The sequence below is a fragment of the Pseudomonas sp. Sample_22 genome (genome assembly GCF_004307635.1).
Taxonomy (GTDB): Bacteria; Pseudomonadota; Gammaproteobacteria; order Pseudomonadales; family Pseudomonadaceae; genus Aquipseudomonas.
Map to the genome: position 1 here is coordinate 128,488 of NZ_RCNY01000032.1, position 112,687 is coordinate 241,174.

The window sequence follows — 112,687 nt, forward strand, 5'->3', positions numbered from 1 at the left end:
AACAGACACCGCACAACTCAGGTCGGACAGGTCTCCTGCCCATTATCCAGACCCTCCCACAGTGTTATTGGTTGCTCACAACATTTGTGGTCACTGCAGCCCCCTGTGGGAGCTGGCTTGCCAGCGATGAAACCCGAACAGACACCGCACAACTCAGGTCGGACAGGTCTCCTGCCCATTATCCAGACCCTGCTTGTAGGTATGGCTTTGCAGGCTGGCCTTGCCGTTGTGCCAGGTCAGCGTCAACACATACAACGAGTCGAAGTCGCTGGATTCCCAATCCTCGGTGATCTTCTGCTTCTTGCCGACGGCTTCCCCGGCGACCTTGTTGATCAACTCCGGCAGGTAGCCGTGGGACCACGCCGTGTATATGACCGAGTTGTGATACTTGTCGTGCAGCAGTTCATCGGCCAGGTCGCTGGTGTCGTTGGCCGAGTATTTGATATTGACCGGCAAGCCGAGCTTGATCGCGCTGGGGCTGATGGTCATCAAAGGGCGAATGTAACTGTAAGAGTTGTCCAGCTCGCCTTCCTCGACATTGCGCGTCGGGTTGGCGGCAAACACGTAGTCGGCCTTGCCGAATTTTTCCGGCAGCAACGTGGCCAGGTCGATCGCACGGTTCAGTCCCTGGCAATTGAGCTGGCCGAGGCCGCCCGCGGGTTTTTCCGCGTGGCGCAGGAACACCAGCGTCTGTGTGCCGTCCGCCGGCTGGGCGCGGCTTTCGCTCGACTCCAGCAACATGAACAACGCGCTGGCCGCCAGCAGGGCGGGCAGGAAAATGTAGGCGCGATGTTTGAAGCGATTAGCGAGTTTCAGAAAATTCGTCATGGAAAAAAGAGTTCTTCAGCATATTGGTTAAGGCTGACAAACCTTTACACCGCGGCTTTCCTGCGTCGGGTGTTTTCCATGTCGTGAAGCCGGTCCGTTTCAAAAGGGGCAGTGCTCAGAGTCCTCTGAAGCCCATTTGGTTCGATTCCGGCCCGAGAGCGCAGCAATGTACCGGTAACCATGAACGGGTTGCAGCGAAGGTTATCGACATGATGTTGCGGATTTATGGCCACCCTACACCGCCATGCACGCATTCACGCTGTGATCCTTATTGATCTTGACCATCAGCGTTATCGATGGCGCCGGCGGTCTCAATTCGCGAGATGTCCATTATCATCGGTGTTCTCAATTTTCTCGTGGATCCAACCCATGACCGATTTGTCTGCATTCCCCATCACTCAAAAATGGCCGGCCCAGTATCCGGAGTGGATTCAGCTGTACTCCTTGCCGACCCCCAACGGCGTCAAGGTGTCGATCATGCTTGAAGAGATCGGCCTGCCGTATGAACCGCATCGCGTCGGCTTCGATAGCAACGACCAGATGTCCCCCGAGTTCCTGTCGCTGAACCCCAACAACAAGATTCCGGCCATCCTCGACCCCCATGGTCCCGGTGGCCAGCCGCTGCCGTTGTTCGAATCCGGGGCGATCCTGATTTACCTGGCCGACAAGAGTGGGCAATTGCTGGCGCAGGAAGGGGCTGCACGCTACGAAACCATTCAGTGGTTGATGTTCCAGATGGGCGGCATCGGACCGATGTTTGGCCAGCTCGGCTTTTTCAACAAGTTCGCCGGCAAAGACTACGAAGACAAGCGTCCGCGTGACCGCTATGTCGAAGAGAGCAGACGCCTGCTCAGTGTCCTGGATAAGCACCTGCAAGGCCGGGAGTGGATCATGGGCGAACGCTATACCATCGCCGATATCGCCACGTTCCCATGGATCCGCAACCTGATCGGCTTCTATGAAGCGGGCGATCTGGTCGGCATCGAGAATTTCCCGAACGTCACCCGCGTGCTGGAAAAATTCCTCGCACGGCCGGCGGTGAAGCGCGGTCTGGAAATCCCGAAACCTATCGCCAACTGACCGGGAACCTGTGGGAGCGGGCAAGCCCGCGCCCACAGGGGACGTGTTTTCAGGAAACTCAAAAAAACGGCCGTATCCCGTGATGATCGAAATAGCGCTCGATCACCTTCGGATCAGAGCACGTCTGGGCAATCGCCACGTAGGTATCGGGCCTTAGCAGGTAAAAGCCGTTGCGTGCCAGTCCCGCTTCTTCAAACGCCGGTCGCCAATCGAACACCTGCAACGGCACATGGTGCTCGTGGCACCAGGCGATCATCTCATCGCTGGTATCGCCGTACACATGCACCTGCCAGGTCAGGCATTTCAGCGATTCGAAGTTGTCACCTTCACCGTCGTGCGCCCAGGGCAAGCGATCGCCGCCGTGCACGTGGCCGGCAACGCCCTGGCTCAGGGGCATCCCCCGATAGTTCAAAGTGATCTGCGACACCGTGCGGAACAGGAACTCGCGGGAGGTTTCGAACGAGGCCATTTTGGGAAGCAGCAATGGCGCCAGGCGAGTGCGCAACAGATCGGCCACGCGTCCTTCGGCAGTGACGAAGGTGAACACTCGGTCGGTGGTCGCCACCAGTTTGCGGGCGAAGGCGATGCGTTCGGTTTCATAGGTGTCGAGCAGTCTGGCTTCGGCACCGCCGCTCAGCACCGCTGCGAGTTTCCAGGCGAGGTTGATCGCATCGCCGATGCCGGTGTTCATGCCCTGGCCGCCGGCGGGACTGTGCACATGGGCGGCGTCGCCCAGTAAAAAAGCCCGGCCGCTGCGAAAGTGGTCCGCCACCCGGTGATGGACGCGGTAGGTCGAGAACCAGTTCAATTGTTCGACCTTGACCTGCATGTGCTCGATAGCCCGGCTGCTGACGTCTTCGAATTGCAGGGTTTCGGCCTGCTCGGCACGCTCGTCACGCACGGTGCCGATCAATCGCGCACGGCCTTGCGCGGCCAACGGGAACACGGCGAGGAAATCCGCTTCATCCAGATCCACGTGCAATTCGCCGTTGAACGTCGGCCCGCTGGCCTGCACGTCGGCCACGTAGAAAATCTGCTGATAGGTGTCACCGGGAAAGCCGGTGTCGAGGTTTTTGCGCACGATCGAGCGAGCGCCGTCGCAGCCCGCCAGGTAGCAGGCCTGACAGGTTTCCCGTTGACCGTCGGCCAGGCGCAAGGTGGCCGTAATGCCGTCACCGGATTCTTCGAAACCCAGTAGCTCGGTGTTGCGCTCGACAGTGACGCCGAAGGTTTCGAGCCGCTCGATCAGCAGCCGCTCGTGTTCATCCTGCGGGTAGATTTCGAGAAAGGCGTAGGGCGTCAGCCCTTCACCAACACGGCTCAGCGGCAGACGTGCCACAGGCTCGCCCTTGACCCAGAAATTGGCGGCAGCCACGCGATGGCCGTGTTGCACAATGGCATCGGCGAGGTCGAGCTGGCGATACAACTCCAGTGTCCGCGCCTGAACCGCCAGCGCCCGCGACGTGGTGCCGGGGGCCGAGGCCTTGTCGATGATCCGCACGCGAATTCCCAGCTTGCTCAGCCACAAGGCCAGAACCAGCCCGGTCGGGCCGGCGCCGATGATCAACACGTCGCTTCGGTGCATGAGCCAGTCCTCTTCGCCATGTGATGTGAAGTATGGTCCACAGGCTGTCGCTGGGCAGGGATTTTCCATGGGAGCCGGCCTGCTCGCTCCGCCAGCATTCGTCAGATTTCGAGGAACAGCCGTGGCCTGCCAAGGTCATAGCCTGCGCCATGCCATTGGTCGTATGGTTAACCCGGTTCAACGGACTTCCTGGAGCAACATGCAAGCCCAACGATTGATCATGAGCGTCGCCGCGTTGCTGGTGCTGGCCGGTTGCAGCAGTCAACGGACCCAGGAGCCACCGGTGCGCAAACCTGCCGAGGTCAAGGCGCAGATCGTGCGGTTGCTGCCGGCCAAGACGGTCGACCGCCAGGGCTGGGCCACGGATATCTACGCCGCGTTCGCTGCGCAGAACATTCCACCGACCACGCAAAACCTGTGTGCCGTGCTGGCGGTGACCGAGCAGGAATCGACTTTTCAGGTCGACCCGTCGGTCCCGGGGCTGGGCAAGATTGCCCGCGAGGAAATCGATCGCCGTGCCACCAAGGCGCACATTCCCAACCTGCTGGTCAGCGGAGCCCTGCGGGTGAGTTCGCCCAATGGCAAAACCTACAACGACCGCCTGAATGCGGCGCGCAGTGAAAAAGAACTGAGTGCGATTTTCGATGATTTCATTGGCATGGTGCCCATGGGTAAGACCCTGTTCGCAGGCTTCAACCCCGTACACACCGGTGGGCCAATGCAGGTCAGCATCGATTTCGCCGAGCAACAGGCCAAGGGGTATCCCTACCCGGTAGATGGCTCGATTCGTCGTGAAGTCTTTACCCGCCGGGGCGGCATGTATTTCGGCATCGCCCATTTGCTGGGTTACCCGGTGAGCTACAAACAGCCGTTGTACCGTTTTGCCGACTTCAATGCCGGTTGGTACGCCAGCCGCAATGCTGCGTTCCAGAACGCCGTCAGTCGTGCTTCCGGCATTCCGCTGGCGCTGGATGGCGACCTGGTGCGCTACGGTTCGATCATGCCCGGCAGCACGGAACTGGCGGTGCGCACCCTCGGCAAGCAGTTGGACATGCGCAATCCGACGATCAGGGATCAATTGGAGCAGGGCAACAGCCTCGAATTCGAGAACAGCAAGCTCTATCAACGGGTCTTTGCCTTGGCCGAACAGGCTGAGGGGCGACCACTGCCGCGCGCGGTATTGCCGGGGATCGTCCTGCAGAGCCCGAAAATCACCCGAAAACTCACTACAGCGTGGTTTGCCAAGCGGGTTGATGAGCGCTATCAGCGATGCATGGCGCGTAACTGAGAATCAAAAAATCCCAGGCACGAAAAAGCCCGGCTGATCAGGCCGGGCTTTTTGTCGGGTACTGCGGTGAAGCAGTTCAGTCATGCAACGGAGTTGCCTTGCAAACGATCCGAACCATCGGCGGCGACGGTGTTGCCTTGCAGGCGGTCGGAACCATCGGCGGCGACTTCGTTGCCTTTCAGGCGGTCGGAGCCATCGGCGGCGACTTCGTTGCCTTTCAGGCGGTCGGAACCGTCAGCGGCGACGGTGTTGCCTTGCAGGCGGTCGGAGCCATCGGCGGCGACTTCATTACCTTTCAAACGATCCGAACCATCAGCCGCTACAGCATTGCGTTTTTCCAGCAGGCGATCAGCGCCACCTTCAGCCACACGGCTTTCGATCAGACGATCCGAGCCGCCTTCAGCGACGACGGGTTGAACAGAAGTCGCGGCAAATGCGTTAACTGCGAAAACCGAGAAAGCGATGCTGAGGATGGTTTGGCGTTTCATGATCGTGTGCTCCGGGGTGTTGTTGGTTGGTATGGAGCCAATGTTACGCCGCGGATTTTTTAAGAGAACTTCATTGACGTGATGGTGAACATCGACAGGATTGATCTCACGAGCGCCATTCCTGTCGTGGGATTGATGATATCGCTCAGAGGACTTTCACCGCGCGGCCGATAAATTGAATCGGCCCGGTCGGCTTGCCGATTGGCGAGCCATTGGGGTTTTCCAGAGTCAGTTCGAACAGTTGGTTCGGTTCCAGCGGCGGCAGTTTGTCCAACGGCACCGAAAGCGTTTGCCCCGGTTTTACCAAACCGAGAGACACCGGACCTTGCCAGCCTTCGGCCTTGGTCCAGAACTCCAGTGCCTTGTCTGCCGGCACTTCCACAACACCCAACGGGATCAGCTGGATTTCCCGGGGGTTGCTGGCCTGAATCACCCAGCCCGGCGCCTTGTCTTGCGGAGCGACCAACACCACCAGATACGTCGGTTTGACCGTGGTTTGCGTCAGCAACATAGCGCCCAGCAACAAACTCGCGGCCAACCCGGCACCGGCCAGCCCTCGCCAGAGTGGCAGGCGATTCCACCAGGTGGCCGACGGGAGCACGCGGGATGTCGATGGCGGGCGATCAAGGGCCTCCACGCTGCGTTCGATGCGCTGCCACAGTTGCGTCGATGGGGTGTGCGGCTCGGCCAGTTCGGTCAGGCCCAGCAAACGGCTCTCCCAGTTATCGACGGCGTTGCGCAGCCCGATATCGCTGTGCAGGCGTTGCTGAACCTCGGCTCGTTGCTCGGCGGAAAGTGTTCCCAGCACATACTCACTGGCCAGTTCATCGAGCGCTTGCGGGGTTTCGTCGGTCGGTTTGCTGATCATCCCAGGCACTCCCGCAACGCCGTCAGGCTCCGCTTGATCCACGCTTTGACTGTGCCCAGCGGGGTGCCGAGCTTGTGTGAAATTTGCGCGTGGGAATATCCGTCGACATAGGCATGCACAATGCAGTCGCGCCGCAGCGGTTCCAGTTGTTCCAGGCACCGGTGGATGCGTGCCGAATGCATCTGGACATCAAAGGTGTCCGTGCTGTCCAGAACGTCGACATTGCCTTGAAGCTCGCGATTGTGATCACGCAGGTAGTTGAGTGCCAGATGCCGGGTCACGCTGAACATCCAGCCTCGGGCCGAACCCCGCGCCGGGTCAAAACCCCCGGCGCCGGTCCAGATCTTCAAGAATGCATCGTGGACGATGTCCTCGGCCAGGGCCGAATCCCGTACCAGCCGCTTGGCTACCCCCAACAACCGCGGGCTCTCCTGCACATACAAATCGCGCAGGGCCTGACGCTCGCCGCGAGCGCAGGCCGCCAGGTGGTGTTCATAGTCGAAGACGGTTTCGGGCAAGGACACTGTTCTCGGCCGGTGGTGGTTGAGATGTCGAATGCAATCTAGCAAACAAACGGCATTCCTGTAGCCGCAAGTTTGTCCCCGCAGGCGACTAAGTCAGCTCCCGGGCCTCAACTGGCCGCCCAGAAAATGTAATCCGCCTGATACTGCACCACTTCCTGCTTGCCCTTGTTGGCCGTCGTGCATTCGCTACTTGGCGCGACACCGCCCTTGAGGGCGACGCGCTGGATGTAGCTGACGCCGCTCATGGCGCCTTTGCCTTCGGCCGGGTTGGCCTTGACCAGTTGGTAAGGCAGGTTCCCCGGGCTCGACGGTGCCACGGCGAGTTGCGTGCCGGTGATTTTCGACCCGTCGTTGGCTTGCCATGTGGCCGGCGGTCCGAAATAAGTTCCGATCTGTTTGCCGCTGCGATCATTGAGCACGGCTTTGGGGCCGACGAAGGTCCATTCGGTCTGGCCGGCCGCATTGGCTTTGTCCCGGCATTCGTAGGTGATTTCGCCGACCCCGGTGGTTTCCAGGGCGACCTTGTGCCCGTCGGGCACCTTGATGTTGTCTGGCAGACCGGTCTGGGCGTAGGTCGCAGGAACGGTGGCGAACAAACCGACAAGGCAAATCAGTTGTTTGGCGTTCATCAAAAGCTCTCCGAAAGTGGGTAGTGCACTCGGCAGCAACAGGAGCTGCTACAGGTACTACCCTTGGCAAGGCATTCTGGATGCAGTGCCTCGAAGAAATTTTTCATCGCGACAAGAGTCAGCTGCTTGAGAGCATCCCAAGGAGGTGTGTATGTATCAACTCTACGGTCATCAGAATTCGGGCGCGGCGGCGGTCGAGGCCGCGCTGGAACTGTGTGAGATTGCTTACCGCTTCATCGATGTCGAAGCCTCCCCGGAGGCCGCGCTGGCATTGGAGAAGCTCAACCCGCTCAAGCAGATTCCGACACTGCAACTGCCCGACGGCAGCATCCTGACCGAGAGTGCGGCGATCCTGATCCATCTCGCACTGACGTTTCCAGCGGCAAAGCTGTTGCCCGATCACCCAGCCGACCGTGATCAGGCCATTCGCGGGCTGGTGTACATCGTCAGCAATTGTTACGCGGCAATCGGCATCATCGATTACCCGGAACGCTGGCTGGCCGAGGCCGATGAATCGTCGCGACAAAACCTGATGGCGGGTACCCGAGCGAGACTGCACTGGAGTTGGGAAGTGTTTGCCGATCAGTTTTCGGGGGAGTTGTATCTGGGCGAAGAGCCGCCCGGCGCGCTTGACGTGTTGGCGGCGGTGATCACGCGATGGGGAGGAAGCCGCGAGCATTTGCGCCAGGCCCGGCCAGGATTTTTTGCCTGGCTGGAGCGGATTGACCGACATCCAACATTGGCGCCGGTGTTTGCCCGGCATTGGCCGGGCTGAAGCGCACCGACCACCTGTGGGAGCTGGCCTGCCAGCGATGGCGACCGGGCATTTGGCCTCGATATTGGCTGCCATGGCCTCATCGCGAGCAGGCTCGCGCCCACAGGTGGGGACTGCGGTGACCTGGGTTTATTCGCCGCGGATGTACTGTTCCAGTTGCCGAATCAATTCAGCCTGTTCAGCGATGGCTTCCTTGACCAGGTCGCCGATCGACAGCAAGCCGATCAGCCGGCCGTTTTCCACCACCGGCAAGTGACGCAGGCGTTTGTCGGACATGATGCCCAGGCAGGTATCGACGGTTTGGTGAGTGTCCACGGTGATCACCGGCGACACCATGATGTCGCGCACCGGCGTACCCACCGAAGAACGGCCATGCAGCACCAGTTTGCGCGCGTAATCCCGTTCGCTGATGATGCCCAGCACTTCATCGTTCTCCACCACCAGCAAGGCGCCGACATTCTTCTCGGCCATCTTCATCAGCGCTTCCAGCACCATGTGATCGGGTTTGATCTGGTGCACTTCCTGGTTTTTCTGATCTTTCAACTTGAGCAGTTGCGCGACGGTTTTCATGGCGGTTTCCCGGGTGTTGTCGTTGTCCTTGAAGAATCGTAGACACCGGCCCTGAGAGCAAGGGCGAAAGCGGCAGATAACGCTCAAAAAACGTCATTTGGCGGTTTTTTACAGCAACCGGCCGCCGAATCGACGCGTAGAATTGACACCCTGAATCCATTTCGAGGTTTGCAGTGGCCGATTTACCCCAGGGCTTTGTCCTGACCCGGCATTGGCGCGATACCCCGGCGGGTACGGAGGTCGAGTTCTGGCTGGCGACCGATAGCGGTCCCCGGCGCATCCGCCTGCCTCATCAGCCATCGGTGGCATTCCTGCCGGTCAGTCAGCGCGAGCAGGCCGAGGCGTTGCTGCAAGACGAAAAAAACGTCGAACTCAAGCCTTTGTCCTTGCTGGATTTCGAACACCGCCCGGTGCTCGGCTTGTATTGCCGCCAGCACGGGCAGTTGATGCGCCTGGAAACCGCGCTGCGGCGAATGGGCGTTGAAGTGTACGAAGCCGACGTGCGCCCGCCGGAACGCTACATGATGGAACGGTTCATCACCGCGCCGGTGCGTTTTGGCGGTACGCCGGGCGCTGATGACCTGCTGCGCGATGCGCAGATGAAGCCCGATCCCGACTATCGACCACACTTGAAACTGGTGTCGCTGGACATCGAGACCACGGCTCAGGGCGACTTGTACTCCATCGCCCTGCAAGGCTGCGGCGAGCGTCAGGTGTACATGTTGGGGCCGCCCAATGGCGATGACAGTGAAGTGGATTTCCAGCTTGAGTACTGCGAATCGCGCACCCTGCTGCTGAAGAAGCTCAACGAGTGGTTCGCCCGACATGACCCCGATGCAATCATCGGCTGGAACGTGGTGCAGTTCGACCTTCGGGTGCTTCACCAGCACGCCCGGCGCCTGGCCGTGCCGCTGAAGCTGGGGCGTGGCGGCGAGGAAATGCAATGGCGCGAACACGGCAACGGCAATCATTACTTCGCATCCGCTGCCGGGCGACTGATCATCGACGGCATCGAAGCCCTGCGTTCGGCGACCTGGAGCTTCCCCTCGTTCAGCCTGGAAAACGTCGCGCAAACCCTGTTGGGCGAAGGCAAGGCCATCGACAACCCCTACCAGCGCATGGACGAAATCAACCGCATGTTCGCCGAGGACAAACCGGCGCTGGCCAAGTACAACCTCAAGGACTGCGAACTGGTCACGCGGATTTTCGCCAAGACCCAATTACTGACCTTCCTGCTGGAACGCGCCAGCGTGACGGGGTTGCCGGTGGATCGCATGGGCGGCTCGGTGGCGGCGTTCACCCACCTCTACATGCCGTTGATGCACCGCCAGGGCTTTGTTGCGCCGAACCTCGGCGCTAAACCACCACAGGCCAGCCCCGGCGGGTTTGTCATGGATTCGCAACCGGGGCTGTACGAGTCGGTGCTGGTGTTCGACTACAAAAGTCTTTATCCATCGATCATCCGCACGTTCCTCATTGATCCCGTGGGGTTGATTGAAGGGCTCAAGCATCCTGACGACAGCGACTCTGTGCCGGGCTTTCGCGGGGCGCGTTTTTCCCGCACCCGGCACTGCCTGCCGTCCATCGTCGCGCGGGTCGCCGAGGGCCGGGAAACCGCTAAACGCGAACACAACGCGCCGCTGTCCCAGGCCCTGAAGATCATCATGAACGCGTTCTACGGCGTGCTCGGTTCCAGCGGTTGTCGCTTTTTCGATACGCGTCTGGCGTCTTCCATCACCTTGCGCGGCCACGAAATCATGCTGCGTACCCGTCAGTTGATCGAAGATCAGGGGCATACGGTGATTTATGGCGACACCGACTCGACCTTCGTCTGGTTGCGCCGTGCCCATGGTCAACAGGAAGCCGCGCAGATCGGCCGCGCGCTGGTCGATCACGTCAATCAGTGGTGGCGCGAGCACGTGCGGCAGGAGTACGGCCTGGAGAGTGCGTTGGAGTTGCAGTTTGAAACTCACTACAAACGTTTCCTGATGCCGACCATTCGCGGGGCAGAGGAGGGCAGCAAGAAGCGTTACGCGGGGCTGGTCACACGGGCCGATGGCAACGACGAGATGGTTTACAAAGGCCTGGAAACCGTGCGCACCGACTGGTCGCTGCTGGCCCGGCAGTTTCAGCAAGAGCTGTACGAGATGATCTTCCACCGCAAGCCGTATCAGGACTACGTGCGCGAGTACGTGCGCAAAACCCTGGCCGGTGAATTCGATGATCGCCTGATCTACCGCAAACGCCTGCGCCGCACCCTCGACGACTACCAGCGCAATGTGCCGCCGCACGTGCGGGCGGCGCGTATCGCCGATGACTACAACGACCAGCAGGGTCGCCCCCGCCAATACCAGAGCGGCGGCTGGATCAGTTACGTGATCACCGTCGCTGGCCCCGAACCGCTGGAGATCCGCAGCGCGCCGATCGATTACGATCACTACATCAGCAAACAACTGCAACCGGTGGCGGACGCGATCCTGCCGTTTGTCGACGACGATTTCTCAACCCTGATTGGGGGGCAACTGGGCTTGTTTTGAGTCCATCAGCGACAACGTCCAGTCATCCAGGATGCCGTGGAAATACTGATTCAACGCCTGGTGAAACGGGCTGTCAGCGGCAGCGACCTGGGCGAACAGGGTCATCGACGAATGAAACTTCAAGTCGTCGGGATGGCCGAATATCGCCGCTACGGAGCGCTGCTGGATGTTCAGCACTTCCTGGGTGCAGATGCGCAACCTGGCACCCAACACGGGGTGTTCAAGGTAGACCTGCGCTTCTTCGCGGGAGCGGATCGCAAACCGTCGGGACATTTCACTGCCACCGAGCCCGGCGAACTGCGGAAAGACAAACCACATCCAGTGGCTGCGTTTGTGGCCGGCATTCAATTCGGCCTGGACCCGGTCGAATACCGGGTCTTGTGCCTGAATAAAACGTTGCAGGTTAAAGTCGTCCGGTTGATCGGTGCTTCTCATATCGAAGCCCTCTGACACCGCGTTGGCTCAGACCATGGCCAGTCGCTGCTTGCGTTTGGGCGCGTGAAACGCTTGGTCCAGCGCCTCCAGATCCCCGACTTCCAGTTGCAACTGCGCCGCTTGCGCGTTGAGTTGCACGTGTTCAGCGCGGACCGCCTTGGGGATGGCGATCACACCGTCCTGGCGCAGCAGCCATGCCAGCGACACCTGGGCGGGCGTCACACCGTGGCGGGCAGCCACTTGTTTGAGCGTGGCATTGGCGAGCATTTTTCCGCCCTGGCCGATTGGACAATAGGCCATGACCGGCATGTTGTGCTGCTGACACCAGGGTAACAAATCAAATTCTATGCCACGTTCTTCCAGGTTGTAGAGCACCTGATTGGTGGCGCAGGCCTTGGCATCGAGTTCCTGCAAGTCATCGACATCAAAATTGGACACGCCCCAGCGACCGATCTTGCCCGCCTCACGCAGGCGTTCGAAGGCCTCGACGGTTTCTTCCAATGGGTATTGGCCGCGCCAGTGCAGCAGGTATAAATCGATATGGTCGGTCTTGAGCCTGCCCAGACTGCGCTCGCAGGCTTGGGGAATGCCTTGGCGGCTGGCGTTGTGTGGATAGACCTTGCTGACCAGGAAGACTTTGTCGCGCTGGCCGGCGATGGCTTGGGCCACGACTTGCTCGGCGCCACCTTCGGCGTACATTTCGGCGGTGTCGATGAGGGTCATGCCCAGATCGATGCCCAGGCGCAGGGCGGCGATTTCTTCTTTTTGGCGGGTATGGTCTTCGCCCATTTGCCAGGTGCCTTGGCCGATCACGGGTACTTGGCGACCGGCCAGTTGCTGAGTTCGCATGCTTGGTTCCTTTTTGCTCGACACTACAGTTGGCATCAGGATAGCCGCAGGGTTCCGTCTTGGCGGGTTCTGGGCCGACCATGCTGTGGATGTTTTGGGTGATACCCGTTACTGCGGTAACGGCGACTGAGGGTTTCGCCGCAGTGGGAGCTTGCTTGTTGGTGATGGCGGTCTGCCAGCTGACCAATCTCTGCCAGTTGCACTCCATCACCTGTAGGAGCACGGCTTGCCGGCGATGGCGTCCTTGAGATCGCCATCGCGAGCAAGCTTTGCTCCTACAGAGACATCATCCAATAAAGCCGTCGGTTCGCAGCACCTGTGGGAACTGGCATGCCAGCGATGACGGCCTGTCATCCACCATTCCTTCGAAGTGCAAATGATCTTTCCCTGCCGATGATCGATTGCCCACCCCCGACACTGCACTTTTTCCAATTGACCGGCTCTATCCATAGCCGTTGCGGCGAATCCCGCCGCACAGGAATGTGTCAGTCCAATCCCTTATGGTTCGAGTGTTGCCCTTCAACCTTATCCGCGTTCGCCTGCTGGCCGGTCTGTTGCTGCTCTGCGCCAGCGGTTGCAGCCATCAGCCCGGCAATGATCTTTTCAGCCAGATACGTGATGGAAAACCCCAGGAATTCCTGCAAACCAGCGTTGATCGCATGGCCACGCTGGCCATGCGGGACAATCTCGACAGCCTCTACCTGCTGATGAGCAAGTTGTACCTGCGCAACCCCGACGAGCTGAAGAAATCCGGCTTCCTCGACGCCCGCACTGCCGGCAAGCAAGTGCGCATGGCCATCGAACAGCAACAGCCGTTACCCACCCTGGGCGGGAAAAAAGACCTGGCGGCGTTGCGCTTTGCCATGAGTCCGGAATTTCTCGGAGACCGGGTCGGCGCGTTCATTTATGCCATCGGCAGCATGCTGGTCACCGCCCACGGTAATCGCCTGGAGTTCTACATGACCGACGCGATCAACCCGACGTTTGTCAGCAACGCCGCCCGCAACATCGAAATCGCCACCTGGATTTTGAGCCAGCGACAGAACAAGGACGGCCAGCCCATGCTGTTTTCCAACGAAATCTCGGAGGAGGGCAGTAACCTGAGTTTTGCCGTGGAGTTCGGCAAGATCGTCGCGCGCCTGGATTTGCTGACCCAGATGCTTGACGAGCGCTACCGGCGTATCGGCCTCAACTATGCACAAAGCCTGCTGTTCCTGAATTTTCTCCCGGTACAGTGAAATCCCCACAACCCCCTGCAGGCGCCAGCCTGCTGGCGAAAACGTCAAGACACAGCGATTGATCTGAAAGGGCTCGACATCGTTGCCTCCCTCGCGAGCAGGGAACTGTATTGGGCATAAAGATAGATCGCATCGATATAACTGATTATAAGAAATATCGCTATGCTGCGGGCCAGATTTTCCCTGCGGTCTATGTGGACGTATCAATGGATTTAGTGAACATCGGGTTGGTCGTGGCCGGACTGGTTGTCGGCTTCATCGTCGGCATGACAGGCGTAGGTGGCGGGTCGTTGATGACCCCGATCCTGCTATGGTTCGGAATCAACCCGGCAACCGCCGTCGGCACCGACCTGCTGTACGCGGCCATTACCAAATCCAGTGGCGTACTTGTTCACAAAAAGAACAACAACATCGACTGGCACATCACCGGTTGGCTGACCCTCGGCAGCGTGCCGGCAGTCATGCTGACGTTGTGGTTCCTCAGCACATTGCATTCCAGCCCTGACGCGATGAACGCGATCATCAAGCAAGCCCTGGGCTTTGTGTTGTTTGCCACGGCGCTGGCGATTCTGTTCAAGAAACGCCTGCTGGACTTCGCCCACAAGCGCGCCGGTGGCAACTACAACCCAAGCGGTCCGCGCCTCAACGTCCTGACCGTTATCACCGGGCTCGTGCTCGGCACCATGGTGGCACTGACCTCCATCGGCGCCGGTGCGTTGGGTACGGTGGCGTTGTTTATCCTTTATCCGCTGCTGCCGACCCGTCGCCTGGTCGGCACGGAAATCGCCCACGCCGTCCCGCTGACGCTGGTGGCCGGTCTGGGCCATGCGAGCATGGGCAACATGGATTGGCAGGTACTGGGTTTTCTGCTGATCGGTTCGCTGCCGGGGATTTACCTGGGCAGCCACCTCACCGGGCGCATCTCCGATGAGCTGTTGCGTCCTTGCCTGGCGACGATGTTGGTGTTGATCGGTTACAAACTGGCGTTCTGATTCAACACCCGGCAATGCGCCTCGCGGTGGATCAAGTAGCGCTTTGTAATGGCTTCAGATGAATCCAGCCTGTTGCGCAATGACTGCCCTGACCTAAGCTTTGGGCAAGGCGAAATACATTTGCGGAGCGTCACCCGGAACGAACGCCGCGATGCGCAATCATTAGAGCGTGGATATCAAAAGGAGATGCGCATGCTCATCAGGTCACTGACCCTGGCTACCCTGCTGGCGATCGCCAGCCCCCTGTTCGCCGCCGATGGCGACTCACCGCTGGACATGGACAAGGGCAGGGCAAGGCCACTGATCGTCATCGCTCCGAGCACGGTTGATCCGACATGGGTCAGCCTGAAAAAGTCGCTGGACGAGCCGGCCAATCGCAAGGGTTTCACTGATCGCAACATGGTGCTGTACACCGTGCTCAACCTGATGGGCCAGCGCGAAGGCAAAGATTTGGGGCCTCAGGACACGGCAGCGTTGATCCGCTCGCTGAAGCTGGGGGCCGGCGCCAAGACCAAGGTGATTCTGGTCGGCAAGGACGGCGAGAAGAAATTCGAACAAGCGGACACCGTCAAGCTCGAAGAGATTTTCGCCGCCGTTGACCAGTTGCCGGCAGCCGAGAAAGAAACCCCGCCGCCGACAGTGGCCACCCCAGTCGCTGAAACCGAACCCGCAGCCAAAGGCGCCAAAGCCGCGAAAAACGCCAAACCGGCGAAACCGACCAAACCGCCAGAACAGCCGGATGATTGAGGCGACTTGTAGAGCTCGACGCAGGTTTGCTGGCCGCTAGAGCGATTGTTCTCCGCGCAGGTTTAAACCCCCAACAAAAAGATCGCAGCCTTCGCCAGCCCCTACAGGATTCGTTTTAGGGGCTGGCGAAGGCTGCGATCTTTTATTTTTTGTTCTATCAGCGACTAAGAGCGTTCAACACCTGATGAGCAATCTTCACCCGCTCTGCAATCGGATAGTTCTTGTTGGCCAGAATGACGATGCCGATGTCTTTCGCTGGCACGAACGCAACGTAAGCGCCGAAGCCACCGGTCGATCCGGTTTTGTTGATCAGCAAGTCCTGAGTCGGCGATTGCGGCGGGGACAGCCACTGAGCTTCATGCGCCTGCATGGCCATCGGCGTCGAGTTCCCGGCCAGCAAACGATCCAGCGTTACCGGGTAGTGATACAGCTCCCACCCCAGCCCCTGGGTCATGTCGCCAACGCTGTAGTAACCGGTGTGCGTCAGGGCAATGGCTTGCTGTAACGGACTTTCCAGCGTTGCCGGGTGCATGTTCGCTTCGACAAAGCGGAGCAGGTCCGCCGCACTGGTTTTCACGCCATAGGCCTCGGAGTCGAGCGCCCCCGGGGTGACGCGCACAGGCTCGCCTTGCTTGTTGTAGCCCTGGGCATACAACCCCATTTGCTCCTGCGGCACCTTGAGGAAGGTGTGCTTGAGGCCGAGTTTCGGCAGCAGGGTGTTTTCCATCAATGGGTCGAACGGCTGGCCCATGCTGTGTGCGGCCAGGTAGCCGAACAAGCCGATGCTGGGGTTGGAATACAGTCGGTGGCTGCCGGGGGGGTAGGCCGGTGTCCACTGTTGGTAATAGCCGAGCATTTTGTCGGCCGAATCGAATTGCGCAGGAAATTGCAGCGGCAGGCCTCCGGCGCTGTAGGTGCCCAGTTGCAGCATGCTGATGTTGTCGAGCGCGCTGCCACGCAGGGCGGGAAGCACCTGGCTGGCCTTGTCGGAAAACGACAGCTTGCCGAGAGCCTGGGCGTAGGCGGCGAGGGTGGCGGTGTAGGTCTTGCTGACCGAGCCGATCTCGAACAGGGTGTTTTCGGTGACCGGTTTGGCGGTTTCCTTCGATGCCACGCCGTAGTTGAAGAAGTGCTGCTTGCCGTTGGCGGTGACGGCCACGGCCATGCCGGCAATGCCTTGGGTTTGCATGAGCGGATTTACAGCGGCGTTTACCACCGATTCGATGGGGGCCTGTGCGACACACTGGCCTGCGGTCAGCAGCCCCAGGCAAACCACGAGTTTTTTCAAGCGATCCATGTTGATGTTGTCCGTTGTTGATTCAGGTGTGCGCCATTCTAGGGGGGAAGACCCCGTTCATTAAACCCGGGCTGCCAACAGCAGCTCGGGTTTACTGCCAATGAGCGCGCTACCGTCGACTCAACGCACCAGGCACGGCCGCTTGTTGTCGAACGTCCATCCCGGAATCAAAAACTGCATCGCCACGCTGTCATCCCGCGCGCCCAGTCCCATGCCTTTGTACAGTTCATGGGCTTTGGCCACTTGGTCCATGTCCAGTTCGACCCCCAGCCCCGGTTTCTTCGGCACCTGTACGCAACCGTCGACAATCTGCAACGGCGCCTTGGTCAGGCGCTGGCCGTCCTGCCAGATCCAGTGGGTGTCGATGGCGGTGATCTCACCCGGTGCGGCGGCCGCGACGTGGGTGAACATCGCCAGGGAGATGTCGAAGTGGTTGTTGGAGTGCGAACCCCAGGTCAGGCCCCATTCATGGCACATCTGGGCGACTCGGACTGAACCCTGCATGGTCCAGAAATGCGGATCGGCCAGCGGAATGTCGACCGATTGCAGCTGGATCGCATGACCCATTTCCCGCCAGTCGGTGGCGATCATGTTGGTCGCGGTTTTCAGCCCCGTGGCGCGGCGGAATTCGGCCATGACTTCGCGGCCCGAGTAACCGTTTTCCGCCCCGCACGGGTCTTCGGCGTAGGCCAGAACGTCGTGCTGATCACGGCACAACCGGATCGCTTCCTTCAAGGACCAGGCGCCATTCGGATCGAGGGTGATACGTGCATCGGGAAAACGCTCAGCCAGTGCAGTGACGGCTTCGATCTCGGCGTCGCCACTGAGCACGCCGCCCTTGAGCTTGAAGTCCTTGAAGCCATATTTGGCATGGGCCGCTTCAGCCAGGCGCACCACCGCGTCGGCGCTCATGGCTTTCTCGTGACGCACGCGGAACCAGTCGTTGTCGGCCTCTGGTTCACTGCGGTAGGCGAGGTCGGTTTCATTGCGATCACCGACGTAAAACAGATAACCGAGCATCTTCACTTCATCACGCTGCTGGCCTTCACCGAGCAGCGCGGCGACTGGCACATCGAGGTGCTGGCCGAGCAAGTCGAGCAGCGCGGCTTCGAGGCCGGTAACGGCGTGAATGGTGATGCGCAGGTCGAACGTCTGCAAGCCGCGACCACCGGCATCGCGGTCGGCGAAGGTTTGGCGCACTTGATTGAGTATTTTCTGATAGGTGCCGATCGGGCTGCCGACCACCAGGTTGCGTGCGTCTTCAAGGGTCTGGCGAATGCGCTCGCCGCCGGGTACTTCACCGACACCGGTGTGGCCGGCATTGTCCTTGAGGATCACGATGTTGCGGGTGAAAAACGGGCCGTGGGCGCCGCTCAGGTTGAGCAGCATGCCGTCATGTCCGGCCACGGGAACGATCTGCATGCTGGTGATGATCGGTGCTTTGGCAGTGTTTTGCTCGCTCATTTTCTTATCCTTTCAAGCGTGACGTGGCGCGGCTTCAGCCGATGCGGTGGCGGGCGCGGATTTGGGTTTGTTGCGTGCAGCGAAGACGATGATTGCGGCGATGATCGAGGTGGCGGCCAGGCCGTACAGCCCGCCCTGGATCGAACCGGTGCGCTCTTCGAGCAGGCCAAAAGTGGTTGGCGCGACGAAGCCGCCGAGATTGCCCACCGAGTTGATCAGCGCGATAACGCCCGCAGCGATGCGCGCATCCAGATAGGCCTGGGGAATCGGCCAGAACAGCGACGACGCCGATTTGAAACCCAGCGCGGCAAAGCAGATCGCCACGAACGCGAAGATCGGCCCGCCGGTGGTGGACATGAACATGCCCGCGGCGGCGATCAGCAACGCGGTCGCGACCCAGGCTTGCTGGTGCTTCCATTTGGCTGACAACGAAGCGAAGGCGTACATGCCGATGATCGACAGCAGCCATGGAATCGAATTGAACATCCCGACCTGGAAGTCACTGAGGTCGCCCATTTTCTTGATGATGCTCGGCAGCCAGAAGGTCGCGGCATAGATGGTCAGCTGGATGAAGAAATAAATCACACAGAACAGGATGATCTGCCGGTCCTTGAGCAGTTTGCCCAGCGACGGCTTGACCGGCGTCGCGGCTTCGCGGGCCAGTTGTTCATCGTCGATGGCTTTCACTAGCGCGTCCTGTTCGTCGCGGGTCAGCCATTTGGCGTCGTGGGGTTTGGAGTCCAGCCAGAACCAGACAAAGGCGCACAAACCCACCGAGAACATGCCCTCGATGAAGTACATCCATTGCCAGCCATGCATGCCCAGGCCACTGATTTGCAGGAGCAATCCGGACAACGGGCCGGAGATCAGCGAGGCAATCGCCGAGCCGCTGAGGAAAATCGCAATTGCCTTTCCGCGTTCCACGCCGGGCAACCAGCGGGTGAAGTAGTAGATCACCCCGGGAAAGAATCCGGCTTCGGCCACGCCCAACAGAAATCGCAGTATGTAGAAGTGGGTTTCGTTCTGGATGAACGCCATGCCCGCGGCGACCAGGCCCCAGGTCAACATGATGCGGGTCAGCCAGATTCGTGCGCCGACTTTTTGCAGAAGGATATTGGACGGCACTTCGAACAGCGCGTAGCCGATGAAGAACAGCCCGGCCCCAAGCCCGTAGGCGGCAGCGCCAATGCCCAGGTCGTGTTCCATGTGGGCGCGGACAAAGCCGATGTTCACTCGGTCAATGTAATTGACGATGAACATGATGACGAACAGCGGCAAAACGTGGCGTTTGACTTTGGAGATGGCGGACTTCAGCACGGAATTGGCGTCGTCGTTCATCCCGGAGATGGATGTATTCACTGTGTTTTCTCCCACTCGTTATTTTTATGCGGGGTGTGACGGTGTTGCGTTGTTGATAGACATCATACAACTACATTTTTTTGCCTTGCAACCCGTTCCGCCTAATAAAATGGCTGTCAATTGGATATTTTATGAAGGATTCGATGTCAGGTTAGGCGTAATTTTGTTGGTGGATTCAGGATTTGTTGAGTGTTGTCATACAAGTTGGTGCGATTTTTCTGACGATTCCCGCAACGCTCGGTGCTACGATTCGATAGCCATGTCATTCGGACGCGCCCATGCAAGAAGATCTCGATGCACCTGCCCGCAAGCGCAGCCACAACCTGGCCCACGACCTGGTGGCCAAGCTGACCCAGAGCATCCTGCTCGGGCAAATGCTGCCCGGTGACAAGCTGCCGTCGGAGAACTCGATCGTTCAGGAGCATGGTGTCAGTCGTACGGTGGTGCGCGAGGCGATCTCGAAGTTGCAGGCTTCAGGGTTGGTGGAAACCCGTCACGGCATCGGCACGTTTGTACTGGAGCGGGCGCCGGAGCAGGGGTTGCGGCTGAACGTGGATACCGCGCTGGGAGTGCGCAGCATCCTCGAGTTGCGCATGGGCCTGGAAACCCAGGCAGCTGCGCTGGCGGCGACGCGTCGAACCGATCAGCAACTGACGCAGATGCGCGAAGCGCTCGACGATTACCAGAACCTGCTGGCCAACAATGACAGTTGCGTCGAGGCCGACCGACGCTTTCATCTACTGATTGCCGAAGCCACCGGCAACGTGTGTTTCAGTGAAATCATGCAGCACCTGGGCAGCGCGATGATCCCGCGAACCCGGGTCAACGCAGCCGAGCGTGGCGCCGTGGACTTGAGCAAACTTGGACAGTTGGCCAATCTTGAGCACGAGGCGATTCTCAACGCCATCAAGCGTCAGGACCCGGATGCGGCACGGGCGGCAATGTGGTTGCATTTGACCAACAGCCGGGACCGGTTTTCACCCAGTTGATGGTTGCTGATATTGCGTTATCGCCGTTCGCGGGCAAGCCTCGCTCCTACGGTATCGAATTGATCCGTAGGAGCGAGGCTTGCCCGCGAAGAGGCCCAATTTTTCAACCTGTCTTCATGATCAGGCGCTCGCCGCCCGAGGCATTGGGCGCCGCTCCAGGTTCAACGCCAACACACTGATCAACACCACCACCGCACCCACTCCAACCATCAGCGTCGGCCTTTCACCGAGGGCAAAAGAAGCGATCAACATCGCCATCGGCGGCACCAGATACAGGGTCATCGTTGCCCGGCTCAGATCCACGTGCGCCAGCACGTAGGCCCATGCCAGATACGCCAGCGCACTCGGAAAAATCCCCAGGGCAAACACCGCGAACTGTACCCGCAGCGGCGCATTCATCACCTGATCCGCCAGCCCCGGCAGGAACACCAACAGCAGCGCAGTACCGGACCAGACCGTGTAGCAAACCAGCGTCAGGCCGTCGTAACGCCCGGTGTGATGCTTTTGCATCGCGAAGTAGACACTCCACGACAATGCCGAGAGCAGAATCAACAAGCCATGGGCGTCGATGCTGCCGAAGCCGTGATCACCTGCCACGACAATCATCACACCGACCAATCCGAGGACGACGCACCCCCAGCGCCAGACGCTCACCCGATCCTTGAATACGAAGCGCGCCAGCAAGGTGCTGAACAGCGGCGTCGTCTGTGCCAGCACACTCGATGCGCCGGCGCTGACGCCCTGTTGGCCGAAATTGATCGCCACGTGATGCAGGCTCACCGCAAACAAACCCAGCCCGAACAGCAGTGGCAGATCTCGGAGTCTCGGCAGATGAATGCCGCGCAACAGCGCGACCGCGGCCATGAACACTGAAGCGATCAGAAAGCGCAGCAACGCCAGATGCGCAGGGTCGTAGGCCAGCAATCCGATGTGGATGCCGCTCGGGGAGTATCCCCAGCAGGCGACAACGAACAGCATGGTCAGGATGATTTTCAGGGGGGAGGGGGTCAGAGGATTCATGGTCGGGCACCGGTGGAATATGCGCCGAGTATCGGAATCCTTATCGTTCATCACAACTGACTTATACTGCGCTATCTATTCACTTTGGGTGATGTATGGAGCTGGCGCAGATTCGCATGTTCAAGACCGTGGCCGAGGTTGGCAGTATTGCCCGTGCCGCCGAGCTGTTGCATTGCGTGCCGTCGAATATCACGGCGCGCATCAAGTCGCTGGAAGCGGAGTTGGGTGTGGCGCTGTTTCTGCGTGAAGGGCGTGGTTTGCGGATCAGCCCGTCTGGCCAGACCTTTCTGACCTACGCCTCGAGGATTCTGGCCCTGACCGCTGAAGCCAAGCGTGCGGTGGACCCGATGGCTGAGCCGTCCGGGCCATTGCGCATTGGCGCCATCGAGTCTTCCGCTACCGGACGCTTGCCGCGCTTGCTGGCCAAGTTTCACAAGCGCTATCCAGCGGTAGCATTGGAATTGACCACGGGCAGTTGGGGGCAGTTGCTCGATGACACGTTGAGCCATCGACTTGACGGCGCAATCGTCGCGGTGGATGTCGAGCGCTCGCATCTCAAGCGTACGCCAATGTACCGCGAAGACCTGTTGCTGATCGCCTCGACGTCGCTTGGGCCGGTGCACGACATGGCGGATCTGCAGGACAAGACCGTGTTCATGTGGCCTCAAGGTTGTCCGTACCGAGCGGCGCTGGAGCATTGGTTGTTGCGCCAGGGCATGGCGTTGCCGATTGTCAGTCTGGCCAGTTACGGCGCAATCGTCGGCTGTGTGAGTGCCGGGGCAGGCGTGGCATTGGTGCCCAAGGGCGTGTTCGATCAATACGCCAAGGGCGCGGGTTGCGTGGGCTATGAGTTTGCTGAACTGACGGCCATTGAAAACCTGTTTTATTGGCATGAAAACGCCGGGGTGCACCCGGCGCGTGAGGCGTTTGTGGCGATGTTGCGCGAAGAGTTCGCCTGACGCTCTATAGGAGGGTTACGACAAATCCCGCATCAGCAGCCCGAAATTCAGATCCACCGCATCCGGAATCGGCAAATACACCGTGTGTCCGTCGCCCGGTGCCACTTTGATGGGCTCGCCTTGCATGTTCTGCAGCTGGTGCAGATCGAAGTGGAAGTTGCCCTTGGGCGTCATCAGTTCCATGTGGTCGCCCAAGGCAAAACGGTTTTTCACCTTTACTTGCGCCAAACGCCCCTGACGTTCGCCTGTCAGTTCGCCGACGAACTGTTGTCGCTCTGATACCGAACTGCCGTTCTGGTAGTTCTGGTATTCGTCGTGCACATGGCGCCGCAGGAAGCCCTCGGTGTAACCGCGCTGGGCGAGGGATTCCAGATCTGCCATCAGGCTGCGGTCGAACGTCCGGCCAGCCACCGCATCGTCGATTGCCCGGCGGTAAACCTGAGTGGTGCGTGCGCAATAGAAATGCGATTTGGTCCGGCCTTCGATTTTCAGTGAGTGCACCCCCATCCGCGTCAGGCGCTCGACATGCTGCACCGCGCGCAGATCCTTGGCGTTCATGATGTAGGTGCCGTGTTCATCCTCGAAGGCCGGCATCTGTTCGGCCGGACGGTTGGCTTCCTGTAACAGGAACACCTGGTCGGTGGGCGCGCCGATGCCCAGGGTCGGTTCCGGCTCGAACGTCTGGACGATCTCTCCCAGCAGGTTCTCGGTGGCCGGTTGCGCAGCGTATTTCCAGCGGCAAGCGTTGGTGCAGCTGCCTTGGTTGGCGTCGCGTTTGTTCATGTAGCCCGACAGCAGGCAGCGCCCGGAATAGGCCATACACAACGCACCATGCACAAATACCTCCAGCTCCATGGCCGGAACCTGTTGGCGAATTTCCTCGATTTCTTCCAGCGACAACTCCCGCGACAGGATGATCCGGCTCAAGCCCTGTTGCTGCCAGAACTCGACACTGGCCCAATTCACGGTGTTGGCCTGCACTGAAAGGTGAATCGGCATCTGCGGATAGTGTCGGCGCACCAGCATGATCAGGCCGGGATCGGACATGATCAGCGCGTCGGGCGCCATGGCGATGATGGGCGCCAGGTCCTTGAGGAAGGTCTTTAGCTTGGCGTTGTGCGGCGCGATGTTGACCACTACATAGAAACGTTTGCCCAGCGCCTGCGCCTCGCGAATGCCGAGGGCCAGATGGGCATGATCGAATTCGTTGTTGCGCACCCGCAGACTGTAGCGCGGCTGACCGGCATACACCGCATCGGCGCCGTAGGCGAACGCATAACGCATGTTTTTCAGGGTGCCGGCGGGGGCGAGCAGTTCCGGAGCAATGAGGTTCATGGTGAGTCGATCGCAAAAGCCGAGCAGGGTAAACGCTTTGCTCCGAGGGTTTATTGATCTGGATCTATGCTTTATTCACAAACGGATGGCACTCGTGCGAGCCGTGGCGGCCTAAGGAACAGGACGTACTTTCGCGTTCAGGCAGACTGGCATGGATCGGACATGAACGAAGAAACACTTAAAGACAGGTCGTTGACGATCCTGCTGGCACTGGTAAGCGTTGCTTTCATCTGGATATTGTTGCCGTTTTACGGTGCCGTATTCTGGGCGGTGATCCTCGGGATTCTGTTCGCCCCTCTACAGCGAAGGCTGCAATTGAAATTCGGCTGGCAGCGCAACCTCACCTCCATGCTCACCTTGAGCATCTGTTTGTTGATCGCGATCCTGCCGGTGATTGTCCTGAGCATCTTTCTGGTGCAGGAAGGAACAGCGGTCTACCAGAAGATCGAGAGTGGTGAACTGGACATAGCCGGCTACGTGACGCAGTTCAAGCACAGCCTGCCGGCCTACTTCCAGCATTTGCTCGACCGTTTCGGAATGGGCGAACTGAATGGGCTGCGGGAGAAAATCATCAAGAGCGCCATGTCCGGCAATGAATTCGTTGCTACTCAGGTGTTCAGTTTTGGTCAGGGGACGTTCGAGTTCATCGTCAGCTTTTTCATCATGCTGTACCTGCTGTTTTTCTTCTTGCGTGACGGTGCCGAACTTGCGCGCAAGGTGCGCATGGCCGTACCGCTGGAGGAAACCCAGAAGCGCCGTTTGCAACTCAAGTTCAACCGCGTGGTGCGGGCGACCGTGAAGGGCAATCTGGTGGTGGCGATCACGCAGGGCGCGTTGGGCGGTTTGATCTTCTGGTTTCTGGATATTCCCAGTGTCTTGATCTGGGCAGTGCTGATGGCGTTTCTGTCGCTGTTGCCGGCTGTGGGGGCCGGGATTGTCTGGGCGCCGGTGGCAGCGTTTTTCCTGTTTACCGGGGCGATCTGGCAAGGCGTGACATTGGCCTTGTTCGGTGTGTTCGTGATCGGCCTGGTCGATAACGTGCTGCGACCGATCCTGGTGGGCAAGGACACGAAGATGCCCGATTACATGATCCTGATTTCCACCTTGGGTGGCCTGGCGATCTTCGGTCTCAATGGCTTTGTCATCGGGCCGTTGATTGCCGCACTGTTCATGTCGAGCTGGGCGATTTTCATCGAGACCAAGCCGCGGGTTCAGTTGCCTTAGGCGTTGAGCTTGCCTTGCTGGCCAGCACTGATTTGCTGCGACAGCGCCTGGGCATCGGGCAGTGAGGTGAGCGGGCCGCTGATTTGTTCGCCATCCTGGACGAGATACCAGCAGGCAAGCATGCCCAGCGCTCTGAGCGGTGCAGGGACGGCGCTGCCGATAACGGACATGATCTGAACTTGAGACATCATAAGTAACCTCCATCAATCTATGGGGCTACCTTACGTGGCGCAGGTTTTTACGAACAATCACCGTTTTCGATAGTGGTCATTGATGCGAGTGAGGGCAATTGACCCGCTGTCGCTCAATCGACGACCTGGTCGAGCATGTGCACCACTTCCTGCTCATTGAGCAGGCCTTTGCGCACCAGGTTTTGCGTCAGCAGCGAAAGGAACTTGGCGCTGCGATGACCTTCCAGGTGCTTGAGTTCGGTCAGCGCGTTGTACACCTTGCTTGAAGTGCACAGGCCGACAATGCGGTGCGGATTTTGCGTTGGCATGAGGTCGTCCTTGTTGTTATCAACCTGTTCTTGACGGACAGGTCCGAGCTTGCAGACCTGACATGACATAAATATGACCGTTGGCTGCCGCGCGGCAGAAACAGTGTCGCGACACTGTTGCCCATTTATGCCCGGCCCGCTGTCCCGAGAGCGACCTCGGCGAGATTTATTCAGACCAGCCTGATGATAAGTCAGAAGGTGAAAGCGTTGTTCAGGACGAAACAACGGGCCAAAAAAGCCCCGCTATCACAGCGCAATACTGCTCACTCAAAGACGAGCTCCCTCGCCACAGGATGCTTTAAGTGAACAGCATCTAGCCGTCACTGCGGGGCTTGATGAACCAGTCAGTAGTGACCGTAACGGGGGCGATAGTAACCGCGGGGTGGGCCGTAATAGCCACGGGGTGGCCCGTAATAGACCGGCGCCGGACGGTAGTAGATCGGCTGTTGCACGTACACTGGAGCCGGTTGGTAGTAGACCGGAGGCGGTGGCGGTGCGTAATAGACCGGGGCCGGCTGGGCATAGACCGGTTGCGGCGCGACGTACACCGGTCGGTTGCTGTTGATGATGGCCGAGCCAACGATGGCCGTGCCCACGATCGCGCCAAATACCGCCGGGCCTTCCCAACCGCCGCCGCCACCGCCATGCGCCTCTGCCTGCCCGGCGATAGTCAGAGCGCCGATCAGCAAGGCCACTGTGGGGATTGTACGGATCATGATAGTTCCTCGCTTCTTCGCCCCGGCGCTTGTGTCTGCAATAGACTCAAGGTTTGTCGCGGGGATACTTCTAAGACAGCGTTTTTTTGAAAATCAGCACAGCCGCAGGGTAAATTTTGTGTAAGGTCTGTACCGGTTTTCTGACGGTTGCAGGTGCCGCCGACAGGTACGCAATTATCATTGATCAGAACACTTGGGCTGGCTAATCCCGTCCATCTGAAAGTGCGTTAGAAGGAGATCTTCATGCAGATGAACCCCAATCGAGACACTCAGTTGTGCATGTCACTTTCCGGGCGCCCCGGCAACTTTGGCCTGCGATTTCACAATCATCTGTATGAGCAGTTGGGGTTGAATTTCTATTACAAGGCGTTCAGCAGTCAGGATCTGCCGGGTGCCGTGGGCGGTATTCGTGCGCTGGGCATTCGCGGGTGTGGCGTGTCCATGCCGTTCAAGGAAGCCTGTATTGCCTTGGTCGATGAAATGGACGCTTCCGCCGCCGCCATTCAATCGATCAACACCATCGTTAACACCGACGGCCATCTCAAGGCCTACAACACTGATTACATTGCCGTGGCCCAACTGCTGCAAACCCACGAAGTGCCCAAGGACACTTCATTTGCGCTGCGCGGCAGCGGTGGCATGGCCAAGGCTGTTGCCAGTGCCCTGCGTGACGGTGGTTACAAAAACGGCTTGATCGTGGCCCGTAACGAACGCGCCGGCCGCGCTTTGGCCCAATCCCTGGGTTATGAATGGCAAGCGGACCTGGGTACCCGTCGTCCGCAGATGCTGGTCAACGTAACCCCGGTGGGCATGGATGGCGGGGCAGAAGCCGGTAAATTGGCCTTCGACGTCGAAGTCATCAAGGCTGCGGATATCGTCTTCGATGTGGTGGCGATACCGTCGGAAACCCCGCTGATCGTGCGGGCGCGTGCCGAGGGCAAGAAGGTCATTACCGGGCTGGAAGTGATTGCAATCCAGGCCTTGGAGCAGTTTGTGCTGTACACCGGCGTTCGCCCGACAGAGGAACAGTTTCAGAAAGCGGTGGCGTTTGCGCGGGGTTGATAAACCCTGTTCTCTTGTTGTTTGAACCGGCCACATCGTCAGCAGGCTAGCTGTGATCCCACAATGGAATGCATTTCAATGTGGGAGCCAGCCTGCTGGCGATGACGGCGCTAAATCCAACACCAAGGTGACCAGCCGATCGGTTATTCCAGCCGCGCCAGCCGCTCTTCCAGCGCCGCAATCCGCGCCTCCAGCTCCTCTATCCGCTCAACCGAAACACCGCTGCCGGCGCCGCGTTCCGACGGGTTCTGCCGCGCCGCGAGAATCGCCTCGATATCCGCCGGATCGCCCAGCGCATGGGTATAACGGTCTTCGCGCTGCCCCGCCTGTCGCGGAATCAGCACCGCCAGCCCTCGCGCAATCAAGCGCTCGAGCTGATGCACCACCTGTTCGGCATCTTCAAACTCATGCATGCGACCACTGCGGGTCAGCAGTTCGTTGACTGTCTGCGGTCCGCGCAAAAACATCAGCCCGGTCAGAATCACCTGAGGCGGCACCAACTCCAACGCCTTGTCGACTTTGTGTTCCCAGCGATCTGCGCGGCTGCCCATCACCAGTTTGGTGAAACCGCGTCCTTCAAGTGCACGCAGGCTCTGCCCAACCTGGCCGGGAGTGAGGTTCATCACCGGTTCGCGGCTGGTTTTCTGGTTGCAGGCAATCACCAGGGCATTGAGGGTAAGCGGATAGGTTTCCGGGCTGGTGGCCTGTTTCTCGATCAACGAACCCAGAATGCGGATTTCCGTGCCGTTCAGGCGTGGTTCGTCAAAGGTCTGTTCTTGTTCAGTGCTCATCGCGCTTTTCCCTGTGCCATCGAAGCAGCCTAGCCTAATCCTTGCAGGATAAAAGACAAGCCGCAGGACGGTCGCGCATGGCTATAATCGGCCCCACGTTTCCTCCTGTCATCACGCGAGACTGCCATGACCATTTCCCTGTACGACGCCTCCGTTCCTGTTTTCCAGCAAATGCTCAACGCCCTGAGCGATGTACTGAAAAAAGCCGAGGCCCACGCCACCGCCAAGAACATCGACCCGAACGCCTTCCTGCAAGCCCGCCTGTACCCGGACATGTTCCCGCTGGTGCGCCAGGTGCAAATCGCCGTCGATTTCGCCAAGGGCGTTTCTTCGCGTCTGGCCGAGGTTGAAGTGCCGAAGTACGACGACACCGAAACCAGTTTCGCCGAGCTGCAAGCGCTGATCACCAAGGTTCTGGCCTACATCGGCGAGTTCACGCCTGAGCAGATCAATGGCAAGGAAGGCATCGAGATCGTCACCCGTCCTGGCACGCCGAAAGAAAAGCGTTTTTCTGGCCAGGCTTACCTGCTGACCTACGGCCTGCCGCAGTTCTTCTTCCACGTCACCACCACTTATGCGCTGTTGCGCCACAACGGTGTGGAAGTGGGCAAGCGCGATTACATGGGCGCGTTCTAAACCGTCCAGATGTAAAAAAGCCCCCGGAGCCTTTGGCTGCGGGGGCTTTTTCATGGGCAAGCGATCTGCTGTGGGAGTGGCGATGTACTACGCCAGCCGTTCGGCTTTCTGCTCTTCACCCAGGCAAGCCGCCGCCGTGAACAGCACATCAGTGGAAGAATTCAGAGCGGTCTCCGCCGAATCCTGCAACACACCAATAATGAAACCAACGGCTACCACCTGCATGGCGATTTCGCTTGGAATGCCGAACAGGCTGCACGCCAGTGGAATCAGCAACAGCGAACCACCCGCCACACCCGAAGCGCCGCAGGCGCAGATTGCCGCGACGACGCTGAGCAGGATCGCAGTCGGGATATCCACGGTGATCCCCAGTGTGTGCACGGCCGCCAACGTCAGTACGGTGATAGTGATCGCAGCACCGGCCATGTTGATGGTCGCACCCAAAGGGATCGACACCGAGTAGGTGTCTTCGTGCAGGCCCAGACGCTTGCTCAACTCCAGGTTGACCGGAATGTTCGCTGCCGAACTGCGGGTGAAGAATGCGGTGATGCCGCTCTCGCGCAAGCAGGTCAGTACCAGCGGATACGGGTTGCGGCGCAGTTTCCAGAACACGATGAGCGGGTTCATCACCAGCGCCACGAACAACATGCAACCCAGCAGCACGGCCAACAGATGCGCGTAGCCGATCAAGGCACCAAAACCCGACGTCGCCAGGGTCGAAGCCACCAGGCCGAAAATCCCCAGCGGCGCGAAGCTGATGACCAGCCGCACGATAACCGTCACGCCGTTGGACAGGTCGCCCAGCACTTCACGCGTCGTGTCGCCCGCATGGCGGATGGCGATACCCATGCCGATGGCCCAGGCCAGGATGCCGATGAAGTTGGCATTCATCAGCGCACTGATCGGGTTATCCACCACACTCAACAGCAGGCTTTGCAGCACTTCGCCAATGCCGCCCGGCGCTGTCACCGCCACGTCCTGCGTCGACAGCACAAGGCTGGACGGGAACATCATGCTGGCAATCACCGCGACCACTGCAGCGGCGAACGTCCCCAGTAGATACAGGAACAGAATCGGTCGGATATGGGTTTCCTGGCCGTGCTTGTGGTTGGCGATGGACGCCATCACCAGTATGAACACCAGAATCGGTGCGACGGCTTTCAGTGCCGAGACAAACACTTTGCCAATGAACGCCGTGGATTTCGCCGCGTCGGGGGCAAGCAGCGCCAGGGTAATACCGGCGATCAGGCCGATCACGATCTGCGTGACCAGGCTCAAGCGTTTAATGCGGTGTAATAGAGAAGGGGATGAAGCAGTCATAAAACAGCATCTCTGATTTTTATTAATGCATGGTTTCGCAGGTTTGCGGCAACAAACAGGGCAGGCCGCAGGCAGGAAACCGAGAAGGAAACACAGGGCAAATGCCAGCGTTGATTCCTGTGGCGAGGGAGCAAGCTCCCTCGCCATGGGTGTCTCGACTAACCGACCGGACATTCACCACAGGGTGTACATTTTTCAGGGCGCGGACTTTATCACAGCGTAGGTGCGATCCTTCAGACCTGTGACGAACTGCCACCCCGGCATTCAACGCGAATTGCAGGTTCGTGCAACCGCATCCGCAAGCACTCTGTTAAGATTCGCCATCCTCATTTTCATATTGCCAGTGAGCCTTCGGGCTATCGCTGGTGTTCTCGTTTTCTGGAGTTTTGCATGCTGTTGCCCATCCTTCTGTTGTCTGCCGCCGGGTTCACGGTGCTGACCACGGAGTTCGTCATCGTCGGCCTGTTGCCGGCCATCGCCCGTGATCTAGGCGTCAGCATCCCGCAAGCGGGTCTGCTGGTGACGCTGTTCGCTTTCACTGTTGCTGCCTTCGGCCCATTTCTGACGGCGTACTTCGCGCGCTTCGAGCGGCGCAAGCTGTTTATTTCGGTGTTGATCATGTTTGGTCTGGCCAACACACTGGCGGCACTGGCGCCGAATATCTGGGTCATGGCGTTCGCGCGGCTGATCCCGGCGCTGGGGTTGCCGGTGTTCTGGGCCCTGGCCAGTGAAACAGCGGTCGATATTGTCGGGCCGGACTACGCGGGACGGGCCATTGCCAAGATCGGCTTCGGTATTGTCTGCGCCACGGTGTTCGGCATACCCGTGGGCACACTGATTTCCGATGCCTTCGGCTGGCGCAGTGCTTTCGCGATCCTGGCTGTCATCGCGTTTGCCAAGGCGTTGTTGCTGTTTATCTATTTGCCAAAAACCAGCCTGCATCAACATCAGGTGAGTTTTCTATCGCAGTTCAAGATCCTGCGCAGCCCGTTGATGATCGGTCACGTGTTGTTGTCGGTGATTGTGTTCAGCGGCATGTTCACTGCTTATACCTATCTGGCGGACATCCTCGAGCGCCTGGCCGGCTTCAACGGCACCGTGGTTGGCTGGTGCCTGATGGGTTTCGGCGCGGTCGGGTTGATCGGCAATTCGCTGGGTGGTCGCGCGGTAGACCGTCATCCGCTGATGGCGTCGATGATGTTTTGCGCATTCATGATCGCCGGGCTGGTGGCGCTGGTGCCGAACATTCATTCGCCCGTGGGGCTGGCGGCGGCGATGGGCATCTGGGGCGTGACGCAGGCGGCGATGTTCCTGGTCAGCCATGTGCGTTTGATGAAGGCGGCACCGCAGGCGCCGGCGTTCGCCGCGTCGCTGAACATTGCCGGGGCCAACCTCGGTATTGGCCTGGGCGCCATGATCGGCGGCCGGGTGATCGACAGTGTAGGCCTGCAAGGCCTTGGTTTTGCCGCGGCGGCTTTTATCCTGGCATCGATCCTGTTGGCCATCGCCCTGATGACCTTCAAGCCCCGGGAAGTGGTCACAGCGCCGTAAACAACTCGCGTCGGGCACCTTCGGTAATGGCGACAATGCCGGGGTGCTTGACCTTGCGTTCCACCGAAATGGCGTAGAACGACTCGCTCACCGCGTCGGTCTGGCCAATCACTTCCACGCCGCACTGGCGTTTCACTTCATCGGCGATCACGCTCGGGCCGATGAAAATCCCGCTGCCGGATTGACCAAAGGCCTGCATCAACGCGCTGTCGTCGAACTCGCCGACAATTTGCGGCTGAATTTGCTGTTCGGCGAACCAGCGTTGCAAACGGCTGCGGACCACGGTTTCCGGTCCCGGAATCAGCAAAGGCGCGCCATGCAGGCTGCGGGGGAAATCCTGGCCATATTGTGCCGCGAGCTCAGGGGTGGCAAAAAAACTGATCCCGCATTCACCGAGTTTCTGGCTGTAGCCCTTGATATCCAGGTGCGACGGCATCGGGCTGTCGGATATCACCAGGTCCAGGCGCTGGATCGCGAGGTCGGCAAGCAGGCGCTCCAGTTTGTCCTCGCGACAGGTAATGCGTAGCGGTTCACTCAATTCCATGGTTGGCGCAATCAGCCGATAGACGATGGATTTGGGCACTACATCGGCGACGCCGACCCGGAACAGAATCTGCTGTTCATTGGGCTGCGCACGCAGCATCAGCTCCAGCTCACCGCCCAGCTGAAACATTTGCTCGGCGTAGGGCAGGGTCTGCCGCCCGGCTTCGGTGAGTTCCAGTTGCCTTCCGACCCGGCGAAACAGTTCGATTCCGTACGTTTGTTCGAGCAGGGAAATTTGCCCGCTGATGGTCTGTGGCGTCAGGTTCAGTTGTTCGCAGGCGCGAACGATGCTGCCGGTCTTGGCCACGACCCAGAAGTAATGTAATTGCCGATAGTTGAGCATGTCGTTTTCATAGTTCGCAAAAACCGAAGTATAGCCGGTAAAAAAACGAATTTTCCTGAAGTATTCATCTCCCTAGAATGCCTCGCTATCAACGGGCCATCGTTTCGGTCCCGTTCGTTCTATCGAGGGAAGCATCATGAAATTCAAAGCTACGGTGTTGTTGATCTCATCTTTACTGGTGTTGGCCGGTTGCGACCAGGCGGAAAAAAGCGCTCAGCAATTGATGGGTAAGGCGGCGGAAAGCGCCAAGCAGGCCATAGACGATACCCACAAAGCCGCCGAACAGGCGCTCAGTGACGCCACTGGCGGACTGATCAGCAAAAAAGAATCAGAAAAAGAATCGGAAAAAACCGAATCTTCTTCCCAGGAAATCTAAACCGTCTTACAGCGAGCCAGGACTGACCCATGGAATACCTTTTACAACTAGCCGCCAGCCCCACTGCCTGGGTTGCCCTGGCCACCCTGGTGGTGATGGAAATCGTGCTCGGCATCGATAACCTGATCTTCATCTCGATCCTGACCAACAAACTGCCCGAGCAGCATCGGCAGAAAGCGCGGCGCATCGGTATCGGCATGGCGCTGATCCTGCGCTTGGGCTTGCTCAGCACCATCGCATTCATTGTCCAGTTGACCGCGCCGGTCATTGAAATTCTCGGCCATGCGTTCTCCTGGAAAGACATGATCCTGATTGCTGGTGGCTTGTTCCTGCTGTGGAAGGCAACCACCGAGATCCATCACAGCATGGACCCGGCGCCGGAAGATCCGAAGTCGGCAACCTCGACCGTGACCCTGGGCTTTGCCGCGGCCATTGGTCAGATTCTGATGCTGGACATGGTGTTCTCTATCGACAGCATCATTACCGCCGTCGGCATGACCGAGCATTTGCCGATCATGATCATTGCGGTCGTGGTGTCGGTACTGGTGATGTTGCTGGCGGCTGATCCACTGGCCAAGTTCATCAACGACAACCCGACTGTGGTCATGCTGGCCCTGGGCTTCCTGATCATGATCGGCATGACGCTGATCGCCGAAGGTTTCGGCGCCCATGTACCGAAAGGCTACGTTTATGCCGCCATGGCATTCTCGGCTGCTATCGAAGTGCTGAACATGATGTCTCGCCGGGCGAGACAGAAGCGTGTAGCTGCTGAAGCTTAATCTTCGCTAAATGAACGGCCGCCTGAACTCAAGAGAGTCCAGGCGGCCTTTTTTTTATCCGGTAGGCGTCAGTGCGCGGTGACGTGGTGTGCGGCTGGTTCTTCGGCTTTCGGCGCGGGTGCTGAATGAGCTGAGGGATGGTGCCGGCGGGTAACGCGCAGAACGCCCCATAACATGGCGGCGGCTACGGCCAACCAGCCGCTGATCAACATCACGATTGTCATAATCAGGCTCATCGATGCCTCCTCTTTGCCCTGCAGCGGGCGGACACGCTATGCAAGTGACAGTCTAGTCGCTGTCGTGTTTCAGGCTATTGACCGAAGGTCGACAGCCATCAACCAGTTCGCTCTATGCAAACCAGCCAACTACCGGTTAAGGCTATACCGATGCTCCGTGGCGTCCTATGATCGACGGCCAAGCCGGGAAGCGGATTGCCTGGCGTCTGAACAAGAGAGTGATGATGGTGCGGGTAATTTCTCGAATGCTTTCAGTGGCGGTCATCGTGGGTTGTGTCGCCGGTCTGGCGGGCTGCGCGGGGAGCGTGGCACCACAAATCAAGCGTCTGCCGGAACGGGTGGAGCTCAGTGGTCGCTTCTACAAGGGCGTGGCCAATCAAAGCGGGCCGCAGGTGCTGGCGAGCATGTTGTCCCAGCAAGGCATCGTGATCACTCCGGGCCTGCTGGATAAACCGCTGCGTCTGCCGGGCGCCGAAGCCCAATTGCAACAGAACATGCAAAACCTCGCCCGCGAGTACGGGATGATGGTCTATCCGCTGGACAGCAACCTGCCAGCCTTGCTGACTCAGGTGGCGGCCGGGTATCCGGTCATGGTGCGGTTTACCGAAGGTTCGGCGCTTTGGTCCGAGCCGCGTTATGCCATTCTCACGGGGTACAACCGGCAGAAGCAGACTGTATTACTGCGAGCCGGGATGGATCAGCGGCTGCTGATGAGCTTCGGTTCGTTCGAATCGGCATTCAAGGATGCGGGTGGCTGGGCGGTGTTGATTCAGGCGCCAACGCAGATTCCCGCCGACGTCGACCAGCAGCGCTGGCTGAAGGCGGCAAACGATCTCGCCCAGGCCGGCCAGGAGCAGGCGGCGGCAAAAGCCAAAAAAGCCTTGGGCGCCCATTAAGCCCGTTCGTCATCTGCCGGGCACCCCTGCGCAGCGGTATCCTCTGACTATCAAGGCCCGTCTTTTCGGGCCGCGATCAGGAGGCGCTCATGGCACATTCCAATACTCCCGCTGGCCCGCATTCGTCTGAGCATTCGTCCGGCGATGAGCTGGGCTTCGACCCCGATTCTCCTGACCTCGCCGACCCTCAGGTCGATCCCATCGGACCGGCCAAGGCGCCTAAAGACGTGAAGCCGGGCGATGACCCTAAGGCTCCCGCAAAGCCCTACGATCCACTCGGTGACCTGAAACCTCAGGTCTGATGGAGGTGTGTATGTCCACTGATTCGAGTTTCAACGATAAACGCCCGGAAACCGTTCCCACTACACCGCAAGAGGACATCGATCCCGTACTGGATCCGGATAGCCCGATGCGCGATCCGCTGGCTCGGCCGACGGTGGCGCCAACCGAGCATCCCCAGAGCTGGCGAGACCCAAGCAAAGGCGATGGCATTCCGGATGACGACCAGATGCCGCTGCCCAACGATTGAAGAAAAAAGCCCCGAATATTCGGGGCTTTTGCTTGCGGTTGTCAGTATTTACTTTGAAGCTTCGACGACACCGCTCTGACGTTGCTTCAGGTTTTTATCCGCTTTGTATTGCAGGGCAACCGAAGGCACGTCCGCGCTTTTTCCACTCTCAACCCAATTACGCATGCGCGTGGCATCGGCAAAGTGGGTGTATTTGCCATAGGCGTCGAGTATGACCAGGGCCACCGGGCGGTTGCTCATCCGAGTTACGAGCACCAGACAGTGACCTGCTGCGTTGGTGAAACCGGTCTTTGTCAGCTGGATGTCCCAGTCCGGCTTGCGGACCAAATGGTCGGTGTTGCGAAAGCCCAGGCTGTAGACGGGTTTGCGGAACGTAACGGTTTTTTCCTTGGTCGTGCTCAACTCGGTCAGCAGCGGATACTTGTGCGCGGCGATCAGCAGTTTGCTCAAATCACGTGCGGTCGAAACGTTGCGCGGGGAGAGACCTGTTGGCTCGACGAAATGGGTATTGGTCATGCCCAGGGCCCGGGCTTTGGCATTCATCGCCGCAATAAACGCGGCGTAACCACCCGGATAATGGTGGGCGAGGCTCGCGGCGGCGCGGTTTTCCGACGACATCAGGGCAATCAGCAGCATTTCCCGGCGTGGCAACTCGCTCTTGAGTTTTACCCGGGAATACACACCCTTCATTTCTGGCGTGTCGCTGATGTTGATGTTGATGTACTCGTCCATGTTCTGCCGGGCTTCCACCACGACCAGGCCGGTCATCAGTTTGCTGACGGAAGCGATGGGCACGACAACGTCGGGGTTGCTGGCGTAGATGACTTTGTTGGTCTGGATATCCAGCAGTAAAGAGCTGCCGGAAGCGAGTTTGAGTTGCGAGGTGGATCGAGGCGCTGCAGTGGTTTCGCCAGCGCTGGCGATTGGCGTGATGAAAGTCCCTGTAACTGCAAAAAATAGGCTCAGGATGGAAAGACGGATTTTCACGCTGGCAGACTCATAAAGTGTTGATATGCCGTGTTGTAACGGGCTATTTCTCGAAAAGCGCGACATTCTGGAGTATGGCTGAATAACTGTCGATGGTTGTTCAAGTACCAGGTGAAAGTCCCGGAAAACATGAAAAAAAAGTTATTTTCCGGCGGATGGTCGAAGCTGCTGCGCAGGCAAAAAAGAACCCCGCCATGGGCGGGGTTCCTTGTGTTGCCGGTCATCTATGCAGCGAGGCTTAGCTGTGCAGGGTTTCGGCTGCGTACAGGGTGTTTTCCAGCAGGCAGGCGCGGGTCATCGGACCGACGCCGCCGGGTACCGGAGTGATCCAGCCGGCGCGGGGCAGGGCGGTTTCGTAGATCACGTCGCCAACCAGCTTGCCGTCTTCCTGGCGGTTGATGCCGACGTCGATCACGATCGCGCCTTCCTTGATCCACTCACCCTTGACCAGGCCGGGCTTGCCAGCGGCAACGACGACGAGATCGGCGCGACCGACGTGGCCAGCCAGATCCTTGGTGAATCGGTGGGTGACGGTCACGGTGCAACCGGCCAGCAGCAACTCCATCGCCATCGGGCGGCCAACAATGTTGGATGCACCGACGACCACGGCATTCATTCCGTACAGATCGGCACCGGTGCTTTCCAGCAGGGTCATGATGCCTTTTGGCGTGCACGGGCGCAGCAGTGGAATGCGCTGGGCAAGGCGGCCGACGTTGTAGGGATGGAAGCCGTCGACGTCTTTGTCCGGACGAATGCGCTCCAGCAGTTTGGACGCGTCCAGGTGTTCAGGCAGAGGAAGCTGCAACAGGACGCCATCAATGGCGGGATCGTCATTCAGGCGATCGATCAGATCGGCCAGTGCTTCTTGAGTGGTTTCGGAAGGCAGGTCGTAAGCCTGGGAAAGGAAGCCGACCTCTTCACAGTCTTTACGCTTGTGCGAGACATAAACCTGAGAGGCAGGATCGCTGCCGACCAGGATCACCGCGAGGCCCGGCGTGCGCAGGCCTTGCTGGCGACGCTCGGTGACACGTTGGGCGATCTGCTGGCGCAGGCTGGCGGCGATCGATTTGCCGTCGATTAGTTGTGCAGTCATTGCGCGTGATTAACCATCGAGAGGGGAAAAAAAGAGAACGCATTCTCGCATGTCATGCGGTGAGGGCAAAGGCGCTTGGTCTGCAAATTCCTCTAACCCCTTTAATTAAATGAATTTTTTTTAAAAAGGATTTGACGACCTTTAGGGCGCTCTATACTATTCGTCGCACTTGTCGGGCACAGCCTAGCACTGGTTGAGAAGGCCGAGCGGAATCAAGGTTCTGCAAGGCTGAAAAGCACTTAGTTTGTAGTCCTTCAAGGGTACAGCTAACAAGGCGCCCGTAGCTCAGCTGGATAGAGCATCCGCCTTCTAAGCGGATGGTCGCAGGTTCGAGTCCTGCCGGGTGCGCCATTAGGCAGCTTTGGCACAAGTAGCGCAATATGGTGGGCGTAGCTCAGTTGGTAGAGCACGGGATTGTGACTCCCGTTGTCGTGGGTTCGATCCCCATCGTCCACCCCATATTTCGAAAGGCGCCAGATTAACAGTCTGGCGCCTTTGCTTTAAAAGCTTCACTCCGCGGATGTGGTGGAATTGGTAGACACACTGGATTTAGGTTCCAGCGCCGCGAGGCGTAAGAGTTCGAGTCTCTTCATCCGCACCAAATAAAGCTTCGATCATGTCGATTGGCAGGATTGAAGTTCAGCAAAGAAGTTGTTTGGCTTCTTTGTTACGCAATATGGTGGGCGTAGCTCAGTTGGTAGAGCACGGGATTGTGACTCCCGTTGTCGTGGGTTCGATCCCCATCGTCCACCCCATATTCCGAAAGGCGCCAGATTAATAGTCTGGCGCCTTTTTTGTTTCAGAAGATCGAGTTTTCAGCGGCTGCAGGTACTGGGTCGCAGGGCAGGGCGTTTCGTCGTATTTATGTTACTCGATGATGCCGTGCTGCCCACCGGCCTTGCTCGCCGGGTTGGCTGTCGGGGAGATGCCTGGTACCGCTTCTATATAAGGAAGGGTTGGTGCAGAGCCCTGGCGTGATTGGTTGTATTTGCCACCGGAGCGAAGTGCATCCGTGCCTTCGCACCTATAAATTGCCTGCTGTTTTTTTACCCGTTTTCAGTGGGGTGACTTCTTGAGTTTGACCCACTAGAATGCATGCCCTTGATTCTGGGGTCGGAAACGGCCGGCTAACGTCTGTGCAACGAGGAATATCCATGCAAGTTTCTGTTGAAAATACTTCTGCTCTTGAGCGCCGCATGAGCATCACCGTGCCGGCTGAGCGCATCGAGACTCAGGTCAACAAGCGTCTGCAGCAGACTGCCCAAAAGGCCAAGATTGCTGGCTTCCGTCCAGGCAAAGTGCCAATGAGCGAAATCAAGCGTCGTTTTGGCGCCGAAGCTCGCCAGGAAGCTGTAGGCGACGTCATCCAGTCTTCCTTCTACGAGGCTGTTGTCGAGCAAAAGCTGAACCCGGCGGGTTCGCCTTCGATCGAGCCGAAATCCCTGGAAGCGGGCAAGGACCTGGAATACGTCGCAGTTTTCGAAGTGTTCCCTGAGTTCACCGTTGCCGGTTTCGAAGGTATCACCGTAGAGCGCCTGAGCGCTGACGTGGCTGATGCCGATCTGGACAAGATGCTGGACATCCTGCGCAAGCAGAACACCCGTTTCGAAGTGGCCGATCGTGCTGCCCAGAACGAAGACCAGCTGAACATCGATTTCGTTGGCAAGGTCGACGGTGAAGTGTTCGCTGGCGGTTCCGCCAAAGGTACTCAGCTGGTTCTGGGTTCCGGCCGCATGATCCCTGGCTTCGAAGACGGCCTGGTTGGCGCTAAAGCTGGCGAAGAGCGTGTTCTGAACCTGACCTTCCCTGAGGATTACCAGAACCTCGACCTGGCTGGCAAAGCCGCTGAGTTCACCGTGACCGTGAACACTGTTTCCGAGCCAAAACTGCCAGAGCTGACCGAAGAGTTCTTCGCTCAATTCGGCATCAAGGAAACCGGTCTGGAAGGCTTCCGCGCCGAAGTTCGCAAGAACATGGAGCGTGAGCTGCGTCAGGCGATCAAATCCAAGGTCAAGAATCAGGTAATGGATGGTCTGCTGGCCACCAACCCGATCGAAGTGCCGAAGGCTCTGCTGTCCAACGAAGTTGACCGTCTGCGCGTGCAGGCTGTTCAGCAGTTCGGCGGCAACATCAAGCCTGACCAACTGCCTGCCGAGCTGTTCGAAGAACAAGCCAAGCGCCGTGTGGTGCTGGGTCTGATCGTGGCTGAAGTGGTCAAGCAATTCGACCTCAAGCCTGACGAAGCTCGCGTTCGCGAAATGATTCAGGAGATGGCTTCTGCTTACCAGGAGCCTGAGCAAGTTGTGTCCTGGTACTACAAGAACGACCAGCAACTGAACGAAGTTCGTTCGGTTGTGCTGGAAGAGCAAGTTGTGGATACTGTTCTGCAGAAAGCTAGCGTGACCGAAAAATCGGTCTCTTACGAAGAAGCGGTCAAGCCGGTAGAAGCTCCACAAGCCGACTGATTGTTTTTGCGCTAAGAAGCACACACCATAAGCCAGCTCTCGAGCTGGCTTATGCGTATTCAAGACATAACTATTTGGGAGTGACTGCAGAGCATGTTCCGTAATTCGTATATTCAGCAGAACTCTGATATCCAGGCCGCAGGCGGTCTGGTCCCGATGGTTGTCGAGCAGTCCGCTCGTGGCGAGCGCGCCTACGATATCTACTCGCGCCTCCTCAAGGAGCGAGTGATTTTTCTGGTTGGCCCGGTAGAGGACTACATGGCCAACCTGATCTGTGCGCAACTGCTGTTCCTTGAAGCGGAAAACCCGGACAAGGACATCCATCTCTATATCAACTCCCCGGGCGGTTCGGTGACAGCGGGCATGTCGATCTACGACACCATGCAGTTCATCAAACCCAACGTATCGACCACCTGTATCGGTCAAGCGTGCAGCATGGGCGCGTTCCTGCTGACGGCCGGTGCACCAGGCAAGCGTTACTGCCTGCCGAACTCGCGTGTGATGATTCACCAGCCACTGGGCGGTTTCCAGGGCCAGGCTTCGGATATCGAAATCCATGCCAAGGAAATCCTCTTCATCCGCGAGCGTCTGAACACGCTGATGGCCAAGCATAGCGGTCGCACTCTGGAAGAAATCGAGCGCGATACCAACCGCGACAACTTCATGAGTGCAGAAGCTGCGAAGGAATACGGTTTGATCGATGAAGTGATCAACCAGCGCCCAGCTTAAAAATAAGCAGCTCAAAATAGGCTTGGTCGGCGCGTCTGATCAGCGGCGGGCTTGAAAAAGCCCGCAATAGCCTTCATCTTGTGTTGCAAGCCTATCGGATTTGGATCGAACGAATGACTGACACCCGCAACGGCGAGGACAACGGCAAGCTGCTCTATTGCTCCTTCTGTGGCAAAAGCCAGCATGAAGTGCGCAAATTGATTGCCGGCCCCTCGGTCTTTATCTGCGACGAGTGCGTCGACCTGTGCAATGACATCATCCGCGAGGAGGTGCAGGAAGCACAGGCCGAAAGCAGCGCGCATAAATTGCCTTCGCCTAAAGAAATCAGCGGCATCCTTGATCAGTATGTGATTGGTCAGGAGCGTGCGAAAAAGGTTCTGGCCGTAGCGGTGTACAACCACTACAAGCGCCTGAACCAGCGTGACAAAAAGAATGACGACGTCGAACTCGGCAAAAGCAACATCTTGCTGATCGGCCCGACAGGCTCGGGTAAAACCCTGCTTGCCGAAACACTGGCCCGCTTGCTGAACGTTCCGTTCACCATCGCCGACGCAACCACCCTCACCGAGGCGGGTTACGTGGGTGAAGATGTCGAGAACATCATTCAGAAGCTGTTGCAGAAGTGCGATTACGACGTGGAAAAGGCCCAGATGGGCATTGTCTACATCGACGAAATCGACAAGATCTCGCGCAAGTCTGACAACCCGTCGATCACCCGGGACGTTTCCGGTGAAGGCGTGCAGCAGGCCCTGCTCAAGTTGATCGAAGGCACGGTCGCTTCCGTTCCGCCGCAAGGTGGTCGCAAGCATCCGCAGCAGGAATTCCTGCAGGTTGACACTCGTAACATCCTGTTCATCTGCGGTGGTGCGTTCTCCGGTCTGGAAAAGGTTATTCAAAACCGTTCCACCAAGGGCGGCATCGGTTTCAACGCCGAAGTGCGCAGCAAGGAAGAAGGCAAGAAGGTTGGTGAATCCCTGCGTGAAGTCGAGCCTGACGATCTGGTCAAGTTCGGCCTGATCCCGGAATTCGTCGGCCGTCTGCCGGTTCTCGCTACGCTGGATGAGCTGGATGAGGCTGCGTTGATGCAGATCCTCACCGAGCCGAAGAACGCTCTGACCAAGCAATACGCCAAGCTGTTCGAGATGGAAGGTGTAGACCTGGAGTTCCGTACCGACGCGCTGAAGTCTGTTGCCAAGCGCGCACTGGAACGCAAGACCGGCGCTCGTGGTTTGCGCTCGATTCTCGAAGGTGTGTTGCTCGACACTATGTATGAAATCCCCTCGCAGTCCGAGGTGAGTAAAGTAGTGATCGATGAAAGCGTTATAGAAGGCAAGTCCAAGCCACTGTATATCTATGAAAACAGTGAGCCTGCTGCCAAGGCCGCGCCAGACGCCTAAGCGTCACGCAGCCGGTACAAAGAAGGGGCCTTCGGGCCCCTTTGCTTTTTGCATGTTATTACACAGTCTTTGTGCTTGTTTTTTTTCAAGGCTGCCCCCATCTTGGTTTCAAGCTTACTTCCATCTGTTTCCGGCCTTATGGCCGCCGTAGAGGCGAAATCATGAAGACAACCATCGAATTGCCTCTCCTGCCATTGCGTGATGTCGTTGTGTATCCGCACATGGTTATCCCGCTGTTCGTGGGGCGCGAGAAATCCATCGAAGCCCTCGAGGCCGCGATGACGGGCGACAAGCAGATCCTTCTGCTGGCTCAGAGAAACCCTGCTGACGACGATCCCGGTGAAGACGCGCTTTATCGCGTGGGTACGATTGCTACCGTCCTGCAGCTGCTCAAGCTGCCTGACGGCACTGTCAAGGTTCTGGTCGAAGGCGAGCAGCGGGGCGCTGTGGAGCGCTTCAGCGAAGTGGACGGCCATTGCCGTGCCGAGGTCTCGCTGATCGACGAAGTTGACGCGCCAGAGCGCGAGTCGGAAGTGTTTGTCCGCAGCTTGCTGTCGCAGTTCGAACAATATGTGCAGTTGGGCAAGAAAGTCCCGGCTGAAGTCCTGTCGTCGCTCAACAGCATCGACGAGCCCGGGCGCCTGGTCGACACCATGGCCGCGCACATGGCGCTGAAAATCGAGCAGAAGCAGGAAATTCTCGAAATCATTGATCTGTCGGCCCGGGTCGAACACGTTCTGGCGTTGCTGGATGCCGAGATCGACCTGCTGCAAGTCGAAAAACGCATTCGTGGTCGCGTCAAAAAGCAAATGGAGCGCAGTCAGCGCGAGTACTACCTGAACGAGCAGATGAAGGCCATTCAGAAAGAACTCGGCGACAGCGACGAAGGCCACAACGAAGTCGAAGAGCTGAAAAAGCGCATCGATGCCGCCGGCTTGCCAAAGGACGCACTGGCCAAGGCCACGGCCGAACTGAACAAACTCAAGCAGATGTCGCCAATGTCCGCGGAAGCGACCGTGGTTCGTTCGTACATCGACTGGCTGGTTCAGGTGCCGTGGAAGGCGCAGAGCAAGGTTCGACTGGACCTGGCGCGTGCAGAAGACATTCTGGATGCCGACCATTACGGTCTGGAAGAGGTCAAAGAACGCATCCTCGAATACCTCGCCGTGCAAAAGCGGGTGAAGAAGATTCGGGGTCCGGTGTTGTGCCTGGTCGGCCCTCCAGGCGTGGGTAAAACCTCGCTCGCGGAGTCGATCGCACACGCCACCAACCGCAAATTCGTGCGCATGGCCCTCGGCGGTGTACGCGATGAAGCGGAAATTCGTGGTCATCGCCGGACTTACATCGGTTCGATGCCAGGAAGATTGATTCAAAAGATGACGAAAGTCGGCGTTCGCAACCCGTTGTTCTTGCTCGACGAGATCGACAAGATGGGCAGCGACATGCGTGGCGATCCGGCATCGGCGTTGCTGGAAGTGCTCGATCCGGAGCAGAACCACAACTTCAACGATCACTATCTGGAAGTCGACTACGACCTGTCCGATGTGATGTTCCTGTGCACCTCGAACTCGATGAACATTCCGCCGGCACTGCTGGATCGGATGGAAGTGATCCGTCTGCCGGGCTACACCGAAGACGAGAAGATCAACATCGCCGTCAAGTATCTTTCGCCGAAGCAGATCACTGCCAACGGTTTGAAGAAAGGCGAGCTGGAATTTGACGCCGAAGCGATCCGCGACATCATTCGTTACTACACTCGCGAAGCCGGTGTGCGTGGGCTGGAACGTCAGATTGCCAAAGTCTGCCGCAAGGCGGTCAAAGAGCATGCGCTGGAAAAACGCTTCTCGGTGAAGGTTACTGCCGACGATCTGGAGCACTTCCTCGGCGTACGGAAATTCCGTTACGGCCTGGCAGAGCAACAGGATCAGATCGGTCAAGTGACCGGGTTGGCGTGGACCCAGGTGGGTGGCGAGTTGTTGACCATCGAAGCTGCTGTCGTGCCCGGCAAAGGGCAGTTGATCAAAACCGGATCGTTGGGTGACGTAATGGTCGAATCGATCACTGCGGCCCTGACGGTCGTGCGTAGCCGTGCCAAGAGCCTGGGCATTCCCCTGGACTTCCACGAGAAGCGCGACACTCACATCCACATGCCGGAAGGGGCTACGCCTAAAGACGGTCCTAGTGCCGGCGTAGGCATGTGCACGGCGCTGGTATCGGCATTGACCGGCATTCCTGTGCGCGCGGACGTGGCCATGACCGGTGAGATCACCTTGCGCGGGCAAGTGTTGGCGATCGGTGGTTTGAAGGAAAAACTGCTCGCCGCTCACCGCGGCGGAATCAAGACAGTGATCATTCCGGAAGAGAATGTTCGCGATCTGAAGGAAATTCCTGACAATATCAAGCAGGATCTACAGATTAAACCGGTTAAATGGATTGACGAGGTCCTGCAAATTGCGCTGCAATACGCGCCGGAGCCCTTGCCGGATGTGGCTCCGGAGATTGTCGCGAAGGATGAAAAACGCGAGTCCGATTCCAAGGAAAGAATTAGCACGCATTAGTACGTATTTGCCTGGGGGGCTTCCTTGACAGCTTTTTAGAGCCCTTGTTATAAAGCGGCTCTTAAGTGTCTGTAGGCCATTCAGCACTCGTTTTTGCTTTCACCAAAAAAACTTAGAATCATACTCAAATAGATATAAGGGGACTTAGAGTGAACAAGTCGGAACTGATTGATGCTATCGCTGCATCCGCTGATATCCCGAAAGCTGCTGCTGGCCGTGCGCTGGACGCTGTAATCGAATCCGTCACTGGCGCTCTCAAGGCTGGCGACTCTGTTGTTCTGGTTGGTTTCGGTACCTTCTCCGTAACTGATCGTCCAGCTCGCATTGGTCGTAACCCACAGACCGGTAAGACACTGGAAATCGCAGCAGCCAAAAAACCAGGCTTCAAAGCCGGTAAAGCACTGAAAGAAGCTGTCAACTAAGTTTGATTCAGGTTTTTGCCTATCCGGGTCGGGGTCAAGCCTGACCTGGCAGCGGAGCGGTAGTCCAGTCGGCAGGTCGCCGGTCCGAGACACCGAGGCTCGCCAGTTCGAGTCATCGGTCCGCTCCGCCAGTTACGAGAAGGCGCATCCTCGGATGCGCCTTTCTTCTATCCGGATTCTACCCACGCTCCACGGTTGCCTAATTTTGAAGTTCAACCGTTTATGGGGGACGCATGCTGCAGAATATCAGGGACAATTCACAAGGCTGGATTGCCAAGACCATTATCGGGGTCATCGTTGCACTGATGGCTTTGACCGGTTTCGACGCCATTTTTCAGGCCACGACCAACAAGAATGAAGCGGCGAAGGTCAACGGCGAAGAAATCAGCCAGAACGAGCTGAGTCAGGCGGTCGATATGCAACGCCGTCAACTCATGCAACAGCTGGGCAAGGATTTCGACGCTTCCTTGCTCGACGAAAAAATGCTGCGCGAATCGGCTCTCAAAGGCTTGATCGATCGCAAACTGCTGCTGCAAGGCGCAGAAAGCTCCAAGTTCGCTTTCTCCGAAGCGGCCCTGGATCAGGTCATCCTGCAAACCCCTGAATTCCAGGTGGATGGCAAGTTCAGTCCAGAGCGCTTCGATCAGGTCATTCGCCAACTGGGCTACAGCCGTATGCAATTCCGCCAGATGCTGGCTCAGGAAATGCTGATCGGTCAATTGCGCGCCGGTGTGGCGGGCAGTGGTTTCGTCACGGATGCACAGGTAATGGCCTTCGCCCGTCTGGAAAAACAGACCCGCGATTTCGCTTCCCTGAACATCAAGGCCGACCCGGCAGCGGTGAAGCTGACTGACGACGAAGTCAAAGCGTATTACGACGAACACGCCAAGGAATTCATGACGCCGGATCAGGTGATCATCGATTACCTGGAGTTGAAGAAGGCTTCTTTCTTTGATCAGGTCAGCGTCAAGGACGAAGACCTGCAAGCGGCGTATCAGAAAGAAATCGCGAACCTGTCCGAGCAACGCCGGGCTGCGCACATTCTGATCGAAGTGAACGACAAGACTACCGAAGCTCAGGCCAAAACCAGGATTGACGAGATCCAGGCACGCCTGAACAAGGGTGAGAAGTTCGAAGCGCTGGCCAAGGAGTTCTCGCAGGATCCTGGTTCGGCAAACAACGGCGGTGATCTGGGTTATGCCGGTCCTGGCGTTTACGATCCTGTATTCGAAAAAGCGTTGTACTCGTTGAACAAGGACCAGGTTTCCGAGCCGGTTCGTACCGACTTCGGCTTTCACCTGATCAAGCTGCTGGGTGTGGAAGCGCCTGAAGTGCCGACGCTCGCCAGCCTGAAAGACAAGCTGACCCGTGAGCTGAAGGCCGCGCAGGTTGAGCAGCGTTTCGTCGAGGCGACCAAGCAACTGGAAGACGCTTCGTTCGAGGCTTCCGATCTGGCCCAGCCAGCGCAGGACTTGAAGTTGACCGTTCACACCTCCGCGCCGTTCGGCCGTGAAGGTGGTGAAGGCATTGCGGCCAACCGTGCCGTAGTCACGGCTGCGTTCAGCCCCGAAGTGTTGGATGAGGGTGCAAACAGCACCGCCATCGAGCTCGATCCGGAAACCGTAATCGTGCTGCGTGCCAAGGAACACCTCAAGCCTGCGCAACTGCCGCTGGAAAAAGTGTCAGCTGCCATTCGAGTGCAATTGACCAAAGAACACGCCAGTGCTGCTGCCAAGACCAAGGCTGAGGAGTTGATTGTCAGTCTGCGCGATGGCAAGACTGCGCTGGACAAGGCGATCGATGGTCAGACCTGGAAAGTGACTGAAGCGGCGACCCGCGCTCAGGAAGGGGTAGACCCTGCTGTGTTGCAAGCGCTGTTCCGCATGCCCAAGCCTGCCAGCAAGGACAAGCCGACGTTCAGCAGCGTGACCCTGCCTGATGGCAGCCTGGTGATCGTACGCCTCAATGGCGTGAATGAAGCAGCAGCACCTACCGAAGAAGAGAAGGCTCAATACCGTCGCTTCCTCGCGTCGCGTGTAGGCCAGCAAGACTTCGCGGCTTATCGCAAGCAGCTGGAAAGCCAGGCCGAGATCAAGCGTTTTTGATCCAGGTTTGAGTTGAGTCTCACAAAAACCCCGGCCCCGAAAGGTCGGGGTTTTTTGTTACATCTGCAACGACGAACGCGCGGGACGTTTGCCAAATATCGGAGTCAACACACCTGTAACTGTTTTAAGACACAATCGTTGCGCCGCTAAGCATCGATCTGTTGCACAATACGCCCCGAACCGTTTTTCTCAGGATGTTCAATGTTTAAATCATTTCCCATGCGGGTTGTCGGGCTGGCGTTGCTGCTGGCCACTGCTGCCGGTTGTTCGTCGAAGAAGACCGCCATCTATGAGCATGAGAATTTCGACGACTCCGGAACATTTTCCCGCAACTATCCGGTGACCGATTCTGCGTCTTGTGAAGCCGCTCGTCGGGCCTTGCTCAGCCAGGGTTACATCATCACCAGCAGCGATCCGAAATTGGTCAGCGGGCACAAGAGCTTCCAGCAGACCGGCGAGACCCACATGGAAATCAGTTTCAGTGTGGTCTGTGCCGAAGATGGTAGCGCCGGGCATCACGCCACCGTGTTCGCCAACGCCTTGCAAGACCAGTACGCACTGAAGAAAACCAACAACTCCGCCAGTCTTGGTGTCGGCGTGCTGGGGTCGGTGTCGATGCCGATCGGTTCGTCGGACGACTCGATGGTCAAGGTCGCGAGCGAAACCGTGACTTCCGCCAAGTTCTACGAGCGTTTCTTTGCCTTGGTCGAGCTGTTCCTGCCCAAGGAAGTAAAGGAAGCGGCGCACATTACCGAGAAACCGAAAACCGATCTGGGCGTTCCTGAGCCCAAGGCTGTACCGGCATCATTGGCCCCGGAAGCCGCCGCAGCGCCTGCACCCGCGGCCGAGGCACCCAAGGCCGCTGAAGTGGCGCCAGCCGCTTCTGAACCGGTAGCACCGCCGCCTGAGGCCGCACCGATCACCACCGCCCCGGCTTCGGAACCCGCCCCTGAGGCGCAAACCATCACGCCGCCTGCCAACCCCAGCGATTTGCCTGCGCCAAGTGAGCCGATTCAGGCGATGCCGGTTACTGGCCAGTAACATTTGCAAACATTGATACAGATCAAGCCAGGCCGCCGTTCGGCGGCCTGAATTAAAAAAGCCGCTGATAAATTCCTGATGCCCTGCTACGTTTTATTCAGAGGCGACGCAGAGTTGTGCCCGCGTCATTTTTCTTTCACACGGGCACCTTACCCTCGGAGTCGCTGATCACTGGGTCAGACGCAATTTCAACAAGCTGTGGGGGATTCGAAAATGGACGATTATCAAGAAGAGCTGCTCGAGTATCAGGCGTTTGAACTGGACCCACTGGAACCTGCCGAAGACGCTACCGAGCTGTAAGCCGTCAAGGCTTGCTGCTTTAAGCCGATTGCCTGTGGCTGCGGCGAAACTCGCCGGGAGTCTGGCTGGTCCAGCGTTTGAACGCGCGTTGAAACGCTTCGGCTGAGGCAAAGCCCAGCAGGTAGGCGATTTCGCCGAACGCCAATTCAGTATCGCGAATGTAAGTCATGGCCAGGTCGCGACGGGTATCGTTGAGGATTGCACGAAATTGCGTGCCTTCTTCGGCGAGTTTGCGGCGCAAGGTCCAGGTGGGCAGCTTCAGGCGTGCCGCCACTTCTTCCAGGTCGGGTTCCCGGCCACCATTGAGCAATGGCCCCAGTAACTGAGTGATGCGTTCACGCAGGCTGCGGGTGCGTGTCAGCTGCTCCAGTTCCTGTTCACACAAGCTCAGCAAGAGGCGCCAAGTGCTCGGGCAGTGCTCCGGATTGCGTTGGGCGAGGCTGGCCAGGCTCAGGCGCAATTGATTGTGTTCGGCACCAAATTGAATTGTGCAGTCGCCCAGCGCGTCGTAGGCGGCGCTGTAGTCGGGTGCTTCGAATTCGATGTCGATGCGTTCGGCGCTCAGTGGGGCAGGGCTCACACTGGACAACTGCTGCAACCAGCCCGCGAGGATAGAATCCACTACGAAACGGTTGTAGCTGTTGTAAGGGCTGATGGAGTAAAAGCGCAGCCAGGCTCCCTGCGGGTCTTCGTGAAAGCTTGAATGGCCGCGATAGTTGGACCCATACAAGGCTTCGAAGCGAATCAGGCAGCGCGCCGCCTCGCGTACCGTGGGTGCCTGGGCTGCCGTGATGCCCGCCAGGCCCGCTTGGCTGAGGCGGCTGAGTTGGCCCATGCGCAAGCCGAGCGCCGGGTTGCCGGTCAACTGAATCGCACCATGTCCCAGACGCATGTAGCGCGGAATCGAAAGGCGCGCACCCGCTTCGCTGAGGCGGGCCGTGTCCAGGCCGTATTGCTCGAGCAGGGGCTGGGGGTCCGCATCGAAGCTGCGCACGGCGTCCGCCAGGCTATGAACGAAGCCCACCGATAAATCGCCGAGACGCATCGGCAATGGTTTCATGGCTTACAACCACAGGTTCAACAAACGCGCGCCGCGGGCATTGTCATCGGCAAAGTGTTGGCCGTTGCGGCTGAGAAAACTTTGCCCGGCGCTGGGCTGATCCCAGAACTGGCCGCGCAAGAACACGCTCATGCCGGCGATAGCCTGGCTGGAGGGCGCTTGAGTGGTCAGGGTCAAATGGTGCCACGCTTGGCCTTCGCTGAGCTCCCCGGGCTTGAGGCTGACAGAGCCGGGTGTCGATGAACCTTTGTAGCCGCGCCATGGTTGATCCCAGGTGCCCCGGCCGACAACGAACGCCGGGACCGCGACGAGTTGTGCCCGTTCAGCGTCGAGCTTGCGGTAGTTGTCCGGGTACCAGCTGTCGCTGCCGATCAGCACGCCCAGACGCCCGGCCGGGGTGTCGACGACATTGAGCGCATGTTCGCCATTGGCCTTGATCGCATCCCGCTGTTCAAACACCGGATGCATCTGTCGCTGCGGCTGACCGATGGGCAAACCCTCGCGGCTGAATACCACACTGCTGTTATACAGCGCGCCGCGACCGATTTTCAGTGTGCCGTCGATGACGCTGGGCTCGGGCAACACGATGGAGCCAGCCACCAGTGTCACGTCGAATTCTTTCGCCAGCCCGCCGAACAGCGCCTGATAGTCCTTGGCCATCCCTTTGGCTTTCATCCGCAAGTGAGCATCGTCCAGACGGCTGCTACCCTCGGCGCCGATCAGTGCCCGGACGAACTTCAACGGATTGCTCACGGCCAGCCAGTTCATGGCCTCCTTGAGTGTGGTGGCCTGGTACAACTCATCCTTTTCGCCGCTGACCATCAGCCACGTGCCGATATGCTCCGGCAGCACGACAATGGTTTTCGCATTCAACAAACCTTGATCCCGAGCCTTTTGCAGGTAAGCGGCGAGCTTGCGGTGCAAGCGTTCCGGGCTTTGATAGTCGGTTGGAAACAGCTCGGGCTGGATACCCAGCAAGTTGCCCCGATCAGCGGGCTGGCCCTGATCGACAGCGAGATCGATGCGCAGGTCCGAGAGGTAATGGCCCATCGGGCGATCGGCGGCCCACATGGCGTAGGTTGTGAGGGCGGCGACCAGCGCCATGGATAAAGTCAGGTACAGAAGTTTGCGCATGGGGGAACAGTCAACGGCCGTATAAGGGCATGGTTTTTCAGTATGGATAGTATCGAAGGCTACGGCAAATCAATGGGTTGGTAAAAAATCCAGACAATCAGGGATATTTCCCTGCCAGTTGCCCCAAGTTGTGCACTCGGTCATCGCACAGGTTTCAATGCCAAAGACAAAACGGCAACGCCGCCCCTTGGGGCGGCGTTGTGATGTATCGGTGCGCAATGAAATCGCTTGAGTATCGCTTATTCATCAATTCCCACGGTAGGTGGAGAAGCCATAGGGGCTGAGCAGCAATGGGATGTGGTAGTGCGGGACGGTGCCGTCCACCTCGAAAATGACGGGTACTTCCGGAAAGAAACTGGACGTCTTATGTGCCTTGAACCACTTACCGGTCTTGAAGGTGACACGGTAAGTTCCTTTCTCCAGACCCCGACCTTGCGGATACAGCCCGGTGATGCGGCCTTGCTCATTGGTTGCCGCGCTGTTGAGCAGGTCCCAGGTTTTTCCATCCTGTTTTTCCAACGTGACGTTGACTCCAGGGGAGGGCAGGCCATCCTGCAAGTTGAGTACATGCACGCTCAATGGATTGGCTGCCGCTGCCGCCAGGGTTGAAAGGGCACTCAATACAGCGCCAACGAAGAAACTTTTCAATACAGTCATGGTGATGTCCTTAGTTTTTAACGGCAGGTAAAACTTTGTTGATAGCGACCACTGCACAACCTTCATCGTTTGCAGCGCCACCCGCACCGGCCACTCCGATGGCGCCGATGACCTCACCATCGAATTGCAATGGCACGCCTCCGCCGAGCAGCAACAGCTCATCAAGGGTGTTGAGGTTTTGTGCATCTGGATTAGCGCGAGCGCGTTCGGTTAACAACCGCGTCGGTGTCTTGGTCGACAGCGCGGTATAGGCTTTGCGTTGCGCGGCTGACGTGTTGTGCGGGCCAACATTGTCATCGCGTTGCACGGCAACCAGATTGCCGCCACGGTCAACAACGGCGGCAACGGCTGTGCGCCCCTCGGCGTGGCAAGCCGTCAGCGCGGCATTAAGCAAATCGTTGGCCATTGCAAGTGACACGTCCTTGCGCTGCGCAACCTGATCCGGGGCTGCAACGGCGAACGCAGAGCTCATTGCGAGTGTGAGCAGCAATGAAGTCGATAGGCTTGTAGGCATGCGGTTTCCTTGGCTGAGTCTGTTTGAGTCATTGCCAGACATCATGACCAGTGCACCCCGTCAGAATGATTGCCTGCGGATTACCAATATGTAATGTGAGAATTCAGCGAAGCGGGCTAGCCTGTGCTCCAGTTTTGGAGGAAAAAATGCGTATCCTGGTGGTTGAAGATGAAACGAAAATGGCGGATTACCTGCGCAAAGCCCTGACTGAATCAGGCTATGCGGTAGAGATCGCTCTTGACGGGCTGGACGGCCAGCATTTGGCGCAGGAGAGTGAGTTCGACCTGATCATTCTGGATGTCATGCTGCCAGGGCTGGATGGCTGGCAATTACTGCAAATCATCCGGCGCAAATGGCAGACTCCAGTGCTGTTCCTCACCGCGCGCGACTCGGTTGATGATCGGGTCAAAGGGCTGGAGTTGGGGGCCGATGATTATCTGGTGAAACCTTTTTCCTATGCCGAGTTGTTGGCCCGCGTACGCACTTTGCTACGCCGTGGTCCGCCTCGCGAAGTCGAGCATTTTGTGGCTGGCGACCTGAGCCTGGACTTGTTGCGCCGCAAGGTCATGCGCAACGGAGAGCGCCTCACCCTTACCAATAAGGAATTCGCCCTGCTGCATCTGCTGCTCAGTCGTGAAGGGGAAGTCCTGTCGCGCTCGCTGATTGCCTCCCAGATCTGGCAGATGAACTTTGACAGTGACACCAATGTGGTCGATGTCGCCATCCGTCGACTGCGAGCCAAGGTTGACGATCCTTACGCGCTGAAGTTGATCCACACAGTGCGTGGTATCGGTTATATGCTCGAGGTGCAATCCTGAATCTGTATCCGCGCACCCTGAGCCTGCGTCTGGCGATCATGTTCGCACTGGTCAGCGGGCTATTGCTGGGCTCCCTTGGTTTTTATCTTTATCAATCGTTACAGCGAGAAATTGCCTGGCGCGATGACCAGGCCCTGCTGGGGCGGCTGGAGCGCATGCAAGCATTGATCAGCGATAGCGACAGCATCGAGCAACTGCGAGGGCGGCCCAAGCTCTACGAAAACATGTTGGGCAATAACGACAATCTGCTATGGATCGTCGATGACACCGGCAAGGTGTTGATCGAAATCAACCCAGTGCGTATGACCTTGCCAACGCTGCCGGCTGCACCCCAGGCTCGCCTCGGTGACGGTCACGCGCCTGAATCAGTGCGGCTTGCCTGGCGGGATGTCATGCAGGGTGATCGCGGCTTGACCCTGATCGCTGGCAAGTTGTTGAGTGAGCGCGACCAGATGCTGGGTGCTTATCGACTCAAGCTCTGGTTGGCCATGTCCGTCGGTGCGCTGTTGGCTTTTGCATTCGGCTGGTGGGTGAGTCAACGAGGCTTGCACCCCGTGCGCCTGCTGGCAAAACGCGCCGCCGGAATTGACGTGCAGCATTTGCATCTGCGGCTGGATGAGTTCAATGAATTGAATGAACTCAAAGTGCTCTGTAATGCCCTCAACCAAATGCTTGCCCGCCTTGAGGATGGATTCGCCCAGCTTTCACGTTTCTCGGAAGACCTGGCCCACGAGATGCGAACCCCGCTTGGCAACCTGATGGGACATACCCAGCAAGCCCTGAGGCGCAGCCGCTCTATCGAGGACTATCAGAATCTGCTGGTTTCCAATCAGGAAGAGTATGAAAGGCTGGCGCGAATGATCGACAGCATGCTGTTTCTCGCTCGCACCGAGCAGCCAAACGCTGGCGTTAAATTTGAGCACATCAACCTGCACGATCTGGTTGAGCAGCTATGTGAGTATTTCGAAGGCGTGGCCCAAGAGCGAGATGTGCAGCTGCTAAACCTGGCCCGGGATCAGTTGCTGGGTGATCCAGACTTGATCCGTCGAGCATTGGCTAACTTGCTGGCCAATGCCTTGCGCTACGCAAATCCTGCGTCTGCAGTGACGATCAGCAGCAGAGTTTCTGAGCACAAGCTAAAAATCACGGTGAATAACCAAGGGGAGCCGATTGCCGCAGAGCATCTTCCACGATTGTTTGAGCGCTTTTATCGATGCGACCCGTCACGTAATCAGCCCGACGATTCCGGGGGACTGGGGTTGGCCATTGTTCGCTCAATCATGCAACTGCATGGCGGTTGTGTAGCCGTTGAAAGCACTGAAGCGGGTACGAGCTTTCATTTGGAATTTCCCTTGAAAAGCGCTTGAGCGGTCTTCGCTGACATTCAGCTTAGTCGTACATGCGTTGAATGTACTGGCCACTGACGCAGTAGGGTTTTGAACCCAGGTATTCGCCATCGGCGTGCATGACCGTGCCCAGTGTATTGGGGATTTCGACCCAGTTGAAGGCGTCCATATAGATCCGAGATGTTTAGCCGACAATGGGTGTTGTAGCGAATGACCGCATATGGCTGTGGAGTCAACCGGTCGACGAAACAGATCGGCAAAAGACGCCTCGATCCACCGAGCGGGGCTTCTTTCGGTTTAATCCCTGTTAACTGCAGGATTGAGTGCCATGACGATCCACGCCGCGCCGTTGATCATCACAGACCGTTTCCCGGGGAAGCCCGCGAAGGCGGCACGAACCGCGGTCGAGGCACGGGCGCGGATGTCGTCAGGTTGATCAGCGAGCACAAGCGACAGCGGGCCGCCCTCGAACGCCATCTTTACCGCGTCGTCGATCGCCGCGTCCCGCGTCTCGCCCTCGCCGAACGGGATGGAAGCATCGAAGGGCGTGATAGTGACATCGGTGAAGCCGGCTGATGTCAGAATGCGTGCCACCCGCTCCTGGTCGCCGAACGAAAATGGGCCGGGCGCTTCGGGGGCGGGCGGGGTGATCGGCGGGACGATCCCCCTGATCGCGCCCATCGGCAAGCGCACCCAATCGTTCTCGGCCATGCCGCGCCAGCAGACGAAAGCGACCCGCGCGCCCGGCTTGAGCGCACGGCGCATATTAGCGAACGCCGCCGTCGGATCGTCGAAGAACATCACTCCGAAGCGCGAGAACAGGATGTCGAACGCGCCTTCGGGCAACTCGGTGCTGCTGGCGTCGGCCACCTGGAACAGGGCCGGCGTATCCTGCGGCGTTAGCGCGCACGCTCTGCTGATCAACGGTTCGGATATGTCCACGCCTAGCACATGGCCGCCCGCGCCAACGCAGTCGGCCAGATCACGAGTAGAGGTCCCCGCGCCGCAGCCGACGTCCAGTACGCGTTCGCCCGTGGCGGGCGCGGCTGCTTCGATCGCGGCCTGGCCGAACACCGCCATCATGGCATCGAGCCGAGCCTGGTTGGCGACCCAGTACTCCCCGCTTTGACCATTCCAGTCGGCGACTGGATATGCATTTTGCTCTTTCATGTGATGTCCTTGTTCTGATTCGTTTGTAACTAGGAGTGGTCGGACGAGACGCTGATGCTGGCTTCGGAGCATCTGGTTTTTTGACATGTGCGTCTTCTCAGGCACCGGGTGAACTGCGGGGCTAGCCGTCCAGTCGGTTTTCGATGACACCGGCCCGCACCCTTCAGAGTCCGATAGCCCGTGGCAACCGGGTAAGGGAATCTATGTCCTCAAACCAACATCGATTGTTGGGCGAAGATACCCGCCATCGCGCCCTGCGATGATGCCAGGGTGACCGAGGGCAAGAAGGGTGTGGCGAGGTCGCCGGCGGCGTAGATGCCGGGCATGCTGGTTTCGCGGCGCTCGTCGACCTTGAGGACGACGCCCACGGGTGTATCCACCGTGGCGAGGCCCAGTGATTCATGCAGGCTTGCGGACGGCTTGTTGCGTGGATGCGCGAACAGGATGTCGAGCGCGACATTGGGGCCATTATCAAGCTTGACGATGGCATTATGTCCCCCGAGATGGGTGATTTCGATGATCCGGCCATCGACGACAGGTATATGGCGGCGCGCCAGATCAGCCTGGATATCGGGCGGAATGTCGTGGCCATCGGCGAAGACCGTCAACGTGTCCGTCCAATCGTGGTACAGCCTGACATAGTTATGCGACTGCGGGCCGGACCAGACGAGGCCCCAATGCTGGCCGGCGACTTCAAAGCCGTCGCAATAGGGGCAAGGCACGATAGATGTGCCCCAGCTTTCGGCAAAGCCCGGAATATCAGGCATCTGGTCGACGACGCCATAGCTCAGGATCAGGCGGCGCGCCCCAAGGCTTTCGCCATCGCCAGTGAGGACGGAGAAATGGTCAATGGCTCCGGAAACGCTGTCGGCCCGCGCATTGACCAGCCTGATCGTGGGATAACGCGTAAGCTGCTGCCGCGCCTCGGCCAGGATTTCCAACGGTGGCTTGTGATCGTGACCGAGCAGGCCGTGCGAGTGGCCGGCGAAGCGATTGCGCGGCAGGCCGGTATCGAGAACGGTAACCTTGCGGCGGGCACGGCCGAGCTGCAGGGCGGCGGCGATGCCGGCAAAGCTGCCACCGATGATGATGACGTCATTCATGGTGATGGACTCCGCGTTGTGGACGAAGGGAGATTGGTTTGTATGTTTAGGATACTCCTGAGTACCCTAATTTAAAAATTGGAATACTGTCAAGTACTGGAAATTTTATGACCGAAAACAGTCAAGGCCGGCGCGGCCGGCCCGCTAACGAGGCGCTTGGCCAAACGATAGTGGATGCCGCGTGCGAACTTTTTGTGGAATTGGGTTTTCAAGCGACGACAATGGACAAGGTCGCTCAGCGGGCGAAGATATCCAAGCTAAGCATCTATAGGCACTTCGAGAACAAAGAGGCGCTGTTCAGCGCGGCCATCGCGGCCCACTGTCATCAGTTTGCACCACAGGCCCTTTTTGAAGGCTTCGATGGTTCGGCCGAAGATCAGCTGATGGCGGTGGGATCAACCCTGCTTCGCACTCTGTTGAGCCCGGACGTGCGGAGTGTCGAAGCCATGATCATGGCCGACAAGACTAATCAAAAATCGTTAAGCAAGCGTCAATACGAAGCCGGCCCCGCCTATGTCATCGCCCAAATAGAGACCCTGTTGCGTCAATTGCATGCGAAGGCGGTTCTGAACGTGCCTGACCCACTGCGGTCCGCCCGCTTGTTTGCCGCGCTTTTCAAAGGGTCTGATCTGTTGATTATCGCGCGCTTCGATGAGGCGAGAGCAGAGGACGACAACGAAATCGAATACTATTGCCGGTCGGCCGTCGACATGTTCATCGCCGCGCACGGTGGCAACGACCATGCGGGCGAATAAGCATTTGATTGCTCCGGGCAGCTTGGCTTCGGCCAAGGTGGCATAAATCAAGACAATTTATCTTTTTTCCAACGATAAAAGACGCTCGCATTTACCGCGGTCCAAGCATCCAGCCTGGATGCGGTCGACTGCTCTCCGGTGGTGGCCGTGTCCGAGTTCAGGTGATCTGAAATCCGGCTTTTTCAACAGAGTCGGACGATTCCTGCCAGGTGGCCGGAGGAACTGCGCAGGCAAGCCGGAAAGAGATTCATTGTAGAAGCAGGCTTGACCGTTACCGCAACGGTCTTATGAAACGTTTGCATGATCATCGAGGTAATGGCAGTTCCGTGGTGTATTTGATCTGCTCCATCGCAAAGCTCGAAGTGATGTTGGACAGCCCCTCGGTAGAGGTAATCAGTTTCTTGTAAAAGCTGTCATAGGCCGTGATGTCGTCGACCACCACCCGCAGCATATAGTCCCACTCGCCGGACATCCGATAGAACTCCATCACTTCCTCGAACTGCATTACCGTCTTGGCGAAGGTCTCCAGCCAGAGACTGTCGTGACGCTGAGTCTTCAGCTGCACGAACACCGATAACCTGAGGCCTAGCCGGACCGGATCCAACAGGGCCACCTTGGCCCTGATATAGCCGCCTTCCTCGAGCTTCTTCATGCGCTTCCAACAAGGAGTGGTGGAGAGGTTGACGGCCTCGGCGAGATCCTTCAGGGAAAGAGATGCATCGCGTTGTAAGAGCGAGAGGATATGACGATCAAAACTATCCATTCTACTTAACATCCTAATTTGTAGAAAAATTTTCTATAAATTACGTTGAATCATAGCAAGAAGAAAATCTTTTTTTCGCCGGCCAGAAGTAAGATTTATCCCCATACAACCTGCCCGGAGAAACCCGAGATGAACAAGAAAATCATCGCCACCCCCGTTGCCCCTCAGGCGATCGGCCCCTATTCGCAGGCTGTAAAATGCGCAGATACCCTTTACGTTTCCGGCCAGATTGCTCTCGACTTGCACATGCAGATGGCCGACGGCATCGAGGCGCAGATTCGGCAAGTCTTCGCCAACCTTGAGGTCATTCTCGAAGAGGCCGCGATGAGCTTCGCCGATGTAGTCAAACTGAATATCTACCTCACTGACCTGAGCCACTTCGCCCTGGTTAATGGGGTGATGGAGGAGCTGTTCGCCAAGCCCTATCCGGCGCGCGCGGCGATCGGCGTCAGCAGCTTGCCGCGAGCAGCGCTGGTGGAAGTGGACGCGATCGCTGTAGCTGCATGCTGAGCCGGAGTCAGACCACGATGAATTACTGGATCCGCACGGCCATCAGGAGTATTTCCTGCGACCTGCTACGTTCCGCCGACACCCACATTCACAAGCTGGACATTCCGGGCTTGAGGGGCGTCGACATTTATCTCAAGGACGAGAGCACCCATCCCACCGGCAGTCTCAAGCATCGGCTGGCACGCTCGCTGTTCCTGCACGCCATCTGCAGCGGCAAGGTCCGCGAGGGCACCCATGTGGTCGAGGCCTCCTCGGGTAGCACGGCCGTGTCCGAAGCCTATTTCGCCAAACTGCTTGGCCTGCGCTTCACAGCGGTCATGCCGCGCAACACCGCCAGCAAGAAAATCGAACAGGTCGAGCAGCTCGGCGGACACTGCCACTTCGTCGATCACGCGTCCCATGTCTATGCCGAGGCAGAGCGCCTGGCGCGCGAAAGTGAAGGCCACTACATGGACCAGTTCACCTACGCCGAGCGGGCGACGGACTGGCGTGGAAACAACAATATCGCCGACAGCATCTTCCAGCAGATGGCCGGCGAGCCGCACCCCGTTCCCCACGCAATTGTCATGAGCGCCGGCACCGGCGGCACCTCTTCGACCCTCGGCCGCTACATCCGCTACAAGGGCCATGACACCCGGTTGATCGTGGTCGACCCGGAAAACTCGGTGTTCTATGAAAGCTACCGCACCGGCGACTCATGCCTCACCAGCGACCATGGCAGTCGCATCGAAGGCATCGGCCGCCCTCAGGTTGAGCCGTCCTTTCTGCCGGACGTGATCGACGACATGCTCAAGGTGCCTGACGGGGCCAGCATCGCCACCCTGTACTGGCTGGAAAAGCTACTCGGCAAGAAACCCGGCGGCTCCACCGGGACCAATATGTGGGGCGCGCTGAGCGTGGCGTTGCAGATGCAGGAGCAGGGACTGCAGGGGTCTATCGTGACCCTGATGTGCGATAGCGGCGAACGCTATCTGGACACTTATTACGACCGTGACTGGGTCGCGCGCAGCATTGGCGACATCACACCCTATGCCAAACAACTCGATCGCTTTCTATAGCCCACGCAAGGCCACCCAGACCATGAGCCAGACCAGAAACAAATTTTCCACCGAGGTGATCCACGCCGGCGAACAGGCGAGCTACGCCGACAATACGCTCTTCCCGGCCCTCGTCACCTCAAGCTCATTCAGCAAGCGCGGCCTGGACGACAATCCGCAGTACGCCTACGGGCGGGTCGGCAACCCCACCCGTCATGCCTACGAGACTTGCATCGCCAGGCTGGAAAGCGGTCATGGTGCGACGGCCTGCGCCTCTGGCATGGCCGCAACTGCCAGCGTGCTTGAGCTACTGCCCAAGGACTCCCATGTGATCGTGATGGCCGGCGTTTACGGCGGTACCTTCCGCCTTATGCAGGACTACCGCAGCAAGACCTCCGGGCTGCAGGCCAGCTATATTGACCTTAACGACCTTGAGGCACTGGCGGCCAGCCGCCGCGAGAACACCCGGCTGATTTGGATCGAGACACCGACCAACCCCTTGTTGCAACTGGTGGACCTTGTGCCAGTGAGCGAGTTTGCCCGCGCCCACGGCATCCTGACCTGCGTCGACAACACCTTCTGCTCGCCCTGGAACCAGCGTCCTATCGAATACGGCGTAGACCTGGTGATGCACTCGGCGAGCAAATACATAGGTGGCCACTCCGACCTGATCGGTGGCGTGGTGGTGGCGGCTGATGAGCAACTGTTCGCCCGCCTGCGCGCTATCAGCATGGCCATCGGTGCGGTTCAGGGGCCGTTCGACTGCTACCTGGCCCTGCGCGGGTTGAAAACCCTTGATGTGCGCATGGAGCGCCAGTGCAGCAATGCGGCAAAGATCGCCAGCTACCTCAGCACCCACCCACAGGTCGAGCAAGTGTTCTACCCGGGGCTGGAAAGCCATCCGCAGCATGCCCTGTGCAAAAGCCAAATGCGCACCGGCGGCGCGGTGGTCTCGCTGAAACTTGCGGCAGACCGCAAGGCAATGCCCCGGTTCATCGAGCAGCTGTCGATCTTTGTGCTGGCCGACTCCCTGGGCGGGGTGGAAAGCATGATCAATCACTCCTACAGCATGTCGCACAATTCCTTGAGCCATGAACAGAAGATCAGCCTCGGCATCACCGAGAACCTGGTCCGCCTGTCCATTGGACTGGAGCACGTCGACGACCTGATCGCCGACTTGAAGGCAGGCTTCGAGCGGCTGCGCGACACCCGCGTCGACTGACCGAGATTCCCGATCCCCTCAGCCTCCAGGGTTCAGCAAGCCTTGGAGTCAGACGCTAACAAAACCAACAATAAGCAATCCAGAAAGGGTGTAAGCAAGATGTTTGATTTCGGTATTTGGACCATCATGCCCCCGATAGTGACCATTTTCCTCGCGGTGTTCACCCGCCAGGTCATCTTGTCGCTGCTCGCAGGGGTGGTTGCGGGTTTTTTGGTTCTTTCGAACTTCCAGATCGGCAACGGCCTGGGCAGTTCGGTGCAAGGCATGGTGGATGTGTTCAAGTCTGAGGGGGCGGTGAAAACCATTCTCTTCGGTCTGATGGTTGGCGGCGTCATCCATCTCGCCCGCATCACTGGCGGCATGGAGGGGCTGGTCAGGCTGCTGACCGACAAGGCGCGCATCGTTAAGGGCCCGGTCAGCTCACAGCTGCTGGGGAGCGCTATCGCCGGGCTGATCTTTATCGAGAGCAACCTCGCGTTGCTCACCGCCGGCACCGTGACCGGCGGCTTGTCGAGCAAGTATCGGGTTTCCCGTGAACAGATGGGCTACGTTATCCAGAATACTGGCCTGAGCGTATGGTCATCCGTCCTGTTCAACGGCTGGGGCGCAGCAATGATGGGAGTGATCGCAGTGCAAGCCGGTAAGGGCTTCATCAGCGGAGAGCCATTCAGCATCCTGGCGCACGCCATCGTCTACAACTTCTTCGCCTGGATCACCTTTGCCTTTGTCCTGCTCAGTATCTTCACCCGTTTCTCCTTTCCCGCCATGCGCCGCGCCAACATGCGTGCAGCCCAAGGTATCGAGTTGCGCGAAGGTGCCATACCTCTGGTGACAGAGCTCAGCCCGGTACAACAAGGCCGAGCGCCTTGTACCTCAAACCTGTTGTTGCCGTTGCTGGCGATGATCGTCAGCGTACCAGTGGGTCTGTATATCACCGGTGACGGCAGTATCAGCAAAGGCTCGGGCTCCACTGCAGTGCTCTGGGCGGTGCTGGTGGGTCAGGTGGTTGGGGCGATCCATTACATCCTGGTCAAGCGTGTGTTGAGCGTGGACCAGTATTTCCGCGAGCTGCTGATTGGCTACCAGTCGATGGTCCCGCTGGGTGTGGTCATGACCCTGGCCTTTCTGATCGGCAATGTGTGCGGCGAACTGAACGTTGGCGGCTACCTCTCGGAGCACATCAATGGCTATGTGCCGATGAGCTTGAGCGCCGCCTTCGTGTTTATCGTTGCCGGTGTGATTTCCCTGTCAACCGGGACGTCCTGGGGCACCTTCTCGATCATGATTCCAATCGGCATCCAGATCGCCGCGGCCTCAGGGGCCGATCCCTACTTGATCATCGGTGCAGCCATCTCAGGTTCGATTTTCGGCGACACCGTTTCACCGATCAGCGACACCGGAATCGTGACCTCGATGGCCACTCGCAACGACCACATGGACCATATGAAAACCCAGCTGCCGTACTGCCTGGCTGCGGGGCTGGTTGCGCTGCTGCTGTACATCGCAGCAGGCGTGACCCAAACGAATTGAGAAGGGAAAAATGACGATGCCGTTTAACCTTGAACCTTTCTTCGACCCCGAGAGTTGCACCTATAGCTATCTGGTCAGCGACCTAATGACTCGTCGCTGCGCGATCATCGACCCGGTGCTCGACTACGACGCTGCCGCCGCGCGCATCTCCTACGCCAGTGCCGATCTCCTGGTTGAGCAAGTGCGCGACAACGGGCTTGTGCTCGAATGGATTCTGGAAACCCACGTGCACGCCGACCACCTCTCGGCCGCCCGCTACCTGCAAGGGCAACTGGGTGGACAGATCGGCATTGGCAATCGCATCCCTCTTGTGCAGGACACCTTTGCCAGGCTGTTCGACGCCGAAGATGGGTTCAGGGTAGACGGCAGTCAGTTCGACCGTCTGTTCGCCGATGGCGATACATTCCACATTGGCGCGCTGTCCGTCCGGGTGCTGCACACTCCCGGTCATACGCTGGCTTGCGTGAGCTATTTGATCGAAGATGCGGCATTCGTTGGCGACACCCTGTTCATGCCCGACTGCGGCACTGCCCGCTGCGACTTTCCCGGTGGCGACGCTCATCAGTTGTACCGCTCGATTGGCCGACTGTTCGAGCTGCCAGGCAATACCCGCCTGTTCATGTGCCACGACTACAAGTCCTCCAGTCGTGACCAGTACTGTTACCAGACTACTGTTGCCGAAGAGCGCGCGCTCAACATCCATGTTGGCCAAGGCGTCGATGAGGCTGGTTTCGTCACCCTGCGCACAATACGCGATAAAACCCTGGGCCAGCCCAGACTGCTGTTGCCGTCAGTTCAGATCAATATGCGTGCCGGCGAGAGCCCCCCGGCGCAAGCCAATGGCATCAGCTACCTGAAGACTCCGCTCAATGTGTTCTGAATCGCTATTTAGCGTTCAGGCAGCACGATATGGACAACAACTTTCAAGAGTCGAATTGGCATGCAGGTCACTACCCACAGCAAAGATTTTTCAACAACCGCTCAAGTATCCCCGGAAGATCTGCACGAAGCAGTCAAGCTAGGGTTTCGCTCAATCATCTGTAACCGACCCGATCATGAAAGTGGAACGGATCAACCTACCAGTGCGGCCATTCAAGCCGAAGCCAAACGACTGGGTCTTGAGTTTGCCTATCTTCCGGTTAAGCCTGATGCCATCAGCGACCGTGACGTACTGGATTTTGGCCGACTACTGGACAGCTTGCCAGCACCCGTATTGGCCTTCTGCCGCACCGGTAATCGCTCAATCCGGCTCAGCCAAAAAGCGTCTGCGAGCACTCGAACCAAAGCCTCTATTGGCGTCCCCGATATCACCGTCGACATCCTTGTTATTGGCGCCGGGGCGGCGGGCATCGGCATCGTGGCAAGCCTGCTCAGGCGGGTTCCGGATCTACGAATCACGCTGGTTGAGCCCAATGAGCAGCATTACTACCAACCGGCCTGGACGCTGGTCGGCGGTGGAGCGTATGACGTGCGCAAGACCGCCAGGCCCATGTCGCAAGTCATTCCGCGCGGCGCCACCTGGATCAAGGCCGCTGTGGTCGAGGTCCTGCCGGACAGTAAACGCCTGAAGCTGAACAACGGTCAAAGTGTCGCCTATCAAAACCTCATCGTTTGCCCAGGGCTGAGGCTGGCCTGGGAGAAGATCGAAGGGCTGGAGGAATACCTGGGCAAGCATGGGGTGACGTCCAACTATCGCTATGATCTTTGCGACTACACCTGGCAGCTCGTGCAGGGCTTACGCCGCGGCAAAGCCCTGTTTTCCCAGCCCGCTATGCCGATCAAATGTGCCGGTGCCCCGCAAAAGGCGCTTTACCTGTCCTGTGATCACTGGCAAAAATCAGGTGTCTTGCAGGACGTGGACGTCGAATTCAATCTCGCTGGCGCCACCCTGTTCGGGGTGGCCGCCTTTGTCCCGCCACTGATGAAGTACATCGACAAATACCAAGCGCAGCTGGTGTTCGGCTCGAACCTGGTCAAAGTCGACGGTCCGGGCAAAACCGCCTGGTTCGAAAGCAGGGACGAGCAGGGTACCCTCAGCCGGCACGCCAAACGTTTCGACATGCTTCACGTGGTGCCGCCGCAGGTAGCTCCAGACTTCATTCGCTTGAGCCCCCTGGCGGACGCCGCCGGCTGGTGCGAGGTGGATCCAGGGACGCTGCAACACAGCCGCTACCCTGAGGTATTCGCTCTGGGGGATATCTGCTCCACCAGCAACGCCAAAACTGCTGCCGCAGCCCGCAAGCAAATCGTCGTCGTGGCCGAGAACCTCCTCGCGCTGCGTCGCCACCAGCCCATGCCGCTGCGCTACGACGGGTACGGGTCGTGCCCACTCACGGTGGAGAAGGGCAAGGTGGTGCTGGCTGAGTTCGGCTACGGCGGCAAATTGCTGCCTTCCTTTCCCCTGGATCCGACGGTCGCCCGGCGTGCTGCCTGGTTCCTGAAAGCCAGGTTTCTGCCGTGGTTTTACTGGAACGGCATGCTTAAAGGCCGTGAGTGGCTGACGAGCCTCTCCAGGCCTGAGTGAGGGGCGAGCATGCTACTGAGTGGAATGTTCGGTATAGCCATCGGTATCATCCTTGGCCTGACCGGTGCCGGGGGCGGCATTCTGGCCATCCCGGCGCTGGTGATTGGCCTGGGCTGGTCCATGACGCAATCAGCACCTGTGGCGCTTTTCGCCGTCAGCGCCGCCGCCACATTAGGGGCTATTGATGGCCTCAGAAAGGGCCTGGTGCGCTATCGCGCCGCGCTGCTGATGGCGCTGTTAGGTGCTGTCTTTTCGCCCTTGGGAGTGTTCTTTGCTCATTCACTGCCCGACACTGTGCTGATATCGCTTTTTAGCGTGGTGTTGGTCGTTGTGGCGATACGCATGATTCGACAGGCCTGCAGCACTCAGTCTGAAAACAGAGGCGATGAGCCGCGCTGGCAACACAAAAACTGCATGCTCAACCCACAGACCGGTCGCCTGCGCTGGACCCTGGAATGCTCGACCACTCTGGCCATCGTTGGCTCGGTTTCAGGGCTGCTCACGGGGATGCTCGGCGTGGGTGGAGGGTTCTTGATCGTACCTGCATTCCAACAACTGACTGATATCAGGATGCATGGCATCGTGGCCACTTCGCTCATGGCCATCGCCTTGATTTCAGCCTCTGCCGTGACAGGCGCATTGTTGGCCGGTGCCCACATCACCGCGGCCGGCGGCATGTTTATCGCCGCCAGTGTGGTCGGTATGCTACTGGGCAGAATCCTCTCCCCGAGGCTGCCCGCCAAAGTCATTCAACTGGGCTTTTGCGCCGTGTGCGTTGTGGTTGCAAGCTACCTGATGCTCAAAACCTGGATGTAGAAAGCCCACCGGGGTTAGCCCTGTTCAACCCTTTAGGACGTTCGAGTGTTGAACCGCAACCAAGTCTCGTCCTGCTTCTCATTTTTTCCCTGCCAAGACCTGCTGCTCATTTCGATCATTAAGTTGTCAGTTTCGGTCATTGAGCGGCCGCTGGACTGCTCATAGTCTGTAACCCATGAAAGAGGGGCGCCAAAGAGCGCTCACACTTTTCCGTGATCGCTCGTTGTGGAGTTACCGATGACCGCCGCTCATTACCCGCACCTGTTGGCCCCGCTGGACCTGGGTTTTACCACGTTGCGCAACCGCACCCTGATGGGTTCGATGCACACCGGCCTTGAAGAAAAACCAGGTGGTTTCGAGCGCATGGCGGCGTACTTTGCCGAACGTGCCCGGGGTGGGGTCGGCCTGATGGTCACCGGCGGTATCGGCCCGAACGATGAGGGTGGCGTCTACTCTGGCGCGGCCAAGCTGACGACCGAGGAAGAAGCGCTCAAGCACCGGATCGTTACCCGTGCGGTGCACGAGGCGGGCGGCAAGATCTGCATGCAGATTCTCCACGCCGGCCGTTACGCGTATAGCCCGAAGCAGGTCGCGCCAAGCGCCATTCAAGCGCCTATCAACCCGTTCAAGCCTAAAGAGCTGGACGAGGAAGGCATCGAGAAACAGATCCGCGATTTCGTCACCTGCTCGACCCTGGCGCAACAGGCCGAGTACGACGGCGTCGAAATCATGGGTTCGGAAGGTTATTTCATTAACCAGTTCCTCGCGGCCCACACCAACCACCGCACCGACCGTTGGGGCGGCAGCTACGAAAACCGCATGCGCCTGCCGGTGGAAATTGTCCGTCGGGTGCGTGAGGCCGTTGGCCCGAACTTCATCATCATTTTCCGTCTGTCGATGCTCGATCTGGTCGAGGGCGGCAGTACCTGGGAAGAAATCGTGCTGTTGGCCAAGGCCATCGAGCAGGCGGGTGCGACGATCATCAACACCGGCATCGGCTGGCACGAAGCGCGGATTCCGACCATCGCTACCAAGGTGCCGCGTGCGGCATTCAGTAAAGTCACCGCCAAGCTGCGCGGTTCGGTGAACATTCCGCTGATCACCACCAACCGCATCAACACCCCGGAAGTGGCCGAACAGATCCTGGCCGAAGGCGATGCCGACATGGTGTCCATGGCGCGGCCGTTCCTCGCCGACCCGGACTTCGTCAACAAGGCTGCTGAAGGCCGCGCTGATGAAATCAACACGTGCATCGGTTGCAACCAGGCGTGCCTGGACCACACCTTCGGCGGCAAGCTGACCAGTTGCCTGGTCAACCCGCGTGCCTGCCACGAAACCGAACTCAACTACGTGCCGGTCCGGCAGGTCAAGAAGATCGCTGTGGTCGGTGCCGGTCCTGCGGGGCTTTCCGCCGCCACCGTGGCAGCCGAGCGCGGCCATCAGGTGACGCTGTTCGATTCGGCCAGCGAGATCGGCGGTCAGTTCAACGTGGCCAAACGTGTGCCGGGCAAGGAAGAGTTCTTCGAGACCCTGCGTTATTTCGCTCGCAAATTGCAGACCACCAACGTCGAGGTGTGCCTGAACACTCGCGTGGATGTGGCGAAGCTGGTTGAGGGCGGTTTCGACGAGATCATCCTGGCGACGGGGATCGCGCCAAGGACTCCGGCGATTCCGGGCGTCGAGAACGCCAAGGTTTTGAGCTACCTGGACGTGCTTCTGCAACGCAAGCCTGTAGGCAAGCGCGTAGCAGTGATCGGTGCCGGCGGCATCGGCTTCGACGTCTCGGAATTCCTCGTTCACCAGGGCCAGGCCACCAGTCTGAATCGCGACGAGTTCTGGAAAGAGTGGGGCATCGACACACACCTCCAAGCGCGCGGCGGTGTGGCCGGGATCAAGGCTGCACCCCATGCACCGGCCCGTGATGTATTCCTGCTGCAACGCAAGAAATCCAAGGTCGGCGACGGCTTGGGCAAGACCACCGGCTGGATTCACCGCACCGGTCTGAAGAACAAACAGGTGCAAATGCTCAATAGCGTCGAGTACCTGAAGATCGACGATGAAGGCCTGCACATTCGCATCGGTGAAACCGGTGAGCCACAAGTATTGCCGGTGGACAACATCGTGATCTGCGCCGGGCAGGACCCGCTGCGTGAGCTGCAGGATGGCCTGCTGGCGGCGGGCCAGAACGTGCACCTGATCGGCGGCGCGGATGTCGCGGCGGAGCTGGATGCCAAGCGGGCGATCAATCAAGGTTCGCGGTTGGCGGCTGAGTTGTAATTTGCAGGTTTAGCCTACCCATGGCCATCGCGAGCAGGCTCGCTCCTACTTGGATCCCCTGTAAGAGCGAGCCTGCTCGCGATGGCTGCCTTTGAGCGACTAGAATGCTGGCTCTTTACCCAGAACCGGCAGCGATGCATTTCTCCCCTAGCGACTGGCTCCCTGAAGCCCCTCTCCAACGCCTCCACCTCGACTGGCTGACCACAGCCGGAATCGAAGTCGCGATCCTGCGTCTGGACCAGATCGATCCGCTGATCAGTGGCAACAAATGGTTCAAGCTGATCGAACACCTCAACATTGCTGCACAGTCCGGCGCCAAAGGCATCATCAGCCTGGGTGGGGCTCACTCCAATCATTTGCATGCACTGGCGGCGGCCGGCCAACGATTTGGCTTTTGCACCGTAGGCCTGTTGCGTGGGCACCCTCAGGAAACCCCTACGGTGAGGGACTTGCAGGCGTTCGGCATGCAATTGCACTGGCTGGGTTATGGCGGTTATCGGGCGCGGCATGCAGCGGATTTCTGGGTGCCATGGAAAGCCCGCTATCCCGACCTGCAACCTGTACCGGAAGGTGGCGGCGGTTTGCCTGGGGCGCGTGGCTGCATGCAGCTCAAGGCTCAGGTCTGCAAGCAATTGAGCGCTCTGGGCTGGAGCGATTACGACGGTTGGTGGCTGGCCTGCGGGACAGGAACGACCTTGGCCGGATTGGTACTGGCCGAAGCGGGGGAGCATCAGGTTTACGGTGCACTGGCGGTGCCTGACGATCATGGTGTGAGGCAGCAGGTTGAAGTGATTCTCGAGGAGGCGGGTTTCACAGAACCGGCTTATGAATTACTCGACGCCAGTCGTGGCGGTTTCGCCAAAGTCGATCCGTCGCTGCTCGAATTCATCACGCAAACAGAGCAGGCCTGCGCAATCCCGTTGGAACCGCTTTACACCGGCAAGGCATTGCTGGTGCTCAGGCAGCAGGTCGAAGCAGGCACATTCAAAAAGGGTGCACGCCTGATCTTCGTTCATACAGGCGGTTTGCAGGGACGCCGTGGATTTCAGTGAGTCAGGACGGTTAAGTCACCACACGCTGGCGAAAATGAGCGATCAGATGTAGGCCGATTCTGTTTGTGCTGTATTTTCAGTTTTATGCTTGAGTGATAAAGACCGTTGATTAATATTGGTCGGGCATGGCCGTTATTTAAAGCGAATAACAGTTTTTGGCAGTTAAAATCTTGTAATCAAAGGAATGAGCATGAACGAAAACATGAATGGAGTCCGTGGCGAAGTAACTGAGTACACGTGGGGAAGATTGTGGTCCGACGGGACTCGGGAGTTTAACAATGGCGCCCTTTTGTATGCGGACGGCTCACTCGAGTTTGATGGCCTGACGTTCTATCCTGATGGGGTTATCATCGATGCGGCGGGGCGGCAGGTCGGCCTGGCCGAGCCCATCGACGAGACGCAAGATCTTGGGCAACCAGCGATTGACGAAGAGCCAGGTTCTGTCGAACAAGAGGAAGTGGAAGATGCCGCGAGTCCAGTGGATGAACTTCAAGCGTTGAATATTGAAGATTCGGATGACGTTGAGAGTTACATGTCGCTCGGTGGCGATGAACGTTAATTGATATTGCAATAGTTCAAGTTAAAAAGAGCCGTAGCACTCTGCTGAGTACTACGGCTTTTCTTTATTGATTTTGCGGCATCTCGCCGTTGGCCAGACGTTTGTTGATATCGGCGATCACTTCCGGCAAGTCGGTGATGGTATCGATCATGTAGTGCGGGCGTGAGCCTTCGAACAATGCATGAATGCGCTTGCGTTCGCTGGCAAGTTTGTCGCTGGCCAGTGCGCGATAACCTTCGTAGTCCAGGCCCAGTGCATTGCCCGAGCAAATCAGTGCCACGGTCCACATGCCGGCGCGACGGCCTTCGAGAATGCCCGGTACGGTGTCGTCGATTTTTACGCAGGCTGCGACATCGTCGATGCCCAGGGCAATCACGTTGGCCAGCGCCTGAGCGGGCCATGGGCGTCCATTCGGTACCTCGTCAGTGGCGACGACATGGTCAGCGACGTAACCGTTGGTGGCGGCCAGTTCGACGACTTTATCCATGACTTGTTTTGGATAGCCGGAGCAGGAGCCGATCTTGATCCCTTGCTGGCGCAGGTTGGCAATGGTGTCCAGAGCGCCGGGAATCAGTGCCGAGTGCTCGGCGATTTTTTCGATCTGCAGCGGCATGAAACGCTGGTAGATGGCGGTCACGTCATCGTCAGTCGGTGTGCGGCCAAATACTTTGCGATATCGCTCGGCGACTTGCGGTTGATCGCAAAGGGTGCGGATGTGATCCCACTTGCCCATGCCCATCGGGCCTCGGGCTTCTTCGATGGAGACCTGGACATCGAACTCGGCGAAGGCTTCGACGAAGATCTGCGTCGGCGCGAATGAACCGAAGTCGACGACAGTGCCGGCCCAGTCGAGGATGGCGGCTTGCAGCGTGGTTGGGTTGGTGTAGTTCATGGCAATTAAATTCCTGAGTTGGCAATACGGTTCAATGCAGGAGTGAGCCTGCTCGCGATGGCGGTGTGTCAGTCGACATCAGTGGTGAATGTCAGGCCGCAATCGCGGGCAAGCCCGCTCCCACAGGGGAATGTGGTGTGACTTAAATCTCCAACACTTCCATCTCACGCAGCACTTCGCCAATCGCGGCCACGGCTTCGCGCATTTCGGCCGGCTGAACATGGCCAATACAGCCAACGCGGAAGGTTTCGACCTGAGTCAGTTTGCCCGGGTAGAGGATGTAGCCCTTGGCCTTGACCCGTTCGTAGAATTCCTTGAACTGGTAGCGTGGATCTTTCGGCGCGTGGAAGGTGGCGATGATCGGCGCCTGGATCGCCGCTGGCAGGAAACTGCGCAGCCCCAGCTTGCTCATCTCTTGCATCAATGCCTGGCAGTTGGCGGCGTAGCGCTCGTGTCGGGCCGGCAAGCCGCCTTCTTCGTTGTATTGCAGCAGGGCCTCATGCAAGGCGGCGACCACGTGAGTCGGCGGGGTGAAGCGCCATTGGCCGGTCTTGGTCATGTAGGTGTGCTGGTCATACAGGTCCATCGCCAGCGAATGCGAGTTGCCGGCGGCACTGGCCAGGGATTCTTTGCGAGCGAAGACGAAGCCCATGCCCGGCACGCCTTCCAGGCATTTGCCCGAGGCGGCGATCAGTGCATCGAACGGGATCTGTTGAGCGTCGACCGGCAAGGCGCCGAAGGAACTCATGGCGTCGATGATCAGACGTTTGCCGTGTTGCGCGATGACCTGGGCGATTTCGGGCAGCGGGTTGAGGATGCCGGTGCTGGTTTCGCAGTGGATCAGTGCAACGTGGGTGATACCGGCATCGGCCCGCAGCAGACGGTCGACGTCGGCGGCCGTGGTCGGTTCGTCTTCGGCGGTTTCGAAGGTGCTGAACGAGCGGCCGAGCACTTCGCAAATTTTCGCCAGGCGTTTGCCGTAGGCGCCGTTGATCAGCACCAGGACCTTGCCATCGCGAGGCACCAGGGTGCCGATTGCCGCTTCGACGGCAAAAGTGCCGCTGCCTTGCAGTGGCACGCAGTGGTGAGTGGCGGCGCCGTTGATGATCGCCAGCAGTTGCTCGCAGAGGCTGGCGGTCAATTGGTTGAAGCGGTCATCCCATGAACCCCAGTCAACCATCATTGCCTGGCGGGTGCGGGCCGACGTGGTCAACGGGCCAGGGGTGAGCAGGATAGGGGCGGCAATACTCATTCTCGTGTCCTCGCATTCGATGGGATGAAGCGTTGGTGCCTAAATTGCAATTTGCCGGACTATCAATCAAATTGTTTGTTGTTATGCCAGCCATCAGTGAGGGTTATCCATGAACCTGTTCCAGCTTCGCGCCTTCGATGCCGTGGCCCGAGAGGGCAGCTTTACCAGAGCGGCAGCGCGCCTGTTCATCAGCCAGCCGGCGGTGACCGGCCATATCAAGGCGCTGGAGGAGCATTACCAGATCACGCTGCTGCGCCGTACCGCACGACGGGTGGAGCTGACGGAAGAGGGCACCAAACTGGCGGCGATTACCCGGGCGATGTTTGGCCTGGCGGACGAGGCGCAGGTGATGCTGGAGGCCAACCGGCAGTTGCTGACCGGGCGTCTGGAAGTGGCGGCGGACGGCCCGCACATGGTCATGCCGATGCTTGCCAGCCTGCGTGCGCGCTATCCGGGGATCACCGTGAACTTGCGCCTGGGCAATGCTCAGGAAACGTTGGCGGCGCTATTGTCCGAACATGCCGACGTGGCGGTGCTGACCGAGGTCGAGCCGCGCAAGGGCCTGCATCTGCAAGCCCTGAGCGAATCACGCATCTGTGCATTGGTGCCCGATGGGCACCCGTGGGCGCATCGAACCCAAGGCGTGCCGCTCAAGGAACTGGATCAAGTGATCATGGTGTTGCGTGAGCCGAGTTCGATTACCCGGCGCACGTTCGATGAGGCGTGCACCCAGGCCAGGGTCAACCCAAGGGTGCTGCTGGAGCTGGACAGTCGCGAAGCGGTGACCGAGGCAGTTGCGGCGCAATTGGGGGTCGGCGTGGTGTCGTCGGTGGAGGTCAGCCATGATCCGCGGGTGGCGGCGGTACCGATCATTGGCGAGGGATTGGTAAACCGGCACATGATGGGGTGCATGGAGCGGCGGCGGGATTTGCGTTTGATTCAGGCGTTTTTCGAGTTGGCGCCTGGGGGGTAGACCGAGGTGCGCCCATCGCTGGCAAGCCAGCTCCCACAGGTTTTGTGTCGTTCACAAGATTAGTGGCCAACACAAATCCCTGTGGGAGCTGGCTTGCCAGCGATGAGGTCGGCCCTGCCTAAACAAGACTATCGCGCACCATTTCCAGAAAAGTCGCCACCACCCGCCGCGAACTCTGCTCGCGTAAACACACCAACGTTTCGGTTAACCGCCGCTTGCAATCGGTGATCGGCAGTGCGCAAACCCTCGAGTCCGCACCGAACTCGGCCGCCGAAACCACGCCCACACCGATCCCGACCACCACCGCCTCCCGTGCGGCTTCGCGGCCTTCCACCTGAATCGCCGGGCGGATGCGCAACCCTGCGCCGGCCATTTCTTCTTCCAGGGTCTGACGGGTGACCGAGCCGATTTCCCGCAGCACCAACGGCGTGTCGTCAAGATCCGAGAGGGTGATGGACTCGCGGTCGGCCCATGGATGATGGCGTGATACGAACGCCACCATCGGGTCGTTGCGCAGGGGCAACGAGAGCAGGCGCTCATCGCTGACATCGCGTCCCAGCAATGCCAGATCGGCTTGATAGTTGAAGAGCCGGAACAGTGATTCATCGGTGTTGCCCGTTTCGATCTTCACGCTGATGCCCGGGTAACGCTCGCAAAACCTGGCGATTTGCGGCAACACATGCACAGGCGCGTCCACCGCCAGAATCAGGCTGCCGGTCTGCAAGGCCTGGGAATCCTGCAACAGCTCCTGGGCCTCGGCTTCGATCACGAACAACTTTTGCGTGACGCCGAGCAAACGCTCGCCCAGATCGGTCAGGCGTACCGAGCGCTTGTTGCGATGGAACAGCAACACGCCGTAGCGTTCTTCGAGCTTGCGCACCTGGTCGGAAATCGCCGGTTGCGTGAGAAATAGCCGCTCGGCGGCTTTGGTAAAGCTTCCGTGCACGGCCACGGCATGGAAGGCTTTGAGTTGGGCGTGGGAAACCGACATGGGAATCTCCATTAACAAGCTGAGCTTATTTTGGAAATACGATAAATCGATTTCATTTATTTATCAGTCATTGTTTTTATGTACCTCAGCCCTGGTGACTGTCAGTCGAACAGCAGTGGGGTGCCATGAGCCTGGTGGATCAACAGGACTCATCTGACCGCAATCGCCTACAGGGACAAGGTGATTTCGCAGTGCTCAACAATAAAAAAGACAGGCGTTTTCATTTAATTCTGCCGGCACACTCAACCCTGAGGTCAGAACCACAATGAACAAGCACATCGGCACCATCAAGCGTTGGCGCGTGCAGATTTTCGCGATCACCTGGCTCGCCTACGCCGCTTTCTACTTCACACGCAAAGCGTTTTCAGTCGCCAAGCTGGGGATCGGCGAAGACCCGACGTTCATGCTCGACAAGATGGCCATGGCCAACCTCGACGCCATCTACCTGACCGCTTACGCCGTAGGCCAATTCACTTGGGGCATCCTCGCAGACCGTTTCGGGCCACGGGTCGTGGTGCTCGGCGGCTTGGTCATCTCCGCCGCGGCGGCGCTGGTGATGGGCAACTTTGCAACACTGCCGATCTTCGCGACCTGCATGCTGATTCAAGGCCTGGCGCAGTCCACCGGTTGGTCGGGACTGTGCAAGAACCTCGGCAGTTTCTTCCCCTCGGAGCAACGTGGGCGTGTGCTGGGCTTATGGAGTTCGTGCTACGCCTTCGGTGGTCTGGTGGCCTCTCCGTTTGCTGGCTGGTGGGCGTATACGCTCGTCGGCAGCTGGCATGCGGCGTTCATTTCCAGTGCGGCGGTGGTTGGGCTGGTTGCCGTGCTGTTCTTTATTTTTCAACGCAACAAACCCCAAGACGTCGGCTTGCCGGCAGTTGAACCTGAGCCTGAGCTGACCGCCGAACAGGCCGACGCGCAAAGCAGAATCAGCATGTGGGTGCCGTTGAAGGAAATCCTGCGCAATCGCACGGTGCTGGTGTTGGGGCTGGCGTATTTCATGCTGAAACCGGCGCGCTACGCGATTCTGCTGTGGGGGCCGGTGATTGTTTTCGAGCAGATGCCCTCGGTGGGCAAGGTCGGGGCGGCGATCATTCCCACCGCGTTTGAGTTGGCAGGGTTGCTCGGGCCGATCCTGATTGGCCTGGCCTCGGACAAACTGTTCGGCGCCCGACGCATGCCGGCCTGCGTGATCAGTCTGTTGGCGTTGACCGTATCCCTGGCGTTTTTCATGGGTGCCCTGCACACCGGCAGCGTGGTACTGGTGGTGGCGCTGTTGTTCGTCATGGGCCTGACACTCTACGGGCCGGACTCGATGATAAGTGGCGCTGCCGCCATCGACTTCGGCACTGCAAAGGCAGGCGCGACAGCGGCCGGGTTCGTCAACGGCTGCGGTTCGGTCGGGGCGATTCTCGGTGGTTTGCTGCCGGGCTACTTTGACACCGTTACCGTTTTCATCGTCTTTGCCGGCTGTGCGATGTTCTCCGCACTGGTACTCATCCCACACTGGAACAGCCGCCCCAATGGCATGGGTACTCCATTCGCCTGCGTACCCAATCAAGCGATAACCGTCAAACCTCTGGGTACCTGAATCCTTTCCCTCGTCGCCTGCTGCATCTGCGGCAGGCCGGCTTCCGGCGAAGCTTGCAGCCATCGTTGGCAAATCCTGACTTTTTATGGCTTGAGGTCGGTGCGATTGACCAGCCAATCGAGTAACAAGCGGGTATCGCTGCGCGGCTTTTGCTGGCGAACTGCTGGAATCGAGGGGTGTTGTCTGAAGCTCGCGCAAAAGACTGGGCGGTCGGGGTCGCTGTCGATGAAACTGACCAGCCCGTCGCTACCCGCCAGGGGCATGCCGGTCGGATTGAACCCGGTGTTCGCAGTCGACAGCACGACCGGCAACCAGAGGTCGGCAGGTGCTTCGCAGTCGCTGGTTGTCGCCGGCCACAGACGTACCTGGATTCGCCCTTGATCATCCTCAATAGCCGGCTTGCCCGCCGGACCACACACCCGGGCAGGCTGGAAACCGGTGATGCGCGGCCGTTCTTGTTCAAGCGCCGGCCGGAACACCGTTGACCAAGGAATGGCGCAAAACTGATTGTGGTAATGCCGGGGTGTGCTTGGGCAAGCCTGCTCCAGAATCGAATCCTGCCGCCCTTGATGCTGTGCCTGAATGACCAGCCATTGATCGTTGAAACCCCGCAACGGATGTTCCGCCACCTGCACGATGCACCCGCTGCGCAATCGGCAGTGGTTGCTCTGCCCATGGATTTTCACCTGCTGACATCGCAGGCGCTCCAACTGCCGTCGACCCAGTTGCTCGCGATGACGCTGTGGGTGAACAGGGCTGGACAACGAGCGCGGCGAAGAGTGATTGACGGCGCTATCCCCGATAGCTGCAATAGCGCGATTTCGGGCATCCACCTGGAGCGGCAAAGACAATAAATCGTGGCGTTGGAACAGTTCGCTGATCACCGGTGATTGAGCGATCGTGAGCATGTCGTTTTGAAAGGGCATCAGCAGCGGTTCCTGCGGGAAACTCAGGCTGTCATCGGCAAAAATCAGAACATGGCCGGCCCGGTGATGTTCGAAGTGGTAGTGAATGCCTTCTTCCTCGCACAGCCGTTGCAGCAGCGCGAGATCGCTTTCCTCGTACTGAATGCAAAAAGGTCGCAGGGGATAGTGGCTGTCTTGGAGCTCGAAGCGGAAGCTGCTGTCGGGTAAACCATGTTCTTGCAACAGTCGACCCAGGATCATCGGCACACTGAGGTGCTGGAAAATGCGTCGTGATCTGTGCCGCTCCAGCGCCTGAAGTGCAGGCACCAGTATCAGTTTGTAGCCCACCCGCCGATGGCCGCGATGTTCGTGGCTGGCGCTGTGCAGTACGCCATGAATGTAGTGGCCATGGCCGATAACCAGAAGTGCCGGTTGTTGCAGCAGTCGCTCAAGGGGCAGGCCCGGAGCGAGGCCGATGGCATCGATATCGAATCGATAGGGTTGATTGAGAGCCTCGCGGCCACTGAACTGCACCACCTGCAAACTCAAATTGTCGTCGAGCAGTGTCAGGGTGAAGGGACTTTCCTTGTCGTTGTGCATTGATCGCGCTTCTACCGAGGAGTACGGGTGCGAAGGGTACGAAACCATGACCCTTGATAGTCATCGCGAATCGTAGTTTCAGAAATGCCCTACAAAAGCCGGTGAAGATGTCGATCCTGCCGTTGAGAATTTTTGGTCGATTGCCAACTTTAGGCCGTATAAACTTGGCGCCATGCGTCGGCCAATAGATGTCTCGGCGCCATAGACAAGAGAGTGAGTAATGGGCGCACAGTGGAAGGTTAAACACAAAGAAGCGGCAGCTAACGCCAAGGGCAAGATCTTCGGCAAACTGGTGAAAGAAATCACCATTGCTGCACGCAACGGTGCCGATACCGCCACCAACGCACACTTGCGTCTGGTGGTGGAACAGGCCAAGAAAGCATCGATGCCCAAGGAAACACTGGACCGCGCCATCAAGAAAGGTGCGGGCCTGTTGGGCGAAACCGTGCAATACCATCGCGTGACATATGAAGGGTTTGCACCGCATCAGGTGCCGTTGATCGTTGAATGCGTGACCGACAACATCAACCGCACCGTTGCTGAAATCCGCGTCGCATTCCGCAAGGGCCAGTTGGGCGCCTCCGGTTCGGTGGCCTGGGATTTCAACCACGTGGGCATGATCGAAGCCTCGCCGGACACCCCGGATGCGGATCCGGAAATGGCTGCGATCGAAGCCGGTGCCCAGGATTTTGAACCGGGTGAAGAGGGCGCGACCCTGTTCCTGACCGAGCCCACCGACCTGGATGCGGTTCAGAAAGCCTTGCCTGAGCAGGGTTTCACCGTGCTGTCGGCCAAACTGGGCTACCAGCCGAAGAACCCGGTCAGCGGCCTGAGCGACGAGCAGATGGCTGAAGTCGAAGCGTTCCTTGAAGGCCTCGATAACCACGATGACGTGCAGGACATGTTTGTCGGTTTGGCGGGTTAATTTGTTTCGCCAGTGACACCGTCATCGTCGGAACGTCGCCCGGAGCAAGCTCGCTCCCACAGGTTTTGCGCTGTCCCTGTGGAAGCGGGCTTGCCCGCGATTGACCGCATAGCGGTCACCCGCAACTCAATTGCTGCAAAATCTCGTTAAACCCCGGCCGCATCAACACATCCGGCTGACAGCAGCGCTGCTGCAACGCATCAAGCCGCAGTCGATCCGCATCGCTCAATCCCGAGTCGATCCTTTCCAGCAATTCCCCCAGCAGCACCCCGAACGCTCGCACTTCGATCCGCTGCAATGCACGGCTTTCCAGGTTGTCCTGGGTGGCATGGAATGACGCTGCGCCAAAGTCTCCCAGCAGGCAATCCCCGTGTTCGTTCCACAGGATGTTGTGGCCGTAAAGGTCGCCGTGAGTGATGCCACGTCGGTGCAGATGCCCGGCCACTGAAGCGATACCACGCGCGATACGCAGGGCGACAGCGGCGCTGAAGCGGGTGTCATCGGCATAGACGTCACGGCTGCAGGACGCCAGGCTCGGCAGCCCGGCGAGGTTGCGATGGCTCGGGGCGATCAGCTGCATCACCAGCCCGTCGGTTTGTTGCGGGTGATCGACAATCCGGCCTTCTACGCGGATCAGGTTGGGGTGAATGCCAGCGGTGATGCAGGCGTTCATTTCGTGCAGCGGCGAGCCATCGCTGGTCATTTCGCCTTTGTAGAGTTTGACCGCTACCGTTGTGGCGGGCTGGCCGGGTTTCGTCCAGGAAGCGCGATGGATCACGCCGGAAGCGCCTTCGCCCAGTTGTTGTTCCAGTTGCAGTTGCGACCAGGCAATGCTCGGTGTGGCTTCGAGGGCGGTGGCATCGGCTTCGGTTTCCAGCGGGTTGCCGGCGTAGGCCAGCCAGCTCAGGCTCGGCAGGCGCAGCAGCCATTCCGGCAGCGCGGTCAGGCGGTTGGCGGCAATGCGGATCAACTCGAGTCGATGGCAGTTACGCAGACTGTCGGGTAACTGTCGCAAGCGGTTGCCCGCCAGCATGAGTTTTTGCAAGTGCGGACGTTGACCCAGTTCGCTCGGCAGTTCACTGAGGCAATTGTCGGTCAGGATCAGCCAGCGCAACAGCGGCGGCAGCGCCTCTGCCGGGACGTGTTCGATGCGGTTGGCCTTGAAGCCGACCATGGTCAGCGCCGCACATCGGCCCAGGCAAGCCGGCAGTTCGGTAAACAGATTGTCCGAGCAGAACAACACCTGCAAACGGCTCAGGCGATGCAGGTCGTCCGGCAGCTGGGTCAAGGCATTGCCGCTGAGGTTGAGCACTTCCAGCGAGTCCGCCAGGTCGAAAATTTCCCGGGGGAACTGTGTCAGGTTCTCGCTGAGGTCGAGGCGAGTGATGCCTGCCAGCGTACCGGCGCGCAGTTGTGCAACGGTGTGCATGAACGGGTTCGCTATTTGATCCAAAGAATGGGCGGCATGATAGCGGGAAGAACGCGACGGTGGCGCTACCGTCGATGCAAACCCCGCCTCAAACCGGTTCCCGAACCTCTTTGAGCTGCCCCAGCCGGCTGCGCGTGCGCGCCAGATCGATGGCATCGGCGTGCAGGCTTTCGCGCAATGAGCGCTGGCCGAGCAGAATCAAATGTTTGTCCTGATCGTACAAAACGTCCACCAGATTGATGAAACGCTGCTGGGCGGCAATCGAGCAGTCGGCCAGATTCGGCAATTGATCGATGATCCAGTGATCGAAGCGTCGGCACAGTTCCAGGTAATCCATGACGGCCGTAGGCTGATCGCAAAGATCAGTGAAGTTGAAACCGACGGTGCGTCCCTCGCAGTAACGGGCGGGCAGATGACGAGTGCCGACAGCCAGGGCAATGGCCGCTGCGCCCGTCGCCGGCAGGTTTGCCGCATGACGCTGCGCCGGTGTCGCGGGCCAGACGTATTGGCCTTGGGTGAACAGTTGCTGTGCGTGGGTTCTGGCATGGCTGCGGTAGTCGTGTGGCCCGCCGACTTCCATCACCAGCATGCGCGCGTTGATCAGGTCGATCACCGGTTTGAAACGCGCGTGGTACAGCGGGTTGGGCAATAGACCTTCCGGCGGGTAGTTGGACGTGACCAGCAGCAGGATCTCGCGGCGAAACAGCGCCTTGAACAGCCGCGTGATCAGCATGGCATCACCGATGTCGTGAACGTGAAACTCGTCGAAACACAGCACGCGGCAGTCGCTCAGCATTTCATCGAGCGTGGTGGCCAGCGCATCCGCTTGCTCACGATGGCCGAACATCCCTTGGTGTAGCCGGGCGAAGAACTCATGGAAGTGCACGCGCTGCTTTTGCGCGAGCGGGATGGCTTGGAAAAAACCATCGAGCAGCCAGCTCTTGCCGCGGCCCACGGCGCCGTGCAGATACAGCCCGGGAAGGTTTTTTGATCCGCTTTCAAGCATTGAACGGGCGTGCTGCGCCATGCAGTCGATCACCCTTTGCTGGCTGTGACTGAGGGTGTAGCCCTGGGCGCAGGCCTTTTGCTGAAAGTGGTCGCGGATGAGCCGTTCGCTGGCCGAGCCACTGGAAGAGGCAGTCGACGCTTTGCCGAAGAGGCGACGCAACGATGGCCAGCGTGATGCGAGTCGCGAACGGTTGGTCGATCGAGCGGCCACTGTAGATATCACCCCGTAAACTTCTGGCAGGCCCCCGGCCTGCGGCGGCATAGTTTAACCAGTTGGGTAATTTTGCTTCCAGTTGTGCCGACGAAAACCCGAGAATCAAACCCCTGCAGGAGCAAGCAGGCTCGCTCCCGCAGGTTTGTGTTATCGGCCTCGGCAATCCCTACCGCTCAATGCTCCGATTCCAGCGGGCATTCCACGCCGGGCGCTGTTCGTTGACCTGGTCCCAATCCACCGCAATCGCGGTTTCCAGGTATTGCTTCATCGCCTCGACCTGCCCACGGGTGCGGTCGGTGGTGGGGGTGTTCGGGTTGGAGGGGATCTGATCCCCGTCTTCGAGCGCAGCAGCCTGGGCTTGTGGCGTGAGCAGGAACGCGGCGAGTTTTTGCGCGAGTTCCGGTTGTGTGTTGTTGGCGATCGCGCATTCGGCGACGTTGAGCACCACCGCGCCTTCTTTCGGCTGCGCGTACTCCACCGGCATACCCTTGAGTTTGAGCGCAGTGACCTGGGTCGGGGTCAGCGGGAACAACGCGGCTTCGTCGGTTTGCAGCATTTCGGAAATTTTCGCCGAACTCGGAATGTACTCCAGCACGTTGCGCCCGACGCTGTTTGGCCAGGCTTTGAAGCCCGGGTCGACGTTGGTTTCAGTACCACCCTGTATCCGGTTGAACATCAGGAAACCATGCAAGCCGAACGTCGACGAGGCCATCGACTGGAACACCAGCTTGTCTTTGAAACGCGGGTCGGCCATGTCCATCCACGAGGTTGGTGCAGCCCAGCCTTTCTCTTTGAACAGACGCGTGTTGTAGGCCAGCCCGGTGACGCCGAGGCTGACGGCTACCGCTTCATCCTTGATCCGTCCCTTGGCCGGAATCTGTTGCAGGGTCGGGCTGTCCTGCAGTTTGTCGCACAGGCCCATGGCGATGGCGCGGTACATGATGCCGTCGTCGAGGAACATCACATGCATCTGCGGGTTGCCTTTGCTGGCCTGGACTTTGGCCAGGATGTCGGCGGAGGTGCCGGGCACGATGACCACTTTGACGTTGTTGGCCTTCTCGAAATCTGGCAGCACTTTGTCGGCATAGAGCCGCTCCATGGTCCCGCCGTTCATGCCCAGGTAAAGCGTCGGTTCGGCGTGAGCCTGGGTGACGCTGAGCAGGGCGCTCATGCAGGACAAACCGAGCAGAGCAGTGCGTTTGACGTTTTTCATTGGCGCGACCTTCCTCTATCAAGCTACGGAAATGGAGTGAAAACGGTTGATGGAAAACGCATCCAGCGACGTCTTTGGCGCGCCGCTACAGATGATCTCGCTGAGTGCCTGGCCCACCGCGGGGCCGATCTGGAAACCGGCACCGGCAAAGCCAAACGCATGCAACAGGCCCGGCCGGGTACGACTGTGGCCGATCACCGGTTGGCGATCGGGCAGGTAACCTTCGGTGCCACTCCAGGTACGGATCGCCTGGGCCCCTTCAAGGAACGGGTAGAGTTCGACCGCCTGGCGGAGGATTTCCAGCATCGCGCTTTGGCCGGGGCGGGCGCGGGCGTCGTCCAGGGCAAACCCTTGACCACCACCCAGCACGCAGTTGCCACGTGCGACCTGGCGGGCATAGATACCGCCCCCCTCGACGCCGGTGCTGGCATCCATCACCAACGGCAAGGGTTCGGTGACCAGCATCGCCGGATGCCCGGAGTGCATCGGCACCGGTTCGCCGAATTGTGCAGCCAGGTTGCCGGCCCAGGCACCTGCGCAGTTCAACAACCACGGGGCGCGCCATTCCAGTCCGCTTTGGCTGCGAACACGGAAACGCTGGCCGTCATGTTCAACGGCGCTCACCGCACACTGCTCATGCACCTGCGCACCATGCCGCCGTGCCGCCTGCGCAAACGCGGGGGACACCAGCCGCGGGTTGGCATGTCCGTCATCCGGGCAATACGAAGCGCCTACCGCCACGTCACCAACCCATGGAAAACGGGCGCGCAATTGCGCACGGTCCAGTAGTTGCAGATCAAGGCCGAAACCCTGGCTGCTGGCGGCGTAGTCTTGCAGTGCGCGCAGATCATCCAGGCTGCGTGCCAGTTTCAGATGACCGCTGCGTTGATACTCACCGTCGATGCCGATCAATTGTGGCAACTGCGCCCAGAGGGCATGGGCTCGTTGCGACAATGGCAACTGTGACAGCGGACGGCCCTGGCGTCGCACGCCGCCGTAATTCACTCCGCTGGAATGCGAGCCGCAAAAATCCCGTTCCAGCAGCGCGACCCGCTGACCGCCCTTGCTCAGGAACAGCGCGGCGCAAGACCCGACAATGCCGCCACCGATGATCACCGCGTCGACTTCGATCATGCTTCGATCTCCAGGCCAAACGGCAAAGGCTTGATCGGCGCTTGTGCCCGCAGCCGGCCGATCCCGGACACTGCACGCCCGCTCTCGCAGGCAATGATTTCCGCGGCAGCGGCGCCACACATCCGGCCCTGGCAGCGGCCCATGCCGACCCGGCAGTGCGCCTTGACCCGATTGATTTCCCAATGCCCTTCACGCACGACTTCGCGAATTTCGCCGGCGCGGACTTCTTCGCAGCGGCAAACCATCACGTCATCGGCGGCATCCGCAGCCCAGTGTTCGGGAAAGGCAAAGGCGCGTTCCAGCCCCTGGCGAAAATCGCCGATGCGCGACAACGCCTGTTCCAGATGCGCGGCGCGTTGCGGCTCGATCAGGTAGCCAATGTCTTCGAGCAATGCCAACGCGGCGCGCTCGCCGGCCATTTCCGCTGCGTCGGCGCCCATGATGCCGGCGCCGTCACCGGCCAGGTACACCTGGGCAACGCTGCTGCGTCCGGCACTGTCTCGCGTTGGCAGCCAGGCGCGGTTGAGGGGGTTCCAGGCGAATTCACAGCCGAGCAGGTCAGCCACTTGGGTTTCGCTGCGCAGGCCATGGGCAAAAGCGACAGCGTCACAGTCCAGTCGGTGTTCCGCGTTGGCGCGGGTCCAGCTCAGTGATTGCACACGGTGTCCGCCGTCGATGCGACTCAGTGTGGCGCCCTGATGCACCGCAATCCCATGGGCGGTCAGCCAGCTGCGGTAATAGACACCTTTGGCCAGCGTGGCCGGTTGTGACAGCAAGCCGGGCAGGGCGCGCGCCTGGGCGCTGAAGGGCGAAGTGTCGAGCACCGCGACGACATTCGCGCCGGCCTTGGCGTATTGATAGGCGACGAGGTAAAGCAACGGTCCGCTACCGGCGAATACCACGCGCTCACCGATGGCGCAGCCCTGGAATTTCAAGGCGATTTGCGCAGCGCCGAGGCTGTAGACCCCAGGCAACGTCCAGCCCGGCACCGGCAGAATGCGGTCGGTGGCGCCCGTGGCGACGATCACCCGGGAAAACTCCAGACGCGCGGCGCGGCCGTCGTGCAAGGTATCGAGAGCGCCGTCTTCGGCGTTCCACACCAGTGTCTGCGGACGGTAGTCGAGCTGCTCGCGCAGTGTGTCGATAGTCCGGTGCAAAGCGCCGGCCTTGCGCGCCTCGAAGCCATAAAGCTTGACCGCAGAGCGTTTGAAATTGGCCGGTTGGCGCCGATAAATCTGCCCGCCGCCACGCGCCGCTTCGTCCAGCAGCACTGGGCGCACGCCATGGGCAACCAGGGTTTGTGCTGCACGGATACCCGCAGGACCGGCGCCGATGATGACAACGGGTTTCATAGACAGCGTCCCGGTTCGCGGTTGATCTGTTGTCCGGCTTCCAGCAGGGTCGAGCAGGCGCGTACGCGGCGGCCATCGCCCAGGCGCACCCAGCAGTCCTGGCAGGCGCCCATCAGGCAGAATCCGGCGCGGGGTTCGGCGCTGAAGTCGCTGCCGCGCAAGTGTTCGCCACAGGTCAGCAGCGCCGTCAGCAAGGTGTCGCCGAGCAGGCCGCTGGCCGGTTGGCCGTCGAGGGTAAAGTCCAGGGCCGGGCGGTCGCCTTCGGCCAGTCGTTTCAGCAGAGCCATGGCGTCCTCATTGTTTCCCTACCAGAACCCGATCCAGGCCATAGACCCGATCCAGCAAAATCATGGTCAGTGCCGTCAGCGCGATGACCAGTGCCGATACCGCCGCCATCATCGGATCGATGGATTCGGTGGCGTACACGTACATGCGCACCGGCAAGGTCTGCGTGGCCGGCGAGGTGACGAAGATCGACAGCGTGACCTCGTCAAAACTGTTGATGAATGCCAGCAGCCAGCCGCCGGCCACACCGGGCAGAATCATTGGCAATGTGATCTGCCGGAACAGCGTGAAGCGACCGGCTCCCAACGATTGCGCGGCATATTCGGCACTGCGATCCAGGCCGATGGCCGAAGCCAGGACCAGTCGCAGCACATACGGTGTGATCACCAGCACGTGGGCGAAAATCAGCCAGGCGAAGCTGCCGTTGACCCCCATCAGCGCGAACAGGCGCAGCAACGCCACCCCGAGTACCAAGTGCGGAATGATGATCGGCGAGAGGAATAGCCCGTTGAGAAAATCCCGGCCGGGAAACTCGAAACGGGTGATCGCCAGCGCGGCAGGCACGGCCACCAGCGTCGCCAGCGAGGCGGCGCTGAACGCCAGAATCAGGCTGTTGTAGAACGCATCGACAAAGTCGGCGCGTTCGAACACGGCACGGAACCAGCGCAGGGAAAACTCCGTGGTCGGCAGGCTCAGGGTGTTCTCCGGGGTGAAGGCCACCAGGCACACCACCACCAGCGGCGCCATCATGAACAGCACCACCAGGGAATGAAACAGCAGGGCGAAAGGACCGTTCCTGGACATGACGAATTATCCCAATGACTTCTTGTAGCGGCCTTCGATCATGCGGTTCCACGACAGCATGATCAGCAGGTTGATGAGCAGCAGGGCCACGGCAATTGCCGCGCCCATCGGCCAGTTGAGCTCCGACAGGTACTGGTCGTAGATCAGCGTGGCGACCATCTTCAGACGGCGTCCGCCGAGCAGGCCGGGAATCGCGAAAGAGCTGGCGGCGAGGCCGAATACGATCAGCGTTCCGGACAAAATGCCGGGCATGACCTGCGGCAGCACCACCTGGCGGATCACCGTGAAGTGACTGGCACCCAGTGAAAGCGCAGCCTGCTCAGCGGCGGGATCGAGTTTTTGCAACGAAGTCCAGACCGGAATGATCATGAACGGCAGCATCACGTGGACCAGTGCAATCACCACCGCGAACGGCGTGTAGAGCAGTTTCATCGGCGAGCCGCCGAGCGCTTGCAGGGTCTGGTTGACCAGGCCATCGGCGCCGAGCAACAGGCTCCAGCCGAAGGCGCGTACCACCACCGAAATCAGCAGCGGAGTGAGGATCAGGATCAGGAAAATCGAGCGCCATGGGGTGCCCATGCGGCTGAGGATGTAAGCCTCGGGGACGCCGATCAGCACGCAGAGCAGGGTGGTCAGAGCGCTGATCCACAAGGTCCGCAGGAAGATTTCATAGAAATACGGATCGCCCAGCAGGCTGCTGTAGTGCTCGACGGTGAAGGCGTTGCCGTTGATCCCTGTGCTGTAGTCGAAGACGTTGAACGACAGCACCAGCGTCAATGCCAGCGGGATCAGCAGCAGACCGAGGTACAAGGCCAGGGCCGGTGCCGACAGCAAGTAGCCTTGGCGACCCTGGCGGATGGCGGCGAATGCACTCATGCGCTCACCTCGTCGACAGTCAGTACACGCAGCAGTGCGGCATCCCAATCGAGGCCAACGGCTGTGCCTTCGCTCAGCGGTGCCGAGCCATCGTTGCGGCGTACCACGCAGAGTTCACCGAGGGGCGTCGACACGCTGTAGAGCCATTGGCTGCCGAGAAAAAAACGGCTGGCAATCTTGCCCTGCAAGCGTCCATGACCGGCGTCACGCAGATCGATTTTTTCCGGGCGCAGGCTCAAGGTCAGATCACCGTCACCACGACTGCACACCTGAACCCCACCGCTGCTGTCTCGTTCACCGGGCAGCAGATTGGCCTTGCCGACGAAGCCGGAAATGAACTCGGTGCGCGGGTGTTCGTAGAGGGTGTAGGGCGCATCGATCTGGGTGATCCGGCCAGCCTGCATCACCACTACGCGATCACTGATCGACAGCGCTTCGGATTGGTCATGGGTGACCATCAGCGTGGTGATCCCGACTTCGCGCTGGATGCGGCGGATCTCGAATTGCATCTCTTCGCGCAGGTTGGCGTCGAGGTTGGACAGCGGCTCATCGAGCAGCAACACCGGCGGCTGGATGACCAGTGCCCGCGCCAGGGCGACACGCTGGCGCTGGCCACCGGACAACTCCCGAGGGTAACGCTCGGCGTGCTGATCGAGGCGAACCAGTTTCAGCACGCGGTCCACCCGCTGCCGGATTTCGGCGCTCGGCACCTTGCGCATCCGCAGGCCGAAGGCGACGTTGTCCTTGACGGTCATGTGCGGGAACAGTGCGTAACTCTGGAACACCACGCCCAGGCCACGGCTGGCGGGTTTGGCGTGGGTGATGTCGCGGCCATCGAGCACGATGCGCCCACTGGTGACTTCGACGAAGCCGGCGATCATTTGCAGGGTGGTGGTTTTGCCGCACCCGGAAGGGCCGAGCAGGGACACGAACTCGCCTTTTTCCACCGAGAGGTCGGTGGCGACCACGGCGTAGATGTCACCGTAGCGTTTGCCGAGTTTTTCAAGTTGCACAAAAGCCATGACTGCGCCTCCACCTGGGATTGTTATGCGTCGCCCGAAGGCGCGCTTTTTTGTATGGGCAGATACGAAAGATTGTTGCGGGGTGCGTTGGCGCTCGACTTGAGTCGGCTGCCGCTGTTGTTCGAATCGCCCCTGTCTGGACGCAGATTAGGACGAAGACTAGGATGGGCTCAATGGCCTATTTCACTGAGGCGATAACTATTTTCAGTTTTATTCGATCAGTAAATTAATTGTCGAGAAACTACATGTCAGATTCCATTGACCGGAATGAAAGCAAAAATGAAGTCGGTGTCGGCGCCGTCTCACGGTTGTTTGCGGTGCTGCGTGCGTTGGGTAACACCGTCGAAGGCGGGGAGCGTGTGACGCAATTGGCCCAACACATCGGCTTGTCGCAACCGACAACCCACCGTTTGCTGCGCAGCCTGATGGAAGAGGGCATGGTCGAGCAGGACGCGCGCAGCAAACGTTATCGCCTGAGCCTGGATTTTTTCGCCCTGGCGGCCCGCGCAGGTAACAGTGGCAACCTGCGTGAGCTGGTGCGCCCGTCACTGTTGCGGCTGTCGGCATCGTTGGGCGACTCGTTGTTTTTGCTGGCGCGCAGTGGTTTCGATGCGATTTGTCTGGACCGCAGTGAAGGGCCGTTTCCGATCCGTACGTTCACCGGTGATATCGGCGGGCGCGTGGCGCTGGGCGTGGGTCAGGGCAGCCTGGCGATCCTGGCATTCCTGCCGGAGGAGGAGCGCGACACGGTCATCCACTACAACCTGCCGCGGTTGAAGGATTTCCATTTGTACGACGAAGTGTTCCTGCGCTCGGAAGTCGAGAACGTGCGCAAGCTCGGTTACGCCGGGCGCAACACCGGCGTGTTGCAGGGCATGGCCGGGGTGGCCGTGCCGATTCTCGATCGCGAAGGGCGGGCAGTGGCGGCGTTGAGTGTGGCCACCGTGAGCGATCGATTAGGTCCGGATCGTTTGCCGACGGTGGTCGAAATGCTCAAACGTGAAGCGGCGTTGATCGGTCCGCGAATCAACCCGTTTGATCCACTATTGCGACGGCCATCGCAGGTGTTTGGGCAGGTTTGAATTCTCTACCGTCCCCTGTAGGAGTGAGCCTGCTCGCGATAGCGCTCTGTCAGTCAACATTTCAGTGACTATAAGACCGCTATCGCGAGCAGGCTCACTCCTACAGGGGGGATCAGAACCGGCTGGTTTGCCTGAGCATCTGTGCGGCTGGCGTATCGGTCGGACTGACCATCGCATAGTTGTAGCCACCCCCCGACCAATACTCGGCCTGCAAGCCGCCGTCACTGCGACTGCCTCTGGGCAGCAGGTAGTTTTTCGGTCCCGGCGGGCGCACGTAGAAGCTGATTTTCTGCCCGCCCTGATTCTCATAGACCACCATTGCCGCCGGCCCCTGTTCGGTGCTGAGCAAGCGCCCGCTGGCCGGTTTGAAGCCGGCCCCCGACAGGTCAGGCAAGCGATTGGCCTGGGTGAAGTAGCGGTCAAGCCAGCCCTGCATATCGCCATCGTCGCCGGCCTTGTAGTCGGCTGGCAATATCCCTTGCTGGGCAATCAGGCGATAGGCCTGAAGTGCATCGGTCATCGGTAGTTGTGCGCTGGTGAAAGTCATCTCACGGGCTTGCCAGCCACTGTAACCGCCGACGCTGACGGCGATCAGCAACATGGCGGCGCTGGCCAGGTGGCGCCGCGATTGGCGTTTGCGGCGTAGGCGAATCATGGCGGGATCGAGTTCCGGGTTGGCCGGTTGCTGCAACACGCCACTCAGGGCTGCGCGCAGTTGCTGGGCATCTTGCTGCCAGGCTCGCACTTGGGTGGCAACTTCCGGATGACTGGTGAGAAACGTCTCTACCAGACGTCGGTCGTCGTCGCTGAGTTGATGGTCGACGTAGGCGTGCAAGTCGCGCTCGCTTGGGGGCATGCTGATCATTTGAGTCTCCGCAGGGCGGGGCGGGTGATTTCGCCTTCACTGAGTTGGCGCAGGGCCTGGCGGGCCCGGGACAGGCGGGACATCACGGTGCCGGTGGGTACGTCGAGAATCTCGGCGACCTCTTTGTAACTCAGGCCTTCCACCGATACCCAAAGCAGCAGCGCGCGCTGTTCGGTGGGCAGTCGATCGAAGGCGTCGAGGGTCGATTGGGCGATCACGGTGCGTTCCACCGAAGGCTGTGCATCGTCACGCCCGGTGAAAAATTCGAGCATTCGCGCATAACGCCGGGTGCGTCGGTGCGCATCGAGAAACTGTCGATACAGAATCGAAAACAACCAGGCGCGCAAATCGCCGTCGGCACGTTTGTCGCCCCAACTCGACAGCGCACGCTCCAGGCTGGCCTGGACCAGATCGTCGGCGCTGCTGGCGTTGCGCGTCAGCGATACGGCAAATCGGCGCAATCTGGGGATGATTTCTCGCAGTTGTTCGTCGATATCGTTCATGAAGTTCTGGCCAGTCACTACGCTGTGTGTGTCGGGAGACGACCGGGGCTTGAGGTTATTCCACGCCTGGAAAAATAAATACCGCACACTGGAATAAACCGGCGTGCGGTTCGTCTGCCTGATTCTTCTCACTTGTGGCCGATGGCCCTGGAGTCTTTCATGGTAGATCGATCATCACCGCCCAACCGGCCCCCCCTGAGCACGGCGAGCCTGATCTTGCGTCTGTCTGGCATCGCCGTGGTCGTTGCTGTCGTCGCCGGGGCATTTGCCTACGTCAACGGCACCTTTGACCCACAGCGCCTGACGCCGAAAAAGCTGATCAATGTGCTGGAGACCAACAACGGTGTGCACCCGGGATTCCGTCGCAACCATTCCAAAGGCGTGTGCGTGATCGGCCATTTCGAGAGCAGCGGCGAAGCGCGCGGTTACTCCATCGCGCAAGTATTCAACGAGCCGCGGACACCGGTGGTCGGTCGTTTTGCCTTGCCGGCCGGCAATCCCTACGCGCCGGACAGCGCCGTGCCGATCCGTAGCATGGCGTTGCGTTTCAATCAGGCCAACGGCCAACAGTGGCGCACCGGGATGAACAGCATGCCGGTATTCCCGGTGGCCACGCCCGAGGCCTTCTATCAATTGCAGCAGGCCCAGTCACCGCTGCCCGCAACTGGCAAACCGGACCCCGCGGCAGTGCCGGCGTTCTTCGGTTCGCACCCGGAAGCCGCGCCGTTCCTGGCCTGGATCAAGACCGCCAAGCCGTCAGCCAGTTATGTCACTGAAACCTACAACAGCGTCAACGCGTTTTATCTGGTGAACGCTGCCGGACAACGCCAGGCCGTGCGCTGGAGCATGGTGCCGGTAGCGCAGGATGCGCCGGGTGCCACTGCGCCTGAGGGCAGCGATTTTCTCGAGAAAGACCTGGTGCAACGCATCGCCGCCGGCCCCTTGCGTTGGCAATTGAACATCATCCTGGCCAATCCTGGCGACCCTGTGAACGACGCCAGCAAAGCCTGGCCTGAAGGGCGCAAAGTCTTGAACGCGGGCACGCTGGTGCTGGAAAAAACCCAGCCGCAACTCAACGGCGAATGCCGTGACATCAACTACGACCCGCTGGTACTGCCCGCCGGTATCGAAGGTTCCGACGACCCGTTGCTGGCCGCTCGCTCGGCCGGTTATGCCAATTCCTACCTGCGTCGCACCAGCGAAGTCAGCCAGTTGCCCGCCGCCAAACAGGAGGCCCAGCAATGAGCACCCAACCCAACCACTTCGCTCCCTTGGCGCGCCTGCTGCATTGGCTGATGGCACTGATGATTGTTGCCATGTTGTTCATCGGCGCGGGCATGGTCGCCTCGGTGTCCGAGCGTCATGAATGGCTGATCAATCTGCACAAACCTTTGGGTGTCGCGATTCTGCTGTTGGTCATCGTGCGTCTGGTGGTGCGTTTTTCCACCACGCAGCCACCGCTGCCGGCGGACCTGCCAAGTTGGCAAGCGCTGGCGGCCAAAGCCTCGCATGTGTTGCTGTACGCCTTGATGCTGGTCTTGCCATTACTGGGCTGGGCGATGATTTCGGCGTCGGGCGAGCCGGTGATGCTCAGCAGTTCACTGCAGTTGCCGTCGATTGTGCCGGCGAACGCGCAGGTGTTTGCGTTCTTGCGCAAGGCGCATGGGTATCTGGCTTATCTGTTGTTCCTGACCGTGCTGCTGCACCTGGCGGCGGCGTTGTTTCACGGTTGGATTCGGCGTGATGAGGTGCTGGACAGCATGTTGCGAGGGAAAGATCGCGGGTAACTGAGGGCTTGAAGGCTGCATGCCGGGCATGCAGCCATCCGGGTAGATCAACGCAACGTATCAACCATCTCCGCCACTGTCGTCAACACATCCTTGCCCAACTGCTTCGAACGCTTGCCCGACCATCCCGTCAACGGGTCCGGATGATCGTCGTGGTCCTTGAACGGCATTTCCAGCGTCAGGGACAAGCAGTCGTATTTCTGCCCGACGGCGTTGCAGGCCAAGGTCATGTTGGCCTTGCCCGGTTCGTCGCGGGTGTAACCGTACTTGGTCTGGAAATCCTTGGTGGTGCGTTTCAAGTGGCTGCGGAAATGTTCTTCGAGTTGTTCGATCCGCGGTGTGTAACCCGGATTGCCTTCGCATGCGGCGGTGAACACGTGAGGGATTTCCTCATCACCGTGCACGTCGATGAACATATCGACGCCATACTTCTCCATCTGCTGCTGTACGAAAAAGACCTCCGGGCTGATTTCCGGGCTGGCGCTCTGCCAGGCGCGATTGAGGTCCTGACCCATGGCGTTGGTGCGCAGGTGACCGTGGAAGGCGCCGTCCGGGTTCATGTTCGGCACCAGATACAGATCGGCGCTGGCCAGCAGTTTGCTCAGCACCGGGTCGTCGTGGCGTTCGAGGCGTTCGATGACACCCTCCATGAACCACTCGGCCATGTGCTCGCCGGGATGTTGCTGGGCAATGATCCACACCTTGCGCTGGCCTTCGGCGCCGGTGCCTTTGCGCAACAATTGGATATCGCGACCTTCGACACTTTTGCCGGTGGCCAGCAACTCGGTGCCAGCCTTTGCCAGTGCTTGTTCAATCAGCCAGTCGTGACGGCCACGACTGTAGGGTTCGAAGTAGGCGAACCAGGCGTGGGTCTGGGTGGCTTCGAGGCAGAAGCGCAGGCAGTCGCCTTCGAAGATGGTCGGTACGCGGAACCAGTTGACGTGGTCGTAGGAAGCGACTGCCTGATAACCGTCCCAGGCCTTGTTGTACGAAGACTGGCTGGCATTGTTCAGGCGAAACCAATGCTCCTGGCCGACATGCAGGCCACTGGCCTTGAAGTGGAACCATTGAAAATGGTGGCTTTTGCTATCAGGGCGGATCGCCAGCAGCGGCTTGAGCGGGTCACTGAGGTCGATGACTTGAATGTTGCCGCTGTCGAAGTTGGCGCTGATATCGAGGGAAGATTTGGCCACGGTCGGGTTCCTGATCAGGTTTTTATGGCGGCTACTTTACACGCAAGAGCAAGGGCTTAGGAGCTTGCAAAGATCGTTTCCACCCAGGATGCCCGCGCGCTTTACGACTCAAGGTTTGCTGCGAAGCCTGCCCATCGAAGCGTAGCGATCATCCGTGTTACCACCAGCACCATTTTGAGGCCGGCAGGTGACAGGTTGGGGCATTTCAACTCGTTACCGGTCGGCCCCTTCAGCCTTATACAGCCCTGTTGAAGGCTGATACTTCAGTGTAATCAAACACCTGTAAACCATGCGCCAAATTTGGCATGCATTATGCTTTTTTGGCTTTATGGATAATTGGATACAAAAATACAAAAGGTGCACCGATGAAATTCGCCCCTGCCTATACCGAGCGTCAGCCTGTCACTGCTGAGGAAGAGGCCTACAACTTTCTTCTGGAGGCTATTTGCAAAGGTCGTTACCGCACCGGCGAACGGCTGATCGCCGAGGACATCGCCGGTGAAATCGGCATGAGCCGCATGCCGGTGCGTGAGGCTTTCCGCCGTCTGGATGCTGACGGTCTGGTGACATTGCGGCCCAATCGCGGCGCCATTGTGCGCGGCCTGAACATCGACGAAATGCGTGAGGTGTTCGAGATGCGCAGCGCCCTTGAGGGGCTCGCGATCCGGGTGGCTGTGAGCAAGATGACCGAGCGCCATTTCAGCCATCTGGAGCGTCTGCTGGACGAGATGGACGACTACCGCGAGGACGGTGCCGAGTGGGTCAGCCGTCATCGCGCGTTCCATGAATACCTGTGCAGCCTGAGCGAACGCCCGCGGTTGATGCGGCAGATTTCGGCGCTGTATTCGGTGATCGAACCGCACATGCGCCTGTGGCTGCAACACGCCGACAAGCCACGCAGTGCCCGGGATGAGCATGCCTCGATTGTCGCCGCCCTGCGTTCCGGCGATCCGGACAAAGCCGCAGAAGTGGTGTGCGAACACATCGAAGGCACCATCCCGCGGTTGATTCAGTTTCTCGAAGCCCATCAATAGAAGAACAACCACCTCCTGCACAGGGGGGCATTTGCAGCCAACTGGAGTCATGACATGCACAAGCCTTGCGCGTTAGTTGCCCTGTTCACCTTGAGTCTGTGTTCGCAATGGGCGATGGCCGCCCCCGAATTGCCCGAGCGATTAAGCAAGAGCGAGAAGATCGTCTATTGCTCCGGCATGGATTCGCCGCCGCTGGTGTCGTTTGACCTGAAGCAACAACCGGTCGGGCTTCAGGTGGATATGGGCGAAGCGATTGCCCAGCGTTTGGGTAACAAGAAAGTCGAATGGCGCATCTCGCCCTTCGCCGGGCTGATCCCTGCATTACTCGCGCAGCAGTGCGACATGATCGTCGACCAACTGTTCGACAAACCCGAACGCCGTGAAGTGATCGACATCGTCAACTTCATGTATTCCAGCCAGTCCATCGTGGTGCCCAAGGGCAATCCGAAGTCGGTGAACACGCTGGAAGATTTGTCCGGGCTCAAGGTCGCGGTCAGTAACGGTTCGACCATCCGCGTGCTGCTGGGCAAAGAGAATGAAAAACTCGAAGCGGCCGGCAAGCCGCCGATGAAACTGGTGGTGTACAACGTCGACGCCGACGCCTTCCAGGCCTTGCGCATCAACCAGGTGGACGCTTTCGGCACCACGGTCGAATCTGCCGGCCATTACCAGCAACTGGCCCCGGATCTGTTTCAGTCGGCGGTGCCGGCATTCAACCGCATCCTCACCGGCTTCGGCGTGCGTAAAAGCGATCCGCAGTTGACCGTGGCGCTCACCGAAGTGCTGCAAGGCATGCGCGCCGACGGCAGTTACGCCGCGCTCCTCAGTAAATGGCATGTCGATAGCGACAAACTGGACTGAGGGAAAACCTGATGAACTTCAATTGGGATGTGTTCTGGCAGTACCTGCTGCAACCCAGCGATGTGTACCTGACAGGGCTTTGGCTGACTTGCCTGATCAGCGTTTCAGCGATGTTGCTCGGTTGTGTGCTTGGGCTGATCGCTGCGTTGATGAAGCTGTCGAGAAACCCGCTGTTGCAGTACCCGGTGCGCTTTTATGTCTGGCTGATGCGTGGCACGCCGTTGCTGGTGCAGATCGTGTTTCTGTACACCGCGTTGGCGGCGGGCGGGATTTTCCGTTTCGAAGACCTGGACCTCGGCTGGTTCATCGTGCCGGGCAACATCCAGGCGGCGATCATCGCGCTGGGTCTCAACGAAGGCGCCTACATGGCCGAGATCATTCGTGCCGGGATCGGCGCGGTGGACAAGGGGCAGTACGAAGCCGGGCGGTCCCTGGGCATGACGTTTCCCAAGTTGATGCGCCGGATCGTGTTGCCCCAGGCGTTCCGGGTGATCGTGCCGCCGCTGGGCAACGAGTTCAACGTGATGCTCAAGAACACCACGCTGGTCAGCGTGATCGGGGTGCAGGAGTTGCTGCTCAGCACGCAAATGGTGACCTCGGCGACTTTCCGCGTGTTCGAGTTGTACCTGGTGGTGGCCATCTACTTCCTGGCGTTGACCACGCTCTGGGGCTTTTTCCAGCGTTGGCTGGAGACACGCTTCGGTCAGTCCGATCGCCCGGCGCCAGCCGCCAGCCGAATGTTTGGACGCCACACCATGAAACTGCTGAGGGGGCGTTGAGATGGCGCACATGAGTGAAGAGCTGGTCATCGAAGCGCTGGATATTCACAAGTCCTTCGGCGACCTGGAAATTCTCAAGGGCATTTCCCTGCAGGTGAAGCGCGGTGAAGTGGTGGTGCTGATCGGTGCGTCCGGCTCCGGTAAAACCACGTTTATCCGCTGCATCAATCTGCTGGAAGACATTCAGTCGGGGCAGATCCGTGTGGCGGGTCAGCCGATGGGCTATCGCACCCGGGCCGATGGCAGCCTGGTACGGGATTCGGAGCGCAACATTGCACGTCAGCGCCGCGACATCGGCATGGTGTTTCAGCGCTTCAATCTGTTCCCGCACATGACGGCCCTGGAAAACATCATCGAGGCGCCCATTCAGGTGTTGGGGGTGTCGCGTGCGGCGGCGTTGGAGCAGGCGCGGGCGCTGCTCAAGCGGGTCGGGCTGGGGGAAAAGGCCGATCATTACCCGTCGATGCTGTCCGGTGGTCAGCAACAACGAGTGGCCATCGCCCGGGCGCTGGCGATGAAACCCCAGGCGATGCTGTTCGACGAACCCACCAGCGCCCTCGACCCGGAGACGGTGGGTGAAGTGCTGCAAGTCATGAAGGAGCTGGCTGAGGAGGGCATGACCATGGTCGTGGTCACCCACGAAATGGGCTTTGCCCGTGAAGTCGCCGACCGGGTGGTGGTGCTCGATCAGGGCGAACTGATCGAGCAGGGGCCGCCCGAGCAGATCTTCAGTCAACCCAGGCACGCCCGTACCCGCGCGTTTCTCAGTCGAGTGCTGTAGGAGCGAGCCTGCTCGGGATAAACGTTAAGGATAACGAGGCAAGTCAGACATCCCGCGTCGTTCTCCAGTTCATCGCGAGCAGGCTCGCTCCTACGGGGTTCTTTTACGAACATTTCTTTTGTGTGAGTCCTGCCATGTTCAAGTTTTCCGCCCATGAATATCCCTACGCCTCACAACGTCAAAGTGTCTTCGCCAAACGCGGCATGGTCGCCGCCTCGCAACCGCTGGCAGCCGAAGCCGGAATCGAAATCATGCGCCGCGGTGGCAATGCCATCGATGCGGCGATCGCCACGGCCGCAGCGCTGACGGTCGTCGAACCTACCGGTTGCGGTATTGGTGGCGACGCGTTTGCGTTGGTCTGGACGCAAAACAAGTTGCACGGTTTGAACGCCAATGGCGCTGCCCCGCAAGCCTTGAGCATCGAGGCAGTGAAAACCGCCGGCCATGAAAAAATGCCGTTGCATGGCTGGACACCGGTCACCGTTCCGGGCTGCCCGTCAGCCTGGGCGGAGTTGTCCTCGCGCTTCGGCCGGCTGCCGTTTGCCGACTTGCTGCAACCGGCGATCAGCCTGGCGCGCGATGGTTTTCCCGTGTCGCCGGTGGTTGCGCTGCAATGGCAAACCGCGCTGGAAGACTTCTCTGCTGATCGCTGTGAGGCACTTGAAAGTTGGTTCGAGACTTTTCTGATCGATGGCCGTGCGCCCCGAGCCGGTGAAGTGTTCCGCAACCCGGCCCAGGCTCGCACGCTGAGCGAGCTGGCGGCCACGGCGTGTGAAAGCTTCTATCGCGGTGCACTGGCGCAACGGCTTGACGCGCACTCGCGGGCCACGGGTGGCTATTTGCGCGCCAGTGACTTGCAGGACTACCGCGCGCAGTGGGTCGAGCCGATCAAGGTCAATTACCGCGGAGTCGATGTCTGGGAAATCCCACCGAGCGGGCAGGGGCTGGTGGCGTTGATGACATTGAAGATTCTCGAGGGCTTTGACTTCGATCACCGCGACAGTCAACAAACCTGGCACCGTCAACTGGAAGCCATGAAGCTCGCCTACAGCGATGGCTTGCACTACATCACCGATCCGCAGCACATGCGTGTGGCGGTCGATGATTTGCTGAGCGATCACTATGCAACTCATCGACGCTCGCAGATCGGCGAGCGCGCCGTCGCGCCGCAACCGGGTGATCCCCATGCCAGCGGCACCGTTTACCTGGCCACCGCCGACGCCGAAGGCAACATGGTTTCATTCATCCAGAGCAACTACCACGGTTTCGGTTCCGGCGTGGTGTTGCCCGACAGTGGTATCGCCCTGCAGAACCGTGGCGAAGAATTCAGCCTCGATCCAGGTCATGCCAATTGCCTGGCTCCGGGCAAGAAGACGTTCCATACCATCATTCCCGGGTTCCTCAGCAAAGACGGCGAGGCGATGGGGCCTTTCGGCGTGATGGGCGGTTACATGCAGCCGCAAGGGCATGTGCAAATGGTGATGAACCTGGTGGATTTCGGTCTCAACCCGCAAGCGGCGCTCGATGCACCGCGTTGGCAGTGGCTGGGCGGGCTGAAGGTCGGGATCGAACAGGATGCATCGCGGGACATGGCGGCGGCGCTGGCACGTCGTGGGCACACTGTAGAAGTTGCCTGCGACCTCACCAGTTATGGGCGGGGCCAGATCATCTTGCGCGATCCTGAATCGGGCGTGTTATGCGGAGGCACCGAACCGCGAACGGATTCGCATATCGCCGTGTATTGAAAGGGCGTTGGGGGCATCAAGGGGGGGCGTCCTCCTTGACGCCGAGGCAGCTTAGAGAGTGTGCGATTGATTCTCAAGTGCTATTTGCCATTGGTTTGCCCTAATGATCACAGGCACCGCTTGCCAACAAATATTCTTTTGATATCATCCGCGCCATCGATTTGTGACACCCAAAGACTTCATTAGCCTGAAGCCATAAGCCAGAAAACTGGCAAAAAAAAGACCCGGCAAAAAGCCGGGTCAAAAACCGTGATTAGCCTGATGAGGAGATAGTCCAGAGACCGACCTAAGGTCCGCTGGGCCATCAACTGATCTCGCGATCAGTTGATGCAATAATAATCATTCTCGTTTGCAAGTCAAACGTTTTTATCTGCGCGATTGGAAAATTCTTTCCCGTCCTCTTCTTTTCATCATCGCTTCAAGCGTTCTGGTGACATTCCAACGATCGATCCACCATGGCTCTGGCCATATCGATCATGTGCACCGCAGAAAACGCCAGGTCCCGGTTTGTACCCTGCAGATGGTTGGCTGTCTCGAAGGCTGTCGCGGCAGCACATCGTAAAAGATCCGACGCATGAACCAGCGCTTCTTCACTCTTGATGTTGCGGTTCACGTCGAAGAAACGCTCCTCGACCTGTTCCACTGAAACAGCTGGTTTCAAGTAATAGTCCAGTGCCCGCTGTGCAGCGGCAGAGCCTTTTGCGGAAGTGAGCGAAGTGTCGATTTGCAGGTCGGGCAGGTCGTTGGCGGGTTGGTTCATGGTGATGGCAAGCTCCGTGATAGATTCAGATCCGTGAATTCATCCTAGTACGATCTGTATTTGTGACCATCAATTAAATACTACAATTTGTGTTTTGATGGCTGGAGCCCTCCACGTATCGTGCCGCACATGGATAAATGGATTGAATTGGTCAAGGCCAAGATGAGTGAGCTCAAGGTCACTCAAGAGATACTCGCCGAGCGCCTCGGGATGTCCCAGGGTGGCGTAGGGCATTGGCTGACAAAACGCCGCCAGCCAGGCATCGAGGACATGAATCGGGTCTTGCAGGCGCTGGGCCTGGGGTTTCTGGAAGTGGCGCTGGTGATCAGGGAGCCGGGAGAGTCGCAGGACGACGAGGTTTGCCTGACGCAGAAGTACAACCCGTACTTCCGTTACCCGGTCAGTGACTGGCGCGAAACCGGCGAGGTGCGCGATGGCGAGCAGGCCAGGTATCGTTTCGAATTGTCCGACTACCACGCACAAGGTGCGGCGTTCTGGTTGACCGTGATGGGCGATGCGATGACCGCGCCCAGTGGCCTGAGCATCGCCGAGGGCATGCTGATCCTGGTGGACCCGGACGTGGAAGCGGTGCCTGGCAAACTGATTATTGCCCAGTGGCAAGGCAGTAACGAGGCGATTTTTCGCAAGTTGATCGAAGAGGGCGGGCAGCGTTACCTGGTCCCGCTCAATCCGACGTATCCGAAAGCCCTATACACCGAAGAGTGTCGAATCATCGGTGTGGTGGTTCAGGCAACCGCCAGGTTTTGATCAGATCGGTCCCGGTAAGGTGTAGGACCGATCTTCGTTTCACGCTTCTTCCAGTTCGACCAACGCACTGCCTTCGCTGACCATTTCGCCTTCCTGGCAGTACAGCGCCTTGATCACACCCGCGTGGGGTGCGCGGATGCTGTGTTCCATCTTCATCGCCTCCAGTACCACCAGTTGTGCCCCGGCTTCGACCGTTTGCCCGACCTCGACCAGCACCCGCACGATACTGCCGTTCATGGGCGCAGTCAGGCCGCCCTGATGGCTGTGACTGGCTTCAACGGCGCTGATCGGGTCATACGTCTCGACGCGGCGCAGTTCACCGTCCCATTGCAAATACACAGCGTCACCCCGACGGATAGCCCGGTGCTGGCGGCGCACGCCGTCGCGTTCGGTGAGCAAATGCTCGCCACGCAGTTGAGCCTCGATGCTGCCCAATGTCAGCGCTTGATCCTGGCCTTCACAACTGAGGTGCAGAGTGATTTGCGCTGGCAGGCCGGCGCGCAAACCGTTGCCGCTGGCCCATGGCGAACTCGGGTCGTCAGCTCTCGCTACACGATGCTGGCTCAGGGCAAACGCTTGGGCGGCGCTTTGCCAGAACTCGTCGCTGAGCGGCGCGGGTGTCGGCAACAGCTGTTCCTGATAACGCGGAATAAACCCGGTATCCAGCTCCGCTGCGGCAAAGGCCGGATGGCCGATGATCCGCCGCAGGAAGTTGATGTTGGTCTTGAGCCCGCCAATCGCGAACTCATCGAGCATGCTTAGCAACCGCAGGCGCGCCTGTTCGCGGTCCTCGCCCCAGGCAATCAACTTGCCCAGCATCGGATCGTAGAACGGCGAGATTTCGTCGCCTTCCTCGACGCCGCTGTCCACGCGACGGCCTGCGCCGTGCGTCGATTCGCGATACAACTCCAGGCGGCCGGTTGCCGGCAGGAAGTCATTGGCTGGGTCCTCGGCGTACAGCCGCACTTCAATCGCGTGGCCGATCAGCGGCACTTGATCCTGGGTCATCGGCAACGCTTCGCCACGCGCCACGCGGATCTGCCAAGCCACCAGGTCGAGGCCGGTAATGGCTTCGGTGACAGGATGTTCGACCTGCAGGCGCGTGTTCATCTCCATGAAGAAGAATTCGCCGCGTGCATCCAGCAAAAACTCGACGGTGCCGGCACCGACGTAGCCGATGGCCTGTGCCGACCGCACGGCCGCTTCGCCCATGGCGCGACGCAGTTCCGGGCTCAGGCCTGGCGCCGGTGCTTCTTCGACGACTTTCTGGTGCCGCCGCTGAATCGAGCAGTCCCGCTCGTTCAGATACAAGCAGTTGCCGTGCTGATCGGCGAACACCTGGATTTCCACGTGACGCGGTTTGAGCAGGTATTTCTCCACCAGCATCCGCGAATCGCCAAACGACGATTGCGCTTCACGCTGGGCCGAGGCCAGGGCTTCGGCCAGTTGGCTGACGTCCTCGACCACTTTCATGCCTTTGCCGCCGCCACCCGCCGTGGCCTTGAGCAGCACCGGATAGCCGATGCGCTCGCAGGCATCGCGGAACGTCTCGAGGTCTTGCGCCTCGCCGTGATAACCGGGCACCAGCGGCACGCCGGCGGTTTCCATCAAGGCTTTGGCCGCGGACTTGCTGCCCATCGCATCGATGGCGGAGGCCGGTGGGCCGAGAAATATCAGACCGGCGTTTTCGATGGCGCGGGCGAATCCGGCGTTTTCCGACAGAAAGCCATAGCCGGGGTGAATCGCTTGGGCGCCACTGGCCTTGGCCGCGGCGATCAGTTTGTCGATTTGCAGATAGCTGTCGGCGGCTTTGCTGCCACCCAGGTCAACGCGAATATCCGCCTCGCGGCTGTGACGAGCGTCTCGGTCGGTGGCGCTGTGCACAGCTACGGTGGTCAGGCCAAGGGCCTTGGCGGTGCGCATCACCCGGCAAGCGATTTCGCCACGGTTGGCCACCAGCAGGGACGTAATGACAGGTGCGCTCATCAACGCGACTCCTTGGTAGTGGTTTCGGCTTGCCAGCTCGGCGGACGTTTTTGCAGAAAGGCACGCAGGCCCTCCTGACCTTCGGGGCTGACCCGGATGCGGGCGATGGCGTTTTCGGTGTAGCGGCGTAGCGCCGGGTTCAGCGAACCGTCGCCGACTTCACGCAGCAAATCCTTGCTGGCACGCATGGCGGCGGGACTGTTGAGCAACAGGTTGTCGATCCACTGATCGACCTTCTGCTCCAGATCGGCGATCGGATAACTCTCCGACAACAGGCCCAGTTCCCGTGCCCGTTGTCCGCCAAAGCGTTCAGCGGTCAGGGCATAGCGCCGCGCAGCGCGTTCGCCAATGGCTTGCACCACGAACGGGCTGATCACCGCGGGTGCGAGGCCGATACGCACTTCCGACAGGCAGAACTGCGCATCGTCGGCACCGATGGCCATGTCGCAGCAACTGATCAGGCCCAACGCGCCGCCAAATGCTGCGCCTTGCACCACGGCCAGGGTCGGGATTTTCAACTTGGCCAGGTTGTACATCAATTCCGCCAGTTCCCGGGCGTCGTCGAGGTTGGTGTGGTAATCGAGTTCGGCCGATTGTTGCATCCAGGCCAGGTCGGCACCGGCGCTGAAGTGTTTACCGCGACCGCGCACGATCAGGAAACGCAGGTTGGCATCGCTCGCGACTTTGTCGAGGGCGAGGATCAGTTCGCGGATCATTTGGGCGTTGAAGGCGTTGTTCTTTTCTTCACGGCTGAGCCACAGCGTGGCAAATCCACGAGGGTCGGTCAGCAGTTCGAGGGTGTTGAAGTCGCTCATATTCATCCGTCTCCACGGTTTCTGTGGGAACTGCTTGCGGGATCTTTTTTGCGATTGCTGCGCAATCGAGCGGGAGCAAGCTCCCTCGCCACACAAGCCTCGCTCCTACAAAAATTCACATCCGGAACACGCCGAAGCGGCTCGGTTCGATGGGCGCGTTCAACGACGCGGACAAGGCCAGGGCCAGTACATCGCGGGTCTGGGCCGGGTCAATGACACCGTCATCCCACAAGCGCGCACTGGAATAGTAGGGGTGACCCTGTTCTTCGTACTGGTCGAGGATCGGTTGCTTGATCTCGGCTTCCTGCTCGTCACTGAAGCCTTGGCCACTGCGTTCGGCCTGTTCGCGCTTGACCTGCACCAGCACGCCCGCCGCCTGTTCGGCACCCATCACGCCGATCCGCGCATTCGGCCACATCCACAGGAAACGCGGATCGTAGGCCCGACCGCACATGCCGTAGTTACCGGCACCGAAACTGCCACCGATGATCACGGTGAATTTTGGCACCTTGGCGCAAGCCACGGCCGTCACCAGCTTCGCACCGTGCTTGGCGATGCCTCCCGCCTCGTATTTCTGGCCGACCATGAAGCCGGTGATGTTTTGCAGGAACAGCAACGGAATGCCGCGCTGGCAGGCCAGCTCAATGAAATGCGCGCCTTTTTGCGCGGCTTCAGCGAACAGAATGCCGTTGTTGGCCAGGATTGCGATCGGGTAACCGTGCAGATAAGCGAAACCGCAGACCAGGGTCGTCCCGAACAGCGCCTTGAATTCGTCGAATACCGAACCGTCCACCAGTCGCGCGATGACTTCTCGCACGTCGAACGGCTGCTTGGCATCGGCCGGCACCACGCCGTACAACTCGTCACTGCTGTAGAGCGGGGCGATTGGCGTGCGCTGCTGAACTTCGCCTTGCTTGCGCCAGTTTAGGTTGGCGATGCTGCGGCGGGCGATTGCCAGAGCGTGTTCGTCGCTTTCGGCGTAATGGTCGGCCACACCGGAAATCTTGCAGTGCACATCGGCACCGCCGAGATCCTCGGCGCTGACCACCTCACCGGTCGCGGCTTTCACCAGCGGCGGGCCGGCGAGGAAAATTGTTGCCTGTTCGCGGACCATGATCGCTTCATCGGCCATGGCCGGTACATAGGCGCCGCCAGCGGTGCATGAGCCCATGACCACGGCAATCTGCGGAATGCCCATGGCGCTCATGTTGGCCTGGTTGAAAAAGATCCGGCCAAAGTGCTCGCGGTCGGGAAACACTTCATCCTGGCGGGGCAGGTTGGCGCCGCCAGAGTCCACCAGGTAAATGCACGGCAGGCGGTTCTGTTGGGCGATGGTCTGCGCGCGCAGGTGTTTTTTCACGGTCAGCGGGTAGTAGGAGCCACCTTTAACCGTGGCGTCGTTGGCGACGATCATGCATTCGACGCCCTCCACACGGCCGATCCCGGCAATCACGCCAGCGGCGGGAACGTCTTCGCCATACACCTCGTAAGCCGCCAGTTGGCTGATTTCAAGAAACGGCGAACCCGGATCGAGCAGGCGATTGATGCGCTCGCGAGGCAGCAGTTTGCCCCGCGAGGTGTGGCGTTCTTGCGCTTTCGGACCGCCACCTTGCGCGACTTGGGCGAGCAGGGTGTGCAGTGCGTCGACCTGTTTGAGCATCGCCGCGCTGTTGGCCGCGAACTCCGCTGAACGGGGGTTGAGCTGGGTATGCAGGATAGCCATGGGCAGCTCCGTTTAGCGGGTTTCGTTGAACAGTTCGCGACCGATCAGCATGCGACGGATCTCACTGGTGCCCGCGCCGATTTCGTACAGCTTGGCGTCACGCAACAGACGACCGGCGGGGAATTCGTTGATGTAACCGTTACCGCCGAGAATCTGGATCGCGTCGAGGGCCATTTGCGTAGCACGCTCGGCGCTGTAGAGGATCACGCCGGCGGCGTCCTTGCGCGTGGTTTCGCCGCGCTCGCAAGCTTGTGCTACCGCATAAAGGTAGGCGCGGCTGGCGTTGAGCTGGGTGTACATGTCGGCGACCTTGCCCTGGATCAGCTGGAACTCGCCGATGCTTTGACCGAACTGCTTGCGGTCATGGATGTACGGCACGATCAGGTCCATACACGCCTGCATGATCCCGGTCGGGCCACCCGAGAGCACCACGCGCTCGTAGTCGAGGCCGCTCATCAGCACCTTCACGCCGCCATTGAGTACGCCGAGGATGTTTTCTTGCGGCACTTCGACGTCATCGAAGAACAGCTCGCAAGTGTTCGAACCACGCATGCCGAGCTTGTCGAACTTGTTGCTGCGGCTGAAGCCTTTCCAGTCGCGCTCGACGATGAACGCGGTGATGCCGTGAGGGCCTTTTTCCAGGTCGGTCTTGGCGTAGATCACGTAGGTGTTGGCGTCCGGGCCGTTGGTGATCCAGGTCTTGCTGCCGTTGAGCACGTACTTGTCACCGCGTTTGTCGGCACGCAGCTTCATCGAGACCACATCGGAACCGGCGTTCGGCTCGCTCATGGCCAGGGCGCCGATGTGCTCGCCACTGATCAGCTTCGGCAGGTATTTGGATTTCTGTTCGTGGTTACCGTTGCGGTTGATCTGGTTGACGCACAGGTTGGAGTGGGCGCCATAAGACAGGGCTACCGAAGCCGAGCCACGGCTGATTTCTTCCATGGCGACCACATGGGCCAGGTAACCCAGTCCCGCACCGCCGTACTCTTCCGGGACGGTAATGCCCAGCAGGCCCATGTCGCCGAATTTGCGCCACAGGTCCGCGGGGAACAGGTTGTCGATGTCGATCTGAGCGGCGCGCGGGGCGATCTCCTTGGCGACGAAGGACTGAACCTGATCGCGCAGCATGTCGATGGTTTCACCGAGGGCGAAGTTCAGGGATGGGTAGCTCATGGGTCACCTTTTGGCTTTTTTGTCGGTTGATGAGACTGTCATTTGGTTCTCACCTTTACGTTAACGTAAGCCTGTGACGAAAGGCTGTCAATCACCCTTTACGTTAACGTCAACTTGAGCGAGAGTAGAGGCAGTTCTGAAAAGACCGGCGTCGCTTTTCCGTGGCGAGGGAGCTTGCTCCCGCTCGGGCGCCAAGCGGTCGCAAATCGGCAGGCAAGGTGTGCCAGAAAGCACCGGGTTGCAGATTTCACGACTGCTGCGCAGCCGAACGGGAGCAAGCTCCTTCGCCGCATGAGCCTCGCTCCTACAATAAAGACAATAGGGGTCGTCATGGATCAACCCAATGTAAGCCCGCAACGCAGTTACACTCGTGGTTCCCAGGACAAAGCCTTGCTGGCGATGACTATCGGCCAGGCGTTCGATAATACGGTCGCGCAGTACCCGGCCGGGGAGGCGCTGGTCGTGCGCCATCAACAGTTGCGCTACACCTGGCGACAACTGGCGGACGCCGCGGACCTGCACGCCAGGGCATTGCTGGCATTGGGGCTGAAGGCCGGTGACCGCCTCGGCATCTGGGCGCCGAACTGCGCACAATGGTGCATCACGCAGATCGCCACGGCGAAAATCGGCGTGATCCTGGTCAACATCAATCCTGCCTATCGCAGTTCCGAACTCGAATACGTATTAAAGCAATCAGGCTGCCAATGGCTGGTGTGTGCCGGCGCGTTCAAGACCTCCGACTACCACGCGATGTTGCAAGGTCTGGTGCCGGAACTGGCTGAACAATCCATCGGTAAGCTGAGCTGTGAAAAACTGCCGGAGCTGCGCGGCGTGATCAGTCTGGATGCTCAGCCGCCCAGCGGTTTCCTGCCGTGGTCGCAACTGGCTGATCTGGCGGGCAGTGTGTCGGCCGAGCAACTGCGCGAGCGCCAGGACAGCCTGCATTTCGATCAGGCGGTCAACATCCAGTACACCTCTGGCACGACGGGTTTTCCCAAGGGTGCGACTCTCAGTCACTACAACATTCTCAACAACGGTTACATGGTCGGCGAGAGCCTGGGCCTGAGCGCCGCGGATCGCCTGGTGATCCCGGTGCCGTTGTATCACTGCTTCGGCATGGTCATGGGCAATCTCGGCTGCATCACCCATGGCAGCACGATGATCTACCCCAACGATGCGTTTGATCCGCTGTTGACGCTGCGCACCGTCGCCGAAGAAAACGCCACGGCGCTGTACGGCGTGCCGACCATGTTCATCGCCATGCTCGATCAGCCGCAGCGTGCCGAGTTCGACCTGTCGAGCCTGCGCACCGGGATCATGGCCGGGGCGACGTGCCCGATCGAAGTCATGCGCCGGGTCATCAGTGACATGCACATGAACGAAGTGCAGATTGCCTACGGCATGACGGAAACCAGCCCGGTGTCGTTGCAGACCGGCCCTGCAGATGACCTGGAACTGCGCGTCACTACCGTCGGCCGCACCCAGCCGCAGCTGGAAAGCAAGATTATCGACGAAGCAGGCAACCTGGTTCCGCGCGGCACCATTGGCGAGTTGTGCACCCGTGGCTACAGCGTGATGCTGGGCTATTGGAACAATCCGCAAGGCACCGCTGAAGCCATCGATCAGGCGGGCTGGATGCACACCGGCGATCTGGCGAGCATGAATGACGAAGGTTACGTGTGCATCGCCGGACGTAACAAGGACATGATTATTCGCGGCGGCGAGAACATTTATCCGCGAGAGCTGGAGGAATTTTTCTTCACTCATCCGGCTATCGCCGACGTGCAGGTCATCGGCATCCCTTGTTCCCGTTATGGCGAGGAGATAGTCGCCTGGGTCAAATTCCACCCCGGGCACAGCGCTACCGAAGAAGAGCTGAAAGACTGGTGCAAGACGCGCATCGCGCATTTCAAGACCCCGCGGTATTTCAAGTTTGTCGACGAATTCCCAATGACCGTGACCGGCAAAGTCCAGAAATTCCGCATGCGCGAAATCAGCATTGAGGAATTGGCCATTCCTTGAAAACGGGCGCATCAAATATTGCTGGAAACGTCATCGGTGCCGTTTGCCGATGACGTTTCGGGTTTCAAGTCCGTGGTTTTCGAGAGGGTGGTAACTATATATATTTCACATTCGATTAATGGTTTTTGTTCGAGGTTGTTTCTTCGGGTGCTTGCAGTTTTTTAGTCTTTTTTAGCGCCGTGAAGGCGCGTAGTTTTTCTGCCTGGGTATTTTATTCAAGGCGGAAATACGATGACACAAACATTGGCTGACGTGGGCAATTGGCAAGAAAAGCCCGAAGTAATTGGCGACAAGAGCATTCATATAGACTTTATAGAAAACAGTCTGCCGGAGTGGTTGGTGCGCAGCCCTCTGCACAGAATCGGCGCTCTGAAACACGCCCGATTGGAGATTCCGCAATGGTACAAGTCTGCATCAACGGACCAGCATCAGGCAGTGGCCAGCGCTCTGAAAGAAAGCTGGGATTCACAAAATGCTATCGATGAAATCGTAACCAGCCAAGAGAATGTCTATGCATTCGGTAAACGATTACTCCAAGCCAGGTTGAAATCCAGATACGGTATTGAAGAAGACGTCGAACAGACGTTTGTACGTCTTTATTGGCGCAAAGGACACATCGTCCACGGCTTCAAGATTCGTACAGTTTCCTTGTTGGATGCGGCACTGCATAACTTCGCAAGTTCCGAAGTTTTTCACTCTGATTCGATGTTCATCACTTCTCCCGACGCCCGTGGTCATTTTGATGTAAAGGGCGCGACGCTTGGGGCGATGGGGATTGCGCAGTTTGTGGAACTTTGCCGAAATCTGGATATTGGCGCCAGGCACAGTCGATATCTCAGAAGTTTGTTGCTTCCTCTGGATGGCTTGGGTGAGCGAATACTTCAACGGAAAATCATCAAAAGTCAAAAAGCCGCAATGAGCACTGCGGCGCACCTCGCGTTGATGAAACGGGACATTGATGAGAGTGCCCACGCGGTGGTCATGGGCATCATCAACGAACAGCGCAATGTGTATTGGGCTGGCAAGAGAATAAGCACTTACAACCTGGAAATGCTCGGCGTAGTGCTGAGCCAGATTGTCGTCATTAGCGCCACAGAGCGTTCCTCAAACCATCTTGATCCTGTCATTGCCTACGTTCCCCATGATCCCGAACATCCGCTGAAAATGTATGCATCGGGAGCAGACTTTACCGGCGAATTGATTCGCCAGTTTCGCGACAAACCTGCACCTGGACGGCAAGGCACTGCGCTCAGCGTGACCTCCGCCATACAGCAACCTGCCCGGGCTGAAAGTTATCAACATTTCTTCACTCAATTTGTTCCGCACAAGCAGCGAGGGCATTTTCTCGCACTGCTCAATTATCGCCTGCGCGGGATTAAATGGCATGAAGTGCAACCGGGTGAGGGGCAGCCTGCCTGGCGCGAAGAGGACATCGCTCAGCCTAATCTGGAATATAAATTTCACCCGTTCGAGGCCGACACCGAAAATCGCTTTGATGGCAATGTCTGGCCATACCTCTATCGGATGTCGATCAACCGGGTTCTCAACGACGCCCGCGAAATTGCGATATCCACGGCCTACGCTGACCGGATGGCGCGCTGGGACTGGTGGGACAACCTGGAAAAGTTAGCTTCCCAGGCGCTCAATGTGGCGCTGCTGGTGGTAACGCCGTTTGTGCCGTTTCTAGGCGAGTTGATGATGGCGTATACCGCCTATCAACTGACCAGCGACATCATCGAAGGCGTCATGGACCTGGCGCTGGGACTGGGCACCGAGGCCGCCGAACATTTGGTCGGGGTGGTGGAAAGTGTCGTTCAACTGGGGATGTTTGCCGCGGGAGCAGAGATCGGGAAGTTGATCCTCCCCAAGCTTTCGCCTGTCATCGAACAGGCCATTGTTGTCGAGTCGCCGAAAGGTAAAAAGTTGTGGTATCCAGATCTGGATCCCTATACCCAGCGCAACCTGGCGCTGCCGGAAAATTCCACACCGGACGAATTGGGGATGCATCGTCACCAAAACAAGAAAATCCTGCCCCTCGATGGCAAGCATTTTGAACTCAAGGATGAGCCCCAGACAGGACACTACCGATTGCAGCACCCTGATCGAGCCGAGGCTTATCAACCGGTCGTCAGGCATAACGCGAACGGTGCACTGGTCATCGAGGGCGAAAAGCCCAGGTCCTGGGATGAGCAAACCCTGATGCGGCGACTCGGGCCAACGGTTGCGCCATTCAGCGACAGCGAGCTAGCGGACATTCGTGCCATCAGCGGCACCGATGAAGGAGAATTGCGCAGGATCTACACCCGGAATGAGCCCGCGCCGCCTCTGCTGGAAGACACCATCAAACGCTACAAGGTGCTGGAAGACATCGATCTGACCAAAGCTCGGATTCGCGCGGGGCAACCCATGGATCCTTCGTCTAACTGGTTTGCACAGTTGGTGACCGATTTTGACGGATGGCCGAGTGACAGAGCGTTGGAGGTCTTTCAACAATCCGATCTGAACGGACCCTCGCACAAATACGGAAAAGCCGATGCCAATGCGGACAATACCCTCAGGATCAGCCTGGCCGATGTCATGAATGGACAGTTGCCGGAACGCGTGGTGAATTTTCTCCAAGAGGGCGAACTGAGGGCGCTGCTGGGAGGGGAGTTCTCCCGGGACCAACAGGTGCAACAACTGCGCAATCAACTGGCTGATCACGTTGAGGGGAGGCGAGGCAGTGTGTTCAATAATATCTATCGTTTTCGCGAGCGACCTGGCAATACGAATTCCCGGCTTGTGCAACGTGAGTTTCCGAACCTTCCGCGCAGCGTCGTCGAGCAAGTGCTGGCGCGTGCCGACGCGACCGAGCAAGCGGTGATGATCAACGAAGGCCGGATGCCGTTGCGGCTGAAGAACCTCGCTCGCGAACTCGAATTTGAAGCCCGTGCCGTCCGTGCTTACGAAGGCTTTTTTCAGGATGCGTTGTTCACACCAGAAACCGAAAAGCTGAACCTCAGGGCGCTCGCCGTCTACAGCGATGCATTGGCTGATTTGCGAATCGAAATTCACTCCGGCACCTGGGATGGACCTTTGCGCAACAGCGTGGGGGCTGAAAAGGCTTCCACACTCAAGCATTTGGTGCGCGACGAGAACGGCCTTTACGAAGTCTGTGATGCGCAAGGTCGCAAGCTGCGGGACGCCACTGATTTTTTTGAGGCGATTTTATATGCGCTGCCGGCACAAGAAAGGGCTCAGTTGGGCTTGCGTCCGGGCCAGGGGCCGCGGCTCAAACAATGGCTGATGGAAAAGTTGCTGCCGCCCACTGAGCGTCGAATCGCTCTGGCTGAACCCCCTGTGCGCATCACGCCAGACCTGGAGGACGCCAGCTTACTCAAGGGACCGGTCTACAGCAAAATCAGTAAATGGCATCAGGACCGGGTCAGGGAGCAACGACTGCGGGCGCTGTATCCGGGTCATAGCCCTGAGGAATTGAACGCGGTCGTGCAGGCCTTGAGCACCGATACGTCAATCACTCTGGAAATGCTCGAACAGGAGAAGCTGCAGTTGGCAAGCCAATTGAACGGGTGGGAAAGATCATTCCGGGACAGCGGTTTCTGGCCTGAAACGCGTCGCCGGTTTTGCACCGAACTGCTCAAGGCCTGGGAGTCGCCGTCCAGAGTGTTCAGGGACGAAACCGGTGATCGGCGATTCGGTGTCAGGCTGCAGGTGCCGAATGTTGAGATGGATTTACTGTTGCTGGAGTTTCCGCAGTTGACGGCTAACTTCCGTAAGGTGACCAGCCTGAATCTGTCGGGTCGCAATTTCAATCAGGCTCACAACGCTTTTCTGGAGTTGTTTCCCAAACTCGAGGCGCTCGGTTTGGCGGGCAATGAACTCGAACGGGTGCCCGATGCCGTCGCAAAACTGCGTAACCTGCAACATCTGGATCTTTCCTCAAACCAAATTGCACTGTCTGCGCAAGACGTGGCTCAGCTCAGGGAATTGCGGCGTTTACGGGAGTTGCGCCTCAACGGCAACCCGCAGTTGACGGCTGTGCCGGACATCAGCCAGATGCCGGATCTGCGAGAACTCGACCTCAGTGGCACCGGTGTACAAGACTGGCCGGTCGGCCTCTTTGCCAGTCCCCGTGATCAGTCATTCCGGTTGGAATTGAACAACACCGCGATCAAACACATACCCGAAGTTGCACCGGGCTCCGCCAAAGCAGAAACCATTGCTCGCACCAGGCTCGATCGTAAAAAGCTCGAGTTCGATGATCAGGCGCGTTTTGCAGACTACAGGGAATCAGTCGGGCTGGACCCTGAACGCACTTACGAGCCCAAGGGGGACAGCAGTTTCTGGCTGGAGGAGGTCGACGTCGCCGAACAGCCAGAACTCCAGGAACTCTGGGATAGCGTTGAGCGTGAGCATGGCTCCCAAGGTTTTTTCGAGGTGATCAAGCAGCTGGAGGAATCCGAGCATTTCGAGACGATCGAAGACCAAGAGGCTTATGAGGACAATCGGGACGACCTTACTCGTCGCGTCTGGCGCATGCTCGAAGCCGTTTCCTATGATGATGTGTTACGCGATCGATTGTTCAAGAACGCGAGCTTTCCAGGGCTTTGTGCGGATGGGGGCGCGGGAATCTTCAATGATATGGGGATCGAGGTGCTGGCGTCGGAGCACAATCGATACTTCCTGCCCGAGCAACGGGAGCTCAAGCAGGCGGTGTTGGCCAAAGGCGCAGCGCGTCGTAAACATCTCGACGAAGTCATCAAGGGCGATATTGCCCACCGCATCAAGCCGGTTGCAGAAGGCGGGTTGGGGCAGCACTTCAGAGGGCAGATGGTCGATGGCGTGCCTGAAAGACGAGGTTTGCTTGAGGTAGAAATCTATCTCGCCTATCACACCCGGCTCGCAGACGCTCTGGATTTGCCCTGGTTATCCGAGCACATGACATACCGCCGACAGGCGTTGGTCACCCAAGCCCAGATTGATGCTGCCCAAGAGACGGTGCTGGTCATGGGGGAGGGTGACGGCCTGGTCAACAAGATGTTGCTTGAACCCTACTGGGAAAACTGTTTGAAGGAACAGTACAGCACTCAATTACAGGCTTACAGTGAACGTTATGACCAACAGTACGAATCGCTTGATGATTTGCTGTCGGCTCATGACGATTGGATAAACGCACAGCATCAGGCGCCTGAAAGCAACGCGCAACTCAAGAGCCGTCTGGAGACGCTGGCCCTGGAGCTGAGTGATCTTGGTGTTACCCAAGCCGAGATATTGAGCACTGAGCCCATCTCGCAAACGCGCTCCAGCGAACTTCTCAACAAGCTGGGTTATCAACGCGACGAACTGCTGCGCCAGTTGACACGCGACGCATTAACGCGCGCCAAAGGGGTCAGGAATCGCGACTAGGCAATAAAGATTCAAGTGATGGATTGTTCAAAGTGAGCCCGGGCGTGTTTTGCCGGTGCTTCAGACAAGGTTGCATTGTGCTGAAAAGCACAAAGGGGAGCCGAAGCTCCCCTTTAATTTTCGTTGCGCGTGCTCTTTTTTTATTATTGAGGGGCGGTCTGTTTTTGTTTTTGGCAACCGTTGCCCTTTACCGCTGTTTTTGGCGATCCCCATCCGGGATCAAGAGCAAACGTATTTTTTTGAGCGCTGATCTACTTTCTCGCCAAGCGATCCAACCAGTTCGGGAGCTACCTGAAGGTAGTTTTATTTTTCTCTGCCCGGTTGCGGGTTACTCCGAAAAGCACCCTGAAAAGCACATCTTCTCCAAAAAAATCTGTTAGCTGCGTCTCTGCCGTGTTGTTTTTGTTATGTCAGAGTCGTTACGTCTTGTTTTTATTAGGGTTGCCGCAATTTTTTTATTCTTGTTGTGCGATAGAGATAGCAGGAGCCGTGCCAACTTTTGAAAACCCTTTAAAATCAATAGTTTGAGTTTTATGTAAGGTTTTTCGCTTCAGGCTGATCCCTACATTTTGTTTCCGTGTTACTCGAATGTGCCCACGCTTCAGCTGTTGCGGTAACACCCGGACACATTCCC

At 58.9% G+C, this 112,687-nt stretch carries 104 protein-coding genes, 5 tRNA genes and 1 pseudogene; 58 read left to right on the forward strand and 52 right to left on the reverse strand.

All coding sequences use genetic code 11. The features are described from left to right. Nucleotides 1-153: 153 nt before the first annotated feature. Nucleotides 154-828 (reverse strand): hypothetical protein, encoded by a 675-nt coding sequence (locus tag D8U73_RS08555; protein WP_056854804.1) that lies wholly within the window; start codon nt 826-828, stop codon nt 154-156. 369 nt (nt 829-1,197) lie between these two features. Between D8U73_RS08555 and D8U73_RS08560 the strand changes: the two genes are divergently transcribed. Then, the gene (locus tag D8U73_RS08560) at nt 1,198-1,908 is read left to right on the forward strand and encodes a glutathione binding-like protein (RefSeq protein ID WP_130904219.1); all 711 of its coding nucleotides are present in this window, start codon (nt 1,198-1,200) and stop codon (nt 1,906-1,908) included. A 58-nt stretch (nt 1,909-1,966) separates the two neighbouring features. Here D8U73_RS08560 and D8U73_RS08565 read toward each other — a convergent pair whose 3' ends face one another. Beyond that, a complete protein-coding gene (locus D8U73_RS08565; protein ID WP_130904220.1) occupies nt 1,967-3,493 on the reverse strand; it encodes an FAD-dependent oxidoreductase in 1,527 nt (508 codons plus the stop codon). 199 nt (nt 3,494-3,692) lie between these two features. On the opposite strand from D8U73_RS08565, the gene D8U73_RS08570 reads away from it, so the two are divergent. Further along, entirely contained in the window at nt 3,693-4,781 is a 1,089-nt protein-coding gene (locus D8U73_RS08570) for a DUF1615 domain-containing protein (protein WP_130904221.1), read from the forward strand. Between the two features lie 80 nt (nt 4,782-4,861). Here the strand turns inward: D8U73_RS08570 and D8U73_RS08575 are convergent, their stop codons facing one another. From D8U73_RS08575 to D8U73_RS08590, 4 genes are all read right to left on the reverse strand, one after another. Then, nucleotides 4,862-5,269 (reverse strand): hypothetical protein, encoded by a 408-nt coding sequence (locus tag D8U73_RS08575; RefSeq protein WP_130904222.1) that lies wholly within the window; start codon nt 5,267-5,269, stop codon nt 4,862-4,864. Between the two features lie 145 nt (nt 5,270-5,414). Next, nucleotides 5,415-6,137: an anti-sigma factor gene (locus D8U73_RS08580; protein ID WP_130904223.1), complete on the reverse strand. Its 723-nt coding sequence runs from the start codon at nt 6,135-6,137 to the stop codon at nt 5,415-5,417. Next, the gene (locus D8U73_RS08585; RefSeq protein ID WP_130904224.1) at nt 6,134-6,661 is read right to left on the reverse strand and encodes a sigma-70 family RNA polymerase sigma factor; all 528 of its coding nucleotides are present in this window, start codon (nt 6,659-6,661) and stop codon (nt 6,134-6,136) included. Before D8U73_RS08585 ends, D8U73_RS08580 begins: the two co-directional genes overlap by 4 nt. 107 nt (nt 6,662-6,768) lie before the next feature. Continuing rightward, on the reverse strand, nt 6,769-7,290 hold the full coding sequence (locus D8U73_RS08590; protein WP_056854798.1) for a DUF3455 domain-containing protein: 522 nt from the start codon (nt 7,288-7,290) through the stop codon (nt 6,769-6,771). 151 nt (nt 7,291-7,441) lie between these two features. On the opposite strand from D8U73_RS08590, the gene D8U73_RS08595 reads away from it, so the two are divergent. After that, nucleotides 7,442-8,065 carry a glutathione S-transferase N-terminal domain-containing protein gene (locus D8U73_RS08595; protein WP_130904225.1) on the forward strand — a complete coding sequence of 208 codons (624 nt, stop codon included), beginning with the start codon at nt 7,442-7,444 and terminating at the stop codon, nt 8,063-8,065. 129 nt (nt 8,066-8,194) lie between these two features. Here the strand turns inward: D8U73_RS08595 and D8U73_RS08600 are convergent, their stop codons facing one another. Then, nucleotides 8,195-8,635: a CBS domain-containing protein gene (locus D8U73_RS08600; protein WP_056854796.1), complete on the reverse strand. Its 441-nt coding sequence runs from the start codon at nt 8,633-8,635 to the stop codon at nt 8,195-8,197. Between the two features lie 173 nt (nt 8,636-8,808). On the opposite strand from D8U73_RS08600, the gene D8U73_RS08605 reads away from it, so the two are divergent. Beyond that, complete coding sequence (locus D8U73_RS08605; protein ID WP_130904226.1) at nt 8,809-11,172, forward strand: DNA polymerase II; 2,364 nt, start codon at nt 8,809-8,811, stop codon at nt 11,170-11,172. Here D8U73_RS08605 and D8U73_RS08610 read toward each other — a convergent pair. Beyond that, complete coding sequence (locus tag D8U73_RS08610; RefSeq protein WP_130904227.1) at nt 11,137-11,607, reverse strand: DUF1810 domain-containing protein; 471 nt, start codon at nt 11,605-11,607, stop codon at nt 11,137-11,139. The genes D8U73_RS08605 and D8U73_RS08610 overlap by 36 nt on opposite strands. 27 nt (nt 11,608-11,634) lie before the next feature. After that, the gene (locus D8U73_RS08615; protein ID WP_130904228.1) at nt 11,635-12,456 is read right to left on the reverse strand and encodes an aldo/keto reductase; all 822 of its coding nucleotides are present in this window, start codon (nt 12,454-12,456) and stop codon (nt 11,635-11,637) included. A gap of 500 nt (nt 12,457-12,956) precedes the next feature. Between D8U73_RS08615 and D8U73_RS08620 the strand changes: the two genes are divergently transcribed. From D8U73_RS08620 to D8U73_RS08630, 3 genes are all read left to right on the forward strand, one after another. Beyond that, entirely contained in the window at nt 12,957-13,694 is a 738-nt protein-coding gene (locus tag D8U73_RS08620) for a hypothetical protein (protein ID WP_056854792.1), read from the forward strand. Between the two features lie 206 nt (nt 13,695-13,900). Further along, the gene (locus tag D8U73_RS08625; RefSeq protein ID WP_130904229.1) at nt 13,901-14,686 is read left to right on the forward strand and encodes a sulfite exporter TauE/SafE family protein; all 786 of its coding nucleotides are present in this window, start codon (nt 13,901-13,903) and stop codon (nt 14,684-14,686) included. A gap of 192 nt (nt 14,687-14,878) precedes the next feature. Beyond that, nucleotides 14,879-15,433, forward strand: a complete 555-nt coding sequence (locus tag D8U73_RS08630) for a DUF4174 domain-containing protein (RefSeq protein ID WP_056854763.1) — start codon at nt 14,879-14,881, stop codon at nt 15,431-15,433. A 157-nt stretch (nt 15,434-15,590) separates the two neighbouring features. Here D8U73_RS08630 and ampC read toward each other — a convergent pair whose 3' ends face one another. From ampC to D8U73_RS08645, 3 genes are all read right to left on the reverse strand, one after another. Then, the gene (gene ampC / locus D8U73_RS08635) at nt 15,591-16,730 is read right to left on the reverse strand and encodes a class C beta-lactamase (protein ID WP_130904230.1); all 1,140 of its coding nucleotides are present in this window, start codon (nt 16,728-16,730) and stop codon (nt 15,591-15,593) included. Nucleotides 16,731-16,850: 120 nt separating this feature from the next. Then, nucleotides 16,851-18,194 (reverse strand): glucarate dehydratase, encoded by a 1,344-nt coding sequence (gudD, locus tag D8U73_RS08640; protein ID WP_130904231.1) that lies wholly within the window; start codon nt 18,192-18,194, stop codon nt 16,851-16,853. Nucleotides 18,195-18,206: 12 nt separating this feature from the next. Further along, entirely contained in the window at nt 18,207-19,553 is a 1,347-nt protein-coding gene (locus D8U73_RS08645) for an MFS transporter (protein WP_130904232.1), read from the reverse strand. A gap of 278 nt (nt 19,554-19,831) precedes the next feature. Here D8U73_RS08645 and D8U73_RS08650 point away from each other — a divergent pair, with 278 nt between their 5' ends. Further along, the gene (locus D8U73_RS08650; RefSeq protein ID WP_056854759.1) at nt 19,832-20,542 is read left to right on the forward strand and encodes a FadR/GntR family transcriptional regulator; all 711 of its coding nucleotides are present in this window, start codon (nt 19,832-19,834) and stop codon (nt 20,540-20,542) included. A 120-nt stretch (nt 20,543-20,662) separates the two neighbouring features. On the opposite strand, the gene D8U73_RS08655 is transcribed toward D8U73_RS08650, so the two are convergent. Beyond that, nucleotides 20,663-21,562: a DMT family transporter gene (locus D8U73_RS08655; RefSeq protein ID WP_130904233.1), complete on the reverse strand. Its 900-nt coding sequence runs from the start codon at nt 21,560-21,562 to the stop codon at nt 20,663-20,665. A gap of 95 nt (nt 21,563-21,657) precedes the next feature. Here D8U73_RS08655 and D8U73_RS08660 point away from each other — a divergent pair, with 95 nt between their 5' ends. Then, nucleotides 21,658-22,521 carry a LysR substrate-binding domain-containing protein gene (locus D8U73_RS08660; RefSeq protein ID WP_130904234.1) on the forward strand — a complete coding sequence of 288 codons (864 nt, stop codon included), beginning with the start codon at nt 21,658-21,660 and terminating at the stop codon, nt 22,519-22,521. Nucleotides 22,522-22,536: 15 nt separating this feature from the next. Here the strand turns inward: D8U73_RS08660 and yegQ are convergent, their stop codons facing one another. Then, a complete protein-coding gene (yegQ, locus tag D8U73_RS08665; protein ID WP_130904235.1) occupies nt 22,537-23,856 on the reverse strand; it encodes a tRNA 5-hydroxyuridine modification protein YegQ in 1,320 nt (439 codons plus the stop codon). A 162-nt stretch (nt 23,857-24,018) separates the two neighbouring features. On the opposite strand from yegQ, the gene D8U73_RS08670 reads away from it, so the two are divergent. After that, nucleotides 24,019-25,080, forward strand: a complete 1,062-nt coding sequence (locus D8U73_RS08670; protein ID WP_056854755.1) for an AI-2E family transporter — start codon at nt 24,019-24,021, stop codon at nt 25,078-25,080. Here D8U73_RS08670 and D8U73_RS08675 read toward each other — a convergent pair. The 3 genes from D8U73_RS08675 to D8U73_RS08685 all read right to left on the reverse strand — a co-directional run bounded on the left by D8U73_RS08675 (nt 25,077) and on the right by D8U73_RS08685 (nt 26,295). Next, nucleotides 25,077-25,268, reverse strand: a complete 192-nt coding sequence (locus D8U73_RS08675) for a hypothetical protein (RefSeq protein WP_056854899.1) — start codon at nt 25,266-25,268, stop codon at nt 25,077-25,079. The two genes, D8U73_RS08670 and D8U73_RS08675, sit on opposite strands and share 4 nt — an antisense overlap. Before the next feature lie 116 nt (nt 25,269-25,384). Continuing rightward, nucleotides 25,385-25,579 carry a hypothetical protein gene (locus tag D8U73_RS08680; RefSeq protein ID WP_034149937.1) on the reverse strand — a complete coding sequence of 65 codons (195 nt, stop codon included), beginning with the start codon at nt 25,577-25,579 and terminating at the stop codon, nt 25,385-25,387. A 344-nt stretch (nt 25,580-25,923) separates the two neighbouring features. Beyond that, nucleotides 25,924-26,295, reverse strand: coding sequence for a hypothetical protein (locus tag D8U73_RS08685; RefSeq protein ID WP_056854754.1), 372 nt, complete (start codon nt 26,293-26,295; stop codon nt 25,924-25,926). Nucleotides 26,296-26,538: 243 nt separating this feature from the next. Here D8U73_RS08685 and D8U73_RS08690 point away from each other — a divergent pair, with 243 nt between their 5' ends. Continuing rightward, complete coding sequence (locus tag D8U73_RS08690; RefSeq protein ID WP_130904236.1) at nt 26,539-27,357, forward strand: shikimate 5-dehydrogenase; 819 nt, start codon at nt 26,539-26,541, stop codon at nt 27,355-27,357. A 143-nt stretch (nt 27,358-27,500) separates the two neighbouring features. On the opposite strand, the gene D8U73_RS08695 is transcribed toward D8U73_RS08690, so the two are convergent. Next, entirely contained in the window at nt 27,501-28,148 is a 648-nt protein-coding gene (locus D8U73_RS08695) for a DUF480 domain-containing protein (RefSeq protein WP_130904237.1), read from the reverse strand. Nucleotides 28,149-28,274: 126 nt separating this feature from the next. Here D8U73_RS08695 and D8U73_RS08700 point away from each other — a divergent pair, with 126 nt between their 5' ends. Continuing rightward, nucleotides 28,275-28,784: a DUF1993 domain-containing protein gene (locus tag D8U73_RS08700; protein ID WP_130904238.1), complete on the forward strand. Its 510-nt coding sequence runs from the start codon at nt 28,275-28,277 to the stop codon at nt 28,782-28,784. A gap of 87 nt (nt 28,785-28,871) precedes the next feature. Here the strand turns inward: D8U73_RS08700 and sstT are convergent, their stop codons facing one another. Next, the gene (gene sstT / locus D8U73_RS08705) at nt 28,872-30,104 is read right to left on the reverse strand and encodes a serine/threonine transporter SstT (RefSeq protein ID WP_056854750.1); all 1,233 of its coding nucleotides are present in this window, start codon (nt 30,102-30,104) and stop codon (nt 28,872-28,874) included. Between the two features lie 390 nt (nt 30,105-30,494). On the opposite strand from sstT, the gene D8U73_RS08710 reads away from it, so the two are divergent. Beyond that, nucleotides 30,495-31,655, forward strand: a complete 1,161-nt coding sequence (locus D8U73_RS08710) for an MFS transporter (RefSeq protein ID WP_056854749.1) — start codon at nt 30,495-30,497, stop codon at nt 31,653-31,655. Here D8U73_RS08710 and nhaR read toward each other — a convergent pair. After that, a complete protein-coding gene (gene nhaR, locus D8U73_RS08715; RefSeq protein WP_130904239.1) occupies nt 31,642-32,541 on the reverse strand; it encodes a transcriptional activator NhaR in 900 nt (299 codons plus the stop codon). The genes D8U73_RS08710 and nhaR overlap by 14 nt on opposite strands. 136 nt (nt 32,542-32,677) lie before the next feature. Between nhaR and D8U73_RS08720 the strand changes: the two genes are divergently transcribed. Together D8U73_RS08720 and D8U73_RS08725 are read left to right on the forward strand one after the other, a co-directional pair. After that, nucleotides 32,678-32,917 (forward strand): hypothetical protein, encoded by a 240-nt coding sequence (locus D8U73_RS08720; RefSeq protein ID WP_130904240.1) that lies wholly within the window; start codon nt 32,678-32,680, stop codon nt 32,915-32,917. Nucleotides 32,918-32,946: 29 nt separating this feature from the next. Then, nucleotides 32,947-33,696, forward strand: coding sequence for a TerC family protein (locus D8U73_RS08725; RefSeq protein WP_056854746.1), 750 nt, complete (start codon nt 32,947-32,949; stop codon nt 33,694-33,696). 68 nt (nt 33,697-33,764) lie between these two features. Here the strand turns inward: D8U73_RS08725 and D8U73_RS08730 are convergent, their stop codons facing one another. Then, nucleotides 33,765-33,932 carry a hypothetical protein gene (locus D8U73_RS08730; protein ID WP_177336586.1) on the reverse strand — a complete coding sequence of 56 codons (168 nt, stop codon included), beginning with the start codon at nt 33,930-33,932 and terminating at the stop codon, nt 33,765-33,767. 167 nt (nt 33,933-34,099) lie between these two features. Between D8U73_RS08730 and D8U73_RS08735 the strand changes: the two genes are divergently transcribed. The 3 genes from D8U73_RS08735 (at nt 34,100) to D8U73_RS08745 (ending at nt 35,357) form a co-directional block, all read left to right on the forward strand. Continuing rightward, entirely contained in the window at nt 34,100-34,828 is a 729-nt protein-coding gene (locus D8U73_RS08735; RefSeq protein ID WP_130904242.1) for a peptidase C39 family protein, read from the forward strand. 89 nt (nt 34,829-34,917) lie between these two features. After that, nucleotides 34,918-35,130, forward strand: a complete 213-nt coding sequence (locus D8U73_RS08740) for a DUF6021 family protein (protein ID WP_056854744.1) — start codon at nt 34,918-34,920, stop codon at nt 35,128-35,130. An 11-nt stretch (nt 35,131-35,141) separates the two neighbouring features. After that, a complete protein-coding gene (locus tag D8U73_RS08745) occupies nt 35,142-35,357 on the forward strand; it encodes a hypothetical protein (protein WP_056854743.1) in 216 nt (71 codons plus the stop codon). 48 nt (nt 35,358-35,405) lie between these two features. On the opposite strand, the gene pbpG is transcribed toward D8U73_RS08745, so the two are convergent. Both pbpG and folD read right to left on the reverse strand, forming a co-directional pair. After that, nucleotides 35,406-36,344: a D-alanyl-D-alanine endopeptidase gene (pbpG, locus tag D8U73_RS08750; protein WP_056854742.1), complete on the reverse strand. Its 939-nt coding sequence runs from the start codon at nt 36,342-36,344 to the stop codon at nt 35,406-35,408. A gap of 238 nt (nt 36,345-36,582) precedes the next feature. Further along, entirely contained in the window at nt 36,583-37,437 is an 855-nt protein-coding gene (gene folD, locus D8U73_RS08755; RefSeq protein ID WP_056854741.1) for a bifunctional methylenetetrahydrofolate dehydrogenase/methenyltetrahydrofolate cyclohydrolase FolD, read from the reverse strand. A 274-nt stretch (nt 37,438-37,711) separates the two neighbouring features. Between folD and D8U73_RS08760 the strand changes: the two genes are divergently transcribed. The 12 genes from D8U73_RS08760 (at nt 37,712) to D8U73_RS08815 (ending at nt 48,154) form a co-directional block, all read left to right on the forward strand. Then, nucleotides 37,712-37,788: transfer RNA gene (locus D8U73_RS08760), tRNA-Arg, on the forward strand. A 32-nt stretch (nt 37,789-37,820) separates the two neighbouring features. Continuing rightward, nucleotides 37,821-37,896, forward strand: a tRNA-His gene (locus D8U73_RS08765). Nucleotides 37,897-37,953: 57 nt separating this feature from the next. Further along, nucleotides 37,954-38,038: transfer RNA gene (locus D8U73_RS08770), tRNA-Leu, on the forward strand. 78 nt (nt 38,039-38,116) lie between these two features. After that, nucleotides 38,117-38,192, forward strand: a tRNA-His gene (locus D8U73_RS08775). A gap of 399 nt (nt 38,193-38,591) precedes the next feature. Next, nucleotides 38,592-39,902, forward strand: coding sequence for a trigger factor (gene tig, locus D8U73_RS08780; protein WP_130904243.1), 1,311 nt, complete (start codon nt 38,592-38,594; stop codon nt 39,900-39,902). Nucleotides 39,903-39,995: 93 nt separating this feature from the next. Continuing rightward, on the forward strand, nt 39,996-40,631 hold the full coding sequence (gene clpP / locus D8U73_RS08785) for an ATP-dependent Clp endopeptidase proteolytic subunit ClpP (protein WP_053161532.1): 636 nt from the start codon (nt 39,996-39,998) through the stop codon (nt 40,629-40,631). Between the two features lie 113 nt (nt 40,632-40,744). Beyond that, complete coding sequence (gene clpX / locus D8U73_RS08790; RefSeq protein ID WP_046032565.1) at nt 40,745-42,028, forward strand: ATP-dependent Clp protease ATP-binding subunit ClpX; 1,284 nt, start codon at nt 40,745-40,747, stop codon at nt 42,026-42,028. Between the two features lie 161 nt (nt 42,029-42,189). Next, entirely contained in the window at nt 42,190-44,586 is a 2,397-nt protein-coding gene (gene lon / locus D8U73_RS08795) for an endopeptidase La (RefSeq protein ID WP_056854739.1), read from the forward strand. 149 nt (nt 44,587-44,735) lie between these two features. Beyond that, nucleotides 44,736-45,008 (forward strand): HU family DNA-binding protein, encoded by a 273-nt coding sequence (locus D8U73_RS08800; RefSeq protein ID WP_002552737.1) that lies wholly within the window; start codon nt 44,736-44,738, stop codon nt 45,006-45,008. 53 nt (nt 45,009-45,061) lie between these two features. Further along, nucleotides 45,062-45,139 (forward strand) — tRNA-Leu (locus D8U73_RS08805). Nucleotides 45,140-45,241: 102 nt separating this feature from the next. Next, nucleotides 45,242-47,113: a SurA N-terminal domain-containing protein gene (locus tag D8U73_RS08810; RefSeq protein WP_056854738.1), complete on the forward strand. Its 1,872-nt coding sequence runs from the start codon at nt 45,242-45,244 to the stop codon at nt 47,111-47,113. A gap of 201 nt (nt 47,114-47,314) precedes the next feature. Continuing rightward, on the forward strand, nt 47,315-48,154 hold the full coding sequence (locus tag D8U73_RS08815) for a DUF2242 domain-containing protein (RefSeq protein WP_130904244.1): 840 nt from the start codon (nt 47,315-47,317) through the stop codon (nt 48,152-48,154). Nucleotides 48,155-48,473: 319 nt separating this feature from the next. Here the strand turns inward: D8U73_RS08815 and D8U73_RS08820 are convergent, their stop codons facing one another. The 4 genes from D8U73_RS08820 to D8U73_RS08835 form a co-directional block, all read right to left on the reverse strand. Next, a complete protein-coding gene (locus D8U73_RS08820; RefSeq protein WP_130904245.1) occupies nt 48,474-49,514 on the reverse strand; it encodes an AraC family transcriptional regulator in 1,041 nt (346 codons plus the stop codon). Between the two features lie 3 nt (nt 49,515-49,517). Next, complete coding sequence (locus D8U73_RS08825; protein ID WP_130904246.1) at nt 49,518-50,648, reverse strand: nitrilase-related carbon-nitrogen hydrolase; 1,131 nt, start codon at nt 50,646-50,648, stop codon at nt 49,518-49,520. A gap of 246 nt (nt 50,649-50,894) precedes the next feature. Further along, on the reverse strand, nt 50,895-51,305 hold the full coding sequence (gene uraH / locus D8U73_RS08830) for a hydroxyisourate hydrolase (protein WP_130904247.1): 411 nt from the start codon (nt 51,303-51,305) through the stop codon (nt 50,895-50,897). Nucleotides 51,306-51,315: 10 nt separating this feature from the next. Then, the gene (locus D8U73_RS08835; protein ID WP_241664272.1) at nt 51,316-51,777 is read right to left on the reverse strand and encodes a heme-binding protein; all 462 of its coding nucleotides are present in this window, start codon (nt 51,775-51,777) and stop codon (nt 51,316-51,318) included. Nucleotides 51,778-51,965: 188 nt separating this feature from the next. On the opposite strand from D8U73_RS08835, the gene D8U73_RS08840 reads away from it, so the two are divergent. Further along, nucleotides 51,966-52,637, forward strand: coding sequence for a heavy metal response regulator transcription factor (locus D8U73_RS08840; protein WP_056854732.1), 672 nt, complete (start codon nt 51,966-51,968; stop codon nt 52,635-52,637). Continuing rightward, nucleotides 52,634-54,004 (forward strand): heavy metal sensor histidine kinase, encoded by a 1,371-nt coding sequence (locus tag D8U73_RS08845; RefSeq protein ID WP_130904249.1) that lies wholly within the window; start codon nt 52,634-52,636, stop codon nt 54,002-54,004. Before D8U73_RS08840 ends, D8U73_RS08845 begins: the two co-directional genes overlap by 4 nt. A 22-nt stretch (nt 54,005-54,026) precedes the next feature. On the opposite strand, the gene D8U73_RS29660 is transcribed toward D8U73_RS08845, so the two are convergent. The 3 genes from D8U73_RS29660 to D8U73_RS08855 all read right to left on the reverse strand — a co-directional run bounded on the left by D8U73_RS29660 (nt 54,027) and on the right by D8U73_RS08855 (nt 56,256). Further along, entirely contained in the window at nt 54,027-54,152 is a 126-nt protein-coding gene (locus tag D8U73_RS29660) for a hypothetical protein (RefSeq protein WP_277751158.1), read from the reverse strand. 128 nt (nt 54,153-54,280) lie between these two features. Further along, nucleotides 54,281-55,153 carry a class I SAM-dependent methyltransferase gene (locus D8U73_RS08850; RefSeq protein ID WP_130904250.1) on the reverse strand — a complete coding sequence of 291 codons (873 nt, stop codon included), beginning with the start codon at nt 55,151-55,153 and terminating at the stop codon, nt 54,281-54,283. A 209-nt stretch (nt 55,154-55,362) separates the two neighbouring features. Continuing rightward, a complete protein-coding gene (locus D8U73_RS08855) occupies nt 55,363-56,256 on the reverse strand; it encodes an NAD(P)/FAD-dependent oxidoreductase (protein ID WP_130904251.1) in 894 nt (297 codons plus the stop codon). A gap of 107 nt (nt 56,257-56,363) precedes the next feature. Here D8U73_RS08855 and D8U73_RS08860 point away from each other — a divergent pair, with 107 nt between their 5' ends. Continuing rightward, nucleotides 56,364-57,011 carry a TetR/AcrR family transcriptional regulator gene (locus D8U73_RS08860; protein WP_130904252.1) on the forward strand — a complete coding sequence of 216 codons (648 nt, stop codon included), beginning with the start codon at nt 56,364-56,366 and terminating at the stop codon, nt 57,009-57,011. Between the two features lie 304 nt (nt 57,012-57,315). Here the strand turns inward: D8U73_RS08860 and D8U73_RS08865 are convergent, their stop codons facing one another. Then, nucleotides 57,316-57,774 (reverse strand): Lrp/AsnC family transcriptional regulator, encoded by a 459-nt coding sequence (locus D8U73_RS08865; RefSeq protein WP_130904253.1) that lies wholly within the window; start codon nt 57,772-57,774, stop codon nt 57,316-57,318. A 129-nt stretch (nt 57,775-57,903) separates the two neighbouring features. Between D8U73_RS08865 and D8U73_RS08870 the strand changes: the two genes are divergently transcribed. The 11 genes and pseudogenes from D8U73_RS08870 to D8U73_RS08915 all read left to right on the forward strand — a co-directional run bounded on the left by D8U73_RS08870 (nt 57,904) and on the right by D8U73_RS08915 (nt 69,301). After that, nucleotides 57,904-58,284, forward strand: a complete 381-nt coding sequence (locus tag D8U73_RS08870) for a Rid family detoxifying hydrolase (RefSeq protein WP_130904254.1) — start codon at nt 57,904-57,906, stop codon at nt 58,282-58,284. Between the two features lie 17 nt (nt 58,285-58,301). After that, nucleotides 58,302-59,342 (forward strand): PLP-dependent cysteine synthase family protein, encoded by a 1,041-nt coding sequence (locus D8U73_RS08875; protein ID WP_130904255.1) that lies wholly within the window; start codon nt 58,302-58,304, stop codon nt 59,340-59,342. Between the two features lie 22 nt (nt 59,343-59,364). Beyond that, the gene (locus tag D8U73_RS08880) at nt 59,365-60,543 is read left to right on the forward strand and encodes a PLP-dependent aspartate aminotransferase family protein (protein WP_130904256.1); all 1,179 of its coding nucleotides are present in this window, start codon (nt 59,365-59,367) and stop codon (nt 60,541-60,543) included. Between the two features lie 126 nt (nt 60,544-60,669). Continuing rightward, nucleotides 60,670-62,073, forward strand: a complete 1,404-nt coding sequence (locus tag D8U73_RS08885; protein WP_241667812.1) for a Na+/H+ antiporter NhaC family protein — start codon at nt 60,670-60,672, stop codon at nt 62,071-62,073. Nucleotides 62,074-62,089: 16 nt separating this feature from the next. Next, nucleotides 62,090-62,953 (forward strand): MBL fold metallo-hydrolase, encoded by an 864-nt coding sequence (locus D8U73_RS08890; protein WP_130904292.1) that lies wholly within the window; start codon nt 62,090-62,092, stop codon nt 62,951-62,953. 60 nt (nt 62,954-63,013) lie between these two features. Beyond that, nucleotides 63,014-63,322, forward strand: a pseudogene (locus D8U73_RS29715) (TIGR01244 family sulfur transferase); the annotation flags it as partial. 42 nt (nt 63,323-63,364) lie between these two features. After that, on the forward strand, nt 63,365-64,597 hold the full coding sequence (locus tag D8U73_RS08895; RefSeq protein ID WP_347238262.1) for an FAD/NAD(P)-binding oxidoreductase: 1,233 nt from the start codon (nt 63,365-63,367) through the stop codon (nt 64,595-64,597). Nucleotides 64,598-64,606: 9 nt separating this feature from the next. Further along, nucleotides 64,607-65,413: a sulfite exporter TauE/SafE family protein gene (locus D8U73_RS08900; RefSeq protein WP_130904259.1), complete on the forward strand. Its 807-nt coding sequence runs from the start codon at nt 64,607-64,609 to the stop codon at nt 65,411-65,413. Nucleotides 65,414-65,650: 237 nt separating this feature from the next. After that, nucleotides 65,651-67,690, forward strand: coding sequence for an NADPH-dependent 2,4-dienoyl-CoA reductase (locus tag D8U73_RS08905; protein WP_130904260.1), 2,040 nt, complete (start codon nt 65,651-65,653; stop codon nt 67,688-67,690). Nucleotides 67,691-67,824: 134 nt separating this feature from the next. Then, on the forward strand, nt 67,825-68,742 hold the full coding sequence (locus tag D8U73_RS08910; protein WP_130904261.1) for a pyridoxal-phosphate dependent enzyme: 918 nt from the start codon (nt 67,825-67,827) through the stop codon (nt 68,740-68,742). 190 nt (nt 68,743-68,932) lie between these two features. Next, nucleotides 68,933-69,301: a hypothetical protein gene (locus D8U73_RS08915; protein ID WP_130904262.1), complete on the forward strand. Its 369-nt coding sequence runs from the start codon at nt 68,933-68,935 to the stop codon at nt 69,299-69,301. A gap of 64 nt (nt 69,302-69,365) precedes the next feature. On the opposite strand, the gene phnX is transcribed toward D8U73_RS08915, so the two are convergent. Together phnX and D8U73_RS08925 are read right to left on the reverse strand one after the other, a co-directional pair. Continuing rightward, on the reverse strand, nt 69,366-70,193 hold the full coding sequence (gene phnX / locus D8U73_RS08920; protein WP_056854679.1) for a phosphonoacetaldehyde hydrolase: 828 nt from the start codon (nt 70,191-70,193) through the stop codon (nt 69,366-69,368). 142 nt (nt 70,194-70,335) lie between these two features. Continuing rightward, on the reverse strand, nt 70,336-71,445 hold the full coding sequence (locus tag D8U73_RS08925; RefSeq protein WP_056854678.1) for a 2-aminoethylphosphonate--pyruvate transaminase: 1,110 nt from the start codon (nt 71,443-71,445) through the stop codon (nt 70,336-70,338). 109 nt (nt 71,446-71,554) lie between these two features. Here D8U73_RS08925 and D8U73_RS08930 point away from each other — a divergent pair, with 109 nt between their 5' ends. Next, nucleotides 71,555-72,418: a LysR substrate-binding domain-containing protein gene (locus D8U73_RS08930; protein WP_056854677.1), complete on the forward strand. Its 864-nt coding sequence runs from the start codon at nt 71,555-71,557 to the stop codon at nt 72,416-72,418. Nucleotides 72,419-72,536: 118 nt separating this feature from the next. On the opposite strand, the gene D8U73_RS08935 is transcribed toward D8U73_RS08930, so the two are convergent. Then, a complete protein-coding gene (locus D8U73_RS08935) occupies nt 72,537-73,409 on the reverse strand; it encodes a LysR family transcriptional regulator (RefSeq protein ID WP_056854676.1) in 873 nt (290 codons plus the stop codon). Nucleotides 73,410-73,674: 265 nt separating this feature from the next. On the opposite strand from D8U73_RS08935, the gene D8U73_RS08940 reads away from it, so the two are divergent. After that, nucleotides 73,675-75,000: an MFS transporter gene (locus D8U73_RS08940; RefSeq protein WP_056854675.1), complete on the forward strand. Its 1,326-nt coding sequence runs from the start codon at nt 73,675-73,677 to the stop codon at nt 74,998-75,000. 83 nt (nt 75,001-75,083) lie between these two features. On the opposite strand, the gene tssI is transcribed toward D8U73_RS08940, so the two are convergent. Further along, entirely contained in the window at nt 75,084-76,505 is a 1,422-nt protein-coding gene (gene tssI / locus D8U73_RS08945) for a type VI secretion system tip protein TssI/VgrG (protein ID WP_130904263.1), read from the reverse strand. Between the two features lie 220 nt (nt 76,506-76,725). On the opposite strand from tssI, the gene D8U73_RS08950 reads away from it, so the two are divergent. Further along, nucleotides 76,726-77,430, forward strand: coding sequence for a YebC/PmpR family DNA-binding transcriptional regulator (locus D8U73_RS08950; RefSeq protein WP_056854673.1), 705 nt, complete (start codon nt 76,726-76,728; stop codon nt 77,428-77,430). 115 nt (nt 77,431-77,545) lie between these two features. On the opposite strand, the gene D8U73_RS08955 is transcribed toward D8U73_RS08950, so the two are convergent. The 9 genes from D8U73_RS08955 to D8U73_RS08995 all read right to left on the reverse strand — a co-directional run bounded on the left by D8U73_RS08955 (nt 77,546) and on the right by D8U73_RS08995 (nt 86,767). Beyond that, a complete protein-coding gene (locus D8U73_RS08955; protein WP_130904264.1) occupies nt 77,546-78,859 on the reverse strand; it encodes a leucine-rich repeat-containing protein kinase family protein in 1,314 nt (437 codons plus the stop codon). A gap of 88 nt (nt 78,860-78,947) precedes the next feature. Next, a complete protein-coding gene (gene zapE / locus D8U73_RS08960; protein WP_130904265.1) occupies nt 78,948-80,078 on the reverse strand; it encodes a cell division protein ZapE in 1,131 nt (376 codons plus the stop codon). Nucleotides 80,079-80,247: 169 nt separating this feature from the next. Further along, complete coding sequence (locus D8U73_RS08965; protein ID WP_130904266.1) at nt 80,248-81,294, reverse strand: ABC transporter substrate-binding protein; 1,047 nt, start codon at nt 81,292-81,294, stop codon at nt 80,248-80,250. An 18-nt stretch (nt 81,295-81,312) separates the two neighbouring features. Beyond that, nucleotides 81,313-82,428, reverse strand: a complete 1,116-nt coding sequence (locus D8U73_RS08970; RefSeq protein ID WP_130904267.1) for an FAD-dependent oxidoreductase — start codon at nt 82,426-82,428, stop codon at nt 81,313-81,315. Further along, a complete protein-coding gene (locus D8U73_RS08975; RefSeq protein ID WP_130904268.1) occupies nt 82,425-83,780 on the reverse strand; it encodes an NAD(P)/FAD-dependent oxidoreductase in 1,356 nt (451 codons plus the stop codon). The genes D8U73_RS08970 and D8U73_RS08975 overlap by 4 nt, the downstream gene beginning before the upstream one ends. Then, nucleotides 83,777-84,067, reverse strand: coding sequence for a (2Fe-2S)-binding protein (locus tag D8U73_RS08980; RefSeq protein ID WP_056854668.1), 291 nt, complete (start codon nt 84,065-84,067; stop codon nt 83,777-83,779). Before D8U73_RS08980 ends, D8U73_RS08975 begins: the two co-directional genes overlap by 4 nt. 7 nt (nt 84,068-84,074) lie before the next feature. Then, complete coding sequence (locus D8U73_RS08985; RefSeq protein WP_056854667.1) at nt 84,075-84,869, reverse strand: ABC transporter permease; 795 nt, start codon at nt 84,867-84,869, stop codon at nt 84,075-84,077. 6 nt (nt 84,870-84,875) lie between these two features. Further along, a complete protein-coding gene (locus D8U73_RS08990; RefSeq protein ID WP_130904269.1) occupies nt 84,876-85,745 on the reverse strand; it encodes an ABC transporter permease in 870 nt (289 codons plus the stop codon). After that, nucleotides 85,742-86,767, reverse strand: a complete 1,026-nt coding sequence (locus tag D8U73_RS08995; RefSeq protein WP_130904270.1) for an ABC transporter ATP-binding protein — start codon at nt 86,765-86,767, stop codon at nt 85,742-85,744. Before D8U73_RS08995 ends, D8U73_RS08990 begins: the two co-directional genes overlap by 4 nt. A gap of 245 nt (nt 86,768-87,012) precedes the next feature. On the opposite strand from D8U73_RS08995, the gene D8U73_RS09000 reads away from it, so the two are divergent. Next, nucleotides 87,013-87,849, forward strand: coding sequence for an IclR family transcriptional regulator (locus tag D8U73_RS09000; protein WP_130904271.1), 837 nt, complete (start codon nt 87,013-87,015; stop codon nt 87,847-87,849). Between the two features lie 112 nt (nt 87,850-87,961). Here D8U73_RS09000 and D8U73_RS09005 read toward each other — a convergent pair whose 3' ends face one another. Continuing rightward, nucleotides 87,962-88,714 carry an anti-sigma factor gene (locus tag D8U73_RS09005; RefSeq protein ID WP_130904272.1) on the reverse strand — a complete coding sequence of 251 codons (753 nt, stop codon included), beginning with the start codon at nt 88,712-88,714 and terminating at the stop codon, nt 87,962-87,964. Beyond that, on the reverse strand, nt 88,711-89,217 hold the full coding sequence (locus tag D8U73_RS09010) for a sigma-70 family RNA polymerase sigma factor (RefSeq protein ID WP_130904273.1): 507 nt from the start codon (nt 89,215-89,217) through the stop codon (nt 88,711-88,713). Before D8U73_RS09010 ends, D8U73_RS09005 begins: the two co-directional genes overlap by 4 nt. A 159-nt stretch (nt 89,218-89,376) precedes the next feature. Here D8U73_RS09010 and D8U73_RS09015 point away from each other — a divergent pair, with 159 nt between their 5' ends. Further along, the gene (locus tag D8U73_RS09015; protein ID WP_130904274.1) at nt 89,377-90,462 is read left to right on the forward strand and encodes a catalase family peroxidase; all 1,086 of its coding nucleotides are present in this window, start codon (nt 89,377-89,379) and stop codon (nt 90,460-90,462) included. Continuing rightward, on the forward strand, nt 90,459-91,004 hold the full coding sequence (locus tag D8U73_RS09020; protein ID WP_130904275.1) for a cytochrome b: 546 nt from the start codon (nt 90,459-90,461) through the stop codon (nt 91,002-91,004). Before D8U73_RS09015 ends, D8U73_RS09020 begins: the two co-directional genes overlap by 4 nt. 47 nt (nt 91,005-91,051) lie before the next feature. On the opposite strand, the gene D8U73_RS09025 is transcribed toward D8U73_RS09020, so the two are convergent. Beyond that, on the reverse strand, nt 91,052-92,197 hold the full coding sequence (locus tag D8U73_RS09025) for a carboxypeptidase family protein (RefSeq protein WP_177435520.1): 1,146 nt from the start codon (nt 92,195-92,197) through the stop codon (nt 91,052-91,054). A gap of 365 nt (nt 92,198-92,562) precedes the next feature. Here D8U73_RS09025 and D8U73_RS09030 point away from each other — a divergent pair, with 365 nt between their 5' ends. The 5 genes from D8U73_RS09030 (at nt 92,563) to D8U73_RS09050 (ending at nt 97,397) form a co-directional block, all read left to right on the forward strand. Further along, nucleotides 92,563-93,231: a GntR family transcriptional regulator gene (locus D8U73_RS09030; protein ID WP_130904277.1), complete on the forward strand. Its 669-nt coding sequence runs from the start codon at nt 92,563-92,565 to the stop codon at nt 93,229-93,231. 54 nt (nt 93,232-93,285) lie between these two features. Then, nucleotides 93,286-94,092 carry an ABC transporter substrate-binding protein gene (locus D8U73_RS09035; RefSeq protein WP_056854657.1) on the forward strand — a complete coding sequence of 269 codons (807 nt, stop codon included), beginning with the start codon at nt 93,286-93,288 and terminating at the stop codon, nt 94,090-94,092. An 11-nt stretch (nt 94,093-94,103) separates the two neighbouring features. Continuing rightward, on the forward strand, nt 94,104-94,871 hold the full coding sequence (locus D8U73_RS09040; RefSeq protein WP_056854656.1) for an amino acid ABC transporter permease: 768 nt from the start codon (nt 94,104-94,106) through the stop codon (nt 94,869-94,871). A gap of 1 nt (nt 94,872) precedes the next feature. Beyond that, entirely contained in the window at nt 94,873-95,652 is a 780-nt protein-coding gene (locus D8U73_RS09045) for an amino acid ABC transporter ATP-binding protein (RefSeq protein WP_130904278.1), read from the forward strand. A gap of 134 nt (nt 95,653-95,786) precedes the next feature. Next, nucleotides 95,787-97,397, forward strand: coding sequence for a gamma-glutamyltransferase family protein (locus tag D8U73_RS09050; protein WP_130904279.1), 1,611 nt, complete (start codon nt 95,787-95,789; stop codon nt 97,395-97,397). 418 nt (nt 97,398-97,815) lie between these two features. Here D8U73_RS09050 and D8U73_RS09055 read toward each other — a convergent pair whose 3' ends face one another. Further along, nucleotides 97,816-98,157: a DUF3077 domain-containing protein gene (locus D8U73_RS09055; RefSeq protein WP_056854653.1), complete on the reverse strand. Its 342-nt coding sequence runs from the start codon at nt 98,155-98,157 to the stop codon at nt 97,816-97,818. A gap of 129 nt (nt 98,158-98,286) precedes the next feature. Here D8U73_RS09055 and D8U73_RS09060 point away from each other — a divergent pair, with 129 nt between their 5' ends. Beyond that, on the forward strand, nt 98,287-98,925 hold the full coding sequence (locus D8U73_RS09060; RefSeq protein ID WP_130904280.1) for an XRE family transcriptional regulator: 639 nt from the start codon (nt 98,287-98,289) through the stop codon (nt 98,923-98,925). A 39-nt stretch (nt 98,926-98,964) separates the two neighbouring features. On the opposite strand, the gene D8U73_RS09065 is transcribed toward D8U73_RS09060, so the two are convergent. The 4 genes from D8U73_RS09065 to D8U73_RS09080 all read right to left on the reverse strand — a co-directional run bounded on the left by D8U73_RS09065 (nt 98,965) and on the right by D8U73_RS09080 (nt 104,625). Further along, nucleotides 98,965-100,911 carry an acetyl/propionyl/methylcrotonyl-CoA carboxylase subunit alpha gene (locus D8U73_RS09065; protein ID WP_130904281.1) on the reverse strand — a complete coding sequence of 649 codons (1,947 nt, stop codon included), beginning with the start codon at nt 100,909-100,911 and terminating at the stop codon, nt 98,965-98,967. Beyond that, nucleotides 100,911-101,726 carry a gamma-carboxygeranoyl-CoA hydratase gene (locus D8U73_RS09070; RefSeq protein ID WP_130904282.1) on the reverse strand — a complete coding sequence of 272 codons (816 nt, stop codon included), beginning with the start codon at nt 101,724-101,726 and terminating at the stop codon, nt 100,911-100,913. Before D8U73_RS09070 ends, D8U73_RS09065 begins: the two co-directional genes overlap by 1 nt. 115 nt (nt 101,727-101,841) lie before the next feature. After that, on the reverse strand, nt 101,842-103,449 hold the full coding sequence (locus D8U73_RS09075) for a carboxyl transferase domain-containing protein (RefSeq protein WP_130904283.1): 1,608 nt from the start codon (nt 103,447-103,449) through the stop codon (nt 101,842-101,844). 12 nt (nt 103,450-103,461) lie between these two features. Next, a complete protein-coding gene (locus tag D8U73_RS09080; protein WP_046815544.1) occupies nt 103,462-104,625 on the reverse strand; it encodes an isovaleryl-CoA dehydrogenase in 1,164 nt (387 codons plus the stop codon). A gap of 330 nt (nt 104,626-104,955) precedes the next feature. On the opposite strand from D8U73_RS09080, the gene D8U73_RS09085 reads away from it, so the two are divergent. Beyond that, nucleotides 104,956-106,647 carry an AMP-binding protein gene (locus D8U73_RS09085; protein ID WP_130904284.1) on the forward strand — a complete coding sequence of 564 codons (1,692 nt, stop codon included), beginning with the start codon at nt 104,956-104,958 and terminating at the stop codon, nt 106,645-106,647. A 231-nt stretch (nt 106,648-106,878) separates the two neighbouring features. Beyond that, on the forward strand, nt 106,879-112,053 hold the full coding sequence (locus D8U73_RS09090) for a DUF6543 domain-containing protein (protein ID WP_130904285.1): 5,175 nt from the start codon (nt 106,879-106,881) through the stop codon (nt 112,051-112,053). The last annotated feature ends 634 nt before the right edge of the window (nt 112,054-112,687 follow it).

Excerpts from the sequence above, each read along its gene's own strand:
- D8U73_RS08555 (WP_056854804.1), bottom strand. The coding sequence starts at position 828 with ATGACGAATTTTCTGAAACTCGCTAATCGCTTCAAACATCGCGCCTAC.
- D8U73_RS08560 (WP_130904219.1), top strand. The coding sequence starts at position 1,198 with ATGACCGATTTGTCTGCATTCCCCATCACTCAAAAATGGCCGGCCCAG.
- D8U73_RS08565 (WP_130904220.1), bottom strand. The coding sequence starts at position 3,493 with ATGCACCGAAGCGACGTGTTGATCATCGGCGCCGGCCCGACCGGGCTG.
- D8U73_RS08570 (WP_130904221.1), top strand. The coding sequence starts at position 3,693 with ATGCAAGCCCAACGATTGATCATGAGCGTCGCCGCGTTGCTGGTGCTG.
- D8U73_RS08575 (WP_130904222.1), bottom strand. The coding sequence starts at position 5,269 with ATGAAACGCCAAACCATCCTCAGCATCGCTTTCTCGGTTTTCGCAGTT.
- D8U73_RS08580 (WP_130904223.1), bottom strand. The coding sequence starts at position 6,137 with ATGATCAGCAAACCGACCGACGAAACCCCGCAAGCGCTCGATGAACTG.
- D8U73_RS08590 (WP_056854798.1), bottom strand. The coding sequence starts at position 7,290 with ATGAACGCCAAACAACTGATTTGCCTTGTCGGTTTGTTCGCCACCGTT.
- D8U73_RS08595 (WP_130904225.1), top strand. The coding sequence starts at position 7,442 with ATGTATCAACTCTACGGTCATCAGAATTCGGGCGCGGCGGCGGTCGAG.
- D8U73_RS08600 (WP_056854796.1), bottom strand. The coding sequence starts at position 8,635 with ATGAAAACCGTCGCGCAACTGCTCAAGTTGAAAGATCAGAAAAACCAG.
- D8U73_RS08610 (WP_130904227.1), bottom strand. The coding sequence starts at position 11,607 with ATGAGAAGCACCGATCAACCGGACGACTTTAACCTGCAACGTTTTATT.
- D8U73_RS08615 (WP_130904228.1), bottom strand. The coding sequence starts at position 12,456 with ATGCGAACTCAGCAACTGGCCGGTCGCCAAGTACCCGTGATCGGCCAA.
- D8U73_RS08620 (WP_056854792.1), top strand. The coding sequence starts at position 12,957 with ATGGTTCGAGTGTTGCCCTTCAACCTTATCCGCGTTCGCCTGCTGGCC.
- D8U73_RS08625 (WP_130904229.1), top strand. The coding sequence starts at position 13,901 with ATGGATTTAGTGAACATCGGGTTGGTCGTGGCCGGACTGGTTGTCGGC.
- D8U73_RS08630 (WP_056854763.1), top strand. The coding sequence starts at position 14,879 with ATGCTCATCAGGTCACTGACCCTGGCTACCCTGCTGGCGATCGCCAGC.
- ampC (WP_130904230.1), bottom strand. The coding sequence starts at position 16,730 with ATGGATCGCTTGAAAAAACTCGTGGTTTGCCTGGGGCTGCTGACCGCA.
- gudD (WP_130904231.1), bottom strand. The coding sequence starts at position 18,194 with ATGAGCGAGCAAAACACTGCCAAAGCACCGATCATCACCAGCATGCAG.
- D8U73_RS08650 (WP_056854759.1), top strand. The coding sequence starts at position 19,832 with ATGCAAGAAGATCTCGATGCACCTGCCCGCAAGCGCAGCCACAACCTG.
- D8U73_RS08655 (WP_130904233.1), bottom strand. The coding sequence starts at position 21,562 with ATGAATCCTCTGACCCCCTCCCCCCTGAAAATCATCCTGACCATGCTG.
- D8U73_RS08660 (WP_130904234.1), top strand. The coding sequence starts at position 21,658 with ATGGAGCTGGCGCAGATTCGCATGTTCAAGACCGTGGCCGAGGTTGGC.
- yegQ (WP_130904235.1), bottom strand. The coding sequence starts at position 23,856 with ATGAACCTCATTGCTCCGGAACTGCTCGCCCCCGCCGGCACCCTGAAA.
- D8U73_RS08670 (WP_056854755.1), top strand. The coding sequence starts at position 24,019 with ATGAACGAAGAAACACTTAAAGACAGGTCGTTGACGATCCTGCTGGCA.
- D8U73_RS08675 (WP_056854899.1), bottom strand. The coding sequence starts at position 25,268 with ATGTCTCAAGTTCAGATCATGTCCGTTATCGGCAGCGCCGTCCCTGCA.
- D8U73_RS08680 (WP_034149937.1), bottom strand. The coding sequence starts at position 25,579 with ATGCCAACGCAAAATCCGCACCGCATTGTCGGCCTGTGCACTTCAAGC.
- D8U73_RS08685 (WP_056854754.1), bottom strand. The coding sequence starts at position 26,295 with ATGATCCGTACAATCCCCACAGTGGCCTTGCTGATCGGCGCTCTGACT.
- D8U73_RS08690 (WP_130904236.1), top strand. The coding sequence starts at position 26,539 with ATGCAGATGAACCCCAATCGAGACACTCAGTTGTGCATGTCACTTTCC.
- D8U73_RS08695 (WP_130904237.1), bottom strand. The coding sequence starts at position 28,148 with ATGAGCACTGAACAAGAACAGACCTTTGACGAACCACGCCTGAACGGC.
- D8U73_RS08700 (WP_130904238.1), top strand. The coding sequence starts at position 28,275 with ATGACCATTTCCCTGTACGACGCCTCCGTTCCTGTTTTCCAGCAAATG.
- sstT (WP_056854750.1), bottom strand. The coding sequence starts at position 30,104 with ATGACTGCTTCATCCCCTTCTCTATTACACCGCATTAAACGCTTGAGC.
- D8U73_RS08710 (WP_056854749.1), top strand. The coding sequence starts at position 30,495 with ATGCTGTTGCCCATCCTTCTGTTGTCTGCCGCCGGGTTCACGGTGCTG.
- nhaR (WP_130904239.1), bottom strand. The coding sequence starts at position 32,541 with ATGCTCAACTATCGGCAATTACATTACTTCTGGGTCGTGGCCAAGACC.
- D8U73_RS08720 (WP_130904240.1), top strand. The coding sequence starts at position 32,678 with ATGAAATTCAAAGCTACGGTGTTGTTGATCTCATCTTTACTGGTGTTG.
- D8U73_RS08725 (WP_056854746.1), top strand. The coding sequence starts at position 32,947 with ATGGAATACCTTTTACAACTAGCCGCCAGCCCCACTGCCTGGGTTGCC.
- D8U73_RS08730 (WP_177336586.1), bottom strand. The coding sequence starts at position 33,932 with ATGAGCCTGATTATGACAATCGTGATGTTGATCAGCGGCTGGTTGGCC.
- D8U73_RS08735 (WP_130904242.1), top strand. The coding sequence starts at position 34,100 with ATGATCGACGGCCAAGCCGGGAAGCGGATTGCCTGGCGTCTGAACAAG.
- D8U73_RS08740 (WP_056854744.1), top strand. The coding sequence starts at position 34,918 with ATGGCACATTCCAATACTCCCGCTGGCCCGCATTCGTCTGAGCATTCG.
- D8U73_RS08745 (WP_056854743.1), top strand. The coding sequence starts at position 35,142 with ATGTCCACTGATTCGAGTTTCAACGATAAACGCCCGGAAACCGTTCCC.
- folD (WP_056854741.1), bottom strand. The coding sequence starts at position 37,437 with ATGACTGCACAACTAATCGACGGCAAATCGATCGCCGCCAGCCTGCGC.
- tig (WP_130904243.1), top strand. The coding sequence starts at position 38,592 with ATGCAAGTTTCTGTTGAAAATACTTCTGCTCTTGAGCGCCGCATGAGC.
- clpP (WP_053161532.1), top strand. The coding sequence starts at position 39,996 with ATGTTCCGTAATTCGTATATTCAGCAGAACTCTGATATCCAGGCCGCA.
- clpX (WP_046032565.1), top strand. The coding sequence starts at position 40,745 with ATGACTGACACCCGCAACGGCGAGGACAACGGCAAGCTGCTCTATTGC.
- lon (WP_056854739.1), top strand. The coding sequence starts at position 42,190 with ATGAAGACAACCATCGAATTGCCTCTCCTGCCATTGCGTGATGTCGTT.
- D8U73_RS08810 (WP_056854738.1), top strand. The coding sequence starts at position 45,242 with ATGCTGCAGAATATCAGGGACAATTCACAAGGCTGGATTGCCAAGACC.
- D8U73_RS08815 (WP_130904244.1), top strand. The coding sequence starts at position 47,315 with ATGTTTAAATCATTTCCCATGCGGGTTGTCGGGCTGGCGTTGCTGCTG.
- D8U73_RS08820 (WP_130904245.1), bottom strand. The coding sequence starts at position 49,514 with ATGAAACCATTGCCGATGCGTCTCGGCGATTTATCGGTGGGCTTCGTT.
- D8U73_RS08825 (WP_130904246.1), bottom strand. The coding sequence starts at position 50,648 with ATGCGCAAACTTCTGTACCTGACTTTATCCATGGCGCTGGTCGCCGCC.
- uraH (WP_130904247.1), bottom strand. The coding sequence starts at position 51,305 with ATGACTGTATTGAAAAGTTTCTTCGTTGGCGCTGTATTGAGTGCCCTT.
- D8U73_RS08835 (WP_241664272.1), bottom strand. The coding sequence starts at position 51,777 with ATGAGCTCTGCGTTCGCCGTTGCAGCCCCGGATCAGGTTGCGCAGCGC.
- D8U73_RS08840 (WP_056854732.1), top strand. The coding sequence starts at position 51,966 with ATGCGTATCCTGGTGGTTGAAGATGAAACGAAAATGGCGGATTACCTG.
- D8U73_RS29660 (WP_277751158.1), bottom strand. The coding sequence starts at position 54,152 with ATGGACGCCTTCAACTGGGTCGAAATCCCCAATACACTGGGCACGGTC.
- D8U73_RS08850 (WP_130904250.1), bottom strand. The coding sequence starts at position 55,153 with ATGAAAGAGCAAAATGCATATCCAGTCGCCGACTGGAATGGTCAAAGC.
- D8U73_RS08855 (WP_130904251.1), bottom strand. The coding sequence starts at position 56,256 with ATGAATGACGTCATCATCATCGGTGGCAGCTTTGCCGGCATCGCCGCC.
- D8U73_RS08860 (WP_130904252.1), top strand. The coding sequence starts at position 56,364 with ATGACCGAAAACAGTCAAGGCCGGCGCGGCCGGCCCGCTAACGAGGCG.
- D8U73_RS08865 (WP_130904253.1), bottom strand. The coding sequence starts at position 57,774 with ATGGATAGTTTTGATCGTCATATCCTCTCGCTCTTACAACGCGATGCA.
- D8U73_RS08870 (WP_130904254.1), top strand. The coding sequence starts at position 57,904 with ATGAACAAGAAAATCATCGCCACCCCCGTTGCCCCTCAGGCGATCGGC.
- D8U73_RS08875 (WP_130904255.1), top strand. The coding sequence starts at position 58,302 with ATGAATTACTGGATCCGCACGGCCATCAGGAGTATTTCCTGCGACCTG.
- D8U73_RS08880 (WP_130904256.1), top strand. The coding sequence starts at position 59,365 with ATGAGCCAGACCAGAAACAAATTTTCCACCGAGGTGATCCACGCCGGC.
- D8U73_RS08885 (WP_241667812.1), top strand. The coding sequence starts at position 60,670 with ATGCCCCCGATAGTGACCATTTTCCTCGCGGTGTTCACCCGCCAGGTC.
- D8U73_RS08890 (WP_130904292.1), top strand. The coding sequence starts at position 62,090 with ATGCCGTTTAACCTTGAACCTTTCTTCGACCCCGAGAGTTGCACCTAT.
- D8U73_RS08900 (WP_130904259.1), top strand. The coding sequence starts at position 64,607 with ATGCTACTGAGTGGAATGTTCGGTATAGCCATCGGTATCATCCTTGGC.
- D8U73_RS08905 (WP_130904260.1), top strand. The coding sequence starts at position 65,651 with ATGACCGCCGCTCATTACCCGCACCTGTTGGCCCCGCTGGACCTGGGT.
- D8U73_RS08910 (WP_130904261.1), top strand. The coding sequence starts at position 67,825 with ATGCATTTCTCCCCTAGCGACTGGCTCCCTGAAGCCCCTCTCCAACGC.
- D8U73_RS08915 (WP_130904262.1), top strand. The coding sequence starts at position 68,933 with ATGAACGAAAACATGAATGGAGTCCGTGGCGAAGTAACTGAGTACACG.
- phnX (WP_056854679.1), bottom strand. The coding sequence starts at position 70,193 with ATGAACTACACCAACCCAACCACGCTGCAAGCCGCCATCCTCGACTGG.
- D8U73_RS08925 (WP_056854678.1), bottom strand. The coding sequence starts at position 71,445 with ATGAGTATTGCCGCCCCTATCCTGCTCACCCCTGGCCCGTTGACCACG.
- D8U73_RS08930 (WP_056854677.1), top strand. The coding sequence starts at position 71,555 with ATGAACCTGTTCCAGCTTCGCGCCTTCGATGCCGTGGCCCGAGAGGGC.
- D8U73_RS08935 (WP_056854676.1), bottom strand. The coding sequence starts at position 73,409 with ATGTCGGTTTCCCACGCCCAACTCAAAGCCTTCCATGCCGTGGCCGTG.
- D8U73_RS08940 (WP_056854675.1), top strand. The coding sequence starts at position 73,675 with ATGAACAAGCACATCGGCACCATCAAGCGTTGGCGCGTGCAGATTTTC.
- tssI (WP_130904263.1), bottom strand. The coding sequence starts at position 76,505 with ATGCACAACGACAAGGAAAGTCCCTTCACCCTGACACTGCTCGACGAC.
- D8U73_RS08950 (WP_056854673.1), top strand. The coding sequence starts at position 76,726 with ATGGGCGCACAGTGGAAGGTTAAACACAAAGAAGCGGCAGCTAACGCC.
- D8U73_RS08955 (WP_130904264.1), bottom strand. The coding sequence starts at position 78,859 with ATGCACACCGTTGCACAACTGCGCGCCGGTACGCTGGCAGGCATCACT.
- D8U73_RS08965 (WP_130904266.1), bottom strand. The coding sequence starts at position 81,294 with ATGAAAAACGTCAAACGCACTGCTCTGCTCGGTTTGTCCTGCATGAGC.
- D8U73_RS08970 (WP_130904267.1), bottom strand. The coding sequence starts at position 82,428 with ATGATCGAAGTCGACGCGGTGATCATCGGTGGCGGCATTGTCGGGTCT.
- D8U73_RS08975 (WP_130904268.1), bottom strand. The coding sequence starts at position 83,780 with ATGAAACCCGTTGTCATCATCGGCGCCGGTCCTGCGGGTATCCGTGCA.
- D8U73_RS08980 (WP_056854668.1), bottom strand. The coding sequence starts at position 84,067 with ATGGCTCTGCTGAAACGACTGGCCGAAGGCGACCGCCCGGCCCTGGAC.
- D8U73_RS08985 (WP_056854667.1), bottom strand. The coding sequence starts at position 84,869 with ATGTCCAGGAACGGTCCTTTCGCCCTGCTGTTTCATTCCCTGGTGGTG.
- D8U73_RS08990 (WP_130904269.1), bottom strand. The coding sequence starts at position 85,745 with ATGAGTGCATTCGCCGCCATCCGCCAGGGTCGCCAAGGCTACTTGCTG.
- D8U73_RS08995 (WP_130904270.1), bottom strand. The coding sequence starts at position 86,767 with ATGGCTTTTGTGCAACTTGAAAAACTCGGCAAACGCTACGGTGACATC.
- D8U73_RS09000 (WP_130904271.1), top strand. The coding sequence starts at position 87,013 with ATGTCAGATTCCATTGACCGGAATGAAAGCAAAAATGAAGTCGGTGTC.
- D8U73_RS09005 (WP_130904272.1), bottom strand. The coding sequence starts at position 88,714 with ATGATCAGCATGCCCCCAAGCGAGCGCGACTTGCACGCCTACGTCGAC.
- D8U73_RS09010 (WP_130904273.1), bottom strand. The coding sequence starts at position 89,217 with ATGAACGATATCGACGAACAACTGCGAGAAATCATCCCCAGATTGCGC.
- D8U73_RS09015 (WP_130904274.1), top strand. The coding sequence starts at position 89,377 with ATGGTAGATCGATCATCACCGCCCAACCGGCCCCCCCTGAGCACGGCG.
- D8U73_RS09020 (WP_130904275.1), top strand. The coding sequence starts at position 90,459 with ATGAGCACCCAACCCAACCACTTCGCTCCCTTGGCGCGCCTGCTGCAT.
- D8U73_RS09030 (WP_130904277.1), top strand. The coding sequence starts at position 92,563 with ATGAAATTCGCCCCTGCCTATACCGAGCGTCAGCCTGTCACTGCTGAG.
- D8U73_RS09035 (WP_056854657.1), top strand. The coding sequence starts at position 93,286 with ATGCACAAGCCTTGCGCGTTAGTTGCCCTGTTCACCTTGAGTCTGTGT.
- D8U73_RS09040 (WP_056854656.1), top strand. The coding sequence starts at position 94,104 with ATGAACTTCAATTGGGATGTGTTCTGGCAGTACCTGCTGCAACCCAGC.
- D8U73_RS09045 (WP_130904278.1), top strand. The coding sequence starts at position 94,873 with ATGGCGCACATGAGTGAAGAGCTGGTCATCGAAGCGCTGGATATTCAC.
- D8U73_RS09050 (WP_130904279.1), top strand. The coding sequence starts at position 95,787 with ATGTTCAAGTTTTCCGCCCATGAATATCCCTACGCCTCACAACGTCAA.
- D8U73_RS09055 (WP_056854653.1), bottom strand. The coding sequence starts at position 98,157 with ATGAACCAACCCGCCAACGACCTGCCCGACCTGCAAATCGACACTTCG.
- D8U73_RS09060 (WP_130904280.1), top strand. The coding sequence starts at position 98,287 with ATGGATAAATGGATTGAATTGGTCAAGGCCAAGATGAGTGAGCTCAAG.
- D8U73_RS09065 (WP_130904281.1), bottom strand. The coding sequence starts at position 100,911 with ATGAGCGCACCTGTCATTACGTCCCTGCTGGTGGCCAACCGTGGCGAA.
- D8U73_RS09070 (WP_130904282.1), bottom strand. The coding sequence starts at position 101,726 with ATGAGCGACTTCAACACCCTCGAACTGCTGACCGACCCTCGTGGATTT.
- D8U73_RS09075 (WP_130904283.1), bottom strand. The coding sequence starts at position 103,449 with ATGGCTATCCTGCATACCCAGCTCAACCCCCGTTCAGCGGAGTTCGCG.
- D8U73_RS09080 (WP_046815544.1), bottom strand. The coding sequence starts at position 104,625 with ATGAGCTACCCATCCCTGAACTTCGCCCTCGGTGAAACCATCGACATG.
- D8U73_RS09085 (WP_130904284.1), top strand. The coding sequence starts at position 104,956 with ATGGATCAACCCAATGTAAGCCCGCAACGCAGTTACACTCGTGGTTCC.
- D8U73_RS09090 (WP_130904285.1), top strand. The coding sequence starts at position 106,879 with ATGACACAAACATTGGCTGACGTGGGCAATTGGCAAGAAAAGCCCGAA.